The sequence below is a fragment of the Plantactinospora sp. BC1 genome, from assembly GCF_003030345.1.
Taxonomy (GTDB): Bacteria; Actinomycetota; Actinomycetes; order Mycobacteriales; family Micromonosporaceae; genus Plantactinospora.
Map to the genome: position 1 here is coordinate 3,729,905 of NZ_CP028158.1, position 115,343 is coordinate 3,845,247.

General features: G+C 72.3%; 106 protein-coding genes and 2 pseudogenes (2 of these 108 running past the window's edge). 38 read left to right on the forward strand and 70 right to left on the reverse strand.

The features are described from left to right. From C6361_RS16105 to C6361_RS16125, 5 genes are all read right to left on the reverse strand, one after another. A protein-coding gene (locus C6361_RS16105; RefSeq protein WP_107258503.1) for a DUF4081 domain-containing GNAT family N-acetyltransferase crosses the window boundary here: on the reverse strand, positions 1-779 show its 5' portion. Its footprint begins 61 nt before the window's first position; the window shows 779 of its 840 coding nt (coding positions 1-779); it begins with the start codon at positions 777-779; the stop codon falls past the left edge of the window. A gap of 82 nt (positions 780-861) precedes the next feature. Continuing rightward, positions 862-1,896 (reverse strand): LacI family DNA-binding transcriptional regulator, encoded by a 1,035-nt coding sequence (locus tag C6361_RS16110; RefSeq protein WP_199853369.1) that lies wholly within the window; start codon positions 1,894-1,896, stop codon positions 862-864. A gap of 60 nt (positions 1,897-1,956) precedes the next feature. Continuing rightward, positions 1,957-2,868 carry a carbohydrate ABC transporter permease gene (locus C6361_RS16115; RefSeq protein WP_107268222.1) on the reverse strand — a complete coding sequence of 304 codons (912 nt, stop codon included), beginning with the start codon at positions 2,866-2,868 and terminating at the stop codon, positions 1,957-1,959. Position 2,869: 1 nt separating this feature from the next. Further along, positions 2,870-3,802, reverse strand: coding sequence for a carbohydrate ABC transporter permease (locus tag C6361_RS16120; protein WP_107268223.1), 933 nt, complete (start codon positions 3,800-3,802; stop codon positions 2,870-2,872). 77 nt (positions 3,803-3,879) lie between these two features. Next, positions 3,880-5,178: an ABC transporter substrate-binding protein gene (locus C6361_RS16125; RefSeq protein WP_107258499.1), complete on the reverse strand. Its 1,299-nt coding sequence runs from the start codon at positions 5,176-5,178 to the stop codon at positions 3,880-3,882. A gap of 182 nt (positions 5,179-5,360) precedes the next feature. On the opposite strand from C6361_RS16125, the gene C6361_RS16130 reads away from it, so the two are divergent. From C6361_RS16130 to C6361_RS16160, 7 genes are all read left to right on the forward strand, one after another. Further along, a complete protein-coding gene (locus C6361_RS16130; protein WP_107268224.1) occupies positions 5,361-7,436 on the forward strand; it encodes a beta-galactosidase in 2,076 nt (691 codons plus the stop codon). A 365-nt stretch (positions 7,437-7,801) separates the two neighbouring features. Next, entirely contained in the window at positions 7,802-9,391 is a 1,590-nt protein-coding gene (locus C6361_RS16135) for an arabinogalactan endo-1,4-beta-galactosidase (RefSeq protein WP_107270986.1), read from the forward strand. A gap of 108 nt (positions 9,392-9,499) precedes the next feature. Then, on the forward strand, positions 9,500-11,089 hold the full coding sequence (locus tag C6361_RS16140; RefSeq protein WP_107258497.1) for an arabinogalactan endo-1,4-beta-galactosidase: 1,590 nt from the start codon (positions 9,500-9,502) through the stop codon (positions 11,087-11,089). A gap of 254 nt (positions 11,090-11,343) precedes the next feature. Continuing rightward, positions 11,344-11,946: a DUF4956 domain-containing protein gene (locus tag C6361_RS16145; protein ID WP_107258496.1), complete on the forward strand. Its 603-nt coding sequence runs from the start codon at positions 11,344-11,346 to the stop codon at positions 11,944-11,946. Continuing rightward, positions 11,943-12,809, forward strand: coding sequence for a polyphosphate polymerase domain-containing protein (locus tag C6361_RS16150; RefSeq protein ID WP_107258495.1), 867 nt, complete (start codon positions 11,943-11,945; stop codon positions 12,807-12,809). The genes C6361_RS16145 and C6361_RS16150 overlap by 4 nt, the downstream gene beginning before the upstream one ends. 5 nt (positions 12,810-12,814) lie before the next feature. Next, positions 12,815-14,902: a CotH kinase family protein gene (locus C6361_RS16155; RefSeq protein ID WP_107268225.1), complete on the forward strand. Its 2,088-nt coding sequence runs from the start codon at positions 12,815-12,817 to the stop codon at positions 14,900-14,902. Between the two features lie 166 nt (positions 14,903-15,068). Then, positions 15,069-15,656, forward strand: a complete 588-nt coding sequence (locus C6361_RS16160; RefSeq protein ID WP_107258493.1) for a PadR family transcriptional regulator — start codon at positions 15,069-15,071, stop codon at positions 15,654-15,656. Positions 15,657-15,742: 86 nt separating this feature from the next. Here C6361_RS16160 and ispG read toward each other — a convergent pair whose 3' ends face one another. The 6 genes from ispG to C6361_RS16190 form a co-directional block, all read right to left on the reverse strand. Continuing rightward, entirely contained in the window at positions 15,743-16,915 is a 1,173-nt protein-coding gene (gene ispG / locus C6361_RS16165) for a flavodoxin-dependent (E)-4-hydroxy-3-methylbut-2-enyl-diphosphate synthase (protein WP_107258492.1), read from the reverse strand. A 7-nt stretch (positions 16,916-16,922) separates the two neighbouring features. Next, positions 16,923-18,164, reverse strand: coding sequence for an RIP metalloprotease (locus C6361_RS16170; RefSeq protein WP_107258491.1), 1,242 nt, complete (start codon positions 18,162-18,164; stop codon positions 16,923-16,925). After that, positions 18,164-19,375, reverse strand: coding sequence for a 1-deoxy-D-xylulose-5-phosphate reductoisomerase (gene dxr / locus C6361_RS16175; protein ID WP_107268226.1), 1,212 nt, complete (start codon positions 19,373-19,375; stop codon positions 18,164-18,166). Before dxr ends, C6361_RS16170 begins: the two co-directional genes overlap by 1 nt. A gap of 74 nt (positions 19,376-19,449) precedes the next feature. Beyond that, positions 19,450-19,782, reverse strand: coding sequence for a YcxB family protein (locus C6361_RS16180; RefSeq protein ID WP_107268227.1), 333 nt, complete (start codon positions 19,780-19,782; stop codon positions 19,450-19,452). A 63-nt stretch (positions 19,783-19,845) separates the two neighbouring features. Continuing rightward, positions 19,846-20,034: a DUF397 domain-containing protein gene (locus C6361_RS16185; RefSeq protein WP_107268228.1), complete on the reverse strand. Its 189-nt coding sequence runs from the start codon at positions 20,032-20,034 to the stop codon at positions 19,846-19,848. Next, the gene (locus C6361_RS16190; protein WP_234359522.1) at positions 20,025-20,837 is read right to left on the reverse strand and encodes a helix-turn-helix transcriptional regulator; all 813 of its coding nucleotides are present in this window, start codon (positions 20,835-20,837) and stop codon (positions 20,025-20,027) included. Before C6361_RS16190 ends, C6361_RS16185 begins: the two co-directional genes overlap by 10 nt. A 570-nt stretch (positions 20,838-21,407) precedes the next feature. On the opposite strand from C6361_RS16190, the gene C6361_RS16195 reads away from it, so the two are divergent. Continuing rightward, positions 21,408-21,683: a hypothetical protein gene (locus C6361_RS16195; RefSeq protein ID WP_107268230.1), complete on the forward strand. Its 276-nt coding sequence runs from the start codon at positions 21,408-21,410 to the stop codon at positions 21,681-21,683. Positions 21,684-21,766: 83 nt separating this feature from the next. On the opposite strand, the gene C6361_RS16200 is transcribed toward C6361_RS16195, so the two are convergent. Continuing rightward, positions 21,767-22,309: a GNAT family N-acetyltransferase gene (locus C6361_RS16200; protein WP_107268231.1), complete on the reverse strand. Its 543-nt coding sequence runs from the start codon at positions 22,307-22,309 to the stop codon at positions 21,767-21,769. 274 nt (positions 22,310-22,583) lie between these two features. Between C6361_RS16200 and C6361_RS16205 the strand changes: the two genes are divergently transcribed. Beyond that, positions 22,584-23,327 carry a metallophosphoesterase gene (locus C6361_RS16205; protein ID WP_107270987.1) on the forward strand — a complete coding sequence of 248 codons (744 nt, stop codon included), beginning with the start codon at positions 22,584-22,586 and terminating at the stop codon, positions 23,325-23,327. A gap of 109 nt (positions 23,328-23,436) precedes the next feature. Further along, the gene (locus tag C6361_RS16210; RefSeq protein ID WP_234359523.1) at positions 23,437-24,150 is read left to right on the forward strand and encodes an alpha/beta fold hydrolase; all 714 of its coding nucleotides are present in this window, start codon (positions 23,437-23,439) and stop codon (positions 24,148-24,150) included. Positions 24,151-24,385: 235 nt separating this feature from the next. Here the strand turns inward: C6361_RS16210 and C6361_RS16215 are convergent, their stop codons facing one another. Beyond that, entirely contained in the window at positions 24,386-26,602 is a 2,217-nt protein-coding gene (locus tag C6361_RS16215) for an efflux RND transporter permease subunit (RefSeq protein WP_107268232.1), read from the reverse strand. A gap of 163 nt (positions 26,603-26,765) precedes the next feature. Between C6361_RS16215 and C6361_RS16220 the strand changes: the two genes are divergently transcribed. After that, positions 26,766-28,433 carry an NAD(P)/FAD-dependent oxidoreductase gene (locus tag C6361_RS16220; RefSeq protein ID WP_107268233.1) on the forward strand — a complete coding sequence of 556 codons (1,668 nt, stop codon included), beginning with the start codon at positions 26,766-26,768 and terminating at the stop codon, positions 28,431-28,433. A gap of 64 nt (positions 28,434-28,497) precedes the next feature. Here the strand turns inward: C6361_RS16220 and C6361_RS16225 are convergent, their stop codons facing one another. Next, a complete protein-coding gene (locus C6361_RS16225) occupies positions 28,498-30,084 on the reverse strand; it encodes a Rieske 2Fe-2S domain-containing protein (RefSeq protein WP_107268234.1) in 1,587 nt (528 codons plus the stop codon). A gap of 366 nt (positions 30,085-30,450) precedes the next feature. Between C6361_RS16225 and C6361_RS16230 the strand changes: the two genes are divergently transcribed. Further along, positions 30,451-30,675, forward strand: a complete 225-nt coding sequence (locus C6361_RS16230; protein WP_107258480.1) for a hypothetical protein — start codon at positions 30,451-30,453, stop codon at positions 30,673-30,675. Between the two features lie 274 nt (positions 30,676-30,949). On the opposite strand, the gene C6361_RS16235 is transcribed toward C6361_RS16230, so the two are convergent. The 8 genes from C6361_RS16235 to C6361_RS16270 form a co-directional block, all read right to left on the reverse strand. Next, positions 30,950-32,305: a DivIVA domain-containing protein gene (locus C6361_RS16235; protein ID WP_107268235.1), complete on the reverse strand. Its 1,356-nt coding sequence runs from the start codon at positions 32,303-32,305 to the stop codon at positions 30,950-30,952. A 102-nt stretch (positions 32,306-32,407) separates the two neighbouring features. Continuing rightward, a complete protein-coding gene (gene rlmN, locus C6361_RS16240; protein ID WP_107258478.1) occupies positions 32,408-33,541 on the reverse strand; it encodes a 23S rRNA (adenine(2503)-C(2))-methyltransferase RlmN in 1,134 nt (377 codons plus the stop codon). 103 nt (positions 33,542-33,644) lie between these two features. Next, a complete protein-coding gene (locus C6361_RS16245; protein WP_107268236.1) occupies positions 33,645-35,120 on the reverse strand; it encodes a phosphatidate cytidylyltransferase in 1,476 nt (491 codons plus the stop codon). Further along, positions 35,120-35,677: a ribosome recycling factor gene (gene frr, locus C6361_RS16250; protein WP_107258476.1), complete on the reverse strand. Its 558-nt coding sequence runs from the start codon at positions 35,675-35,677 to the stop codon at positions 35,120-35,122. Before frr ends, C6361_RS16245 begins: the two co-directional genes overlap by 1 nt. Positions 35,678-35,760: 83 nt before the next feature. Further along, complete coding sequence (pyrH, locus tag C6361_RS16255; protein WP_107258475.1) at positions 35,761-36,528, reverse strand: UMP kinase; 768 nt, start codon at positions 36,526-36,528, stop codon at positions 35,761-35,763. A 169-nt stretch (positions 36,529-36,697) separates the two neighbouring features. Continuing rightward, positions 36,698-37,528 carry a translation elongation factor Ts gene (gene tsf / locus C6361_RS16260; protein WP_101370320.1) on the reverse strand — a complete coding sequence of 277 codons (831 nt, stop codon included), beginning with the start codon at positions 37,526-37,528 and terminating at the stop codon, positions 36,698-36,700. Positions 37,529-37,659: 131 nt separating this feature from the next. Then, positions 37,660-38,511: a 30S ribosomal protein S2 gene (rpsB, locus tag C6361_RS16265; RefSeq protein ID WP_107258473.1), complete on the reverse strand. Its 852-nt coding sequence runs from the start codon at positions 38,509-38,511 to the stop codon at positions 37,660-37,662. A 605-nt stretch (positions 38,512-39,116) separates the two neighbouring features. Beyond that, the gene (locus tag C6361_RS16270) at positions 39,117-40,673 is read right to left on the reverse strand and encodes a hypothetical protein (protein WP_159079348.1); all 1,557 of its coding nucleotides are present in this window, start codon (positions 40,671-40,673) and stop codon (positions 39,117-39,119) included. A 329-nt stretch (positions 40,674-41,002) separates the two neighbouring features. Between C6361_RS16270 and C6361_RS16275 the strand changes: the two genes are divergently transcribed. Together C6361_RS16275 and C6361_RS16280 are read left to right on the forward strand one after the other, a co-directional pair. Beyond that, positions 41,003-41,362 (forward strand): YraN family protein, encoded by a 360-nt coding sequence (locus C6361_RS16275; RefSeq protein WP_107268238.1) that lies wholly within the window; start codon positions 41,003-41,005, stop codon positions 41,360-41,362. 51 nt (positions 41,363-41,413) lie between these two features. Continuing rightward, a complete protein-coding gene (locus C6361_RS16280; protein ID WP_107268239.1) occupies positions 41,414-42,523 on the forward strand; it encodes a low specificity L-threonine aldolase in 1,110 nt (369 codons plus the stop codon). Here C6361_RS16280 and C6361_RS39215 read toward each other — a convergent pair. Beyond that, positions 42,445-42,633: pseudogene (locus C6361_RS39215) on the reverse strand (hypothetical protein); the annotation flags it as partial. The gene C6361_RS16280 and the pseudogene C6361_RS39215 overlap by 79 nt on opposite strands. Positions 42,634-42,867: 234 nt before the next feature. Between C6361_RS39215 and C6361_RS16285 the strand changes: the two are divergent. The 4 genes from C6361_RS16285 to C6361_RS16300 all read left to right on the forward strand — a co-directional run bounded on the left by C6361_RS16285 (position 42,868) and on the right by C6361_RS16300 (position 48,231). Next, positions 42,868-44,388: a YifB family Mg chelatase-like AAA ATPase gene (locus C6361_RS16285; protein WP_107268240.1), complete on the forward strand. Its 1,521-nt coding sequence runs from the start codon at positions 42,868-42,870 to the stop codon at positions 44,386-44,388. A gap of 170 nt (positions 44,389-44,558) precedes the next feature. Then, positions 44,559-45,758 (forward strand): DNA-processing protein DprA, encoded by a 1,200-nt coding sequence (locus C6361_RS16290; protein ID WP_107270988.1) that lies wholly within the window; start codon positions 44,559-44,561, stop codon positions 45,756-45,758. Positions 45,759-45,970: 212 nt separating this feature from the next. Continuing rightward, complete coding sequence (locus C6361_RS16295) at positions 45,971-46,924, forward strand: tyrosine recombinase XerC (protein ID WP_107268241.1); 954 nt, start codon at positions 45,971-45,973, stop codon at positions 46,922-46,924. A 116-nt stretch (positions 46,925-47,040) separates the two neighbouring features. Next, positions 47,041-48,231 (forward strand): aminotransferase class V-fold PLP-dependent enzyme, encoded by a 1,191-nt coding sequence (locus tag C6361_RS16300; RefSeq protein ID WP_107268242.1) that lies wholly within the window; start codon positions 47,041-47,043, stop codon positions 48,229-48,231. A gap of 18 nt (positions 48,232-48,249) precedes the next feature. Here C6361_RS16300 and C6361_RS16305 read toward each other — a convergent pair whose 3' ends face one another. Further along, positions 48,250-48,852: a murein hydrolase activator EnvC gene (locus C6361_RS16305; protein ID WP_234359618.1), complete on the reverse strand. Its 603-nt coding sequence runs from the start codon at positions 48,850-48,852 to the stop codon at positions 48,250-48,252. Positions 48,853-49,479: 627 nt separating this feature from the next. On the opposite strand from C6361_RS16305, the gene C6361_RS16310 reads away from it, so the two are divergent. Continuing rightward, positions 49,480-50,721, forward strand: coding sequence for a sulfite oxidase (locus C6361_RS16310; RefSeq protein WP_107268244.1), 1,242 nt, complete (start codon positions 49,480-49,482; stop codon positions 50,719-50,721). A gap of 334 nt (positions 50,722-51,055) precedes the next feature. Here C6361_RS16310 and C6361_RS16315 read toward each other — a convergent pair whose 3' ends face one another. The 13 genes from C6361_RS16315 to C6361_RS16375 all read right to left on the reverse strand — a co-directional run bounded on the left by C6361_RS16315 (position 51,056) and on the right by C6361_RS16375 (position 60,605). Further along, positions 51,056-51,379, reverse strand: a complete 324-nt coding sequence (locus C6361_RS16315; RefSeq protein ID WP_007075222.1) for a DUF2469 domain-containing protein — start codon at positions 51,377-51,379, stop codon at positions 51,056-51,058. Then, a complete protein-coding gene (locus C6361_RS16320; protein WP_107258450.1) occupies positions 51,376-52,188 on the reverse strand; it encodes a ribonuclease HII in 813 nt (270 codons plus the stop codon). Before C6361_RS16320 ends, C6361_RS16315 begins: the two co-directional genes overlap by 4 nt. Before the next feature lie 2 nt (positions 52,189-52,190). After that, on the reverse strand, positions 52,191-52,649 hold the full coding sequence (locus C6361_RS16325; protein ID WP_107268245.1) for an NUDIX hydrolase: 459 nt from the start codon (positions 52,647-52,649) through the stop codon (positions 52,191-52,193). Positions 52,650-52,703: 54 nt separating this feature from the next. Continuing rightward, positions 52,704-53,351 (reverse strand): signal peptidase I, encoded by a 648-nt coding sequence (lepB, locus tag C6361_RS16330; protein WP_107258448.1) that lies wholly within the window; start codon positions 53,349-53,351, stop codon positions 52,704-52,706. After that, the gene (lepB, locus tag C6361_RS16335) at positions 53,348-54,253 is read right to left on the reverse strand and encodes a signal peptidase I (RefSeq protein ID WP_107258447.1); all 906 of its coding nucleotides are present in this window, start codon (positions 54,251-54,253) and stop codon (positions 53,348-53,350) included. The genes lepB (C6361_RS16330) and lepB (C6361_RS16335) overlap by 4 nt, the downstream gene beginning before the upstream one ends. 196 nt (positions 54,254-54,449) lie before the next feature. Further along, positions 54,450-54,806: a 50S ribosomal protein L19 gene (rplS, locus tag C6361_RS16340; protein ID WP_107258446.1), complete on the reverse strand. Its 357-nt coding sequence runs from the start codon at positions 54,804-54,806 to the stop codon at positions 54,450-54,452. A gap of 140 nt (positions 54,807-54,946) precedes the next feature. Next, positions 54,947-55,723, reverse strand: coding sequence for a tRNA (guanosine(37)-N1)-methyltransferase TrmD (trmD, locus tag C6361_RS16345; RefSeq protein ID WP_107268246.1), 777 nt, complete (start codon positions 55,721-55,723; stop codon positions 54,947-54,949). 68 nt (positions 55,724-55,791) lie between these two features. Further along, on the reverse strand, positions 55,792-56,364 hold the full coding sequence (rimM, locus tag C6361_RS16350; RefSeq protein ID WP_107258444.1) for a ribosome maturation factor RimM: 573 nt from the start codon (positions 56,362-56,364) through the stop codon (positions 55,792-55,794). Between the two features lie 13 nt (positions 56,365-56,377). Then, positions 56,378-56,638 carry an RNA-binding protein gene (locus C6361_RS16355; protein WP_199853371.1) on the reverse strand — a complete coding sequence of 87 codons (261 nt, stop codon included), beginning with the start codon at positions 56,636-56,638 and terminating at the stop codon, positions 56,378-56,380. Beyond that, positions 56,613-57,122: a 30S ribosomal protein S16 gene (gene rpsP, locus C6361_RS16360; RefSeq protein ID WP_107258443.1), complete on the reverse strand. Its 510-nt coding sequence runs from the start codon at positions 57,120-57,122 to the stop codon at positions 56,613-56,615. Before rpsP ends, C6361_RS16355 begins: the two co-directional genes overlap by 26 nt. 314 nt (positions 57,123-57,436) lie before the next feature. Next, a complete protein-coding gene (locus C6361_RS16365) occupies positions 57,437-58,303 on the reverse strand; it encodes a carbohydrate ABC transporter permease (RefSeq protein ID WP_107258442.1) in 867 nt (288 codons plus the stop codon). After that, positions 58,300-59,301, reverse strand: a complete 1,002-nt coding sequence (locus C6361_RS16370; protein WP_107258441.1) for a carbohydrate ABC transporter permease — start codon at positions 59,299-59,301, stop codon at positions 58,300-58,302. Before C6361_RS16370 ends, C6361_RS16365 begins: the two co-directional genes overlap by 4 nt. After that, a complete protein-coding gene (locus C6361_RS16375) occupies positions 59,298-60,605 on the reverse strand; it encodes an extracellular solute-binding protein (protein ID WP_107258440.1) in 1,308 nt (435 codons plus the stop codon). The genes C6361_RS16370 and C6361_RS16375 overlap by 4 nt, the downstream gene beginning before the upstream one ends. Before the next feature lie 141 nt (positions 60,606-60,746). On the opposite strand from C6361_RS16375, the gene C6361_RS16380 reads away from it, so the two are divergent. Next, on the forward strand, positions 60,747-61,805 hold the full coding sequence (locus C6361_RS16380; RefSeq protein WP_234359524.1) for a LacI family DNA-binding transcriptional regulator: 1,059 nt from the start codon (positions 60,747-60,749) through the stop codon (positions 61,803-61,805). A gap of 105 nt (positions 61,806-61,910) precedes the next feature. Here the strand turns inward: C6361_RS16380 and C6361_RS16385 are convergent, their stop codons facing one another. The 14 genes from C6361_RS16385 to ftsY form a co-directional block, all read right to left on the reverse strand. Then, a complete protein-coding gene (locus C6361_RS16385) occupies positions 61,911-62,555 on the reverse strand; it encodes a DUF402 domain-containing protein (RefSeq protein ID WP_107268248.1) in 645 nt (214 codons plus the stop codon). A gap of 21 nt (positions 62,556-62,576) precedes the next feature. Further along, positions 62,577-63,983 (reverse strand): proline--tRNA ligase, encoded by a 1,407-nt coding sequence (proS, locus tag C6361_RS16390; RefSeq protein WP_107268249.1) that lies wholly within the window; start codon positions 63,981-63,983, stop codon positions 62,577-62,579. A gap of 79 nt (positions 63,984-64,062) precedes the next feature. Next, positions 64,063-65,142 (reverse strand): amidohydrolase family protein, encoded by a 1,080-nt coding sequence (locus C6361_RS16395; RefSeq protein WP_107268250.1) that lies wholly within the window; start codon positions 65,140-65,142, stop codon positions 64,063-64,065. 81 nt (positions 65,143-65,223) lie between these two features. Continuing rightward, complete coding sequence (locus C6361_RS16400; RefSeq protein ID WP_107258435.1) at positions 65,224-65,802, reverse strand: Uma2 family endonuclease; 579 nt, start codon at positions 65,800-65,802, stop codon at positions 65,224-65,226. An 86-nt stretch (positions 65,803-65,888) separates the two neighbouring features. Continuing rightward, positions 65,889-67,430: a signal recognition particle protein gene (gene ffh / locus C6361_RS16405; protein WP_107268251.1), complete on the reverse strand. Its 1,542-nt coding sequence runs from the start codon at positions 67,428-67,430 to the stop codon at positions 65,889-65,891. 216 nt (positions 67,431-67,646) lie between these two features. After that, positions 67,647-68,321: a response regulator transcription factor gene (locus C6361_RS16410; RefSeq protein ID WP_107263931.1), complete on the reverse strand. Its 675-nt coding sequence runs from the start codon at positions 68,319-68,321 to the stop codon at positions 67,647-67,649. A 69-nt stretch (positions 68,322-68,390) separates the two neighbouring features. Beyond that, positions 68,391-69,557 (reverse strand): sensor histidine kinase, encoded by a 1,167-nt coding sequence (locus C6361_RS16415; protein WP_107258433.1) that lies wholly within the window; start codon positions 69,555-69,557, stop codon positions 68,391-68,393. Between the two features lie 70 nt (positions 69,558-69,627). Next, positions 69,628-70,449 (reverse strand): ABC transporter permease, encoded by an 822-nt coding sequence (locus C6361_RS16420; protein ID WP_107268252.1) that lies wholly within the window; start codon positions 70,447-70,449, stop codon positions 69,628-69,630. Further along, on the reverse strand, positions 70,439-71,371 hold the full coding sequence (locus C6361_RS16425) for an ABC transporter ATP-binding protein (protein ID WP_107268253.1): 933 nt from the start codon (positions 71,369-71,371) through the stop codon (positions 70,439-70,441). Before C6361_RS16425 ends, C6361_RS16420 begins: the two co-directional genes overlap by 11 nt. Before the next feature lie 95 nt (positions 71,372-71,466). Continuing rightward, positions 71,467-73,899, reverse strand: coding sequence for a [protein-PII] uridylyltransferase (locus C6361_RS16430; protein WP_107268254.1), 2,433 nt, complete (start codon positions 73,897-73,899; stop codon positions 71,467-71,469). 12 nt (positions 73,900-73,911) lie between these two features. After that, complete coding sequence (locus C6361_RS16435; protein ID WP_196205300.1) at positions 73,912-74,250, reverse strand: P-II family nitrogen regulator; 339 nt, start codon at positions 74,248-74,250, stop codon at positions 73,912-73,914. Between the two features lie 25 nt (positions 74,251-74,275). Then, positions 74,276-75,670: an ammonium transporter gene (locus tag C6361_RS16440; RefSeq protein WP_107268255.1), complete on the reverse strand. Its 1,395-nt coding sequence runs from the start codon at positions 75,668-75,670 to the stop codon at positions 74,276-74,278. A gap of 230 nt (positions 75,671-75,900) precedes the next feature. Next, complete coding sequence (locus C6361_RS16445; RefSeq protein WP_101370291.1) at positions 75,901-76,689, reverse strand: aminoglycoside phosphotransferase family protein; 789 nt, start codon at positions 76,687-76,689, stop codon at positions 75,901-75,903. An 89-nt stretch (positions 76,690-76,778) separates the two neighbouring features. After that, entirely contained in the window at positions 76,779-77,978 is a 1,200-nt protein-coding gene (gene ftsY, locus C6361_RS16450) for a signal recognition particle-docking protein FtsY (protein WP_107268256.1), read from the reverse strand. 151 nt (positions 77,979-78,129) lie between these two features. Between ftsY and C6361_RS16455 the strand changes: the two genes are divergently transcribed. Next, positions 78,130-79,893: an alkaline phosphatase D family protein gene (locus C6361_RS16455; protein WP_107268257.1), complete on the forward strand. Its 1,764-nt coding sequence runs from the start codon at positions 78,130-78,132 to the stop codon at positions 79,891-79,893. 24 nt (positions 79,894-79,917) lie between these two features. Next, entirely contained in the window at positions 79,918-80,436 is a 519-nt protein-coding gene (locus tag C6361_RS16460) for a DinB family protein (RefSeq protein ID WP_107270989.1), read from the forward strand. Positions 80,437-80,443: 7 nt separating this feature from the next. Here the strand turns inward: C6361_RS16460 and C6361_RS16465 are convergent, their stop codons facing one another. The 3 genes from C6361_RS16465 to C6361_RS16475 form a co-directional block, all read right to left on the reverse strand. Then, a complete protein-coding gene (locus C6361_RS16465; protein WP_107268258.1) occupies positions 80,444-81,064 on the reverse strand; it encodes an HAD-IA family hydrolase in 621 nt (206 codons plus the stop codon). Continuing rightward, positions 81,064-84,642, reverse strand: a complete 3,579-nt coding sequence (smc, locus tag C6361_RS16470) for a chromosome segregation protein SMC (RefSeq protein ID WP_107268259.1) — start codon at positions 84,640-84,642, stop codon at positions 81,064-81,066. The genes C6361_RS16465 and smc overlap by 1 nt, the downstream gene beginning before the upstream one ends. 416 nt (positions 84,643-85,058) lie before the next feature. After that, positions 85,059-85,253 carry a hypothetical protein gene (locus C6361_RS16475; protein WP_101370286.1) on the reverse strand — a complete coding sequence of 65 codons (195 nt, stop codon included), beginning with the start codon at positions 85,251-85,253 and terminating at the stop codon, positions 85,059-85,061. A 416-nt stretch (positions 85,254-85,669) separates the two neighbouring features. On the opposite strand from C6361_RS16475, the gene C6361_RS16480 reads away from it, so the two are divergent. Together C6361_RS16480 and C6361_RS16485 are read left to right on the forward strand one after the other, a co-directional pair. Then, positions 85,670-87,043, forward strand: a complete 1,374-nt coding sequence (locus C6361_RS16480) for a CAP domain-containing protein (protein WP_107268260.1) — start codon at positions 85,670-85,672, stop codon at positions 87,041-87,043. A gap of 151 nt (positions 87,044-87,194) precedes the next feature. Next, complete coding sequence (locus C6361_RS16485) at positions 87,195-88,019, forward strand: endo alpha-1,4 polygalactosaminidase (RefSeq protein WP_234359525.1); 825 nt, start codon at positions 87,195-87,197, stop codon at positions 88,017-88,019. Positions 88,020-88,063: 44 nt separating this feature from the next. Here the strand turns inward: C6361_RS16485 and mutM are convergent, their stop codons facing one another. From mutM to rsmD, 8 genes are all read right to left on the reverse strand, one after another. Then, positions 88,064-88,927, reverse strand: coding sequence for a bifunctional DNA-formamidopyrimidine glycosylase/DNA-(apurinic or apyrimidinic site) lyase (mutM, locus tag C6361_RS16490; RefSeq protein ID WP_107268262.1), 864 nt, complete (start codon positions 88,925-88,927; stop codon positions 88,064-88,066). An 11-nt stretch (positions 88,928-88,938) separates the two neighbouring features. Beyond that, positions 88,939-89,859, reverse strand: a complete 921-nt coding sequence (gene rnc / locus C6361_RS16495; protein ID WP_234359526.1) for a ribonuclease III — start codon at positions 89,857-89,859, stop codon at positions 88,939-88,941. Between the two features lie 184 nt (positions 89,860-90,043). Beyond that, positions 90,044-91,021, reverse strand: coding sequence for a phosphate acyltransferase PlsX (locus C6361_RS16500; protein ID WP_107268263.1), 978 nt, complete (start codon positions 91,019-91,021; stop codon positions 90,044-90,046). A 117-nt stretch (positions 91,022-91,138) separates the two neighbouring features. Further along, the gene (rpmF, locus tag C6361_RS16505; RefSeq protein WP_089254967.1) at positions 91,139-91,312 is read right to left on the reverse strand and encodes a 50S ribosomal protein L32; all 174 of its coding nucleotides are present in this window, start codon (positions 91,310-91,312) and stop codon (positions 91,139-91,141) included. An 8-nt stretch (positions 91,313-91,320) separates the two neighbouring features. Then, complete coding sequence (locus C6361_RS16510; protein ID WP_107258420.1) at positions 91,321-91,884, reverse strand: DUF177 domain-containing protein; 564 nt, start codon at positions 91,882-91,884, stop codon at positions 91,321-91,323. Positions 91,885-92,012: 128 nt separating this feature from the next. After that, positions 92,013-92,510, reverse strand: coding sequence for a hypothetical protein (locus C6361_RS16515; protein ID WP_107258419.1), 498 nt, complete (start codon positions 92,508-92,510; stop codon positions 92,013-92,015). Positions 92,511-92,777: 267 nt separating this feature from the next. After that, positions 92,778-93,263: a pantetheine-phosphate adenylyltransferase gene (coaD, locus tag C6361_RS16520; RefSeq protein ID WP_107258418.1), complete on the reverse strand. Its 486-nt coding sequence runs from the start codon at positions 93,261-93,263 to the stop codon at positions 92,778-92,780. Further along, positions 93,260-93,841 (reverse strand): 16S rRNA (guanine(966)-N(2))-methyltransferase RsmD, encoded by a 582-nt coding sequence (gene rsmD / locus C6361_RS16525; RefSeq protein ID WP_107268264.1) that lies wholly within the window; start codon positions 93,839-93,841, stop codon positions 93,260-93,262. The genes coaD and rsmD overlap by 4 nt, the downstream gene beginning before the upstream one ends. Before the next feature lie 420 nt (positions 93,842-94,261). Here rsmD and C6361_RS16530 point away from each other — a divergent pair, with 420 nt between their 5' ends. From C6361_RS16530 to C6361_RS16550, 4 genes and pseudogenes are all read left to right on the forward strand, one after another. Further along, positions 94,262-95,206, forward strand: coding sequence for a cell wall anchor protein (locus C6361_RS16530; RefSeq protein ID WP_107268265.1), 945 nt, complete (start codon positions 94,262-94,264; stop codon positions 95,204-95,206). An 895-nt stretch (positions 95,207-96,101) separates the two neighbouring features. Next, positions 96,102-96,269 (forward strand): annotated as a pseudogene (locus tag C6361_RS39220) (helix-turn-helix domain-containing protein); the annotation flags it as partial. Positions 96,270-96,305: 36 nt separating this feature from the next. Continuing rightward, on the forward strand, positions 96,306-97,148 hold the full coding sequence (locus C6361_RS16545; protein ID WP_234359527.1) for a hypothetical protein: 843 nt from the start codon (positions 96,306-96,308) through the stop codon (positions 97,146-97,148). Continuing rightward, entirely contained in the window at positions 97,145-97,477 is a 333-nt protein-coding gene (locus C6361_RS16550; protein WP_107268269.1) for a PCC domain-containing protein, read from the forward strand. Before C6361_RS16545 ends, C6361_RS16550 begins: the two co-directional genes overlap by 4 nt. A gap of 13 nt (positions 97,478-97,490) precedes the next feature. Here C6361_RS16550 and recG read toward each other — a convergent pair whose 3' ends face one another. Both recG and C6361_RS16560 read right to left on the reverse strand, forming a co-directional pair. Next, on the reverse strand, positions 97,491-99,737 hold the full coding sequence (gene recG, locus C6361_RS16555) for an ATP-dependent DNA helicase RecG (RefSeq protein ID WP_107268270.1): 2,247 nt from the start codon (positions 99,735-99,737) through the stop codon (positions 97,491-97,493). A gap of 155 nt (positions 99,738-99,892) precedes the next feature. Continuing rightward, on the reverse strand, positions 99,893-101,527 hold the full coding sequence (locus C6361_RS16560) for a DAK2 domain-containing protein (protein WP_107268271.1): 1,635 nt from the start codon (positions 101,525-101,527) through the stop codon (positions 99,893-99,895). A gap of 276 nt (positions 101,528-101,803) precedes the next feature. On the opposite strand from C6361_RS16560, the gene rpmB reads away from it, so the two are divergent. After that, a complete protein-coding gene (rpmB, locus tag C6361_RS16565; RefSeq protein WP_101370273.1) occupies positions 101,804-101,995 on the forward strand; it encodes a 50S ribosomal protein L28 in 192 nt (63 codons plus the stop codon). A 114-nt stretch (positions 101,996-102,109) separates the two neighbouring features. Here the strand turns inward: rpmB and C6361_RS16570 are convergent, their stop codons facing one another. Beyond that, on the reverse strand, positions 102,110-102,577 hold the full coding sequence (locus C6361_RS16570; RefSeq protein ID WP_107268272.1) for a GNAT family N-acetyltransferase: 468 nt from the start codon (positions 102,575-102,577) through the stop codon (positions 102,110-102,112). Positions 102,578-102,709: 132 nt separating this feature from the next. Next, positions 102,710-103,648 carry a thiamine-phosphate kinase gene (locus C6361_RS16575; RefSeq protein WP_107258409.1) on the reverse strand — a complete coding sequence of 313 codons (939 nt, stop codon included), beginning with the start codon at positions 103,646-103,648 and terminating at the stop codon, positions 102,710-102,712. Between the two features lie 215 nt (positions 103,649-103,863). On the opposite strand from C6361_RS16575, the gene C6361_RS16580 reads away from it, so the two are divergent. Together C6361_RS16580 and C6361_RS16585 are read left to right on the forward strand one after the other, a co-directional pair. After that, positions 103,864-104,097, forward strand: a complete 234-nt coding sequence (locus tag C6361_RS16580; protein WP_101370271.1) for an Lrp/AsnC ligand binding domain-containing protein — start codon at positions 103,864-103,866, stop codon at positions 104,095-104,097. Then, positions 104,098-104,736, forward strand: a complete 639-nt coding sequence (locus C6361_RS16585; RefSeq protein ID WP_107268273.1) for a DUF3515 family protein — start codon at positions 104,098-104,100, stop codon at positions 104,734-104,736. It begins immediately after the preceding gene. Between the two features lie 73 nt (positions 104,737-104,809). Here C6361_RS16585 and C6361_RS16590 read toward each other — a convergent pair whose 3' ends face one another. Beyond that, positions 104,810-105,904, reverse strand: a complete 1,095-nt coding sequence (locus tag C6361_RS16590) for a D-alanine--D-alanine ligase family protein (RefSeq protein WP_107258407.1) — start codon at positions 105,902-105,904, stop codon at positions 104,810-104,812. Between the two features lie 325 nt (positions 105,905-106,229). Here C6361_RS16590 and C6361_RS16595 point away from each other — a divergent pair, with 325 nt between their 5' ends. Beyond that, complete coding sequence (locus C6361_RS16595) at positions 106,230-107,618, forward strand: ATP-binding protein (protein ID WP_107268274.1); 1,389 nt, start codon at positions 106,230-106,232, stop codon at positions 107,616-107,618. Then, complete coding sequence (locus C6361_RS16600; protein ID WP_107268275.1) at positions 107,618-108,835, forward strand: lipopolysaccharide assembly protein LapB; 1,218 nt, start codon at positions 107,618-107,620, stop codon at positions 108,833-108,835. The genes C6361_RS16595 and C6361_RS16600 overlap by 1 nt, the downstream gene beginning before the upstream one ends. A 114-nt stretch (positions 108,836-108,949) precedes the next feature. Here C6361_RS16600 and C6361_RS16605 read toward each other — a convergent pair whose 3' ends face one another. Further along, entirely contained in the window at positions 108,950-109,171 is a 222-nt protein-coding gene (locus tag C6361_RS16605; protein ID WP_101371954.1) for a hypothetical protein, read from the reverse strand. Between the two features lie 469 nt (positions 109,172-109,640). Here C6361_RS16605 and C6361_RS16610 point away from each other — a divergent pair, with 469 nt between their 5' ends. Beyond that, entirely contained in the window at positions 109,641-110,486 is an 846-nt protein-coding gene (locus C6361_RS16610) for a helix-turn-helix transcriptional regulator (protein WP_107258404.1), read from the forward strand. Between the two features lies 1 nt (position 110,487). After that, complete coding sequence (locus tag C6361_RS16615; RefSeq protein WP_107258403.1) at positions 110,488-110,712, forward strand: DUF397 domain-containing protein; 225 nt, start codon at positions 110,488-110,490, stop codon at positions 110,710-110,712. 370 nt (positions 110,713-111,082) lie between these two features. Here C6361_RS16615 and C6361_RS16620 read toward each other — a convergent pair whose 3' ends face one another. Further along, positions 111,083-111,679, reverse strand: a complete 597-nt coding sequence (locus tag C6361_RS16620; RefSeq protein WP_107268276.1) for a VanZ family protein — start codon at positions 111,677-111,679, stop codon at positions 111,083-111,085. A 233-nt stretch (positions 111,680-111,912) separates the two neighbouring features. Here C6361_RS16620 and fxsA point away from each other — a divergent pair, with 233 nt between their 5' ends. The 3 genes from fxsA to C6361_RS16635 all read left to right on the forward strand — a co-directional run bounded on the left by fxsA (position 111,913) and on the right by C6361_RS16635 (position 115,132). Then, a complete protein-coding gene (gene fxsA / locus C6361_RS16625) occupies positions 111,913-112,074 on the forward strand; it encodes an FxSxx-COOH cyclophane-containing RiPP peptide (RefSeq protein WP_159104861.1) in 162 nt (53 codons plus the stop codon). Positions 112,075-112,170: 96 nt separating this feature from the next. Further along, complete coding sequence (locus C6361_RS16630) at positions 112,171-113,319, forward strand: FxsB family cyclophane-forming radical SAM/SPASM peptide maturase (RefSeq protein ID WP_234359528.1); 1,149 nt, start codon at positions 112,171-112,173, stop codon at positions 113,317-113,319. Further along, a complete protein-coding gene (locus C6361_RS16635) occupies positions 113,297-115,132 on the forward strand; it encodes an HEXXH motif domain-containing protein (RefSeq protein WP_159079350.1) in 1,836 nt (611 codons plus the stop codon). Before C6361_RS16630 ends, C6361_RS16635 begins: the two co-directional genes overlap by 23 nt. Here C6361_RS16635 and fxsT read toward each other — a convergent pair. Next, positions 115,101-115,343, reverse strand: the 3' portion of a protein-coding gene (gene fxsT / locus C6361_RS16640; protein WP_159079351.1) for an FxSxx-COOH system tetratricopeptide repeat protein. 3,807 nt of this gene lie beyond the right edge of the window; 243 of the gene's 4,050 nt are visible here — the last part of the coding sequence; its start codon lies beyond the right edge, outside the window; it ends in the stop codon at positions 115,101-115,103. The two genes, C6361_RS16635 and fxsT, sit on opposite strands and share 32 nt — an antisense overlap.

Consider the following 115,343-nt stretch of genomic DNA (forward strand, 5'->3'; position numbering starts at 1 on the left):
CGGGCCGGGGCGTTGTAGTCGTTGACGTAGAGGCTCACCGTGGGCGCCACCCGGGCCAGCGCGTCCCGGACCACCGCCGCCATGGCGGCGACGCCGATCCCCCGCCCCCGCCAGGCCGGGTCGACCCAGACCCCCTGGATCTGCGCGGTGCGCCGGGTGACGACCGCCAGCTCGGCCTTGAAGATCACCTGGCCGTCGACGATCCGGGCGTACGCCCGGCGGGCCCGGACCAGTTCGGCGACCCGCTGCCGGTACGCCCGGCCGCCATCCTCGGCCAGCGGCGACACCCCCACCTCCTCGGTGTACATGGCCACCGCCGCCGGGAATAGCGCGTCGATCTCGCCCGCGCGTACCGGATGCACGTCCGGGTCCGGCGCCACCGGCGGCGCCGCCCCGGTCGCCAGCAGCGGCTGGTTCGGGCGTACGTCCCGGGCCGGTCCCCACCGGCCGGAGAGCCGCTCCCAGAGCCCGAGCACCCCGTCCGCCCGGCCGACGATCGACGAGCAGGTGCGTTCCTCGGCGCCGAGTGCCTCGGCGAAGGCGGCGATCGCCGGCCGGCCGGCGCAGACCGGGGTGACCTGGCCGCCCAGCCAGCAGAGCGATTCGAGGTTGTCCCGGGTGCCGTAGCCGAGCACCCGCCCGTCCGCCCGCCACCAGGACAGGCCGTTCGCGGCGATCCGCTCGGCCACCTGCGCGGCGGCGTACGGGTCGAGGTCGAGGATCCGCTCCACCGCGCCGCGTTCGGCCTCTCCGAGCTGGCGTACCGGCACCATCAGCACGCCTACCAGCGTGCCAGATCATCGGCCGGGGGACGGGCCGGATCACCGCGCCGGCTCCGGGCGGGTCCGGACATCCCGACCGTTACGCGGACTCCCGGACGACCAGCTCGGTGGGGAGGATGACCGCCGCGTGCGAGTCGCCGGCCAGGTGTCCGAGGAGCAGCCGGACCATCTCGGCGCTGATCCGCTCCCACGGCTGCCGGATGGTGGTCAGTCGCGGTACGGAGGTGCTGGCCACCTTCGAGTCGTCGAAGCCGCCGACCGCGACGTCGTCGGGGATCCGCTTGCCGGCCTTGCGCAGCGCGGCCATCGCGCCGGTGGCCATCAGGTCGGAGCTGACGAAGACGGCGTCCAGCTCCGGCACCTGGCGCAGCAGCCGCTCCATCGCCGCCTCGCCGCTGTCGAAGGTGTAGTCGCCGGTCACCACCAGCCGGGGATCGGCCTCGCCGAGCACGTCGTGGTAGCCGGCGAGCCGGTCCACCCCGCCGGAGGTGTCCAGCGGGCCGGTGATGGTGCCGATCCTGCGGTGCCCCCGGGAGCGCAGGTAACTGACCATCTGCCGGGCGCCGCCCCGGTCGTCGGCGGCGACGTAGCTGACGTCGCGGTCCCGGCCGAGCGGGCGGCCGACGGCGACGAAGGGCAGGCCCCGCTCGTCCAGCTCGTCCAGGAGCGGGCTGCCGGCGTGGGAGGAGATCACCAGTGCGCCGTCCACGTGCCCGGCGGTGACGTACCGGCCGACCCGCTTGCGGTCCTCCTGGGTACCGGCGATGGTCAGCAGCAGCGTGATGTCGTGCTCGGCCAGCTCCTGGGTGCAGCCCCGGAGCAGGATGTTGAAGTTCGGGTCCTCGAAGAGCCGGTCCTGTGGCTCGGAGAGGATGAACGCCACCGAGTCCGAGCGCTGGGTGACCAGGCTCCGGGCGTGCTGGTTGAGCACGTACCCGGTCTTGCGGATCGCCCGCCGGACGGCCTCCAGCGCCGGGCCGCTGACGTTGTGCCCGCCGTTGAGCACCCGGGAGACGGTGCCCCGGGAGACGCCGGCCACCGCCGCCACGTCGTCCATGGTCGGGCGGGGTCTCGTCCGGCGGGTACGGCTACGGCTGCGGTCGGGCGCGGTCACGCTGTCATTGTCCCCGGGTCGGCTGCCAGCGGCGGCATCGGAGCTTGTGACACACCTCGCCTACGCCTTGACCGAGCCGGAGATCAGGTCCACCCGCCAGTACCGCTGGAGGGAGAGGAAGAGGGCCACCAGCGGAATGATCGACAGGAGTGAGCCGATGATCACCAGCCGGTAGAGCGCGGGCTCGGTCGAGCCCCGGTTGAGCAGCGTGTAGAGCCCGAGCGTGACCGGGAACCGGTCGTCGTCGGCGAGCATGATGAACGGCAGCAGGAAGTTGTTCCAGATGGCCACGAACTGGAACAGGAACACGGTGATCAGTCCGGGGACCATCATCGGCATCGCCACCCGGCGGAAGATCCCCAACTCGCTCGCGCCGTCCACCCGGGCCGCCTCGATCACCGAGTCCGGCACCGCCGAGGCGGCGTAGATCCGGGCCAGGTAGATGCCGTACGGGCTGACGATGCTGGGCAGCAGCACCGACCAGTACGTGTCGGTGAGCCCGACCTTCGCCAGCAGCAGGTACTGCGGGACGGCCAGGATGATCCCCGGCACCAGCACCCCGGCGAGCAGGACGTTGAACACCGCCGACCGGCCGGCGAACCGGTATTTGGCCAGGGTGTAGCCGGTCAGCCCGGAGACCAGCGCGGAGAGCACCCCGCCGACCCCGGCGTAGAACGCGGTGTTGAGCATCCACCGCCAGAAGATCCCGTCCGCGTACGTCGACAGGTCGGTCAGGTTCTCCAGCATCGAGGTGCTCGGGGCGAAGGTGAAGCTGGTGAAGAGCGTCGACCCGCTCTTCGTCGACGCCACCAGCACCCAGACCACCGGCAGCAGGCAGTACACCGCCCCGATCAGCAGTACGGCGGTGGGCACCACCTGCGGCCAGCGGGACCGGTCCGGCCCGCCGGCCGCTCCGCTCGCGGTGGCCGGCGCCCGGTCCGGGGTGCGGATCTCGGCGGTTCTGGTCGCCATCTCAGCGCTCCTCCTGTCCGAATGCCCGGTTCTGCACCAGCCGCAGGAAGCCGAAGGAGAGCACCAGGGTGACCGCCGCGATCAGCACCGAGGTGGCCGCGGCGGCGTACGGGTCGTCGGTGGCGAAGGCGTCCCGGTAGACCTTCATCAGCGGCGTCCAGGCCGACGAGATCGAGTTGGTCAGCGGTCGGAGCGCCATCGGTTCGATGAAGACCTGAAGGGTGGCGATCATGCTGAACACCGTGGTCATCACGAGCGCCGGTACCAGCAGCGGGATCTTGATCCGCAGCGCGATCTGCGCCTCGGAGCAGCCGTCGAGCCGGGCCGACTCGTACAGCTCGGCGGGGATCGCCCGGAGCGCGGTGTACAGCACGATCATGTTGAAGCCGACGCCGCCCCAGAGCGCGATGTTGACCACCGCGAAGAAGACGGAGTCCCGGCCGAGAAGGTCCGGTTCGGGCAGCCCGACCCAGGCCAGCAGGTCGTTGACCGGGCTGGTCGCCGGCAGGTAGAGGAACCCCCAGAGCAGGCTGGCGATGATCGCCGGCACCGCGTACGGGAGGAAGATGGCGGTCCGGGCGAACCTGCCGTAGCGGACCCGGGGCCGGTCCAGCAGCAGGGCGAGGAGCAGGGCCAGACCGAGCATGGTCGGCACCAGCAGTGCCCCGTAGCCGAGCACCCGCAACCCGCCGGACCAGAGTTCCGGGTCACCGATCGCGTCGCGGTAGTTCTCCAGGCCGGCGAAGATCTCCCGCCGGGCGGCCCGGCCGAGCCCGAGCCCGCTCACCTGCACCTTGCGCAGGCTCAGGTATCCCGCGTAGCCGATCGGCAGGATGACGAAGAGGAGGAAGAGGATCACCGCCGGGGCGAGGAAGGCGTACGGGGCTGCCGTACGCCTTCCCCGGCGGCCGACCCGGGTGGTGGCCGTGGACATCGACGCTCCGTTCGGTCGGCCGGTTGTCGTCATTGCACCGCACCGGCCGCGACGCGCGGCCCGGTGCGCAGGGCGGCTCAGCCGGCGACGGTGAAGCCGTTCTTGCGCATGTCGGCCACCGTCGCCGCCTGCATCGCCTCGACGGCGGTGCTGAACGGCGCCCGTGCCGTGATCGCCTTGGCGAACTCGTCCTGGTAGGCCTGGTAGGTGACGTTCACGTTCGGTCCCCAGGTGACCCCGGCGGCGGTATCGGCGATCTGCTTGGCCACCGGGTAGAAGTCGGCCTGCCCGGCGAAGAAGTCCGGCGGCTGGGCCAGCGCCGGGCCGGCCTGGGCGTCCCGGGCGGCCGGGTAGACCGCGCACTCCCGGACCAGCATGGTGGTGGCGGCCGGGTCGGTGTTCAGCCAACTCGCGAACTTGACCGCCGCCGCCTTGTGCTTCGACGCGGCGGTCACCCCGGTGGAGGAGCCGCCCCAGTTGCCGGTCCTGTTCTCGCCGGCGCTCCACTGTGGCAGCGGGGCCATCGCCCACTTCCCCTTGGTCTCCGGCGCGTTGCCGCTCAGCACGCCGGGTCCCCAGACGGCTCCCGGCCAGGCCAGCAGGCTGCCGTCGTTGAGCGACTTGTTCCACTCCGGGGTGTACATCGGCTTGCCGTCGACGACGCCCTCGGCGACCAGGCCGCTCCAGTAGTCGGCGACCTTCTTCGTCGCCGCGTCGTTGACGCTCACCCGCCAGGACTCGCCGTCGATTCCCCACCAGGAGGCTCCGGCCTGCTGGGCGAGGCCGGCGAACCATCCGGGGTCGGTGGCGGAGAAGGTGGTCAGGTGGTGCTTGGTGCTCTTGCTCCGCAGCGTACGCGCGGTCTGGGCGAACTCCTCCCAGGTCTTCGGCACGGTCAGGCCGAACTGCCGGAACAGGTCGGTCCGGTAGTAGAGCATCATCGGCGCGGCGTCCTGCGGGATCGCGTAGACGGCGTCGGTGCCGAGGGTGACCTGCTGCCAGGTGCCCTCGGCGAACTTCTCCTTCAGCGGCTTGGCCTGCTCGGCGATGTCGGCGAGGACGTCGTTGCTGACCAGCGTCGGCAGGGCCTGGTATTCCACCTGGGCCAGGTCCGGCGGGTTGCCCGCCTTGGCCGCGGTGAGCAGCTTGGTGATGATGTCCGCGCCCCCGGCCTGCCGGCTCAGCGTCACCTTGATGTCCGGGTTGTCGGCGTTCCACCGGTCGACGAGCGTCTCGATCTTGGGAGCCCAGGACCAGAAGGAGAGCTCGACCGGCCCGGTGGCCTCCGGCTCGTCGTCCGAGTTCGAGGTGCAGGCGGCGAGGAGACTGGCGCCGAGCACCAACGCCAGGACCTTCGCGCCGAGCGAACGGGTCATCTCAACCTCACAGTTTTCGCTGTGTCATCTGCTGTTGATCGGACAGAAACAACTGGGAGCGCTCACAGTCTTGGACCCACGATCGATCATGTCAAGGGACTCTTTAGTGCTTGTTCTCCTTGTAGATCCGTGTGCAATCATGCGCACTACCATTGGGAGCGCGCACAGTTCGGAGATCCCGCATGAGTCAGACCCCGCATCTGGTGGTAACCGCGACGGACGCACCGGGGCAGGCCGGGCCGTTGCCCCGGCTCGACCGGCTGGCGTACGGCGGGGACTACAACCCCGAGCAGTGGCCCGAGCACGTCTGGGCCGAGGACGTCGAGTTGATGCGTACCGCCGGGGTGAACCTGGTCAGCGTCGGGATCTTCTCCTGGGCCCTGCTGGAGCCCGCCGAGGGGAGCTTCGACTTCGGCTGGCTCGACCGGCTCCTCGACCGGCTGCACGACGGCGGGATATCCGTCGACCTGGCCACCCCGACCGCGGTACCCCCGGCCTGGTTCCGCCGGCGCCACCCGGAGGCCCGGTTGGTCGATCGGCACGGCGTAGCGCTGGGCGGCGGAGCGCGGCAGTCCTTCTGCCCCAGCTCACCCGCGTACGCCGAGGCCAGCGCCCGGATCACCGAGGCGCTGGCCCGGCGCTACGCCGAGCACCCGGCGCTGGTGCTGTGGCACTCGCACAACGAGTACGGCGGGGTCAACGCGCTCTGCTACTGCGCCACCTCGGCGGCCGCGTTCCGGGACTGGCTGCGCGACCGGTACGGCGACCTGCCCCGCCTCAACGACGCCTGGGGCACCACCTTCTGGGGCCAGCGGTACGGCGACTGGGCCGAGATCGAGCCGCCGCTCGCCGCGCCGACCGCGGTCAACCCGGCCCAGCAGCTCGACTTCCTGCGCTTCTCCTCCGACGCGCACCTGGACAACTTCCGCCGGGAGCGGGACATCCTGCACCGGCTCTGCCCCGGCGTACCGGTGACCACCAACTTCATGCTGGCCAACTGCAAGACCATCGACTACTGGCGCTGGGCCGACGAGGTGGACGTGGTCTCCAACGACCACTACCTGCGGGCCGAGGAGCCGGACAACCACATCGAGCTGGCGATGTGCGCCGACCTGACCCGGGCGGTCGCCCGGGGCCGGCCCTGGCTGCTGATGGAACACTCCACCTCGGCGGTGAACTGGCAGCCGCGCAACATCGCCAAGCGCCCCGGCGAACTGCGCCGCAACAGCCTGACCCACCTGGCCCGGGGCGCCGAGTCGGTGCTCTTCTTCCAGTGGCGGGCCGCCCGGTTCGGCGCGGAGAAGTTCCACTCCGCGATGCTGCCGCACGGCGGCACCGAGACCCGGATCTGGCGCGAGGTGGTGGCGCTCGGCGCCGAGCTGCCCGCCCTGGAACCGCTGCGCGGGACCCGGGTGGTCGCCGACGTCGCGGTGCTCTGGGACTGGGAGTCCTGGTGGGCCGTCGAGCTGGACTGGCGCCCCTCGGTCGACCTGGACTACCGGGAGCGGATGGCGGCGTACTACGAACGACTCTGGCGGGACCGGCTCACCGTCGACTTCGCCCACCCGGAACGGCCGCTGGACGACTACCGGCTGGTCGTGGTGCCGAGCCTGTACCTGACCACCCCGGCCGCCGCCGAGAACCTCCGCCGGTACGTCGCCGGAGGCGGCACGCTGCTGGTCTCGTACTTCTCCGGGATCGCGGACGCCGACGACGCCGTACATCCGGGGGGTTATCCGGGGGCGCTGCGGGACCTGCTCGGCCTGACCGTCGAGGAGTTCCTGCCGCTGCGCTCCGGCGAGACGCTGCGCCTCGGTCCGGCCACCGGGGACGCCTCGGAGACCGGGGCCGCCCCGCTGACCGGGGACGTCTGGGCCGAGGCGGTGCTGCCGCACGGGGCGGAGCCGGTGCTGCGCTATCTGGACGGTCCGGCCGCCGGTGGTCCCGCCGTCACCCGACACTCCCTCGGCGCCGGCCACGCCTGGTACGTCTCCACCCGGCTGGACGCGGCCGGGCTGGCCCCGGTGCTCCGGGCGGCGTACCGGGACGCCGGCCTGGTCCCGCCGGACGGGGTGCCGGACGGGGTCGAGCTGCTCCGGCGGGCGGGTGCGGACGGGAGCCGGTTCCTGATCGCTATCAACCACGCCGACCGGGACGCGGAGCTGCCGGCCACCGGCACCGACCTGGTGGACGGCAGCGTCCACGATGGAGTGCTCCGGGTGCCGGCCGGCGGCGTACGGGTGCTGCGCACCGGCTGACCCTGACCCGGCCGCGAACGCCAGCCGGCTCCGCCGCCCGCCGGGGTACGGGACGGCGGCGCACCCGCCCGTCGTCCCCGCCGCCCCGGTCGTCCGACCGCCTCGCCGTCGTCCCGCCGCCCGGCCGTGCCCGTGCGGCGGCGGTGTCGGCGGCGGCCGGCCTCTTGACATCGTTCGACGCGGATGGTTCTGTGAGCGCTCACAGCAACAATCGCTCACCAGACGCCTAAGTTGAGCGTTACCGCAGCTAGCACCGGTCCTCTTCGAGTTGTGAGCGCTCCCAACCGTGGCGCCGGTGGGCGAGATTGGTGCCCTGGCGGAGCCGCCTGGGCACCCTGGTCGAGTCCACCGAGGAGCGTTTGTCGATGCAGCAGAGAAGACTCGGGTTCGGGGCCGTCGCGCTGGTCGCCGCCGTCGTCGTGGCCCAGCCGACCCCGGCGGTCGCCGGGACCGGCGGCGGGGTTCCGGCGCCGACCGGCACCGTGCGGAACCCCGGTTTCGAGACCGCCGGTCCGGACGGCTCACCCGCCGGCTGGTCCGAGCGCGGTCAGCGGTCCGCCAGCTACGTCGAGCCGGGCGGCCGGTCCGGCGGGAACCGGCTCACCCACTCGGCCGACCACTCGTACCGGGTGGCGACCGTCCAGCGGCTCACCGGGCTGCGCCCCGGCGACCACACCCTGCGGGTGGCGGTACGCGCCAGCGGCGGCCAGCGCGACGCGTACGTGGCGCTCAGCGGCTGCGGCGGGCCGACCCGCCGGGTCGAACTGCCGCGCACCGGCGCACAGTGGTGGGTCGAGGTGGCGCTGACCACGAGGGTCCGCTCCGGGCACTGCACGGTCGAGCTGGTCTCGGACGGCAACGCCGGGGACTGGGCACACTTCGACGACCTCACGCTCCGCCCGGCCACCCGACCGGCCGGCGCCCCCGCACTGCGGATCGCCGGGGCCGACGTCTCGCACCTGACCAAGAACGAGCACCACGGCGCGGTCTACCGCGACCGCGTCGGACGGCCCGGCGACGCGCTGCGGATCCTCGCCGACAACGGCGTCAACTACGCCCGGGTGAAGGTCTGGGTGAACCCGGCCGACGGCTTCAGCGACAAGGCGGACGTACTGGCCAAGGCGCGCCGGGCGAAGGCGCTCGGCATGGGCCTGCTGATCGACTTCCACTACTCCGACACCTGGGCCGACCCGGGCAAGCAGTTCAAGCCGGCCGCCTGGGCCGACCTCCCCTTCGACCAGCTCCGGCAGGCGCTCTACGACCACACCTACGACGTGGTGTCGAGCCTGCGCCGGCAGGGCACCCCGGCCGACATGGTGCAGATCGGCAACGAGATCAACGGCGGGATGCTCTGGCCGGACGGGCGCTGGGACAACTGGGACGGGCTGGCCGCGCTGCTCACCGCCGCCAGTACCGCGGTCACCGACGCCTCGCCGCGCAGCAGGGTCGCGCTGCACCTGGCCGAGGGCGGCGACAACGACGGCCACCGGTGGTGGTTCGACAACGCGGTCAGCCGGGGCGTGCCGTTCGACCTGATCGCCGTCTCGCACTACACGTACTGGCACGGCCCGCTCGGCTCGCTCCAGGCCAACCTCCTCGACCTGACCGCCCGGTACGGCAAGCCGGTGATGGTGGTGGAGACCGGGTACGGCTTCACGCTGGCCGAACAGGACCACGAGGCCAACATCTTCAACGCCTCGCTGCAACAGGTCGCCGGCTATCCGGCCACCCCGGCGGGTCAGGCCGAGGCGATCCGCGACATGGTCACCACCGTCTCCGCCGTACCCGGTGCGCTCGGGATCTTCTACTGGGAACCGACCTGGACCGCGGTCGACGGAGCCGGTTGGGATCCGGCCGACCCGACCTCCGGGGACGGCTGGGAGAACCAGGCGCTCTTCGACTACTCCGGACGGGCCCTGCCCGGACTGCGGGTACTCGGCGACGCCGCCCGATAGCTCCAGGTAGGCCGGCGTCCCGGAGGAGGTGACGGCGGCCCGCCTGGCTGGCCGGCGTACCAGCGCGGGTACGCCGGCCACCCATCCCCCTCGACGGAAGGAACCCCCATGAGCGGTCCGTCCCATCCGCTCCGTACGGCCGCCGCCGCTCTCGGCGCCGTACTGCTCGCCGCCGGCCTGGTCGCCGGCCCCGCCCCGAGTGCGGTCCGCGCCGCCGCCACCGTCACCAACCCGGGCTTCGAGTCCTCCGGCGCCGGCCAGAGCCCGACGGGCTGGTCCGAGTCGTCCAGCTCCGGACAGCAGAGTGCCAGCTTCACCGAGGCCGGCGGGCGATCCGGCAACTACCGCCTGTCGCACTGGGCCTCCGGCGCCTACCGGGTGGAGACCCACCAGCAGCTCACCGGGTTGGCCGCCGGGGCGTACACGTTGCGGGCCTGGGTCCGCTCCGGCGGCGGCCAGGTCGCCGCGTACCTGGCGCTGCGCGGCTGCGGTGGCGCCGAGCAGCGGGCCGCCATCCCGACCGCGTCGAGCTGGACCCAGGTGTCGGTGACCGCCCAGGTGACCGGCGGGCAGTGCACGGTCGCGGTGGTCTCCGACGCCCAGGCCGGCAACTGGATCAACGTCGACGACGTCGAGTTCACCGGCGGCGGTGGCACCAACCCGGGTGCGGCCGTCCCGATCCGCGGTGTCGACATCTCCACCCTGCTCAAGAGCCAGGACCGGGGCGGCGTCTACCGGGACGCGGCCGGCACCCAGCGGGACCCGTTGCAACTGCTCACCGCGAACGGGGTCAACTACGCCCGGCTGAAGGTCTGGGTCAACCCGGCCGACGGATACAACAACCGGGCCCGGGTGCTGACCATGGCCAGTCGGATCAAGGCACAGGGGATGCGGCTGCTGGTCGACTTCCACTACTCGGACAGCTGGGCCGACCCGGGCAAGCAGAACAAGCCCGCCGCCTGGAGCGGCTACAACTTCAACCAGCTCCGGGACGCGGTCTACAACCACACGTACGACGTGCTCAACGCGCTGAAGGCGCAGGGTACGACGGCCGACATGGTGCAGGTCGGCAACGAGATCAACGACGGCATGCTCTGGCCGGACGGGCGGAGCAACAACTGGGCGAACCTGGCCGCCCTGCTCACCGCCGGCAGCAACGCGGTGAAGGCGGTGAACAGCTCGACCCAGGTGATGCTGCACCTGGCCGAGGGCGGCAACAACTCGCAGCACCGGTGGTGGTTCGACCAGGCCACCTCCCGAGGCGTGCCGTTCGACGTGATCGGGGTGTCGCACTACCTCTACTGGCACGGCTCGCTGGGCAGCCTCCAGGCGAACCTGAACGACCTCGCCGCCCGGTACGGCCGGCCGGTGGTGGTCGCCGAGACCGCGTACGGCTTCACCCTGAACGCCGACGACAGCGAGCCGAACATCTTCAACTCCTCGTTGCAGTCGGCCGGCGGCTACCCGGCCACCCCGCAGGGTCAGGCCGACGCGCTGCGGGCGGTCTTCAACGTCGTCCGGTCGGTGCCGAACGGTCGGGGCCTCGGCGTCTTCTACTGGGAGCCCACCTGGACGGCGGTGCCCGGCAACGGCTGGGACCCGACCAACCCCTCCTCGGGCAACGGCTGGGAGAACCAGGCGCTCTTCGACTACGGCGACCGGGCGCTGCCGGGCCTGGCGGTCTTCGGCTCGGTGTAAACGCGGGGCCCGACCCGTCCGGCGTGGTACGCCGGCCGGTGTGCCACTGCCGCGGCGGCCTCGGCCCGGACCCTGCGGGCCGGGGCCGTCGCCGGCTGGGCGACAGCACGCACATAAGATTGGCAGACGTAAATAAAACCTGTTACAAGCTGTTAGCGACAGCCGCGGCTCAGGATCGATGTCCTTCAATGTAATCTGGTAGACGGCGTCCGTTTACCCACCGGCCACCGGATGTAACCAGGAGGACAGGACCCATGCCCCAACTCGCCCTCTTTGCGGCGGACATCGTCGCAGTGACCCTGCTCGTGTTCGGGCTCTACTTTCCACGCCACCGGCGTCGAGACCTCGTCGCCGCGTACCTCGGCGTCAACATCGGGGTGATGGCGGTGGCGAGTTCGCTCGGCACCAGCAGCGCCGGCACCGGCCTGGGTCTCGGTCTGGCGCTCTTCGGGGTGCTCTCCATCATCCGGCTCCGCTCCACCGAACTCGACCAGCACGAGGTGGCGTACTACTTCTCGGCGCTGGCCCTCGGCATCCTCTCCGCCCTCGGCGGCGGCCCGGCCTGGCAGGTACCGACCATGATGGCCCTGATCCTGGTGGTCATGTTCGTCGGCGACCACCCCCGGCTGTTCCGCAGCTACCAGCGGCAGAGCATGTTCCTCGACTCGGCCATCACCGACCACGTCGCACTCGTCGCCTACCTCGAACAGAAGCTCGGCGCCCGGGTGCACTCGGCCAGCGTCCAGCGCCTCGACCTGGTCAACGACACCACCCTGGTCGACGTGCGCTACTCGCACCCGTCGGTGCAGCGGGCTGTCCGCAACGTCACGGTCTCCACCGGTGGGGTGCCCCGATGACCAGCACCGCCGTTGACTGCGCCCTGCCGGGGCACCTGGACCCGATCGGGCTGGACGAACTCACCGAACGCGCCGCGTTGCAGACCCGGGTGGACCGCAAGTACGTGCTGCCGCTGCACGAGGCGCGGGCGGTCGTCGCACAGGTCGGTCCGGACACCCTGGCCCTGGAGATCGACGGACGCCGCTCCTTCGAGTACCGGTCGGTCTACTTCGACACCCCGGAACTGACCAGCTATCTGCTCACCGCCCAGCGCCGGCGGCGCCGGTTCAAGGTGCGCACCCGGACCTATCTCGACTCGGCGGAATGCTGGCTGGAGGTGAAGACGCAGGGTCCCCGGGGCAACACCGTGAAGGACCGGCTGCCGTACCGGGCGGACGACGAGACCAGCCTCTCCCCCGGACGGCAGTTCGTCGACGGCGTACTCGCGCGGGAGTCGATCGAGATCGGCGACCGGGTCTTCGCCCCCGTCCTCGTCACCAGGTACCGGCGCAGCACCCTCTTCCTGGCCGCGACGGTGAGCCGGGTGACCATCGACACCGAGCTGACCTGGGAGGGGGACGACGGGCCGCTCCAGTTGCCGGGACTGGCCGTGGTCGAGACCAAGACCGGGTCGACCGCGTCCTGGGTGGACCGCCTGCTCTGGGCCCGGGGCCACCGGCCGACACGGATCTCCAAGTACGCCACCGGGCTGGCCGCGCTCCGACCGGACCTGCCGTCCGCACCCTGGCGCCGCACCCTGCGCCGGCACTTCACCTTCATCGGGGCCACCGACGGCCACCGGTCCCACCTCGACGTCGACCGGTCCGGCCTCAGCCTCGTGGCGAGTGCGGTCCGTCCCGCGAACAGCTCTGGAACGGAGTAGGGAAGATGCGCACACTCGGCTACTACCTGGCGGGCGTCCTGGTCGCCGCGGCGATCGGCCCGGCGGCGGGGCCCGCTCCGGGATGGGGCGACGGCTCCGACCGTCCGGCGTCGGTCGCCCAGGAGACGGCGGCCCAGACCGGCGGCGAGGCCGCCGCCGGGGCGGCGGGCGGCAGCACCGACGCGGCGGCGGAGGCCCAGGCGGACCCGACCGGCGACATCACGTTCTCGGTGCCGAGCGGCACCTTCCAGGGCGAGGTCTCGGTCGCGCTGGGCAGCACGGTGAGCGGGGCGGAGGTGCGGTACACCACCGACGGCCAGCCGCCGAGCGCCAGTTCGCCGGTCTACTCCGGCACTCCGCTGCGGTTCACCCGTACCACGCAGGTGCGGGCCCAGGCGTACCTGAGCGGCGCCCCGACCGGCGAGCCCGGCACCGCGATGTACGTCGCCCGCGCGGTGAACACCGCGCACGACCTGCCGGTACTGCTGCTCGACGCGTACGGGCGGGGCGCACCGGGGCGGGACTACATCGACACCGCCGTCATGCAGTTCTCCCCGGTGAACGGGACGACCTCGCTCTCCGCCGCGCCCAGCCTGGTCAGCCGGGGCGGCTTCCACCTGCGCGGGCAGTCCAGCGCGATGTTCCCGAAGACGCCGTACCGGCTGGAGCTGCGGGACAACGCCGACGACGACGTCGACCTGCCGCTGCTGGGCATGCCGGCCGACTCCGACTGGGTACTGCGCGGCCCGTACAGCGACAAGGCGCTGATCCGGGACGCCTTCATGCACGGCCTGGGCCAGGACATGGGCCTGTACGCCCCGCGCTACGCCTTCGCCGAGGTGTACGTGAACACCGACGCGAACCCGGTCGCCGCGAACGACTACCTCGGGGTCTACCTGATCGTCGAGACCATCAAGAACTCGAAGAACCGGCTCGACCTGAAGCAGCTCGACGAGGACGACGTCACGCTGCCGAAGCTGACCGGCGGATACATCTTCAAGTTCGAGTGGATGGCGGCGGAGGAGCCGACCCTGCCCTGCCAGGGCGCGGACGCGACCTGCTGGCACTACCTGGAGGTGGTCGACCCGGACCCGCTGCAACCCGCGCAGGCGGAGTGGCTGCGGCAGCACATCCAACAGTTCCACGACCTGTTGCGCAGTCCCGGATTCGCCGATCCGGTGACGGGATATTCGTCCTTCATCGACGTCGACTCCTTCGTCGACCAGCTCATCATCAACGAGTTCGGTCGGGGCATGGACGCCTACCTGCGCAGCGCGTACTTCCACAAGGACCGGGACAGCAAGATCGTCGCCGGTCCGCTCTGGGACTTCGACCTGACCTTCGGGGTGGGCGGCTTCTTCCAGAACGACCAGATCGCCGGCTGGCAGCACCAGCAGACCCGTACCCCGAGCGCGAACGACTGGTTCCAGCGGCTGCTCCAGGATCCGGCCTTCGTCAACCGGGTCAAGGTCCGCTGGCAGCAGCTCCGCCAGGGGGTACTCTCCAACGCCCAGCTCCAGGCCCGGATCGACCGGTTGACCGCCCCGCTGACCGCCGCCGCGCAGCGGAACTTCCAGCGCTGGCCGAACCTCAGCACCCGGATGGTCGGCCCGTTCATCACGCCGACCTCGCCGACCTGGCAGGGACAGGTGCAGTTCATGCGGGACTGGATGTTCCAGCGGGCGGCGTGGCTGGACACCACCGGCGGCTGGGGCTCCGGCGGGACCAACCCGACCACTCCGCCGACCACCAGGCCGCCGACCCCGCCGGCCAGCACCCCGCCGGCCACCGGCCCGACGTGTACGGCCGCCTACAGCGTCACCGGTCAGTGGACCGGCGGCTTCCAGGCCAGCGTACGGGTCACCGCCGGTTCGGCCGCGATCACCGGCTGGCGGGTCAACTGGACGTACGCCAACGGGCAGACGGTCAGCCAGTCCTGGGAGGCGACCGTGACCAGCAGCGGTGCGACGGTGACCGCGACCAATGCCGCGCACAACGGGGCGCTCGGCGCCGGGGCGAGCACCACCTTCGGGTTCCTCGGCACCTGGAACGGCACGAACAGCCTGCCCACACCCACCTGTACGGCGTCCTGACCACCCGCCGCGGGTAGCGGTACTCCTGCCGGCGTCGGCCTCCTGGCCGGCGCCGGCAGTGTGTTCCGGGTCACCCCGAGGAATCATCCGTGGCTACGGACGTGTTGTCGTCGATAGTTTCCCGATATATCGTTGAGCTATCAACGACAGTCTGAAGGAGGCCCACGTGGGTTTTCACCGAGGGTTCCACGCGATGCACGAGGCCCGGATGCGCGGCTTCGGCTTCCCGCCCGGCGGCTACGGCCACGGAGGCGGCCACGGCCGGGGTGGCGGCCGGGGACGCGGCGGCGGCCGGGGACGGCGACCGAACGTCCGCGCCGCCGTACTCGCCCTGCTGACCGAGCGCCCGATGCACGGCTACGAGATGATCCAGGAGCTGGACTCGCGTACCGGCGGCGCCTGGCGGCCGAGCCCGGGGTCCATCTATCCGACCCTGCAACTCCTGGAGGACGAGGGCCTGATCGCGGCCAGCACCGAGTCGAGCGGCGGCCGACGCCGCTTCGGGCTCACCGAGGCCGGGCAGGCGGAGGCCACTCAGGCGGCCGCGCAGCCGCCGTGGGCCGAGTTCGCCCAGGACACCATCAACAGTTGGCACGACATCCGGGAAGCCGGCTTCCAGGCGATGAACGCGCTGCGTCAGGTGATGATGACCGGCACCGACGACCAGCGGGAACGGGCCGCCCAGGTGCTCGACGAGACCCGGCGCAAGCTCTACGCCATCCTCGCCGAGTCGGATTCCGAGTCGGCGGAGTGAGCCGAAGCTCGGCCGGGCCGGCGGTTCCGCGCCGCGCCCGGCCGAGCGCAACGCTCAGCGCACCGTCACGATCGGCCTGGCGACGGTCAGTGCACCGTCACGATGGGCTTGGCGACCAGGTCGCGCAGCTCCTCGGGCAGTTCGGCACCCATCTCGTCGGCGAGCCGGACGGCCTCCTCGATCAGGGTCTCCACGATCTGCCCCTCGGGCACAGTCTTGATGACCTGGCCCTTGACGAAGATCTGCCCCTTGCCGTTGCCGGAGGCCACCCCGAGATCCGCTTCCCGCGCCTCGCCGGGACCGTTGACCACGCAGCCCATCACCGCCACCCGCAACGGCACCGGCAGCCCCTCCAGGCCGGCGGTGACCTCCTCGGCCAGCTTGTAGACGTCGACCTGGGCCCGGCCGCAGGACGGACAGGAGACGATCTCCAGGCCGCGCTCGCGCAGCCCGAGCGACTCCAGGATGGCGGCGCCGACCTTGATCTCCTCGACCGGTGGCGCGGAGAGCGAGACCCGGATGGTGTCGCCGATCCCCTCCGCGAGCAGCGCCCCGAAGGCGACCGCCGACTTGACGGTGCCCTGGAACGCCGGGCCCGCCTCGGTCACCCCGAGGTGCAGCGGATAGTCGCACTGCTCGGCCAACTGCCGGTACGCCCGGATCATCACCACCGGGTCGTTGTGCTTGACCGAGATCTTGATGTCCCGGAAGCCGTGCTCCTCGAAGAGCGAGCACTCCCAGAGCGCCGACTCGACCAGCGCCTCGGCGGTGGCCTTGCCGTACTTCGCCAGCAGGCGCTTGTCCAGCGAGCCGGCGTTCACCCCGATCCGGATCGGTATCCCGGCCGCCGAGGCCGCCGCAGCGATCTCCTTGACCTTGTCGTCGAACTGCCGGATGTTGCCCGGGTTCACCCGGACCGCCGCGCAGCCGGCGTCGATCGCCGCGAAGACGTACTTCGGCTGGAAGTGGATGTCGGCGATCACCGGGATCTGCGACTTCTTCGCAATCGCCGGCAGCGCCTCCACGTCGTCCTGGGACGGCACCGCCACCCGGACGATCTGGCAGCCGGAGGCGGTCAGCTCGGCGATCTGCTGGAGCGTCGAGTTGACGTCGGCGGTCAGGGTGGTGGTCATCGACTGCACGGAGACCGGGGCGCCGCCGCCGACCAGCACGGAACCGACCTTGATCTGCCGGCTGGCCCGCCGGGTCGCCAGCGGTGGCGGCGGTACGGCGGGCATGCCGAGGCTGACGGCGGTCACTCTGTCTTCACCTCTGGATCAGGGTTATCGGATTGACCACGTCGGCGGTGATGGTGAGCAGCGTGAACGCGCCGCCGATCAGGATCAAAGCGTACGTTACGGGCATCAGCTTGAAGTAGTCGACCCGCCCGGGGTCGGGCTTGCCGAGTCGGGCGAAGAGCCAGGACCGGGCCCGTTCGAACCAGGCGATGGCGATGTGTCCACCGTCCATCGGCAGCAGCGGGAGCAGGTTGAAGACGCCGATGAAGAAGTTCAGCGAGATGAAGAGGAGGACGAAGACCTCCCAGAGGCCGTGCTGGACCGCCTCGCCGCCGAGCCGGCTCGCCCCGACCACGCTGATCGGGGTGTCGATGTCCCGCTCCTCGCCGGTGATCGACGCCCAGAGGGCCGGAACCTTCTGCGGGATCCGTTGCAGCGCCTTGACGGTGTTGACCGCCATCTCGCCGGTGAAGTCGGCGGTGGCGCCGAAGGCACCGATCGGGCTGTAGGTGATCGTCGGCGGGGTACCGAGCCCGACGCCGAGAGCCGAAACCGGACCGGCCGGCCCGTCCGCCTGGTCCTGCGGCGGGCGCTGCACCTCGGCCAGGTTGACCTGGGCCTTCTGGGTCGCGCCGTCCCGCAGGTAGGTCACCTCCACCGGGCCGGGCTTGGTCGCCCGCACCGCGTCCAGCATCTGACCCCAGTTGGCCACCGGGATGGTGCCGATGCCGGTGATCACGTCACCGTCGCGCAGGCTGGCCTGGCCCGCCGGGCTCGCCGGGTCGCCGGCCTGGCAGGCCCGGGCCGCGTTCTCCTTGACCACGCAGGGCGCGATCTCGATCCGGGCCGGCTCGTTGCGGATCTCGGCGGTGGTGGTCGGATAGTCGGGGTTGGGCAGCCCCATGAAGATGGCGGCGAACCAGAGGGTGACGATGGCGAGGGTGAAGTGCGCCACCGAGCCGGCGGCCATCACCGCGGTCCGCTTCCAGAGCGGGTACCGCCACATCACCCGGGGCTCGTCCGCCGGGTCGACGTCGTCGTCCTGCGGCGTCATGCCGACGATCTTGCAGAAGCCACCCAGCGGGATCGCCTTGATGCCGTATTCGGTCTCACCTCGCCGGAACGACCAGACGGTGGGGCCGAAGCCGACGAAGTAGCGGGTGACCTTCATCCCGAACCGCTTGGCCACGAGCATGTGCCCGGCCTCGTGCAGGCTCACCGAGATCAGGATCCCCAGGGCGAACGCCACCACCCCGAGCAGATACAGCATCAGGCTCCTTCCACCGCTTCCGCGATGATCTCCTGGGCGTGCGCCCGCGCCCAGGACTCGGCGGCGAGCACCTCCTCGACGTTACCCGGTTCGGCAAAATCCGGGGCCGCCTCCAACACCCGCTCCAGCGTGTCGACGATGCCGAGGAACGGCAACCGGCCGGCGAGGAAGGCGGCGACGCACTCCTCGTTCGCCGCGTTGTAGATCGCCGGGCGGCAGCGGCCGGCCGCACCGGCCTGCTTCGCCAGGCGTACGGCCGGGAACGCCGACTCGTCCAGCGGCTCGAAGCGCCAGCTCTGGGCCGCCGTCCAGTCGACTGCCGGAGTGGCCCCGCCGACCCGGTCCGGCCAGCCGAGGGCGAGCGCGATCGGCAGCCGCATGTCGGGCGGGCTGGCCTGGGCCAGCGTCGAGCCGTCGACGAACTCGACCATCGAGTGGATCATCGACTGCGGGTGCACCACCACGTCGATCTGGTCGTACGGCACGCCGAACAGCTCGTGGGTCTCGATCACCTCCAGCGCCTTGTTCACCAGGTTGGCGCAGTTGATCGTGACCACCGGCCCCATGTTCCAGGTCGGGTGCGCGAGCGCCTGCTCGGGGGTGACGGCGGTCAGTTCCTCCCGCCGCTGTCCCCGGAACGGCCCGCCGCTGGCGGTGAGGATCAGCCGGCGCACCTCGGCCCGGCTGCCGCCGCGCAGGCACTGGGCCAGCGCCGAGTGCTCGGAGTCGACCGGCACGATCTGGTCCGCTCGCTGGAGGGCGGCCCGGACCACCGGACCTCCGGCCACCAGCGACTCCTTGTTGGCCAGCGCGAGGGTACGCCCGGCGCGCAGCGCGGCCAGCGTCGGCGCCAGCCCGAGGGAACCGACGACACCGTTGAGCACGATGTCGCAGGGCCACTCGGCCAACTCGGTCATCGCGGCCGGACCGGCAACGATCTTGGGAAGCTTGAAGTCGCCGCTGGCCCAGCCGCGCTTGGCGGCCTCGGCGTAGAAGGCGAGTTGCAGGTCCTGCGCGGCGGATGCCTTGGCGACGCCGACCGCCTCCACCCGGAGTTCCAGGGCCTGGGCGGCGAGCTGGGCCACGTTGCCGCCGCCGGCGCCGAGCGCGACCACCCGGAACCGGTCGGGGTTGCGCCGGACGATGTCGATCGCCTGGGTACCGATCGAGCCGGTCGAACCGAGCAGGACGATCTCGCGGGGAGAACTCACCCGGCCATTCTCCCTGACCGGTCCTGGACGTCCGCTGGGAGCCTTGGCTTTCCCGGTGTCAGGTCCTCCCGGTGTCACGCCCCGTCGGCCCGACGACCGTCGACAGCGAGGGCCGGCGTCGGCCCGCCGCCCGTCTCACCCGGGAGCAGCCCCCGGTCGATCAGGAAGCGGGTCAGCTCGTCGGCCTGCCCGTCGGTCAGGCCAGCCCGTGGAATGTCCCAACACGTCAGGCCACCGGCCTGCCAGAGCACGAAGCCGAAGGGACAGCTCCGGGCCCGCGCGACCAGGTCCCAGCTCAGCGCCGTCCGCGCCTGCGCCGAGTGCCAGGCCAACTCGTCGTCGGTCAACCGGAAGGTCCGATCCGCGTACCAGGCCACGGGCAACCGGGCCACCACCTGGCGGGCCATGACGAACGGCTTGATCAGCCAGCAGATTCCCAGCCCCCGGCCGGACAGGGACGCCGAAGGCGGTCAGCGAGCCCTGAGGGTACGCACAAAGGAGCGCCAGGCCGGCGGCGCGAAGGTCAACACCGGGCCGGCCGGGTCCTTGCTGTCCCGCACCCCGACCACGCCCGGCAGGTTTCCCGCCACCTCCACGCACTCGCCGCCGTGGCCGTTGCTGCGGCTGCTCTTGCGCCAGAGAGCACCGTTCAGTTCCATGACTCCGCCACTTCCCGGATCATCTCGATCGACTGCTGATGGGACAGTGCCTCGGCCCGGACCGAGTCCCAGAGCTGCTGGACGGTCTTGACGTCCCCGGCTCGCTCGACGAACCGCCCGTCGAGCTGGTCGTCGAGGTAGGCGACGTCGTCGCCGCCGGGATGGGTCACGATCACGAAGGGGCCGTTCAGGCCAGCGTACGCGCCGACGCTGGTCGGGACGACCTGGATCCGGACCCGGGGCTGCTCGGCGCAGAGCTTGACGATGTGCCGGAGCTGGTCGCGCATCACCTCGGCGCCGCCGACCGGCTGGTGCAGGACCCGTTCGTCCAGCACGGCGGTGAACATCGGCGGGTCGGGCCGGCTCAGGATCTCCTGCCGGGCCAGCCGCGTCGCCACCTGCTCCTCCACCTGCTCGGCGGTGAGCAGACCGCCGCTGGCCAGCAGCGCCCGGGCGTACGCCTCGGTCTGCAACAACCCCGGAATCACCGACAGTTGGAAGCAGCGGATGTCGGTGGCCTCCTGTTCGGCGATTACCCAGTGCCGGAACCACGGCATCACCGGCCCCGGGCCGAGCACGGCCTGGATGCGTTCCAGCAGGCCACCGGTGTCGAGCACGCCGTCGCAGCGCTTGGCGAACTCCCGCGTCGGGCGGCGCTGACACAGCTCGATCTTCGCCACCAGCGCGGAGGAGAAATTGATCCGGTGTGCCAGGCCGTCCTGGGAGAGCCCGGCCACGCCGCGAAATCGGCGTAACTCTCCGGCGAACAGACCGAGTGTCGTGGGTGTGCCAGCTTCGGCCACGGACAGGCTCCTTACCTGCGGATTGTGCATCCCGGACAACGGGCCGGGTGCTCGGCTCGACACTTCCGAGAGTAGTCATCCGATCACCAGACTGGAACCCGGGAAACGCGCCCGACGGCAGACCGGGACCCCCGACCCGGTGGGCGCCCCGCCCCGGGGACCGGCTCGCAACTCGTCCTTGCCCGAGCCGGTCCCCGGGTTCCCAGCCCGAGGAGGTCGCGGTCCGATGTGGTCACCGTTCCGACGCCAACCCCAGCCCATCCGGTACGCCCCGGTGCACCGGCGCAACTGGCGGCGCCTCTGGTGGCGGCACTGCCGTTGTGGTGACCGGTGGCCGTGCCCGGACCGGTTCAACCCGCCGCCGCTGGTCCCGCCGTACCCGTCGGGGCCTCGGACGTACCCGTCGGGGCCTCGGATCGGCGCGAACCTGCCGCCCCCGCGTCCCCCCGAGCGTCCGACGAACCGGGGACCGATCTGGAGGTCCGATCGGCTCCGGAGCGTGGCCAACGGCTCCGAACGCCACCGACCCGGAGTCGGCCCGCCGTCCGCCTGGCCAGAGCAGTTTCAGACGTGAACCCGGCGACGCGTCCGCCGTCCGCCCGGCCGCACCTGCCGTTGCGTCCATTGTGGATATGCCGGACCTGCGGCCAGCCATGGCCGTGCGCGGTGGCACGGCTGACGTTGCTGGCCGACTACCGCGACGACCTGGTCGGACTGCACGTGTACCTCGGTGCGGCGCTCTTTGCCGCCACCGCCGACCTGTACCGGCTCAACCCACACCCCGGCCCCGACCCGGCAGCCCTGTTCGCCCGGTTCCTCGGCTGGGCCCGGCCGCACCGAAGCTGAACTCGGCCGCACCGAGGCTGACCCCGGCCGCACCGCACAGACCGGGGCCCGACCCGGGACCGGTCACGATGGGACCGAACCGGTCATTGGCGGCTGAGCCGAAAGGTCTCCAACTCCTCGCCGCCGTACCAGTCGGTGCGCCGGCCGACCGAGGCCATGCCGATCCGCCGGGCGACCGCCATCGACGCCTCGTTGCCGGGGGCCACCACGGCGTAGATCTCCGGCACCCCGGCGGCGAAGCCCCGCTCGACCGCGCCCCGGGCCGCCTCGGTGGCGTAGCCGTGCCCCCACGAGTCGGGGTGCAGGTGCCAGCCGACCTCGATGTCGTCGGTCAGCTTCGTCTCGTCGCGTCCGGGCAACGGCTTCAACATCACCGTGCCGACCACCAGGCCGTCCTCCCGGCGCTGCGCCGCCCAGATGCCGTACCCCGCGCCGAAGGTGGCGTTGCGGGCGTGCCACCGGCGTACCGTCTCGGCGGCGTCGGCCGGCTCGCGGAGCGGGAAGATGGGCGCGCCGAGGAACCGCACCACCTCCGGCCGGGAGTACGTGTCGAAGACCCGGGCCAGGTCATCGGGCTCCAGCGTCCAGTCGCGGACCACCAGCCGCTCGGTCTCGTAGATCGTCACGCGGCCGGATGCTAGTCACCCGGTACCCGGTCAGCCAGCCATTTGCGACCCAGGGCAGCCGTATCCGGCCCCACCGCAGGCTCAGCGTCAGCCCTCGTTGTTGCCGAATGTAGGTGTCCGGGTGGCCTCCATCGAAGGCGGCAGCGGCGAGGGTGACCTGCTCGTCGTGGTCGTTACGTTCCAGAGGCCATGTAGGCGGCGGGGATGTGGTTGGGGCGTCGGTCGAAAGTCCCCACCTTGCTACCGAGTGCGGGCAGCGACGATGATGTGCTCCATGTCGATCATCGCACATATCAGCGACACCCACTTCGACGGCAGTGAACGCGCATTGGCTCGCTCTCGGCGGATTATGGCTTACCTGCGCGGTTGTGACGTCGACGTGATCCTGGTGACCGGTGATCTCACAGACAATGGTGATGTCAAAGAATATGAGCAGGTCAAGACCGAACTCGTGGCTGACGTCCCGGTCCTGCTGCTACCCGGCAACCATGACGACCGGGCTGCCTATCGCAAGGTTCTGCTCGACGACGACGGTACGGCGCCAATCAACCAGCTGCACCGAGCGGGCGGTATGTCATTCGCGCTATGTGACTCCACCATTCCCGGGCAGCACGAGGGCCTGCTCGCGCCCGAGACCCTCGATTGGCTGCAAGGCGTCCTCGCCGAAGCCGAGGAGCCGGTCTTCATCTGTCTCCACCACCATCCGATCCGGTTGAACCATCCACTCCTCGACAGCATTCGGCTCCGCAACCCCGAGGAACTCGCCGCGGTGGTGAGCGCATCGTCAACAGCGACCGCGGTCCTGTGCGGACACGCGCACGCCGCCGCTACGGGAACGTTCGCCGGCCTGCCATTGATCGCGGCACCCGGCATCTTCTCCACCACCCGCCTGCCGTGGACCACGACCGACGAGCTCACCTGGTCGAACACTTTCGACCGCGATGACGTTCCTGGCCTGGTGTTCCACGTTCTGGAGGACGGCCAACTGACAAGCCACTTCCGCAGCGTCGCCGCGTGACATCGTCGCCGTCAGATTGGCGCCCGAGGGAGGGTGCGCCACGCGGCCGCAGGATCGGTCGCACCGGCTCTCGTACGGTCACGACCAGCAGTGGTCGTAGTGTGGCCGCATGACCGGAATGAACAACGGGTCGCTCCATACGGCCGAAGCCAACGGAATCCTTCTGGCATACCGGGTTGCCGGTGACCCGGCTCGCCCGCCGATGGTGCTGCTGCATGGCCTCGGTGACGACGAGCGAGACTGGCAGGATGTACTGCCCCACCTCGCCGAGGACCACCGGGTGTACGCGCTTGACCTTCGGGGTCACGGCCGCAGTGCGCGCCCTGGCCACTATTCGTTCGAGTTGATGTGCAACGACGTGATCAGCTTCCTCGACGTCATCGGCATTGAACGCTGTGTGCTGATCGGCCACTCCATGGGAGCGGTAGTGGCGACCCTCGTGGCTCAGACCGCCGCGCACCGACTCACCCATCTCGTCCTGGAGGACGCGACGCCACCGCGCCCAGGGGATCTGGCGCGTCCTCCGCTGGCTGCGCCGGACGAGCCAACCCCCTACGACTTCGCCGCGGTCAACGCGGTACGCAAGCAACTCGACGACCCTGACCCGGCCTGGTGGGACGGCACCGCGGTCGTCAATGTCCCCACCCTGATAGTTGGCGGGGCGCACAGCAGCATCCCGCAGAGCCTGCTCGCGGCAACGGCGGATCGGATGCCCGACGCCACCCTGGTCACCATCGCTGCTGGCCATTACGTACATCAGGAGCGTCCGGCAGAGTTCCTTGCCGCCGTCGACGGCTTTCTCGCCGCCCGCCCGGTCAAATGAATCCGCACTCATGCCTGGCGTCGCATCGCCACGTCGTCGACGGTGCGCCTCGGTCGTGAGCTACGGCAGGCAACGACCTTCACCGCGATCGGTGGCAACGGCACACATTCAGCCGTGCCGCCACGGCACAGCTCGTGGCCGTGGGTCGGCCGCTCTCTCACCCGCGCTCTTCGGCATGAGCGCAGCCCCAGCCGGCAGCATCGGCAGCCGCGGCCGTTACGCACCGGCAAGCGAATCAGGCTGTGGTGGGTCGAGTCGGGGCCGTCTCGGTGGCACCCAGTTCATCCGGCACAGCCGCCGGCGAGGTCGGCCGTGACTCGCGGATGCCGTACCGGCGGTAGACCCGGGCCAGCGGAGCCGGCGCCCACCAGTTCCACCGGCCCAGCAGCCGCATCGTGGCCGGTACCAGCAGCGCCCGCACCAGCGTCGCGTCGACCACGATCGCCACGATCATCCCGATCCCGATCAGCTTGACGAAGACCACGCCACCGGTGGCGAAGCCGGCGACCACGACGATCAGCAGCAGCGCGGCGGCGGTGATGATCCGACCGGTGTGCTGGAGTCCGGTGGCCACCGAGGCGGTGTTGTCACCGGTGGCGTCCCACTCCTCGCGTACCCGGGAGAGCAGGAAGACCTCGTAGTCGGTGGCGAGCCCGAAGAGCACCGCCAGCATCAGGATCGGATTGCTCGGTTCGATGAAGCCGGTCGGGGTGAAGTCGAGCCAGTCGGCGAGGTGCCCGTCCTGGAAGATCCAGACCACCACGCCGAACGACGCGCCGATCGAGACCAGGTTCATCAGCACCGCCTTGATCGGCAGCAGCACCGACCCGAAGGCGAGGAAGAGCAGTACCAGGGTTGCCGACGCCATGATCAGGGCCATCAACGGCAGCCGCGAGGTGAGACTCTCCAGCAGGTCCACGTCGAAGGCGGGCCGGCCGCCGACGAGTACCTCCGCGCCGGGCGGTGCCGGCATGTCCCGGACCAGCCGTACCACCCGCTCCGCCACCGGACCGGTCGGTTCGCCGGGATAGGTCAGCGACAGCAGCGTGGAATCGCCCCGGTTCGCGGTTACCTGCACCCCGGTCACCCCGGAGACCCGGGTCAGCTCGTCGGCGAAGCGCTGCGTGTCGGCGGCGGAGGCACCGGAGACGAGTACCTCGATCGGGCCGACGCTGCCGCCCGGGAAGTCCGACTCGATCCGCTCGGCCACCATCCGGGGCACCGCGTCGGCCGGCAGTACCCGCTCGTCGAAGCCGCCGGCCTCCATCCGCACCGAGGGGGCGGCGAGGACCGCGAGGACCGCGAGGACGCCGAGCAGGTAGAGCACCGGTCGACGCATCACGCTGCGGGCCAGCCGGGCCCAGGCGCCGGAGCCGCCGACGCCCGCCGCGCCGACCGGGTCGGCTCCGTCCCGCCGCCGCTGCCACGGCAGGCGTACGGCCAGCGAGTTGATCCGCGGTCCGAGTACCGCGAGCAGCGCGGGCAGTACGGTCAACGCGGCGAGCATGGCGACCAGGACGGCGGCCATCCCACCCAGCCCCATCGAGCGGAGGAACGACTGCGGGAAGATCAGCAGACTGGCCAGGGCGGTGGCGATGGTGAGCCCGGAGACCATCACGGTCCGGCCGGCGGTACTCATGGTGCGCCGGATCGCCTCGGGGCTCGAACGGCCGGCGGCGAGTTCCTCCCGGAACCGGCTGACGACGAAGAGCGCGTAGTCGACGGCCATGCCGAGGCCGATCAGCGTGATGATGTTGATGGCGAAGACGGAGACGTCGGTGACCATGCCGAGCAGCCGGACGGCCACAAAGGCGCCGAGGATGGCGAGACCGCCGACCAGCAGCGGCGTCGCGGCGGCGGCCAGGCCACGGAAGATCAGGATGAGCAGTACCAGCAGCACCGGCAGGGAGAGCGTCTCCGCCCGGGTGATGTCCTTCTTGCTCTGCTCGTTCGCCTCGGCGAGGAAGGCCACGGTGCCGCCGGCCTCGGTGGTCACCCCGGGCGCGTCCAGGGCCGGCCGCAGTTTCTGGTACGCCTCGGCCTGCTCGTCCGGGTCGGTCGCCCGCAGCCGCACCGCCGCGTAGGTGGCGTGCCGGTCCGTGGAGAGCAGGGCCGGGGCCTGCGTCTCGTACCAGCTCGTCACGGCCGCGACCTCGGGATGCTGGCGGAGCCGGTCGAGGGTGCCGGTTACCGGGTCCCGGAACGCCGGCTGGTCGACGGTGCTGGTCGGGCTGGAGTAGAGGACGAGCAGGTCCGCGCCCTGGTTGCCGAGTTCGGCGGTGATCCGCTCCTGGGTACGGACCGACTCGCTGCCCGGATCCTCGAAGCCCCCGCCGGTCAGCGAGCCGAAGACCCCGGTCCCCCAGGTCGCCCCGACCGCGACCAGCACCAGGCCGGCGGCGAGCACGACCCACCGGAGTCGGACCACCGCCCTACCCCACCACGCGAACATCGCCCGCTCTCCTGTCGGCCGCCCGGGTCCCGGCTTTCCGACACCCTGATCAGGTGAACAGCATTCACTATCGCAACGGCGGTACTTCCCCAGCCTGTGGGCCTCACACCGGCACCGGCCAAGCGCGCACCGGGCCGGCCGGATCGAACTAGGCTTCCCGAGCATGACCGCCGAGCTACCCTCCCGCGCCGACGTCGTGATCGTCGGCGCCGGCCACAACGGCCTGGTTTCCGCGATCCTGCTGGCCCGGGCCGGCCTCGACGTGCTGGTGCTGGAGGGCTCCGACACGATCGGCGGAGCCGCCCGCACCGAGAACCCGTTCCCCAGGGTCCCGGAGCTGCGGCACTCCACCGGCTCCTACCTGCTCGGCCTGATGCCACCGGAGCTGATCCGGCTGCTCGACGTGAGGCTGCCGGTGCTGCGCCGGGACCCGCACTACTTCCTGCCCACCCCGGGCGGCCCCGGCTCGCCGTACCTGCTCTTCGGCGCCGACCGGGAGGTGACCCGGCAGCAGATGGAACGGTTCTTCTCCCGGGCCGACGTGGCGGCCGACGACGCGATGCAGGCCGAACTCGCCGCGCTCCGCGACGACCTGGCGCCGGCCTGGCTGGCCGAGCCGCTGCCGGTGCCGGAGACCGCCGACCGCTACATCCGGCCCGCGCTGCGCCAGGTCTTCGTCGACCTGGTACGCGGCTCGGTCGCCGACTACCTCGCCCGGTTCGACTTCCGCTCCGAGCTGCTGGTCTCGATGTACGCGGTCACCGACGGCCTCTCCGGGCTGAACGCCGGGCCGGACGACCCGGGTACCGGCCACAACTTCCTGGCGCACAACATGTGCCGGCTCCCCGGGGCGGGCGGCACCTGGATGATCGTGGCCGGCGGCATGGGCACCGTCAGCCGCACCTTCGCCGACGCCGCCCGGACCGCCGGGGCGAAGCTGTTGTCCGGTACCCCGGTCACCGCGATCACCCTGGACGGCGGCGCGGTCAGCGGCGTCGTACTCGACGACGGGCGGAGCGTCGCCACCGAGGTGGTGCTCGGCGCCGGTGACCCGTACCGGCTGATGGAGCTGGTGCCCGACGGCGCGCTGCCGGCCGCGCTCACCGAGCGGATGGCGGCGGTCCGGCGCACCGGCACCACCCTCAAGGTCAACCTGGCGCTCGCCGGGCTACCGGACTTCTCCTGCCTGCCCGAGGGGGCACCGAGCCCGTTCGGCGCCACCATCCACCTGCTGCCCGGCTCGGCGGCGCTGCTGCCCGGCTCGGTCGGCTCTGGCGGCTCGGTCGGCTCGGTCGGCTCTGCCAGCTCGGCCGGCTCGGTCGGCGACGCGCCGATGGCGGCGTTGCGCGGCATGTGGGCGGACGTCCAGGCCGGCCGGCTGCCGGAGGAGCCGACCATCGAGTGGTACCTGCACACCACCGTCGACCCGTCGCTGCGCGACGCGGCCGGGCACCACTCGTCGGCGCTCTTCGTGCAGTCCGTCCCGTACGCCCCGACCGGCGGCTCCTGGGACGAGCTGCTGCCCGGGTACGTGGCCCGGCTGCTGGAGATCTGCGACCGGTACGCCCCCGGCACCAGCGAGCTGGTCGCCGACGCGGTGCCGCTGACCCCGCCCGGCATCGAGGCACACTTCGGGATCACCGGCGGGCACATCCACCACGTCGACAACACCGTCTCGTTCACCGACCGGATGCCGTACGCGACCGGCGTCGACGGGCTCTACGCCGGCAGTGCGGGCTGCCACCCCGCCGGCAGTGTGATCGGTGCCGCCGGGCACAACGCGGCCCGGCGCATCCTCACCGACCTCGGTCGGGTCGGCCCGGCCGCCTGACGCCACAGCCCGGCCGCGTGACGCCACAGCCCGGCAGCCTGACCGGAGCGCCCTTCCGGGCGCCTCAGCCGGCGGTCTCGGACTCGGCGGCGGGCGCCGGGGCCTCGCCGACCCGGTGCGCCCGGATCGAGTGCCCGACGCTGGTCAGGCAGCGCCCGCTGGCCAGGTCGAAGCGCCAGCCGTGCAACTGGCAGGTGAGCTGGTTCTCCTCGACGATGCCGAACCGGGTCAGATCCGCCTTCAGGTGCGGGCAGCGCCGCTGCACCACCCAGTCGCCGAGGGTGATGTCCTCGGCGTCGGTGGCCCGCTCGTGCTCGTCGTACCAGCCCTCGGCGTACTGGAGGCGCTCCTCGGAGAGGCACTTGAAGAAGGCGTAGACGAACTCGTTGTACTGGCCGATCCGGGCCGCCGAGAAGCGGCAGGAGAGGAAGAGGGAGTTGACCCAGTCCACCTCCTCGATGTGCAGCAGGTGCTCGACCAGCGCCCGCTCGGTACGGAACCGGTAGCGGACCTTCTCGTCCGCGTACGGCCGGACCTCCTTGCCCGGGAAGTCCACCAGGATGGATTCGACGGTCTCCCCGTCGTAGCCGACCAGGTCGAACCGGACCGGCCCGCCGACGCCCTTGGCGAGATAGATCGACTCGTCGAGCAGCGGCTCGATCCGGCGCTTCATCTCGGCCAGTACGTCGATCTCCGGGTGCCGCCAGGACGCCTTCGCCGCCTCGATCACCGGCCGCGCCCGCTTCTGGTACTCCCGCAGGTGCTCTTCCTTCTGCTCGAAGAACTCCCGCACGTCCGGCACCGGGTGGGTGGTGTGCACGCTCTCCGTGCCGATCTCGGAGACGCTGCCGGGGAGCAGGATCACCCCGTTGTCGTAGCCGAGGCTGTTGTAGTGGTCGAGGAAGACCTGCTGGTCGGGGAAGATGTTCCCCTCGTCGCCGTGGATGTCGTTGAACTGCCACAGCTCGTCGTCGAGGAAGCAGGGCGGGCCGGCGATCGGGAAGACCCAGGACGCCTTGAGGTCGTCGATGTAGCGGATCGTCCGGTCCATCTGCCGGTCCCGCTTCTGCTTGCCGAACGCGGTCTTCGCCGCGCTGGGCAGCTCGTAGACCATCGGGTACCAGATCGCGCCGGAGAACTGGAGCAGGTGCGCGTGCACGTGCCCCAGCTCGGCGAAGACGCCGAGATCGGTCGGGCGGGCGTCGTTCTGGTTCAGCAGCCGTACGCCGTCGTACTCCACCCAGAGCGAGGAGTCGCCGATCGGGCCGTCGGTGGGACTGGTCAGCGCCTGGATCATCACCTTGAGGCCGCCGTCCAGCTCGACGACCTCGTCACTCCTGGTCCGCAGGAAGCTGGTGAAGCCGAGTTCCCGCAGCTCGTCCTCCAGCTCCGAGGTCGGGTACTCCGGCAGCAGCACGGTCGCCTTCTTCGAGATGAAGCGCTTGAGGTGCGCCGCGTCGAAGTGGTCCCGGTGCAGGTGGGAGACGTAGAGGTAGTCGACGTCGCCGAGCGTCTCCCAGTCGAGCTGTGAATTGTCCGGGAAAGGGAACCATGAGGCGAAGTAGGCCGGGTTGACCCACGGGTCGCACAGGATGCTGCCCGCACCGGTGTCGATCCGCATGCTCGCGTGCCCCGTACCGGTCAAACGCACCGCACAGTCCCCCTCCACATAGCCAATCCCGTCCCTCGCCACAGGCGATCAAAGGCGTACCCCCAAACGCTACCGGAGGCCCCGTACCGGCCGACCCGCGACGCCGGGTTGCGCGCCCGATCGCACCCGGGTTCGGTCTTCGGCCGCGCCCGGAGAGCGCCCCGTCGGCCAGGTGGTCCGCCCGCGCCGCCGCCACGGCAGCACCGGCCGGAGCGCCGCCCCCGGGCGGACCGACCCGACCGTCGCCTCCGACGGGACGCGACCCGGTCCGGGGCCGGGCCGGGCTACGACCGAAGCCCCGGCCCGTGCGCCGTACCCCGCGCGTGCCAGACTTACCAGCATCCGATCGTGAGGAAGGACCGGAAAGTGGCTGGAAGCGAGCCGGTGACGTCACCCGACCAACGCAAGCCCGGCAACCGCAGGGCGGGCCAGATCGGCGCGATCATCTCCGCCGCGGCGCTGGTGCTGATGATGTTCAACAACAACGAGGTCAGCGGTACGGCGAAGATCTGGCTCGGTGCGATCGCCGCTGCGCTGGTGCTCGCCGTCGTCGGTGACGTGATCCTGCGCCGCAACGGCCTGCGCTCCTGACCCTCACCCACAGCGTTTCCGCCCCTCGACGCGGCGCCGGGCAGCATGCCCGGCGCGCTCGGGCGTCCCGGTGTTCGAGCCCGGCGGCCGGCCGGTAGGGACCAGTCGAGGATTTCGCCGGCAGGGCCGGGCCGAGGATTTGGCCGGGCAGGGCCAAGTTGGGGATCTCGCCGGCAGGGCCGGGGCGAGGACGTCGAGCCGGTCGAGATGGCGGCCGTCCGTCATCCGGCCCCGTGACGGGGCCGGATGAGCGTCGGCGGCGGACCGGTTCGGGTCACTGGCCGAGCAGCAGGTCCTTGACCTCCTTGAGCGCGGCGTCGACCTCGGCCTCGAAGTAGCCGCCGGGGACAAGTCCGAACCGGGTGGTGTCGAGGTCGGACGGATTGACCGGCATCGGGCCCCGCCCCGCCATGCTGCCGAGGATTCCCTCGAACAACCGGTCGACCTGGTCCGGGTCGTAGCCGCTGCCGAACCGGCGGACCTGGAACGAGCGCCGGATGTGGTCGATCCGGGCCATGTCGCTACCGGGCGGCCCCATCAACGGCGGACCGCCGAGCCCCGGGCCGCCGGGCGGTGGGCCCCCCATCGGCGGTCCACCCATCGGCGGTCCGCCGGCCGGGGCGGGCATCGGCGGCAGGGCGTCGCCCATACCGCGTCCGGAGCCGCGAGGGTCGCGGTCCGGCATCCGGATCTCGGCCGTCATGTCCGCCCGGCTGGGCCGGCCCGCGTCGAACCCGTCGAAGCGCTCGTTCGCCCCGAATCCTCCGGGCGGACCGCCCGGACCGCTGGGCGTACGCGGCGGAAGTGGTGCCCCCGGCCCGCGCTGCGGGTCGAACCCGCCCCGCTGCGGATCGAAGCCACCCCGCTGCGGCTCCATCCCACCCCGCTGCGGGTCGAAGCCACCGCGCTGAGGCTCGAAACCGCCCCGCTGCGGGTCGAACCCGCCGCGCTGAGGCTCGAAGCCACCCCGCTGCGGCTCCATCCCACCCCGCTGCGGGTCGAAGCCACCACGCTGGGGCTCGAAACCGCCCCGCTGCGGGTCGAAGCCACCCCGCTGCGGCTCCATCCCACCCCGCTGCGGATCGAAGCCGCCACGCTGGCCGCCGAAGCCGCCGCCGAAGGTGCCGGTGGGCTCGTCGTACTGGCCGTAGGGGTCGTTGGGCGGACCGGCCTGGGCCGGCATCGGCCGCCCGGGAAGCTGGCCGGGCGGAAGGCCCCGGTCGTCCCGCATCGGCGGCCCCATCCGGTCCGGCGGCCCCATCCGGTCGGGGGGTCCCATCCGGTCCGGTGGGCCGAGCCGATCCGGCGGGCCCATCCGGTCGGGCGGGCCCATCCGGTCCGGCGCACCCCGGTCGGACAGCCTCGGGTCCCCGCCCCGACCGCCGCCGCGTTCCTCCAGCTCGGCGATCTGCCGCTCCACCCGGTCGAGGTGCAGGTCCACCTGCCACTCGTCGTACCCGCCGAAGCGCACCCGGAAGACGACGTCGTGCACTTCCTGGGAGGCGACGGGCGCGCCCAGCGGCTCACCGGCGAGCGTGGCCTCGACACGATCCAGGAACGTGTCCACCTCATCGACCTTGTAGCCCCGCCGGAGCGCCTTGCGCCGGAAACGCTGACCCTGACTCGCCACTATGTCTCCTGGTTCGCTCGCTCGCTTCGCTCGCTCACGCCGCCGCCCCGTCACACGCGTCGGCGCCGCAAGCGGCACTACTAAGCCTGTTGACCCGGTCGCTCACCGCGTCACCGCCGCGGCGGCCAGTTGGCCGCACGCACCGTCGATTTCGCGCCCCCGGGTGTCCCGAACGGTCGTCGAGACACCGGCCGCGCGCAGCCGCCGGACGAACTCCCGCTCTACCGGCTTAGGGCTCGCGTCCCAGCGGCTCCCCGGAGTCGGGTTGAGCGGGATCAGGTTCACGTGGGTCAGTCGACCGGCCAGCAGCCGACCGAGGAGGTCGGCACGCCACGGCTGGTCGTTCACATCTCGAATCATCGCGTATTCAATGGACACGCGACGCCCCGTACGCTCCGCGTAGTGCCACGCGGCGTCCAGCACCTCGGCAACCTTCCACCGCTGGTTGACCGGAACCAGTTCGTCGCGCAGCTCATCATCGGGCGCATGCAGCGACAACGCAAGAGTCACCGAGAGTCCCTCGTCGGCCAGCCGGCGCATCGCAGGCACCAGGCCGACAGTGGAGACGGTGACGTGCCGCTGCGAGAGGCCGAGCCCCTCCGGGGCCGGAGCGGTCAGCCGCCGGACGGCGGAGACCACCCGCGCGTAGTTGGCCAGCGGCTCGCCCATGCCCATGAAGACCACGTGGGACAGCCGGGACGGGGAGCCGGCGATCGCGCCGGACGCGGCGACCCCGGCGAGGTACACGGCCTGGTCGACGATCTCGGCGGTGGAGAGGTTGCGGGTCAGCCCGGCCTGACCGGTGGCGCAGAACGGGCAGGCCATGCCGCAGCCGGCCTGGCTGGAGATGCAGACGGTGACCCGGTCCGGGTAACCCATCAGCACGCTCTCCACCAGTGACCCGTCGTGCAGCCGCCACAGCGCCTTGCGGGTCGCGCCGTCGTCGGTGGCGACCTCGCGTACCGGGGTGAGCAGGCTCGGCAGCAGCTCGGTCGCGATCCGGTCCCGGGCGGCGGCCGGCAGGTCGGTCATCCGCGCCGGATCCCTGACGAGCCGCCCGAAGTAGTGCGTGGAGACCTGTCGGGCCCGGAACGCGGGCTCACCCAGCTCGGCCACGGCCGCCTGCCGGGCGGGCAGGTCGAGGTCGGCGAGGTGTCGGGGCGGCATCGCCGCGCGACGCGACGGTGACCCGGTCGAATCGTCCGGCGTGATCTGGATCAAGGGCAGGCTCGTCATGGCCTGTCCAGTCTCCCACGTCGGCGCGACAGCGCACCTGGCCGGCGGCGCCGAGGCCCTGACCAGGCACGCGGCTCGCGGTTGTGTGGGCTCATCTCACCTCTCAGCCGGCCGGGGCGAAGATCGCCAGCAGTAGGTAGGCGGTCGGCACCGCGAAGAGGATCGAGTCGAGCCGGTCCATCAGCCCGCCGTGCCCCGGCAGCAGGTTGCTCATGTCCTTGACCTTGAGATCCCTCTTGATCATGGATTCGGCGAGGTCGCCGAGGACCGCCGCGATCGAGACCGCCACCCCGAAGAGGGCGCCCCACCACAACTCCACGTCGAGCAGGTACGCCAGCAGCAGCGAGCTGCCGACGGCGGCCGCCAGCACCGAGCCGGCAAAGCCCTCCCAGGACTTCTTCGGGCTCACCGAGGGCGCCATCGGGTGCTTGCCGAAGGCCACCCCGGCGGCGTACCCGCCGGTGTCGGAGAGGACCACCGCGGCCAGGGTGGCCAGCACCCGCAGGTCACCGTCGACCGGCTCGGCGGCGAGCAGCGCCGCGAAGCCGCCGAGGAACGGCACGTAGACCGCGATCAGGGTGGCGGCGGTCATGTCCCGCTGGTAGCCGGCCGGCCCGTCCCCGAGCCGCCACACCATCGTGGCCAGCACGGTCACCAACAATCCCAGGCTGAGCGCGTCCGGCCCGGCCCACCAGGCCAGCCCGACCATCAGGAGTCCGCCGGCGACCAGCGGCACGAGCGGCGGGCGCATCCCGGCGGGGCGTACCGCCCGGGTCATCTCCCAGATGCCGACGCTGACCGCGAGCGCCACCACGAGCAGGAATGCCGGGCGGAGGAGGAAGAGCGGCACGACGATCGCCGCGCCGAGCCCGAGCCCGACGCCGATCGCGGCCGGCAGGTTCCGGCCGGCCCGGGACTGCCCGGCAGGCTTGCCGGAGCGGGTCGCCCGGCGCCGGCCCCGGCCGGGCCGGGCCGACGACGCCGGATCGGCAGCCGGTTGCGGATCCGGGTCGACGAGCGGCCAGCCGACCGGGTTGGTCGGGGCGTCCGCCGCCGGCTCGGCGCCGGGGTGGTCGGTCCGATCGCGGTACACCGCCGCGTCCTCCTCGGGACCCGCCGGACCACCGGCCGGCTCGGGAGAACGCCACGGAGAACGCCACTGTGCCGTGGAATCCGGTACGTCCCCGGCGGGCTGGCCGTTGCGTTGCCCGGTCGCCCCGCCCGGCCCCCGGTCGACGCCGGAGAAGCCGTCGGCAGCCGTACCCGGGTAGCCGTTCGGTGCGCCCCGGTACGCGTCCGCCGGGGACGGGTACGCCTCCGGGGACGGGTACGCCTCCGGAGCGGCCGGATAGGAGTCCGAGGCGACCGGGTACGAGTCCGTCGGGGCCGAATAGGCGTCGGGCGCGGCACCGCCGTGCCGCGCCCGAGCCCAGGCGTCGTCGTCGCCGGCCGGCCGCTGTCGGCCCGAGGGCCCGTCCGGGTACCCCGGGCCACGGGACCACTCCGGGCCACGCGCTTGTTCCGGCCGCTGCCGGCCACGCGGCTCCGCGGTACCGCCGTAGGGGTCGACGTGGGACATCAGACCTCGAGCAACTCGGTTTCCTTGTGTTTCACCAACTCGTCGACGTGCGAGACGTACTTGTGGGTGAGGTCGTCGAGTTCCTTCTCGGCCCGCCGGCCGTCGTCCTCGCCCGCCTCGCCGTCCTTGACGATGCGGTCGAGTTCCTCCTTGCCACGGCGACGGATGTTCCGGATCGCCACCTTGGCTTCCTCGCCCTTGTGCCGGGCCACCTTGATCATGTCCCGGCGCCGCTCCTCGGTCATCTGCGGCAGCAGGATGCGTAGCTGGTTGCCCTCGTTGTTGGGGTTCACGCCGAGATCGGAGTCGCGGATCGCCTTCTCCATGGCGTGCAGCTGCGACGCGTCGTACGGCTTGATGATCGCCATCCGCGGCTCGGGCACCCCGACGGAGGCCATCTGGGTCAGCGGGGTCGGACTGCCGTAGTAGTCGATTATGATCTTGGAGAACATCGCCGGAGTGGCCCGCCCGGTACGGATGGCGCCAAACTCCTCCTTGGCGTGCTCGACCGCGCGCTCCATCTTCTCCTCGGCCTCGAGGAGGGTGTCGTCGATCACCTGCTCCTTCGCCTCCCTCTGCTGCTACTGCTCCCGAAATACTCCACCCGGCCCCCACCCGTCGGCCCGGGACCCTGCCCGACTCACGTCGTGATCAATGTGCCGATCGGCTCGCCGGCGACCGCCCGGATGATGGTGTCGTCGCCCTCGGCGCCGAACACCAGCATCGGCAGGCCATTCTCCTCACAGAGGCTGAACGCGGCGGCGTCGGCGACCCGGAGGCCGCGACGCAGCACCTCGGAAAAGGTGATCTTGTCGAGCTTGCTGGCGTCGGGGTCGGTACGCGGATCGGCGGTGTAGACGCCGTCCACCCCGTTCTTGCTCATCAGCACCACGTCGGCGCGGATCTCCAGGGCCCGCTGCGCGGCGACGGTGTCGGTGGAGAAGTACGGCATGCCGGCACCCGCGCCGAAGATCACCACACGGCCCTTCTCCAGGTGCCGGATGGCCCGCAGCGGGATGTAGGGCTCGGCGACCTGGGCCATCGTGATCGCACTCTGCACCCGGGTCTCGATCCCCTCCTTCTCCAGGAAGTCCTGGAGCGCGAGGCAGTTCATCACGGTGCCGAGCATCCCCATGTAGTCGGCCCGGGCCCGGTCCATGCCGCGCTTCTGCAACTCGGCGCCACGGAAGAAGTTCCCGCCGCCCACCACGACCGAGACCTGCACGCCCCGGCGTACCACGGTTGCGATCTGCCGGGCGATGGCCTGGACGACGTCCGGATCGACGCCGATCGCCCCACCGCCGAAGACCTCGCCGGAGAGCTTGAGCACCACCCGGCGGGCCCGCCCGGGCGGCGGTGCTGTCGGATCGTCCGCCGCCAGGGTCCGGTCACTCACAACCTGCGTCATCCGACCCGCCTTTCCCGCGCCGGTGCGCCGGCGCCCAGTTCAGCCAACCTGCCGCTGCTGACCCTACGTGACGAGGAGGCCGCGGTGTCCGTCACGTACACCTGCGGCCTCCCGTCCGTGTCGACTCCGCCGGGGCCCGGTTCGCGGCGATCCGGGCGATGGCGACGGCTCAGGCCTGGCCGACCTCGAACCGGACGAACCGGGTCACCTCGATGCCGGCCTCGGCCAGCACCTGCTTGACCGACTTCTTGTTGTCGGCGACCGAAGCCTGCTCGATCAGGACGTAGTCCTTGAAGAACGCGTTGACCCGACCCTCGATGATCTTCGGCAGGGCGGCCTCCGGCTTGCCCTCCTCGCGGGCGGTCTGCTCGGCGATGCGCCGCTCGGAGGCGACGGTCTCGGCCGGCACCTCGTCCCGGGTCAGGTACTTCGGACGCATCGCGGCGATCTGCATGGCGACAGCGCGCGCGTCGGCGTCGCCCGCCTCGTCGGCCTTGCCGGTGTACTCCACCAGCACGCCGACCTGCGGCGGCAGGTCCTGCGCCTTGCGGTGCAGGTAGACCGCGGCGGTACCGTCCACCGCGGCGAAGCGGTTGAGCACCAGCTTCTCGCCGATCTTGGCGGACTGCTCCTGTACGGCGTCGGCGACGGTCCGGCCGTCCGGCAGCGTGCTGCCGAGCAGCGCCTCCGCGTCGGCGACCCCGGCCTGCGCACCGTGCTCCACCAGGAGCTGTGCGAAGGCGATGAAGTCGCTGTTCTTGGCGACGAAGTCCGTCTCGCAGTTGAGTTCGAGCAGGGCCTTGCCGGAGTGCGCCACCAGACCGTTGGCGGCCGTCCGGCCAGCCCGCTTGCCGACGTCCTTGACGCCCTTGACGCGCAGGACCTCGACAGCCTTGTCGAAGTCGCCCTCGGCCTCGGTGAGGGCCTTCTTGCAGTCCATCATGCCGGCGCCGGTGAGGTCCCGGAGCTTCTTGACGTCCGCGGCGGTGAAGTTGGACATGACTCTCTCTTCGGTGTGTAACGCGGCTGATTCGTGGTCTTCTGCGGACTACCCCGTCGGGGTCCGCCGTGCCTCGTACCGGATCGGGCCCGCCGGCTGCGACGACCAGCCGGCGGTACCCGACACAGCGGTCACTCGGCGGCGACGCCCGCCGGCTCGCCGGCCTTCTGCTCCGCCTCGCCGGCCGCCTTCTTCTCGGTGTCCTCGATCAGCTCGCGCTCCCACTCGGCGAGCGGCTCGTCGGCGCCGACCACACCCGGCTCGGGCTTCTCGTCGGTGCCACGGCGCTTGCCGGAACGGGCGATCAGACCGTCACCGACGGCCGCCGCGATGACCTTGGTCAGCAGCTCGGCGGAGCGGATCGCGTCGTCGTTACCCGGGATCGGGAAGTCGACCTCGTCCGGGTCACAGTTGGTGTCGAGCACGGCGATCACCGGGATGCCCAGCTTGCGGGCCTCGTCGACGGCGATGTGCTCCTTCTTGGTGTCGACCACCCAGATCGCGGCCGGGACCTTCTGCATGTCCCGCAGGCCACCGAGGGTGCGGGTCAGCTTGTCCTTCTCGCGGGAGAGCTGGAGGGTCTCCTTCTTGGTGTAGCCCTGCGCGGTGCCCGACAGGTCGCCGAGGGCCTCCAGCTCCTTCATCCGCTGGAGCCGCTTGTAGACCGTCTGGAAGTTGGTCAGCATGCCACCCAGCCAGCGGTGGTTCACGAACGGCTGGCCGACCCGGGTCGCCTGCTCGGCGATCGCCTCCTGGGCCTGCTTCTTCGTACCCACGAAGAGGATGCTGCCGCCCTCGGCGACGGTCCCGCGCACGAACTCGTACGCCTTCTCGATGTAGTCGAGAGTCTGCCGCAGGTCGATGATGTAGATGCCGTTACGCTCGGTGAAGATGAAGCGCTTCATCTTCGGGTTCCAGCGCCGGGTCTGGTGCCCGAAGTGGACACCGCTCTCCAGCAGCTGACGCATGGTCACTACGGCCATGGTGGGGTGCTCCTCAGTTGTCCCTGGTTGTCACGCCGGGCCGGCGGCCTGGCGTCCTGGCGCCTGATCGCCGGCCATGACGGACCCGATGGGAATCGGGACCAGGGGGCCGTCGCTCCACGGACGGACCGTGGAGAGGGCACGCGAGGTCGACCGCGCGGGGCGGTCGCCAATCGCCAAGTGTACGCCCCGCCGCACCCAGCGGCACACAAACCCCCACCCACCACCGCCCACCGGCAGATCCGGTCAACCGGACCCGCCCGCAGCCGGGCGGTCGTCCGGTAACCGGTTGTTCTCGGCCGGCGTCCCGTCCGGTTCGGCCCGTCCCGTTGCGCACCGCCTGTCCCGCTGGCCGCCGGGTGTCCGGCGGCCGCGAGGTTTCGCACCGCCTGGCCCGCTGCCGCCGGGTGTCCGGCCGCCGCCGGGTGTCCGGCTGCCGCCGGTCGTGAAACGCGACGGCTTGCCGAGCCCGGCGGGTCGCCGAGCCTGACGGGTCGTTGGGCCCGACGGGTCGCCGAGCACGACGTTGCCGAGCACGACGTTGCCGAGCACCTGTCGGCACCCGGCGGAGTGCCGCCGGGGTGCCGTTGAGCAGGCGGTGTGCGTCAGCCGGCGGCGAGTGCCGCCGCGACGAAGAGCACGAGGCCGATGGTGAGGTAGCCGGTCGGCGGGCGCAGCCAGGCCCGGGCCGGGTCGGCCAGGGCGGCGGCGCTGGTCGCGAGGCCGTACAGGCCGGCGGCGAAGATCGGCAACCCCAACACCAGGAAGGTCCCGGAGAGCACCGCCGACGGCAGGACCGGGTCGCCGAGCGCGCCGTCGAGAAGCAGGCGTACCGCCGGCACCTCGAAGACCACCGCGAGCAGCGCCAGGACCACGGCCAGCGCCGGCCGGCGGGTCCGGTACACGCCGTCGCCGGCCGGCAGGCCGAGTCCCCCGGGCAGCCCCGCCGGACCCGAGCCCGGCTGTCCGGGCGGCGCGGCGGTGGTCGGCCGCAGCGCCGCCGTCCGATCGATCGACTCGCCGTGCTGCCCCGACGGATCAACACCCACCGGTACGCCACCCGTGCCGGCGCGCGGATCGACCTGTGGCACCAGGTTGGTCGGCTGGTCCAGCGCGCCACCCCGGTCGGTGCCGTGTCCCGGCTGCCCGACCTCAGCACCACGCCCCGACTGGACGGCCTCAGCGCCACGCCCCGACTGGACGGCCTCACCGGCGCGTCCCGGCTGGGCGGCGCCGCCAGCACGTCCCGGCTCGCCGCCAGGTGCCGGCGGGCCGGCCTCGCCCGGATGCCCGGCCTCCGCGATCCGCGCCGGCTGGACGATCGGGTACCCGGACAGCGGCGACCGCCCCGGGTCGACGGACATGGACGGGTGCCCGGAGTCGGTGACCGTGCCAACCGGCTGTCCAGGTTCGGCCGCCGCGACGCTGTGCCGGCCCGCACCCCAGCCCTCGTCCGACCCGAGCGGGCCGGCATCATGCCGCCCGCCCAGCCGACCCTCCGCCACGGCCGACGCGGCACCGTGCCACCCGCCGACCCGAGCCTCGTCCGGGGCCGCATCGTGCCCGGTCGGCGCGGCACCGTGCCACCCGCCGGCCCGAGCCTCGTCCGAGCCGTTCGGGCCGGCCGCGACGGCATCGTGCCCCGTCCCGACGGGAAGGTGACTCGGGCCCTCGGTGGACTGGACCGGACCGGTGGCGTCGGCGGCGCCGGTCGCTGTGACGCCGCGCTGCGTGGTCGGGTCCGTCGCCCACCCGCTCGACGGATACCCGGCTCCGGCGCCGGTCGGAGCGGCGCCGAAGCTCGGCAACGGGACCTCCAGGGAGGGCGGGGCCGGATCGGCAGGACCCGCCGGTACGAAGCCGGGGAATCCGCCGCCCGGCGGGTTCCCGCCGTGCGGGTCCGGCGCGTACGGGGCCGGTCCGGCGGAACGCTCCGGTACGCCGAACCGGGGCGGATCGGCGTACCGCCCGGTGCCGGCGTCGACAGGCTGGCCGTACGGACGGTCAGGTGCCGGGCCGCCGAGCGGGGCCGGTGCCGCCGGCTGCTCCGTACCGGGGTAGCGGTCTTCGCCGACGCCGTGCCAGCGCTGGTCGGGGTAGCCACGGTCGTCGGGCCGCCAGCCGGACCGCTGCTCTTCCGGGAAGTTGCGTTGCTGCTCCACGGCCACGCACCGTATGTGACCTGCCCGGGTACCCGCCAGTCGAGCGCACCGCCGCCGCTCGGCGGGTTGCCCGGCAGCGGACCATCCGGAGGCGTTGGGCTGGATTTCGACGCGAGCGACCTCGTCGTCGCCGTCGTGGCCCGGACCGCCGCGTTGTGCCCCGACCAGCGCCACCTCCCGCTCGGCGTCCACCTCCGGGCGCGGGCGCCAAAGTGGCTCGCATAGCAGCCGAAGGGCTTGATCGTCCGGCCGTCCACAGCGCCCCCGGATATCCACAACCGCGTCCTTCGCGGGTTGTCCCGGGCGTCGGCCGGGGGCAGGGTCCGGCCATGACAGCGGCGAGACAGGCGGTCGGGGCGTACGGGGAGCGGTGTGCCGTACGGCACCTGGTCGAGGCGGGACTGCGAGTCGTGGTCCGGAACTGGCGATGTGCCCACGGCGAGATCGACATCATCGCGTGGGAGGGGAACGTCCTCGCCTTCTGCGAGGTCAAGACCCGGCGGAGTGACGCGTTCGGCACCCCGGCCGAGGCGGTGGTCGGCCGCAAGGCGGGCCGGTTGCGCCGGTTGGCCGCCGAATGGCTGCGGACCAGCGGGGTGCATCCGGAGCAGATCCGGTTCGACGTCGTCGAGGTGTACCCGGCGCGTAGCGGGCCGGCCCGCGTCGAGCACCTGCGAGCGGCATTCTGAGTACGCCCTGATCTTGTTGCCACAGATTGGCAGGAAGACCAGACTCCTTGCATGCCCTCGTCCGAGTCCCGCGCGCACCCCGCTACCGCCTCGTCGATCCGACGCTCCCTGTTCCTGCACGCACCGATCCACCGGATGCCCCGGGCGGTCCTGCACGAGATGCTCGACCAGCTCGACGACGACACCCCGCCGGGCGGACCCGATGCCCCGGTCGCCCGAATGGAGCGGCGGATCGCCGACCTGTTCGGTACGGAGTCGGCGCTCTTCTTCCCGACCGGCACGATGGCACAGCAGGTGGCGTTGCGGATCCATGCCGAACGTCGCGGCCGGCACGCGTTCGCCGCACATCCGCAGAGCCACCTGGACGTCTGGGAGCAGCGGGGCTACCACGTCGTGCACGGGCTGCGGTTCCACCCCGTCGGGGACCGCCACGCGCTGATGACCGACGCCGCGCTGGCGGCGATCGGGGAACCGCTGGCCGCAGTGGTCTGGGAGCTGCCGCAGCGGGACATCGGCGGGCAGCTTCCCGAGTGGGACGAGCTGCGCGAGCAGGTCGCGGCCGTCCGCGCCCGAGGTGCGGCGGCACACCTGGACGGCGCCCGGATCTGGGAGGCGCAGACCTACTACCGCCGCCCGTTCGCGGAGATCGCCGGGCTGTTCGACACCGTCTACACCTCGCTCTACAAGGCCCTGCTCGGCATCCGGGGTGCCGTCCTCGCCGCCGACGCCGCGACCATCGCCGAGGCGACGGTGTGGCGGAGCCGGCTGGGCGGAGCGATCCACGATGCCTGGCCGTTGGCGCTGGCCGGCCTCGCCGGCCTGGACAGGCTGCTGCCGCAGATGCCGGCGTTCCGGGAGCACGCGATCGCGATCGCCACCGCGATCAACAGCGACGGTGTGGCGCTGGCCTGGCCGGATCCGCCGCAGACGCCGATTTTCCACGTCCACCTGCCGGCGTCGAGACAGGACGTCGAACGGGCCGGCGAGGAGATGATCGCCGAACATGGCGTACAGCTGTTTCCACGGGTGCGCTCCGCTGCGGACCCGACGAGATGCAGCTTCGAGGTCACGGTGGGCGAGCAGGCCATGGCGTTCTCCCCGGACGAGGTGGTCGCGCTCCTGCACGAACTGCTCGACCGGGCGGGCGGGCGCCAGCCGTAACCGGGACGGACCAAGCCGCGCAGCACCTGGATCGCCTCGAGCCGCGGTGTGCTGGCCTCGACCGCCGTCTCGGTGGCGACACGCTGCTTGCCCAGCCGCAGCGGGTCCAGGCTCCGGTAACCGGGGAGCTGAACCCGGGCACAGGTCCCGGTCGGAGCAGTCGACTCCGTCGTCAGCTGGAGCGGGCGGTCGCGGCACATAGCACGGTCATCCCTTGATCGTCCGGCTGTCCACAGGGCCCCCGGTTGTCCACAGCCGAGGGTCTCGGGCCATTCCGTCGAAGGCGTCCGGGGCACGGTCGAGACCATGCCGATGCCGCGAGACAGCTTTGCCGGGCCCCGCCGATGAGTTACGCCAAGGTGCTCTGCGTCGGACTGGTCGGGGTCACCGGGCACGTCGTCGAGGTCGAGGCCGACCTGGCCACCGGGCTGCCCACCGTCGTACTGTCCGGGCTTCCCGACACCGCCCTCAACGAGGCCCGGGATCGGGTACGTGCCGCGATCGTCAACTCCGGTCAGCGCTGGCCGAACCGCCGGATCACCGTCAACCTGTTGCCGGCGACGCTGCCGAAGCACGGCTCCGCGTTCGACCTCGCCATCGCGGCGGCGTTACTCGGCGGCTCGGGCGAGATGCCGCTCGCCCCGCTGGACCGGGTCGCCGTCCTCGGCGAGTTGGGTCTCGACGGTACGGTCCGGCCGGTCCGGGGCGTACTGCCGATGGTCGTGGCGGCGGTCCGGGCCGGCATCACCCGGGTGGTCGTACCACTCGACAACGCCGCCGAGGCGTCGGTCGTACCCGGGGTCCGGGTCCGGGCGGTCGACACCCTGCACCGGCTGGTGGCCTTCATCCGGGACGGTACGCCGCTGCTCGATCCGCCGTCCCCACCGGCGACGTCGCCCCGCCCCGGGCCCGACCTCGCCGATGTCGCCGGGCAGGGGCTCGGACGGCGCGCCCTGGAGGTGGCCGCCGCCGGCGGTCACCACCTGGCTCTGTTCGGGCCCCCGGGGGCCGGCAAGACGATGCTGGCCGAGCGCCTCCCCTCGATCCTGCCCGAACTGGACGACGAGGGCGCTCTGGAAGTGACCGCGTTGCACTCGATAGCCGGTCTGCTGCCTCCGGACGGGCAACTGCTGCGCCGACCGCCGTTCCAGGCCCCGCACCATACGGCGACCATCGCCTCGCTGGTCGGAGGCGGATCGGGGCTGGCCCGGCCCGGCGCGGTCTCGTTGGCGCATCGAGGGGTGCTCTTTCTCGACGAGGCTCCCGAATTCGTCCGGGGTGCGCTGGAGGCACTGCGTCAACCGTTGGAGAGCGGCCGGATCGTGCTGGCCCGGTCCCGTGGCGGCACCGAATATCCCGCCCGGGTGCAACTGGTGGTGGCGGCGAATCCGTGCCCGTGCGCGAAACCCTCCGGGGATATCTCGTGTGAGTGCACGCCGCTGGCACGCCGCCGCTATCTCGGTCGGCTCTCCGGGCCCCTGCTGGACCGGCTGGACGTGCAGGTGCGGGTGAGTCCGCTGCGGGCGGCGGAACTGATGGCCGCCGAGCAGACCGTCGAGTCGTCCGCCGTCGTCGCCGAACGGGTCGGCAAGGCCCGAGCCGCCGCCGCTGCCCGGTGGGCTGCCGGCGGTTGGCGGGTCAACGCCGAGGTGCCGGGTCCGCAGCTGCGCCATCCCCGGTGGCGGTTGCCGGCGAACGACACCCACGCGCTGCGCCGGCTGCTCGACAGCGGCGTCCTGTCCGCCCGTGGCTTCGACCGGGTGATCCGGCTGGCTTGGAGCATCGCCGACCTCGACGGTCGACAGCGCCCCGACGCCGGAGACGTGGACGAAGCGACCCAACTCCGCACCGGGAGCCTCGCATGACCAGACCCGTACGCCCCGCTCCGGCCGTCCCGAGCCGTGACGCCGCACCACCGGCCACCCCGAGACGACCATCACGCCCCAGTTCGACGGCGGAGGATTCCAGCCAGCACGACACCGGCCGCACCACGCCGTCGGCCGATCCGATTCCGGGGCTGGAAGAGCCGGTGACGATGGACGAGGAGAGGTTGGCACGCATCGCGTTGACCTGGCTCTTCGAGCCCGGCACCCGAGCGGTGGTCCGCCTGGTACGGGAGTTCGGGGCGGCCGGGGCGCTGCGCCACCTGCTCGCCGGCAAGGTCTCGGACCACCGGCTACGGGCAACGGTCGAGTCCCGACTGGCCGCCGGGGACCCGTGGCAGGTCGCCCTCGACGCCGCCGAGCAGACCGAACGGCTCGGTGCACGGGTGGTGATTCCCACCGACCCCGAGTGGCCGACCCGGCTACGGAGCCTGGACCAGTTGACCCTGTCCGGTACCGACCGCAGGGTCGACCAGGAGACGGCACCGCCGCTCTGCTTCTGGGTGCGCGGTGCCTGGCCACTCGGCGAGGCGTTGCAACGATCGGTGGCCGTGGTCGGGTCCCGGGCCGCCACCCCGTACGGGCTGCACGTCGCCACCGAGATCGCTTTCGGACTGGCGGAGCGGGACTGGACCGTCGTCTCCGGCGGTGCGTTCGGCATCGACGCGGCGGCGCACCGGGGCGCCCTGAATGCCGGTGGCCTGACCGTGGCGGTACTCGCCTGCGGTGTCGATCGGCCCTATCCGGTGGGAAACACCGCCCTCTTCGACCGAATCGCCGACGTCGGCCTGCTGGTCAGCGAGTGGCCACCCGGGGCGGAGCCGCTGCGGCCCCGCTTCCTGATCCGCAACCGGGTGATCGCCGCCGCTACCGCCGGCACCCTGGTGGTCGAGGCGGCGGCCCGCAGCGGTGCGACGCAGACGCTGCGGCGGGCGATCGCGATGAAGCGGCCCTCGATGGTGGTGCCCGGACCGGTCACCTCCGCCATGTCGGTCGGGGCGCACGAACTGCTCCGCGAATATCCCGAGGCCCGACTCGTCACCGGCGTACCACACGTGCTCGAGGAGGTGGGGCGGATCGGGGCCGACCTCGCACCGCCGGTTCGTGGTCCCGAGAGGCCACAGGACGGGCTCGACGACGACTCCGCGCTGATCCTGGAGTCGGTTCCGCGACGCCGCCCGGCCGGCCCGGACGTCCTCGCCGCGCGGACCGGGCTCGACCTGCGTACCGCCCTGCGCAAGCTCTCCCTGCTGGAACAGCTCGGCCTGGTGCTCCGCCGCGATGACGGGTTCCTCCTCGCTCCGGCGGCGACCCGATCCGGCCGCGCAGCGTCTGCTCGGCCCGCCCGCTGACCATCGCCGCGAGCGTGCCCGAGGTGAGCCGTCGACCTCGACCACAACGCCGGTGCCGGATAGGGCTGCGAGGAGCCGCCAACATCGGCCTGAGCGCCGGTGACGGGTAGGGCTGCGAGGAGCCGCCAACATCGTCCCGAGCGCTGGTGACGGGTAGAGCTGCGGCGAGTTGGCTTGACGTGGTCGAGGTTCGGGGCCCACCGTCGCAGGTGATGAGCGAGCCCAGTCGCAGCACCCGCGCCCGGCACGAGGCCCTGACACCGGCCTTCCGGGAGAGCGTCGACGACTTCGCGCAGCACCTCGCCTCGGTCGAGAACCGGTCGACGCACACCGTCCGGGCGTACGTCGCGGACGTGGTGTCGCTGCTCGACCATGCCGGCCGGATGGGTTGCACCGAGCCGGGAGAGCTGGACATCACCGTGTTGCGGAGCTGGCTGGCGAAACTGCGTACCCTGGGGGCCGCCCGCGCTTCGCTGGCCCGCCGCGCCGCGTCCGCCCGTACCTTCACCGGCTGGGCGCACCGGGCCGGGCTGGTGAACACCGACATCGGTGCGCAACTCGCCAGTCCTCGGGCGCACCGGGAACTGCCGGCCGTGCTCCGGCCCGACCAGGCCAGCGAACTGGTCGACGCCCCCGGCGAGGTCGGATCCCCGGAATCGTCACGGGACCGGGTGGTGCTCGAACTCCTCTACGCCACCGGCATCCGGGTCGGCGAGCTGTGCGGCCTGGACCTCGGTGACGTCGACCAGGCCCGGCGGGTGCTCCGGGTCCTCGGCAAGGGAGCCAAGGAACGCACCGTGCCCTACGGGCTGCCGGCGCAGCGGGCACTCGACGACTGGCTCCGGATCGGCCGGCCACACCTGGCCGGGCCGGAGAGCGGTACGGCGCTGCTGCTCGGGGTACGCGGCGGGCGGCTCCAGCCCACAGTGGTACGCCGGATCGTCGCCGACTACGCCCGGGCCACGGGGCTGCCCCGGATCAGCCCGCACGGGCTGCGGCACTCGGCGGCCACCCATCTGCTGGAGGGCGGCGCCGACCTGCGTACGGTGCAGGAGCTTCTCGGGCATGCCACGCTGTCGAGCACACAGATCTACACCCATGTCTCGGTGGAACGGCTGCGAGCGGCGTACCGCCAGGCACACCCTCGGGCCGACTCGCCGAGCTGACGTCCAGCGGCTGGCGCAGGGACCAGCGGCCAACGGCCAACGGCCAGCGGTCGCGGCCAACGGCCGGATCACACGTTCCCGGCGGTACCCGATCGACGCCGGGCTACGATCACCGAATGAGCACCGCGGGGCCGCAGCCGCCCGTGCCGATCCCCGGCGCCCGACTGCTGTTCTCGCTGGACCCCGGCGTCGCCCACCTCAACCACGGCTCGTACGGGGCGGTGCCGATCGGCGTGCAGCGCGCCCAGCAGCGGCTGCGCGACGAGACCGAGGCCAACCCGATGCGGTTCTTCAACCGGGGACTCGTCGACCGGATCACGCACGCCCGTCGACACCTGGCCGGCTTCCTCGGTGCCGATCCGGACGGGACGGCCCTGGTCGGCAACGTCACTCTCGGCGCCGCCGTCGTGCTCCAGTCGCTGCGGCTCGAACCCGGCGACGAGGTGGTCGACACCGACCACGGGTACGGCTCGTTCGGCCTCTCCATCCAGCGGGAGGCACGCCGGACCGGTGCCGTCCGGCGCACCCTGACCGTTCCGCTGACCGCCACGGACGAGGAGATCGTCGAGATCGTGCGGGCCGGGATCCGACCCGGTCGTACCAAGCTGCTCATCGTCGACCAGCTCACCTCCGCCACCGCCCGGTTGTTCCCAGCGGCGGCGATCGCGGCGGTCGCCCGGGAACGCGATGTCCCGGTACTGGTCGACGGTGCACACGCGCCCGGAATGCTGTCGACTCCGGTGCAGAGCATCGGTGCCGACTTCTGGATCGGCAACCTGCACAAGTGGGGGTACGCCCCTCGGGGTACCGCCGCGCTGGTGGTCGCGCCCCGCTGGCGCAACCGGATCGAGCCGTTGGCCGTCTCCTGGGAGCAGGAGACCGGCTTTCCCACCCGGGTCGAATGGCAGGCGACGCTCGACTACACCCCCTGGCTCGCCGCACCGGTGGGCGTGTTCACGCTTCGTACGCTCGGGCTGGAGCGGGTCCGGGCGCACAACGCGGAACTGGCCGCGTACGGGCAGCGGGTGGTCGGGGCGGCTCTCGGGGTCGCGCCGGCCGATCTGGTCGACCCCGGCGGGCCGACGGTGTCCATGCGGATCCTTCCGCTGCCGCCCGGCGTCGCGACCACCTTTCCCGACGCGGTCGCGCTGCGGCAGCGGATCAGCGACGAGCTGGGCGCCGAGGTGAACGTCAACCCGTGGCGCGACCGGGGCTGGCTGCGGTTGTCCGGTCAGATCTACAACCGGGCGGAGGAGTACGACCGGCTCGCCGAGCGCCTGCCGGGCCTGCTCGGCACGCTCACCTGACCGCCGGTCCGGACGCTGTCATCGACCGGCGGCACCGGCCGGAAAGGGGGCCGCCACCGGTAGCAGGCGGACCCGGCCGAGGCCGAGCAGCAGCAGGGGATCGAGGTATTCGTCGCCGCGGCGCAGGCCCCAGTGCAGGCAGACCGATCCGGCGGACAGGCAGCCCCGGTGGCCCGGCAGGAGCACGCCGAGCGGGTCTCCGGCCCGCACCGCGTCCCCGGCCGCCAGCCCGGACCGCACCGGCTCGTAGGTCGTGCGAAGTCCGTTGGCGTGGGCGACGCTGACCAGCGGGCGGCCGGCCACCATTCCGGCGAAGAACACGACCCCCGGCCCGGCGGCCCGCACGGTGGCGCCGGGCGGGGCGGCCAGATCGACGCCCCGATGTCCGGCCGCCCACGGTCGCGGCGGCGGGTCGAACCGGCGCACGACCGGCGGCACCCCGTCGAGCGGCCACCGGAACCTTCCCGGCACCGGCACCGGTACCGACACAGACGCCGACACCACGGCAGACACCGACACCGACACCGGCGCTGACACTGGCGCTGCCGCCGCAGGCGCTACCGCCGCAGGCGCTACCGCCGCAGACGCAGCCGCCGCCGCAGACGCGGACCAGCGGGACAGACCGGCGGTCCGAACCTGCGACCTCGCCCAAACCAGGCTCGGGCCTGTCGACGGCTGGTCCGCGCCGGTGATCGGGGCCGGGGCGCCGGCGCCCCGGATAGACCCGCCGGTCGGGGCGCCCCCGGCCGGTGGTGGCGGTGCCAGTGTCAGCAGCAACACCGAGAGCAGGATCGCCGGTCCCGCGCCGTGCCATCTCCTCGTCATGGTCGTGCAGCGTCGCGCCCCGCGTGCCCCCTCGCAACACCCCGAGCCATGCGCTGTGCACAACCAGCACCCCTGTGGAAAACGCCCACGACCCTCGATAATCTGCTACGCCCGTCCCGGCGCCCGTCCCGGCGCCCGTCCCGGCGCCCGTCCCGGCGCCCGTCCCGGCGCCCGACCCGACGCCCGACCCGACGCCCGACCCGACGACCTGATGGTCGACGATTTCGGAACCCAGGCGGCTGCGCCGAGCGTCGGAACGAGCGGCAACGTCGTGCCGGGTACGGAATCGGACATCCTGTGGCGCCGTCGAGGCCCGACGTCCACCCCTGAGCTGGGCGGCTCCGGCTCCGTTCAGCCGGCTCGCCTAGGCTGGACGGCCGGAGGCGGGGCCCCACCCACCGCCGGAACGACGAAGGAGCGGCGATGACCACAGTGGACGACGTGAGCCGGCCTTCCCGGTTGGCCGATCCCGACGAGGGCATCAGCATCGAGGAGCTGGGACTCGCCGCGCGTAACCACGCGCTGCCGCTGGAAGCGCTCCGCTACGACGTCACCCCGGTGGGCCTGCACTACCTGCTCATCCACTACGACATCCCGGACCTGGACCCGGGCCGGCACCTGCTGACCGTCGACGGCCAGGTCGACCGCCCGCTGACCCTCGATCTCGCCGCTCTGCGGGAGCGGCCCAGGGTCACCCGGCGGGTCACCCTGGAGTGCGCCGGCAACGGCCGGGCCCTGTTGACACCCCGACCGGTCAGCCAACCGTGGCTCTCCGAGGCGGTCGGCACCGCCGAATGGACCGGCACGCCACTCGCTCCGCTGCTGCGGGAGGCGGGGCTCGGCTCGGACGCCGTCGACGTGGTGTTCACCGGCGCCGACCACGGGGTGGAGCGCGGCATCGAGCAGGACTACCAGCGCGGCCTGCCGGTGGCCGAGGCACTGCGCGAGGAGGTGCTGCTGGCGTACGAGATGAACGGCCTTCCACTGCTCCCCCAGCATGGCGCGCCGCTGCGCCTGGTGGTGCCCGGCTGGTACGGCATGGCACACGTCAAGTGGCTGACCCGGATCACGGTGTTGGACCGGGAGTTCGACGGCTATCAGAACGCGGTGGCCTACCGGCTGCGCACCTCGGCCGACGACCCGGGCGTCCCGGTCACCCGGATCGAGCCCCGGGCGCTGGTCCAGCCGCCCGGCTTTCCGGACTTCATGTCGCGGACCCGGGTGCTACGTCCCGGATTGTGCACGGTGGAGGGCCGGGCCTGGTCCGGGCACGCTCCGGTGACCGCCGTCGAGGTGACCACCGACGGCGGTCTCAGCTGGGCGCCCGCCACCCTCGAACCGGCCACCGGGGCGGCGGAGTTGGTCAACGGAGCGGACCCGGATTCGGCGGGACAGCAGGAGTCGGCGGGACAGCGGGAGTCGGCGGGACAGCGGGAGTCGGCGGGACAGCGGGAGTCGGCGGCGCGGGGACCGGCCGTGGACGAGCGCTGGGCGTGGCGCCGCTGGCGGTACGAGTGGCCGGCGACTCCCGGCCGGTACACGCTCGGTGCCCGGGCGACCGACGCGTCCGGGCGCACCCAGCCGATCGAGCAGCCGTGGAACCGGGGTGGGTTCGCGAACAATCTGGTGCAGCGGGTGGAGGTCGTGGTCACCGAGGACCACTAGGCCATCGGGCTCCGCCGGGTACCCGGGCGTGCGCTGCGGTGCCGCTGGCGCGCTGCGGTAGCCCCGGCCCGGCCTGCGCTGCCGTATCCCCGGCGTGCGCTGCGGTGCCGCTGGCGTGCGCTGCGGCGCGGCTACCGGAGGATCGGCCGCCGGGCGTGCCAGTGTTCGGCGGCCGCCGGCCTGCCCGGCGTCCCCGGCTCAGGCGGAGACCCGGCCGACGACGCGACCAGGAGAGCAGTGGATCTTGCTAGTTGCAGCGGGGCGGCGGTCAGCCTCCGCGACGGGGCCGGTGGTCAGCCGTCGACTCCGGGAGCCGTCGGAATGCTGATGATCATCAACCGCCGAATCCAGAATCAGCGGGAAGGGAGATGTCCGGCTTTTCGAGTTCTTCGACGTTGACATCCTTGAAGGTCATTACTCGGACATTTTTCACGAAGCGCGCCGGCCTGTACATATCCCAGACCCAGGCGTCGTGCATTTCCACCTCGAAGTAGACCTCGCCGTCGGAGTTGCGGACGTGCAGATCAACCTGGTTCGCCAGATAGAACCGCCGCTCGGTCTCCACGACGTAGGAGAACTGGCGAACGATGTCGCGGTACTCCCGATAGAGCTGCAGCTCCATCTCGGTCTCGTACTTCTCGAGATCTTCCGCGCTCATCCCACTCCGCCTTCCATGGCCACATCTTCCCCCACCAACGTTGACGGCCGTAGCCGCTCGCCCAACGCCACGCCGACGGTACCCCCTGCCCGGCCCCCGTGCGCCATCGACTCGATCCCACCCAGCTGCGCCGGACGCCGGGAGCGCGGCGGCCGACCGACCCGGCCGGAGACGGTCGCGACGTTGACGTACGAGAAGCGATGTTCCGGACACGGACCGTGACGCTCCAGTGCGGCGCTGTGCTCGGCGGTGATGTATCCCTTGTGCTCGGCGAAGCCGTACCCGGGGTACTGGTCGTGCAACTCCACCATGATCCGGTCCCGGGTGACCTTGGCCAGCACGCTCGCCGCCGCCACGCAGGCGGCGACCTGGTCGCCCTTCCAGACCGCGAGCCCCGGCACGCCCAGCCCGTCCACCCCGAACCCGTCGGTCAGCACGTAGTCCGGCAGCACGGCGAGGGAGGCCAGCGCCCGGCGCATCGCCGCCAGGTTGCACACGTGCAGCCCCCGGGCGTCCACCTCCGCCGCCGGGATGACCACCACGGCGTACGCCAGCGCCCGCGCCACCACCTCGGCGTAGATCCGCTCCCGGGTGGCCGGGGTGAGCAGCTTCGAGTCGGCCAGCCCCTCGATCTCGCCGCGCCGGCCGTCCGGCAGCACCGCCGCGGCGGCCACCAGCGGGCCGGCGCAGGCCCCCCGGCCGGCCTCGTCGGCCCCGGCGACCTGCGGAAATCCGCGTCGCCGCAGCGCGCGTTCCATGGCGTAGATGCCGCCCTCGCGGCGGATCACGGTACGGGGTGGGGTCAGCACCGCTACTCGCTCTCCAGCGCCCGGCGCAACAGCTCGGGCAGGTCGGTCGGATAGAACCGTTCCGTCGTCCGCTCCAGCTCGTCGATCGACCACCAGCGGTGGGTGTCGATCGTCTCCTGTTCGACCGCGTCGAACCCGGCCGTGTCCACCGCCCAGGCGGCGACCCGGACGAGGAAGAAGTGCTGTTCCTGGCGGAACCACCGGCCACCGAAACTGAACTCGGTGGTCTCCTGCCAGACCGGCTCGCCGAACTCGGCCGGGCCGAGCCGCAGGCCGGTCTCCTCGGCCAGCTCGCGGGCGGCACCGGCCGCCGGGGTCTCGTCGGGATCCAGGCCGCCGCCGGGGGTGAACCAGTAGCGGTGTTCGGGGCGGGCCGGATCCCAACCGTGGAACAGCAGCACCCGACTGTCGGCGTCGACCAGGAGCACCCGGGCGGCCTGGCGGGGGCTGAACACGGTCACCCGGTCAGCCTAGCCGCGTCCGCGCCCGGCCCGCCGCCGGCCGCGCGCCGTCGGTCAGCCCTGCGGCTCCGGGATCGCGCCGTAGGAATCGGGTACGGAGAGCCAGGTGGCCCGGCCGACCGGCCAGAAGACGGTGAAGGCCCGTCCCACCACAGACTTCTCCGGAATCGTCGCCACCTGAATGTCCTTGCGGCTCTGCTGGTAGTGCTCCAGCGAGTCGCCGGAGGCGGAGCGGTGGTCGCCCATCACCCAGAGTCGCCCCTCCGGGACGGTGATGTCGAACTCCTCGTCGGCCGCCGGATCCCGTACCCCGTTCTCGGTGAAGATGTACGGCTCGTCCAGCGACTGACCGTTGATCATCAGTCGGTCCTGCGGGTCGCAGCAGACGATTCGGTCGCCGCCGACGCCGATCACCCGCTTGATGAAGTCCTCACCCTTCGGATTGCCGGTCCACTGGGTGGGCGCCTTGAATACGATGATCTCGCCCCGGTGCGGCGACCGGAAGTCGTAGACCAGCTTGTTGACGAGCACCCGGTCGTAGATGTCGAGGGTGTGCTCCATCGACGGCGACGGGATGTAGAAGGTCTGCAGCACGAACGCCCGGACCAGCACCGCGACCAGGATGGCCACGCCCACCAGGATGGGCAGCTCCCGCCAGAACGAACTGCGGGGCTTGGACTTGTCGGTCTGCTCGTCAATCACGGGTGGAGCCTACGGTGCCGAGTCCCGCGAAAGCGCCGGGAACGCGCGGTAGCGAGCAGAGAGCCCAAGATTGGCATAGCAATTGCTATTTCTCCCGTGTCTGCGCTGTTTTGCGGACTGTCGGCGGGCGCTTCACCGGGAGCGGATGCCGCCGCCGGTTTCGGCAGTTTGTCGAAGCCGTCCGGCACCGGCAGCGAACTCCAGTGTCCGAACGGCCAGACGACCACGAAGGCCCGGCCGATCACGTTCTCGATCGGTACCGGACCCTGGCAGCGCGCGTCCTGCGACACCAGTCGGTGGTCGCCCATCACGAAGATCTGGCCCGCCGGGACCACCACCTCGTCGAACCGCCGCGACCGGCATTCCTGGCGGTTGGGTGGGAGGTCCAGTGGGGAGTTCTCCAGCACGTACGGCTCGTCGATCGGGGCACCGTTGACGGTCACCCGACCCTGGTCGTCGCAGCACTGCACCCGGTCGCCGGGCAGCCCCACCACGCGCTTGATGAAGTCCTTCTCGCCGGGCCGGCTCACTCCGACCAGGTCTCCGATGGTGCGGCCGAGCTTGGCCACGAACCCCGGATCGGCCGCCTCGCGGACCTCGGGCGCCCAGGCCGCCGTACCCCGGAACACCACGATCTCGCCGCGGGCCGGGTCGCGCACGTCGTAGACGATTTTGTTGACCAGGACCCGGTCGCCGATCAGCAGGGTGTCCTCCATGGACCCCGAGGGGATGAAGAACGCCTGGAGCAGGAAGGTCCGGATCAGGACCGCCAGGCAGAACGCCACGATCAGCAGTAGCGGAAGCTCCTGCCACAGTGGCATCTGCTTACGGGTACGGCGGGATCGTCGGGGCCGACGACGCCACGGTTCGACATCGTCCTCGTCGTCCACCCTACGCACCACGCAACTCCCCGGTCCCGAGATACAGCGCCATCACCCACTGGCTGGTGACGGGCACCGCGAGCCGAAGCGCGGGGTGAACGGGCGACCCCGGCAGTCGCCGGGGTCGCCGCGTCTCGCGTCTGCCCGTGCGGCCAGCGTAGTCGGCGTTCGCCGGCTCGGCACCCCGCGATCGGCGTCGCTCGCGGTCAGCGGGAGGTCAGCCGACCCGCTTCTCGCGCTTCTCCTTGATCTTGGCCTTCTTGCCGCGCAGCTCGCGGAGGTAGTAGAGCTTGGCCCGGCGCACGTCACCACGGACCATGACCTCGATCCGGTCGATACCCGGGCTGTTGATCGGGTACGTCCGCTCCACCCCGACCCCGAAGCTGATCTTGCGTACGGTGAAGGTCTCCCGCAGGCCCGCTCCGTGGCGCCGGATGACGACACCCTCGAAGACCTGGACCCGGGACCGGCTGCCCTCGATGACTCGGGCGTGCACCTTGACGGTGTCACCGGCTCGGAAGTCGGGCACGTCGGTCCGCTGCGACTGGGCGTCGAGGGCGTCCAGGGTGTTCATCGCTGCATCCTTGAAGACTCACGGCGCACCGGGCGTCGGCGCGCGGATGGGTGATTCTGATCTCCACGGCGGGGCCCGGCACGCAACCCCGGCGGAGATCCTCGCAGCCGTCCGTGGCACGGGCGACTGCGGCAACCCCCCTACTTTGCCATATCGTCGGCCGGAGGCTGAAATCCGGCCCCGGCCAGGGCGGCCACGTCCCGTTTGTCCAACTGCTCCGCCGGCAGCGCGGCGAGCATGTCCGGCCGGCGCCGGGCCGTCCGGACCAGCGCCTGGTCGCGGCGCCACCGGGCGATCCGGCCGTGGTCACCCGAGCGCAGGATTTCGGGTACGTCGTGTCCGCGCCAGCTCGGCGGCTTGGTGTAGACCGGCGCCTCCAGCAGACCGTGCGCGTGCGACTCCTCGGCGAGCGACTCGGCGTTGCCGAGCACCCCGGGGAGCAGGCGGGTCACCGCCTCCATGATCACTAGGACCGCGACCTCGCCGCCGAAGAGCACGTAGTCGCCGAGCGAGATCTCGGTCACCGGCATCCGGGTGGCGGCGTGTTCGAGTACCCGCTGGTCGATCCCCTCGTACCGGCCGCAGGCGAAGACGAGGTGGGACTCGGCGGCCAGCTCGTGCGCCACCGCCTGGCTGAACCGCGCACCGGCCGGGCTGGGCACCACCAGCCGGGCGCCTGACTCCTCGCCGGCCGGCACCAGGGCGTCCAGCGCCTCGCCCCAGGGCTCGGGCCGCATCACCATGCCGGGCCCGCCGCCGTACGGGGTGTCGTCGACCGTACGGTGCACGTCGTGGGTCCAGGTCCGCAGGTCGTGCACGGCGACGTCGAGTACGCCGGCCGCCCGGGCCCGCCCGATCAGGGAGAGCTCCAGCGGAGCCAGGTACTCGGGAAAGATCGACACCACGTCGACGCGCATCTGCGGAAGGGCCCTCTCGACGGCTCCCGGTCAGCGGAGCCGGGTCGGACGACGGACGTGAACCGGACTCAGAGGTCCAGCAGGCCCGGCGGCGCGTCCACCACCACCCGGCCGGCCGCCAGGTCCACCTCGGGGACGATCGCCTTGACGAACGGGATCAGCGCGGTCCGCCCCTCGGGGCGGCGCAGCACCAGCAGCTCCGAGGCGGGGGCATGGTCGATCCGGGCCACCTCGCCGAGCGGCTCGCCGGCCGGTGTGACCACCGTCAGACCGACCAGCTGATGGTCGTTGAACTCGTCCGGGTCGGCCGGGGCCGGCAGCTCGGCGCTGTCGACCCAGAGCAGGGTGCCGCGCAGCGCCTCGGCGACGTCGCGGTCGTAGACGCCGTCGAAGGTGACCAGCAGCTTGCCCTGGTGCCAGCGGGTGGCCTCGACGGTGAGCTGCTCCGGCACCCGGACCAGCTCGCCGTGCTCGGTGACCGTGGGCGGCGTCGCGGGGCCGGTGCCGGAGGCCGCCGCCGGGTCGGTGCGCAACACCGTCCCGGCGGCGAACCGTGCCTCGGGATCGTCGGTCCGCACCTCCACGGTCACCTCACCGCGGATGCCGTGCGGACGGCCGATCCGGCCGACGATCAGGAGCATCGGGATCCGCGGATCAGTACGAGTCGACGATGTCGACGCGTACTCCACGGCCACCGATCGACCCGATCACCTGGCGCAGCGCCTTCGCGGTACGGCCAGAGCGACCGATCACCGTACCCAGGTCCTCGGGGTGCACCCGCACCTCCAGGCGCTTGCCGCGCCGGGAGTCGACCATCCGGACCCGTACGTCGTCCGGGTGGTCGACGATGCCCTTGACCAGGTGTTCGAGCGCCGGCCGGAGCGCCACGTCAGGCCTGCTCGCCGGAGTCCGCACCGGCCTGCTCCTCGGTCTTGGGGGCCTCGGCGGGTGCCGCCTTCGCCTCGGCGGGTGCCGCCTTGGCCTCGGCCGGTGCCGCCTTCGCCTCGGCCGGTGCCGCCTTGACCGCCTTCTTCGCCGGCTTGGCCGACTCGGTCAGCCCGGCCGCCGCCTTCGCCTCGGCCTCGTAGGCCGCGGTGCGGTCGGCCCGCTCCGGCGCCACCAGCAGCGGCGGCGGGGCCGGCAGGCCCTTGAACTTCTGCCAGTCGCCGGTCTTCTCCAGCAGGCGCTGGACGGCCTCACTCGGCTGCGCGCCGACAGAGAGCCAGTACTGCACCCGGTCCGACTTGACCTCGATCACCGAAGGGTGCTCCTTCGGCTGGTAGATCCCGACGAACTCGATCGCCCGACCGTCACGCTTGGTGCGCGAGTCGGCGACGACGATGCGGTATTGCGGGTTGCGGATCTTACCCATCCGCAGGAGCCGGATCTTTACGGCCACAGTGTGTTCGCTCCTGTTGCGATTCTCACCGTCCCGGACTCGGGCGGTGCGCGGGTGAGAGCCGACCGGCACAGTGGGGTTGAGCCGGGGACTGCTCGATGGACTGGCGACACGCCCGGGTTAGAGGGCGCCGGACGCGCGCCGGATACCAGCGACCCATTCTGCCAGACCCGGCCCGGGAACCTCACACCGGCCGGCGAACTCGCCGGCAAGCTCGCGGCAGGGCCCGCTCCCGGGCGATCATGGCGGCCCACGGCCCTGGTCAGGGGTGGTGGCCCTCCTCGCCCGCCCGGGGCGTGCCCAGCGGACCTCGCTCAGCCCTTGACCGCACCCTGGAGGCCGCCGACGATCTGCTTCTCGGCGAAGGTGAAGAAGAGCAGTGCCGGCAACATCGCCAGCGAGGTGAAGGCGAGAATTCCCGCCGTGTCGGAGGTGTACTGGCTTGAGAAGTTCTGCACACCGAGTGGCAGGGTGTGCAGATTGACGTCGCCGAGTACGAGCAGCGGCAGCAGGAACGCGTTCCAGCTCGCCACGAACGCGAGGATTCCGACCGTGACGAGCGCGGGCCGCGACAGCGGCAGCACGATCAGCCAGAGGAAGCCGAGCCGGCCCGTACCGTCGATCGCGGCGGCGTCCTCCAACTCGCGCGGGATGGCGGCGAGGAAGGGACGCAGGATCACGATCGTGAGCGGCAGCGCGAAGGCGATCTGCGGCAGGATCACCGCGTAGTAGGAATTGATCAGGTTCAGGTCGCGCAGCATCAGGTAGAGCGGCAGGATCGCCGCCCCGGCCGGGAAGAGCAGACCGAGCGTGAAGAAGGTGTAGAGCGCCTCGCGCCCGCGGAAGGTGTAGCGGGCGAGCACGAACGCGGCGCAGACGCCGAGCACCACGACGCCGAGGGTCGTACCCAGGGCGATCACCGCGCTGTTGAAGGCCTGGCCCCAGAAGTCGCTCTGGGTCAGCACCCTGGCGTAGTTGTCGAAGACCCACGGGTCGGGCAGTCCGGCCGGGTTCGCGACGATCTGCGGGGTGGTGCGGAAACCGCCGACGATCACGTAGACGACCGGGGCGATCGACACGGCCGCGACCGCGAGCGCCAGCGCGTAGGTGAGCGGGTTGCCCCAGGACACCGGTCGGCGCTTGGACGGTGGGGGCAGGACAGCGTTCGCGGCCACGGTCAGTTCACCCTTCTGGTGATGGCGCCCTGGATGTCACGGCGCAGGAGGAAACGCTGGAACAGCAGCGCCGCGACGAAGGAGATGACGAAGAGGATCACGGCCACCGCGTTGCCGTAACCCCAGAGCCGGGCGAAGAAGCCGTTGTCGACCATGTAGGTCGCCATCGTCGCCGACGCGCCGAGCGACCGGACCGAGGAGACCGAGGTCACCCAGATCACGTCGAAGACCTGCAACGAGCCGATCATCGACAGGAACATCCAGATCCGGATCGTCGGGCCGAGCAGCGGGAGCGTGATGTGGCGCTGCACCTGCCACCAGCTCGCACCGTCGATCGCGGCGGCCTCGGTCAGCTCGTGCGGCACGTTCGACAGGCCGGCGAGCAGCAGGATGATGGCGAAGCCGACGTACTTCCAGGTGAGGACGAAGAGCAGCGTCCAGATCACGACGTCGAGGTCGGCGAGCCACGCCTGCACCAGGCCGCCCAGTCCCAGCGACCGCATCAGGGCGTCGACCGTCCCGCCGTCGGTGAGGATCAGCTTCCACATGATGCCGACGGTGACCTCGGCGAGCACGTAGGGGACGAAGACCAGCAGGCGGAAGACGGTACGGCCGCGGAAGCGACGGTTGAGCAGCAGCGCCACGCCGAGCGCGATGGGGCCCTGGATCAGCAGCGACCCGACCACGATGATGGCGTTGTTGCGCAGCGCGTCGAGGAAGATCGGGTCCTCGAAGGCGAGGACGTAGTTGTCGAAGCCGACGAAGTCGGTGGGCGGTCCGACGCCGCGCCAGCGGAAGAGGCTGTAGTAGACCGCGAAGCCCATCGGCACCAGCACGAACATCACGTAGACGATGACCGCCGGGGTGGTGAGCCCGATGATCTCGTACCACTTGCGTCGGTTCTCGGCCCCGCGCGAGGACGGCCGCCTCCGGGCGGGCCGGAGACCCGCCGGTGGCGCGGAGGCGCCACCGGCGGGGTTCAGGGTTGAGTTGGTGGAGGTCACTTTCGTGCGGCCGCCTTCATAGCCTCGACGACCTTCTCAGGGGTGCCGCTGCCAGCGAAGATGGCGACGATCGCGTCGTTCATCGCGTTGCCGACGGTGCTGCCGAAGGCCGTGTCCAGCCAGAGCTGTACGTAGGTCGCGCTGGTGGTGGCTTCGAGGATGGACTTCAGGGCGGGGTCCGCGACGCCGCCCTCGGCGCCCTTGGCGACGGGCAGGCCGACGCCGGTCTCGGCGTAGCCCTTCTGCACCTCGGGGCTGACGATGTACTTGAGGAACTCGACGCACTCGGCCGGAGCGTTCTTGGCGCAGGAGAACCCGTCACCACCGCCGAGGGCGGCCTTCGGGTCGCCGGCCGAACCGGTGATCGCCGGTACCGGGAACCAGCCGAGGAACTTGGCCAGCGCCGCCTTGTCCTCCGCGACGGTCTCCAGGGTGCCCTTGTTCCAGTCACCCATGAGTTCCATCGCGGCCTTGCCGTTGGCGAGCAGGCCGTTGGCGCTGGTCGGGTCGTTCTGGCCCGGGGTGGCGATGAAGTTGGGCTGGAACGGGTTGGTACCGATGAAGGTCTTCAGGTCCGCGCCGGCCTTCACGAAGCACGGGTCGTCGAAGACGGCCTCGTTGGAGGCCTTCTTCAGGGTGTCGACCGAGCAGGCGCGCATCGCGAAGTTGTACCACCAGTGCGCGGCGGGCCACTTGTCACCGGCGCCGAGGGCGATCGGGACGACGTTGATCGCCTTGAGCTTGGTGACGGCGTCGTTGAGCTCGTCGAACGTGGTCGGCGGGGCGGAGATGCCCGCCCGCTGGAACATGTCCTTGTTGTACCAGATGCCCTCGATGCCCATCCGGTACGGCAGGCCGTACTGCTTGCCGTCCACGGCCCAGATCTCGGCCGCGCTGCCGATGTTCTCGATCTCCGCCTTGGCCTCGTCGGTGATGTCCTTGAGGTAGTCGGCCTCCACCTGCTCGCGCATCTCGCCGCCGCCCCACGCGTTGAAGATGTCCGGCGGGTCGGCGGTCAGCAGGGCGGCGGGGAGCCGGGTGCGCTGGAGCTGGTTGGTCTCGATCGCCTCGATCTCGATCGTGACGGTCGGGTGCAGCGCGGAGAAGTCCTTGGCGACCTTCTCCCAGTAAGTCTTGCCGGGACCGTCCTGCGAGGCGTTGTGCCACCAGGTCAGGGTCACCGGGTTCTTGTAGAGTTCCTCTTCAGCGGGCTCTTCGCTCTCGCCGCCGCCACATCCGGCAGCAAGGAGTGCGCTGGTCGTAAGCAGCGCCAGGACGGTGCCCGCGCGGCCTTTCATCGCCATCGAATGTCTCCTCGACTAGTCAGTCGCGGTACTCAACCTGAACGGGGAGTTTTACAGCCGCGTAACGCGGTGTCAACCGTTGTCGATAACGTTTTCGACTCCCCTGTCATGGGGCGCTGGCAGCCCTCTATCATCGTCGGCGTGGCGTTTCCGCAGCGCGTCAAGATGTCGGACGTGGCCCGTACGGCCGGCGTCTCCGTCGCGACGGTATCCAAGGTGGTCAATGGCAGGTACGGCGTGGCGCAGGCGACCGTGGAACGCGTCCAGCAGGTCATCCACCAGCTCGGGTACGAAGCCAGCCTCGGTGCGCAGAGCCTGCGCAGTCACCGCACCAACGTGTTGGGCATCCTGGTCGCCGAGTTCGAGCCGTTCTCGACCGAGCTGCTCAAGGGGGCGTCCCGGGAGGTCGCCGGCACCGGATACCAACTGCTGGCCTACTCCGGCGGCGACGGCGACCACACGGCCATCGGCTGGGAGCGGCGGTCACTGGCCCGGCTCTCCGGAACGCTCATCGACGGGGCCGTGATCGTCACCCCGACCGTGGTCGAGACCAACCAGGGCTTCCACGTCGTGGCCGTCGACCCGCACACCGGCCCCTCCGGCCTGCCCACCGTCGACTCCGACAACTTCGCCGGCGCCGTACTCGCGACCAACTACCTGCTCTCGCTCGGTCACCGCCGGATCGGGCACATCAGCGGACGCTACGACCTCGAGTCCGCCCGGCTGCGCGAGGCCGGATTCCGCAAGGCGATGGCCGACGCCGACGTCCCGGTCGACGAGCGGTTGGTGCGGGTCGGCGGGTTCCGGATCGAGAGCGCCGCCGGTACGGCCGCGGAGCTGCTCGCCCTCCCCGACCGGCCGACCGCGGTCTTCGCCGGAAACGACCTCTCCGCGATCTCCACCCTCGACGTCGCCCAGAGCATGGGCCTGCGGGTACCCGAGGACCTATCGGTGATCGGTTTCGACAACGTCCCGGAGTCGGCGCTGGTCAACCCGCCGCTGACGACCATCATGCAACCGCTGCAACGGATGGGCGCCGAGGCGTTGCGCCTGCTCATCGACCTGATCGGCGGCGTCGAACGGGACACGCACATCCGGCTCCCCACCGAGCTGGTCGTCCGGGCGTCCTGTCGCCCCTACGCCGCCGACCGGCTGCCGCAGCTGCCGCTGCCCGCCAGCGTCACCCCCACCGGCGGCTGACCCCGGCGCGGATCGGCGCCACCCGGCACGCCCCGGCTCCCCGGCACGCCCCGACCCCCCGGCGCGGGGCGGCGGCGCCCGGCACGCCCTCGGCTCGTCGCCGGGTCAGCGCACCGGCGGGCGGTCCCAGCCGGGTGGCAGATCCGGCGCGGTCCAGGCCGGGTCGGGGACGAAGTCGCACCAGGTGCCGTCGAACGGGAACTGCGCCGCCTCGGCGATCTTGATCACCCGCTCCCCCTCGGCCCGTACCGCCGCCGCGTCCGGCACCCAGTAGTGCTCGGGGAGGGCGAGCCGCTCGGCGAACTCCTCCTCGTCCTTCCACTCCCAGGTGTGGTCGGGCCAGACCACCACGTCGAGGTCCTGGTCCACCATGTCGACCCCGGCCAGGTCGCCGTCGTCCCAGCGGACGCCGTGCTCCTCCAGGTTGACGTACCAGCTGGCGAACCGCTCCGAGGCGTCCCGGAAGAACCAGACCGAGTGGTCCGCGCCGGCCGGCAGGAACTTCAGCACCGGCGGGCCGTTCCAGGTCCCGACGTGCAGCCGGTGGTCCGAGGTGACCCACTCACGGAACGGCAGCGCCCGCATGCCCCGGCCGTCCGCGGTGACCTCGCTGGCCACCCGGGTGCCCCGGGCGACCCAGAGCAGCAGCCCACGGTCGTCGTCGCTGACCACCCGGGCCGGACGGACCCAACCGATCCGGCCCCGCCGCACGTTGCGGTGCACGATGACGCGGCCCGGTGCGAAGCGCATCCTGATCCCGGTCCGGTCGGCTCAGTAGGAGCGGGCGAGGATGGCGGTCAGCTCCGGCTCGTCCTCCGAGTCCGGCACCGAGCCGTCGGCCCGGCGCAGGCAGCGGACGGTCACGCCCTGGGCGTTCGCCTCCGCCTCACCCTCGGCGCCGACGGCCGACCACGGCACCCGGGCGAAGCCGGTGCCGGCCGCCTCGATCGCCTCGGCCAGCGACTCCACCGAGACGGTGTGCGACTCGCGCCGGGCCAGCGCCTCGTCGTAGAGCGCCTTCTGGTCGGCCTCCAGCGCGGCGAGCACCCCCGCCACCACGTCCGGCACCGGGACCGGAGTCTTGGCGCCGGTGGTCCGGCGGACCAGCACCGCGTTGCCGGCGGCCAGGTCGCGGGGACCGAGCTCGACGCGTACCGGATAGCCCTTCAGCTCGGCGTCGACGGCCCGGCGGCCGAACGGGGTCTCCACCCGGTCGTCGAGCGCGACCCGGACCCCGGCGTCGCGCAGCGCGTCGCAGAGCTTCGCGGCGGCCTCGGCGACGCCGTCGCCGGCCTTCACCACCATCACGTACGCCTGCACCGGCGCCAGCCTCGGCGGCACCCGCAGCCCGTTGTCGTCGCCGTGGCACATGATCAGCCCGCCGAGCATCCGGGTCGAGCTGCCCCACGAGGTCGTCCAGGCGTGCTCGACGCTGCGCTCGGCCGAGGTGTAGGTGATGTCGAAGGCGCGGGCGAAATTCTGCCCCAGCTCGTGCGAGGTGCCCATCTGGAGCGCCTTGCCGTCGCCCATCATGCCTTCGAGCGTGTAGGTGCGGGTGGCACCGGCGAACCGCTCCCGGGCGGTCTTCAGCCCGACCAGCACCGGAATGCCGAGCACCCCGACCATGAAGTCCTCGTAGACCTCGTGCAGGATCTTCCGGGCGTACGCCCGCGCGTCGGCCTCGTCGGCGTGCGCGGTGTGCCCCTCCTGCCAGAGGAACTCGCTGGTCCGCAGGAAGACCCGGGGCCGCAGCTCCCAGCGCACCACGTTGGCCCACTGGTTGAGCAGCAGCGGCAGGTCGCGGTAGGAGTCGACCCACTTCGCCATGAACTCGCCGATCACCGTCTCGCTGGTCGGCCGGACCACGACCGGCTCGGCGAGCTGCTTGCCGCCACCGTGGGTGACCACCGCCAGCTCGGGCGAGAAGCCCTCGACGTGCTGTGCCTCGCGGCGCAGGTAGCTCTCCGGGATGAAGAGCGGGAAGTACGCGTTCTCGGCGCCGGCCAGCTTGATCCGGGCGTCCATCTCGGCCTGCATGCGCTCCCAGATGGCGTAGCCGGCCGGTCGGATGACCATGGTCCCCCGCACCGGGCCGTTGTCGGCGAGCTGCGCCTTGGCGATCAGGTCCTGGTACCAGCGGGGGAAGTCCTCCGCACGGGGAGTGAGCACGCGTGCCATGAGGGCACATCCTATGCGCCGACGCCCGAGCCGACGCGCCCGGCCCGCTGGTGCTCGTACCCGCCCGGCGGGGGGCCGGTCAGCGCACCACCCGGCCGCGCAGCACGATGCGCTCCGGTGCGCGTACCACCCGCAGGTCGGTCCGGGGGTCGGTGGGGTACACCACCAGGTCGGCGAGGCCCCCCTCGACCAGGCCGGGGAAGCCGAGCCAGTCCCGGGCCCGCCAGGAGGCGGCGGCCAGGACGTCGACGCGGGACATGCCGGCCCGCTCGTGCAGCAGCAGCATCTCCTCGGCGGCCAGCCCGTGGTCGATCCCGCCGCCCGCGTCGGTGCCGACGTAGATCGGCACCCCGGCCTCGTACGCCGCGCCGACCACGGTGGGAAAGTTGTCGCGGAGCGCGAGCATGTGCTTGGCGTACCCGGGGAACTTCGCGGCGGCCCGCTCCGCGATCTCGCCGAAGGTGTCGATGTTGATCATCGTGGGCACCAGGGCGGTGCCGCGCCGGGCCATCTCGTCGACCAGGTCGAGACTGACCCCGGTGCCGTGCTCGACCGAGTCGACCCCGGCCCGGACCATCACCTCGACCGCCGACTCCGAGAAGGTGTGCACGGCTGCCCGGGCGCCGGCCGCGTGCGCGGCGGCCACCGCAGCGGCCACGGTCTCCGGATCCCAGGAGGGTGCCAGGTCGCCGACGTTCCGGTCGATCCAGTCGCCGACCAGCTTGACCCAGCCGTTGCCGGCCCGGGCCTGCTCGGTCACCGCCGCCGGCACGTCGGCGGCCTCGACCTCCACCGCGATGCCCCGCAGGTACCGCCTCGGCGGCGCGACGTGCCGCCCGGCGCGGGCCAGTCGGGGCAGGTCCGGCTCGTCCTCCAACTCCGGGTACGGGAACGGCGAGCCGGCGTCCCGGATCGCCAGCACCCCGGCGTCCCGGTCGATCCGGGCCAGCTCGCGGGCCTGGTCGAGCGAGGTGATCGGCACCGCGCCGGGGGCGATGCCCGGGTGACAGTGCGCGTCGACCAGACCCGGCAACACGAAGCCGCGATCGGCCACCGTCACCGCTCCGGGGACCGGGGTGAAGGTGACCCGGTCGCCGACCAGCCACAGGTCGCGGACCTCGTCGTCCGGGAGCACGACCCCTCGTACGTGCAGCGCCATGCGCACATTCCTACCCGATCGGGCTCGGCCCACCCGTCGCACCCCGGCCCGCCCCGCCGAGGAACACCCCTGGACCCGGAACTATGCCTCGGCGCGCCCGCGCAGGCCGGCCCAGCGGGTGGTCAGGGCCGGCAGGTCGATGGTCACCTTCCACGGCCGCTCGGTGCTGAAGACGTCGTCGGTGTGCACGGCCGGCTCGTATTCGCCGGACGGGCCGAGCACGAACTCGGTGAGCGTCATCCGCTCGTGCAGCGGGTCGACAACCCAGTAGGTCGGCACCCCGGCGTGGGCGTAGACCCGGGCCTTGGCGTACATGTCCCGGAAGGTGGAGTCGGGGGAGATCACCTCGACCGCGAGGATCGCGTCCTGCACCGGGACCGGGCTGCGGGTGACGTGCTCGGGGCGCAGCGCCACCACGTCGGGCCGGGGCTCGTTGCGCCGGTCGACCCGCATCGACAGGTCGATGCTGACCACGTACTCCGGCGGGCAGTTCGCTTCGAGTGCGAGCAGGATGCGGACACAGAGGTCCTGGTGCAGGTGGGTGGGGGACGGCACGATCAACCTTCCGTTGACCAGTTCGTACGGAAGGTCCTTCGGCAGCTCGCCGAGGTCGTCGACCGTCCACTCCTGCCGCTCCGGCAGCATCGGCGCCGCGGACATGACCACTCCTTCCCGGTGTCGCCGTCACCCTACGCGGTCAGGTTATCGCCCGCTGTCCCCGACGACGGACATTGTGTCCGTCGTCGTCACTTCTCGTCCGGACGCTTGCCGAGCTTGTTGAAGTCGATCTTCGGCAGCTTGAAGCCGGGCGGCAGGCCCTGGCCGCCCTGCAACGCGTTCGGGTCCAGCCCCGGCGGCAACTGCGGCATGCCGCCCGGGAAGCCACCGGCCGGGCCGCCGATCCGGGGCCGGCCGCCGCCCTTGGTGCCCTTGCGCTTGTTCTTCGGCGACTTGGTCGCCTTGCGCCGGCCGCCGGGCAGGCCCATCATGCCGCCCATCTGCTTCATCATCTTCTGCGCCTCGGCGAAGCGGTTGAGCAGCTGGTTCACGTCCATCACGGTGACGCCGGAGCCGTTCGCGATCCGGGCCCGCCGCGAGCCGTTGATGATCTTCGGGTTGGTCCGCTCGCCGGGGGTCATCGACCGGATGATCGCGGTGACCTTGTCGAAGTGCTTGTCGTCGACCTCGGCCAACTGGTCCTTCATCTGCCCCATCCCGGGCATCATGGCCAGGACGTTGGCGATCGGGCCCATCCGGCGTACCGCGATGAGCTGGTCGAGGAAGTCCTCCAGGGTGAACTGCTCGCCGCCCATCAGCTTGGCGGTCATCTTCTCTTTCTGATCGGCGTCGAAGGCCTGCTCGGCCTGCTCGATCAGTGTGAGCACGTCACCCATGCCGAGGATCCGGCTGGCCATCCGGTCCGGGTGGAAGACGTCGAAGTCGGTCAGCTTCTCGCCGGTGGAGGCGAAGAGGATCGGCTGACCGGTGACCTGCCGTACCGAGAGCGCGGCACCACCGCGCGCGTCACCGTCGAGCTTGGAGAGGACCACGCCGGTGATCCCGACGCCGTCCCGGAACGCCTCGGCGGTGCGTACGGCGTCCTGACCGACCATCGCGTCGATCACGAAGATGATCTCGTCCGGGTCGACCGCGTCCCGGATCGCGGCGGCCTGCGCCATCATCTCGGCGTCGATGCCGAGCCGGCCGGCGGTGTCGACGATGACGATGTCCCGGGCGGCCCGCCGGGCGTGCTCGATCGACGCCTTGGCGACCTGGACCGGGTCGCCGACCCCGTTGCCGGGCTCCGGCGCGAAGACCTCGACCCCGGCCCTGCCGCCGAGCACCTGCAACTGGTTGACCGCGTTGGGCCGCTGGAGGTCGGCGGCGACCAGCAGCGGCTGGTGTCCCTGCCCCTTCAGCCAGCCGGACAGCTTGCCGGCCAGGGTCGTCTTACCGGAGCCCTGGAGGCCGGCGAGCATGATCACCGTCGGGGGCTGCTTGGCGAACTGCAACCGGCGGCCCTCGCCGCCGAGCACCGCGACGAGTTCCTCGTGGACGATCTTGATTACCTGCTGGGCCGGGTTGAGCGCCTGGGAGACCTCGGCACCCCGGGCCCGCTCCTTCACGCTGGCGATGAAGGACTTGACCACGGGCAGCGCGACGTCCGCCTCCAGCAGCGCCAGCCGGATCTCCCGGGCGGTGGCGTCGATGTCGGCGTCGGTGAGGCGACCCTTGCCACGCAGCTTGGTGAAGATCCCGGACAGGCGGTCACTCAAAGTGTCAAACACGGCGCAGCATCCCGTTTGTCGTATTTACCCGAGCATGGCATGGCCGAGGCACGGATGCCCGGCCACCGCAAGGGTAGCCGCCCGCATCTCCCGCCGCCTCGACCCCGCCCCGGCCGGGCCGGGCGGAGCGGGCGGGGTTGTGGGCGGGCGCACAGGCGGGGCAGCTCGACAGTCTCGCGGTCAACCTACCCCCGGCCGGGCGCCGAGGGCCCGGCCTCAGGGCTCGACCAGACCGGACTGGTAGGCGTACACCACCAACTGGGCCCGGTCCCGGGCGCCGAGCTTGACCATGGCCCGGCTGACGTGGGTACGCGCCGTCGCCGGACTGACCAGCAGCCGGCTGCCGATCTCGTCGTTGCTCAATCCCTCGCCGACCAGCCCGACCACCTGCCGCTCCCGCTCGGTCAGCGTCTCCAGCCGGGGATGCGGCCGGAGCACCCGGGACGGCCGGGTGGCGAACTCCCGGACCACCCGCCGGGTCACCGACGGGGAGAGCAGCGCCTCGCCGCCAGCCACCAGCCGGATCGCCCGGAGCAGCTCGACCGGCTTGGTGTCCTTGGTCAGGAAGCCGCTGGCACCGTGCCGCAGCGCCTCGAAGACGTACGAGTCGAGTTCGAAGGTGGTCAGCACGACCACCCGGGTACCGGCCAGCTCCGGGTCGGCGACGATCCGCCGGGTCGCCTCGATGCCGTCGATCCCGGGCATCCGCACGTCCATCAGCACCACGTCGGGGCGCTCCCGCCGGGCCACCGCCAGCGCGGCCAGCCCGTCGGCCGCCTCACCGACCACCCGCAGGTCGGACTCGCTCTCCACCAGGGCGCGCAGCCCCAGCCGGACCAGGTCCTGGTCGTCCGCGATCAGCACCCCGATCGGCCCGCTCCGCCCGGTCATTCCACCGTCCTCCCCGGTCATCGCCGCTCTCCGGTCATCGCCGCTCCCCCGTCATCGCCGCTCCCCCGGTCAGTCCCGTGCCCGCGCGGGCAGCCGGGCGAAGACCCGGAACCCGCCGCCGGGACGCGGCCCGACCTCCAGCGCGCCGCCGAGCGCGTCGATCCGCTCCCGCATCCCGGTCAGCCCGTGCCCCTCGCCCGGACCGGCCGCCCCCGAACCGCCGTGCCCGGTGTCGACCACCTCCACCGTCACCTCGTCCGGCAGGTACCCGATCCGGACCGTCGCGGCGGCGGTGCCGGCGTGCCGCAACACGTTCGTCAGCGACTCCTGCACCACCCGGTACGCGGCCAGGTCGACCGCCACCGGCAGCGGCCGACGGTCGCCCTCGCACTCCAGGGTGACCGTCAGCCCGGTCTGGCGCAGCCGGGCGGTCAGCGCCGCCACCTGGTCCAGTCCGGGCACCGGCGCGCGGTCGACGGCGGCGTCCCGGCGGACCACCGAGAGGGTGACCCGAAGCTCGTCCAGCGCCTCCCGGCTGGTCCGGCTGATCGCCGTCAACGCCGTCTCCGCCTGCTCCGGGCGCTTCGCCAGCAGGTGCAGGGCGATCTCGGCCTGCATGTTGATCGCGGCCAGGCCGTGCCCGACCACGTCGTGCACCTCCTGGGCGATCCGCAGCCGCTCGTCGTCGGCGAGCCGGCGGGCCTGCTCGATCCGGTCCCGGGCGGCGGCCTCCCGGTTGTTGCGCACCGTGACCCCCACCGCGAACGGTACGACGATCCACGCCGCGCCCGGCAGCAGACCGGACAGCCCCACCGGTTCGCGCAGGGAGACGAAGACGTGCACCAGTACCGCCGCCAGGGCCGGGGTGCAGCCGAGCACCGCCCGGCGGATCGGCAAGTGCCGGGCGACGGTGTAGACCGCGACGAAGAACGAGAACAGGATCGGCCCGTACGGATAGCCGGCCACCAGGTACGCCGAGGCGGCCACGGTGCCGAACGCCAACGTGACCAGCGGCCAGCGGCGGCGTACCACCAGCGCCAGCGCCGCCACCGTGACCAAAAGGTCGGCCCAGCCGTCGACCGGGGCGGCGTGCGGGAAGTTCTGCGCCGCGGCGCGGGTGCCGACGTACCCGACGAGCAGCAGCACCAGCGCGAGCGCGGCGTCGGCCAGCAGGCTGCTCCACCGCCCGTCGGCCCGGCGCAGCCCGCCGTCCGCCTCCCGTCCCCGCGTCGCCATCTGTGCCGAGGATGTCATGCCGGCACCCCTGTCTGGCGGCCGTGCAACCGTCGGCACGCCCGTCGAATGCTCAGAGGATGTCCCGGCGGTGCAGGTACGCCCCGGCCAGCAGGACGAAGCCGAGCAGGTACCCGGCGAGGACGACCGCCGCCTGGCCACCGCCGACGACGGCGGCGACACCGGGCGTCTCCGGGCCGGCACCGAGCGCCGCCGCCAACGCCCCCGCGTTCGGGCCGGGCAGCCCCTTCTGGAGTTCCGCCACCCAGGCCAGGATCGGCGCGGCGACGCCGGCCAGCAGGTTCTGCACGGCGAGCAGCCAGACCAGGCCGAGCCCGATCGGCAGCGCCACCCCGCGCAGCAGCACCGCCAGCAGCACCCCGAAGCCGGCCCAGACCATGCTGATCAGCCAGCCGGCGCCGATCCCGACCGCGACGTCACCGACCGCCGGCCAGTGCACCGGCTGCGCCTGCGCCACCGCGATCAGCAGGCTGGTCAGCGCGCCGACCGCGAAGAGGGTCAGCACCAGCACCAGGGTCGCGGCGGCCAGCACCAGCAGCTTGCCCAGATATACCGACAGCCGGGACGGCCCCTGGGTGAGCAGGGTCTTCCAGGTTCCCCAGGCGTACTCGCTGCCGACGGTGAGCACCGCCAGGATCAGGCAGATCGCGCCGAGGAAGACCGGCAGTCCGCCGATCGAGTTGCCGACCAGCCGGGCCGGCAGCAGCGCGTCGAGCGCCCGGTCGCTGCGCACCCCGGCGGAACCGTCGGCGTAGGCGGCGTACGGGACGAGATAGGTGAAGACCAGGCTGAGTACGACCGCCACGGCGAGCAGCAGCCAGGTCCCCGGTCGGCGGAGCAGCTTGACCGCCTCCGCCGCACAGCTAGCCCACATGGTCGGTCCCTCCGGTCAGTTCGAAGAACACCTGCTCCAGGTCACGTTCCAGCGGACGCAGTTCGCGTACCGCCACTCCGGCGCCGACCAGCTCGGTGTTGAGCCAGGCGGCCCGGTCCGGGTCGACCGACAGGTCCAGCCCGCCGTCGACCACCCGCACCCGGTCGGGGCCGAGCAGTGCCCGTACCCGCTCCTCGGCACCGCCCAGCGGCTCGGCCAGGACCCGCAGGCCGGCCGTACCGCGCAGCTGCGCGACCGTGCTCTCGGCGACCAGCCGGCCCCGGGACACCACGCCGACCCGGTCACAGACCTGCTGCACCTCGCCGAGCAGGTGGCTGGAGAGCAGTACGGTGCAGCCGGCCGCCGCGAGCCGGCGGATCAGGGCCCGCATGTCCGCCATCCCGGCCGGGTCGAGCCCGTTCGTCGGCTCGTCCAGGATCAGCAGCCGGGGATCCTTCAGCAGCGCGGCGGCGACCCCGAGCCGCTGCTTCATCCCGAGCGAGTAGCTGGCGTACCGGTCGCCGGCCCGGTCGGCCAGGTCGACGAGTTCCAGCACGGTCCGGATCCGGATCGGCGGGGTACCGGTGAGCCGGGCCAGCACCCGCAGGTTGTCCCGGCCGGAGAGGTGGGGGTAGCAGGCCGGCCCCTCGATCAGCGCGCCGACCCGGGCGAGTTGGCCGGGGGCGCCGGGTGGCCGGCCGAAGAGCCGGACCGTGCCGGCGGTGGGCCGGACGAGGCCGAGCAGCATCCGCAGGGTACTGGTCTTGCCGGCGCCGTTCGGGCCGAGGAACCCGTACACCTCGCCGCGCAACACGGTGAGGTCGAGCGCGTCGACGGCGACGAGGTCGCCGTACCGCTTGGTCAGCCCGCTGGTCCGCACCGGATGCGGCGGTCCGGCCGGGCTGGGTGGCGTTTCCGTCATGCCCCCGACGATCCCGCCCGGCGGGGCCGGCGGCGTCGCCCGCCGGGCGGCCTTCCGGCTACGCCCGCTGACGTAGTCGACCGGCCCGGCGCCGGTCAGCCGGCGGCGGCGAGCACGGCTGCCTCGACCCGGTCCCGCTCGGCCTGGTCGGGCCAGCTCCCGACCAGGTAGAAGGCGTCGACGACGTCACCGCCGAGGGTGGAGATCCGGGCCGCCCGCACCTGGGCGCCGGCCTCGTCGAGCGCGCTGCTGACCCGGTAGAGCAGCCCGCCGGCGTCGGCGGCCCGCAGCTCCAGCACCACGGCGTCGGTGGCGGCGGCCCGGTGCCAGACCACCCGGGGCGGCGACCCGCCGCCCCGGGCCGCCAGCGCGCGCCCGCGCAGCCGCTGGGTCACCGAGACGTCCCCGGTGACCGCCCGCCGCAGGTCGGCGGCGAGCGCGACCGGGTCGGGCGGGGTGCCGTAGCGCGGCTGGACCAGGAACTCGACCAGGGCGGTCTCGCCGACCATGCTGGCGTCGGCGGCGAGCACCTCCAGCCGGTGCAGGGCCAGGCAGCCGGCGACCGCGGTGAGCAGGCCCCGCCGGTCCGCCGCGGCCACCGCCACCCGCTCCCCTTCCAGGTGTACGGCCGGCAGCGGCCCCGCCACCAGCGCCGGGTCCGGGGTCGGCGGCTCGGGAAGCCGGCCGGTGTCGAGCCTGGTGTGCACCCGGCGGACCAGTTCGGCGATCAGCCGGGCCTTCCAGTCCGACCAGGCGGCCGGCCCGGTCGCGCGCGCGTCGGCCCGGGCCAGCGCGTGCAGCAGGCTCAGCGTGCCGGTGTCCCGGACCGCCTCGGCCACCCGGGCGATGGTGACCGGATCGGCGAGGTCCCGCCGGGTCGCCACCTCGGGCAGCAGCAGGTGCAGCCGGACCAGCCGCTCGATCAGGTCGACCTCGGCCGGCGGCAGCCCGATCCGGGCGGCGATCCGGGCCGCGATCGGCGCCCCGACCACGCTGTGGTCCCCGCCGAGCCCCTTGCCGACGTCGTGCAGGAAGGCGGCGAGCAGCAGCAGGTCGGGCCGGTCCACCTCGCGGGCGTACCCGGTCGCCTCGGCGGCGGCCTGCACCAGGTGCCGGTCCAGCGTGTAGCGGTGTACCGGGTTGTGCTGCGGCAGGCTGCGCATCCGGGGCCACTCCGGCAGCCACCCGTCGACCAGGCCGTACCGGTCGCAGGTCTCCCAGGTGCCGACCAGCCCCGGGCCGGCACCGAGCAGGGTGATCAGCGCCGTCCGGGCGGCCGGCGGCCAGGGCGTCGGCAGCGGTGGGCAGTACGCGGCGAGCCATTCGCAGGTGGCCCGGGCGATCGGCAGTCGGGCGCTGGCCGCGGCGGCGGCGACCCGCAGCGACAGGCTCGGGTCGGGACGGGCCCCGATGGCGGTCCGGGCGAGGACCAGTTCGCCGTCCTGCTCCACCACGTCCCGGGCGACCGGGCGGCGCAGCGGCCGGCCGTCGGCGCCCCGGCGCCGCCCGGAGCGGAGCCGGTCGGCGGCCCGCCAGGCGTCGTCCAGGGCGTGGCTGATGGTCCGGGCGTCCCCGGCGACCTGGCGCAGCAGCGCGTCGCCGGGCTCGGCGACGGCCCGCGCCGCCTCTTCGCCGTCTCCGGCAGTGTCCCCGGCGGCGTCCCCGCCGTCGGCCGGACCGTCGCCGTCGGGGGGAAGCTGTCGAGGGGCGGGGCCGACGGTGCCGGGCCGGAGTTGGCGCAGCCCGAGCAGGCCGGCCACGCCGGCCCGCTCCTGGGCGAGCAGCCGGTCGACGCGGCGGCCGACCGAGGTGTGCAGGGCGTCCCGGGTGTCCAGCATCCGCAGGTGCGCGGCCCGGACCGCCGGGCGGAGCGCGTCGCTGATCCCGGCGAAGGCGATGGCCCGGAGCAGCGCCACGTCCCGCAGGCCGCCGGCCGCCTCCTTCAGGTCGCCCTCCAGCAGGAACGCCAGTTCGCCGTGCGCCTGCCAGCGGGTCGCGGTGATCTCGCGCAGCGCCGGCAGCGCGCGTACGGCGGTCCGCCGCCACTGGTCGGCGGCGGCGTCGACCAGCCGGGCGGCGAGTTCCCCGTCCCCGGCGACGTGCCGGGCGTCGAGCAGGCCGAGTGCGACCTTGACGTCGTCGTGTGCGACGGAGAGCGCCTCGGGAATGGTCCGTACCGAGTGGTCGAGGCCGAGCCGGGCGTCCCAGATCGGATACCAGAGCGCGGCGGCCAGCTCGTCCATCCCGGGCACCCCGGAGTGCAGCAGGACCAGGTCGAGGTCGCCGCAGGGTGCGCACTGCCGGCGGCCGAGTCCGCCGACCGCGACCAGGGCGACCCCCTCGACGGTGGTCGGATCCGCGCCGCCCCGACCGCCGGCCGTCTCCCGTAGCCCGGCGGCGAGCAGCCCGGTCAGCCAGGCGTCCAGCGCCGCCGCCCGCTGCTCGCGGGCGGCGGCGCCGATGCCGGGGACGACCAGGGGCCTCGGGTCGAGCTGACCGGTGGTCGTCGGCGCGGGTCCCCTGGTCATCGTGACGGTCGCCTAGAGCGCGTCGAGGCCGCGCTCGCCGGTACGGACCCGGATGACGTCCTCGACGCCGGTCACCCAGACCTTCCCGTCACCGATCTTGCCGGTCCGGGCGGCGGTGACCACCGCGTCAACCACCTTGTCGACGTCGATCTCGTCGGTCAGCACCTCGACCCTGATCTTCGGCAGGAACTCGACGGTGTACTCGGCACCCCGGTACACCTCCGTGTGGCCCTTCTGCCGTCCGTACCCCTGGACCTCGCTGACGGTCAGGCCGGCCACGCCCAGGGCGTGCAGCGCCTCCTTCACCGCGTCCAGCTGGTACGGCTTGATGACCGCGGTCACCAGCTTCATATCCAACCCCTCCATCGCAGAAACGTTAGCCGGCGACCTTCTCGCTGACCGGGGCGGCGGGCTCGGCCGCCGGGGTGCTGCTGTTCGGCGTACCGATTCCGGCCATCGCGAAGGCGCCGCCGCTGCCGGAGGCCGTGGAGAGGTCGTACCCGCTCTCCGCGTGCTCCGCGATGTCGATGCTGTCGACCTCGGCCTCCTGGGAGACCCGGAAGCCGATGGACTTCTCGATCGCGAAGGCCAGCAGCCAGGCGATGCCGAAGGACCAGACGGTGACGATCAGGCCGGCCAGGGCCTGCCGGCCGAGCTGGGTCGCCCCGCCGCCGTAGAAGAGGCCGTCGGAGGCACCCACCACGTCGGTGATCGCGCCGTTGACGCTGTTGGTGGCGAAGAGGCCGAGCCAGAGCGAGCCGATCCAGCCGCCGACGAAGTGCACGCCGACCACGTCGAGGGAGTCGTCGTAGCCGAGCTTGTACTTCAGGCTGACCGCGAGCGCGCAGACCGCACCGGCGACCAGGCCGAGCAGTACCGCCGCCCAGGGGGCGATGAAACCACAGGCCGGCGTGATCGCCACCAGGCCGGCGATGGCGCCGGAGGAGGCACCGACCAGGGTCGGCTTCCCACCCTTGATCCACTCGACCACGATCCAGCCGAGTACGGCGGCGGCGGTGGCGAGCTGGGTGTTGATGAAGGCCAGGCCGGCGACCGAGTCGACGGTCAGCTCCGAACCGGCGTTGAAGCCGAACCAGCCGAACCAGAGCAGGCCGGCGCCGAGGGCCACCAGCGGGATGTTGTGCGGCTTCATGACCTCCCGGGGCCAGCCGAGCCGCCTGCCGAGCACCAGCGCGACACCGAGCGCGGCCGCACCGGCGTTGATGTGCACCGCCGTGCCACCGGCGAAGTCCAGCGCGTGGATGTCACCGCCGATGATGCCGCCGCCCCAGACCCAGTGCGCGACCGGGAAGTACACCAGGGTCGCCCAGCCGAACGCGAAGAGCAGCCAGCCGGCGAACCTGGCCCGGTCGGAGATGGCGCCGCTGATCAGCGCGACGGTGATCACCGCGAAGACCATCTGGAACGCCATGAAGACGTAGAGCGGGACACCGATGCCGCTCGGGTTCTCGGCCGTCGCACCCCACAGGTCCGTCTCGGCGAGGAAGGTCTTGGTGCCGAGATACTGCGCCGGGTCGCCCCAGAAGCCGTTCACGTCGGTGCCGAACGCCACGCTGAAACCGTAGAACCACCACAGAACAGAGATGAGCCCGATCGCGGAGAAGCTCATCATCATCATGTTGAGCACGCCCTTGGACCGGTTCAGGCCGCCGTAGAACAGCGCCAGACCGGGCGTCATGAGCAACACGAGCGCCGTCGACACCAGCAGCCACACGGTGTTGCCGGAGTCGATCGTCGGTGCTTCAGGCACGCTGGCCTCCTAAAGTTGGTTACCCTCCTTCCCGGCCCACGAAAGGCAGCATCGCCCGTACGCCGGTTGCGCGGAAGCTTCCTGGCTGGAGGTTTCACGCGTGGTGCCCGCCCGGTTTCCACGGCGTCACGGGTTGTTTCCAACGTGTGAAGAAGCTCGCACTATCGATGGAACGGACAGGGGCATACCAGCCGAATAGCCCACCGTCGATGTACGGACAGCGACAACCGCTACCGGAGCGCGTACTCCAGGGTGTGCCGTTCGTAGTCGAGCAGCCGCAGATCGCGCATCGGGCGCCGCAGGTGCCCCTTGTGCACGATCCGGACGAACGCCGGGTCACCGGCCGCCGCCATCCGGCGGATCCCCTCCACGTGGTCGACGATCCGCTTCCGGATGGTCCGGACCAGCCGGTGCCGGTCCCGGGGGATCAGCCCGTACGCGTCGGCGAAGAGCCGCAGCCGGCGCGGCCGGTTGGGCCGCTGCCAGCCGAGGGTGTAGGAGTCCCGGTCGGAGAAGAGCGGCACCCAGGTCCAGGCCGCGTACGCCACGTCGTAGATCCGGGCGCCCGGCGAGGCGAGGTCGAAGTCGATCAAGGCCAGGGTGCCGTCCGGCCGCCAGATCACGTTGTGCGGGGCGGCGTCGTGGTGGCAGATCACCTCGGTGTCCGGGGGCGGCGGCCCGAACGACCGCCAGACCGCGTTCGGCGGCGGCTGGAAGCCGTACTGCGCGTCGTGGAACATCCGCAGCATGGTGGCGACGGTGACCAGCGCCTCGTCGGTGACCCAGTGCGGGGCGAGCGGGTACTCCCCGCACTCCCCCTCCAGGTACGACAGCACCTCGCGGTTGCGCGAGTCCATCCCGAGGGCCCGGGGCGAGCCGGTGAAGCCGACGTATTCCAGGTGCCGGAGCAGGGCGTGCACCGACGGGGTCCACGGCCCGGCGTTGCGCCGGACCGTGTCGCCCACCCGCACGACGGTGCTGACGTTCCCGCCGTGCAGCGGGATCTCCTGCGAAGTCACGTACGTCTCTCCTGAAGGAGCGGCGCTGGAACAGCGTCACCAGGCCCGCGCCCGGGAGCGGGGCGGGGTTTGCGATCAGTCCCCCGAGATTACGCGTCCACGCCAAGTGGCTCGGTGCCGAGGAGCGCGTCGACGAACTGCGCCGGATCGAACGGCGCAAGATCGTCGGGGCCCTCGCCGAGCCCCACCAGCTTCACCGGGATGCCGAGCTTGCGCTGTACCGCGATCACGATGCCGCCCTTGGCGGTGCCGTCGAGCTTGGTCAGCACCACGCCGGTGACGTCCACCACCTCGGTGAAGACCCGGGCCTGCTCCAGGCCGTTCTGCCCGGTGGTGGCGTCGAGCACCAGCAGGGTCTCGTCCACCGGGCCGTGCCGGGAGACCACCCGCTTGATCTTGCCCAGCTCGTCCATCAGGCCGACCTTGTTCTGCAACCGGCCGGCGGTGTCGATCAGCACGGTGTCGACGGACGCCTCGATGCCGCGCTGCACCGCGTCGAAGGCGACGCTGGCCGGGTCGGCCCCCTCGGGGCCCCGGACCACCTCGGCGCCGACCCGGCCGGCCCAGGTGGTGAGCTGCTCGGCGGCGGCGGCCCGGAACGTGTCGGCGGCGCCGAGCAGCACCGTACGGCCGTCGGCGATCAGCACCCGGGCCACCTTGCCGCAGGTGGTGGTCTTGCCGGCGCCGTTCACCCCGACCACCAGCAGTACCGCCGGGGTGGCACCGTCCCGGGTCGCCCGCAGCGACCGGTCCAGCGTCGGGTCGAGTACCCCCACCAGCTCGGCGGCGAGCAGCGCCCGCAGCTCGGTCGCGCTGCGGGTGCCCAGCACCGCGGTCCGCTCCCGCAGCCGGTCGACGATCTCCCGGGTCGCCTCGACCCCGACGTCGGCGCCGATCAGGCTGTCCTCGATCTCCTCCCAGACCTCCTCGTCCAGATGGTCCCGGGCGAGGAGGCTCAGCAGGCCCTTGCCGAAGACGTTCTGCGACCGGGAGAGCCGGGCCCGCAACCGGACCATCCGCCCGGCGGTCGGCTCCGGCCGCTCCACCACCACCGGCGCCTCGACCTCGGTCGGTGCCGGCGGCGCCTCGGCGGGTGGGGTCAGCACGTCTGTCGGCGGTGCCGCCGTGGGGCTGGGTGGCACCGGTGGCACCGGCGGGGCGGGCGGGATCGGCGGCAGCGGCGGGGCGGCCCGGCCACCTCGGCGGGTCACCACCAGACCGACCATCAGGCCCACCGCGAGGAGCACCAGCACGCCGGCCACGACCAGCATGACGACGAGGTTGTCCATACCGGCGATCCTGTCAGACGCCGGACGGGTTGGCGCGGGCGCCGCACCTGTGCCCGGGTGTTACACCCGAGTAGGCTCGCCGCGAAGCTCCGGTAAGCACCGCGGGCAACCGGGTGTCCACCACCCCCTACCCTCGCTCGGAGGTCGTCGCATGTCCACCGCCCGGCTCCTGATCGGCCCGGTCCTGCGCCGGGTGGTCGGCTCCAGGGCCACCGTCTGGGTGGAGACCAGCGCTCCGGCCCTGGTCCGGGTCGAGACTGCGGACGGCGCGGCCGGCGAGGCGGTCACCTTCAGCGCCTTCGACCACCACTACGCGCTGGTCGTGGTGGAGGGGCTGGAGCCGGGCCGGGCCGCGCCCTACCAGGTCTCCCTGGACGGCGAGCAGGTCTGGCCGGAGCCCGGGGCGAAGTTCCCGCCGAGTGTGATCCGGACCCGTCCGGCCGACGACCTCGGGGCGCGGCTGGTCTTCGGTTCGTGCCGGGAGACCACCCAGCACTCCACCGCCCGGAAGCTGCCGCCGGACGCGCTCGACGCGTACGCGCGGCGGTTGATGGCGTCGGTCGCGGCCGGGCGGCCGGGCGAGCGGAGCGGGCCCGCGGACGCCGCCGACGACTGGCCGGACCTGCTGGTGCTGCTCGGCGACCAGGTCTACGCCGACCAGACCTCTCCGACGGTACGCAAGCTGCTGCGCCGCCGCCGTGACCGCAGTGCCGGCGCTCCCGCCGACCAGGTGGTCAGCTTCGACGAGTACACCAAGCTCTATCTGGAGTCGTGGCGGGATCCGGAGATTCGCTGGCTCTTCTCCACCGTGCCCAGCGTGATGATCTTCGACGACCACGAGATCATCGACGACTGGAACACCTCGAACCCGTGGCGGACCGAGACGCACCGCGAGCCGTGGTGGTCGGAGCGGATCTCCAGCGGGCTCGCGTCGTACTGGGTCTACCAGCACCTCGGCAACCTCGAACCGGACGAGATCGCGGCCGACCCCGTCTACGCCAAGGTCGTCGCCGCCGAGGACGCGACCTCGGTACTGCGCGAGTTCGGCACCCGGGTCGACGCGGAGGCGACCGGCTACGACGCCGCGCTGGGCCGGGGCGAGACCCCGGCCGAGGCCGCCCCGCCCGGCCGCTACCAGTGGAGCTACTCCCTGGACGTCGGCCGTACCCGGCTGGTGGTGCTGGACAACCGGTGCAGTCGGGTACTCGACCCGACACACCGGGCGATGCTGCCGCCGACCGAGTGGGCCTGGTTCACCGACCAGGTGCACGGCGAGTACGACCACCTGGTGGTCGGTTCGTCGCTGCCCTGGCTGCTGCCGCCCGGCATCCACCACCTGGAGTCCTGGAACGAGCGGCTGGCCGACTCGGACCGGCCCCGGGTGGCGGCCTTCGCCGAAGGGCTGCGCCGGGCGCTCGACCTGGAGCACTGGGCGGCGTTCCGGCGGTCGTTCGACGCGCTCGCCCAGGTCTTCGCCCGGCTCGGCAGCGGGCCCACCGGGCAGCCGGGCGACCGGGTGGGTGCCGGACCGGCGTACCCGCCACCGGCGTCGATCAGCGTCCTCTCCGGCGACGTGCACCACTCCTACGTCGCCCGGGCCCGGTTCCCGGGCGGTCCGACCACCACCCCGATACACCAGCTGACCTGCTCGCCGATCCACAACCAGATCCCCGGGCCGATGCGCCCGCTGCTCCGGCTCGGCTGGTGGCGCGGCCCGTCGGTGGCGGCCCGGGCGCTGGCCCGGACGGCCGGGGTCAGGCGCCCGCCGGTGCGCTGGCGCAAGCTCGACGGCCCGTACTTCGGCAACGCGGTCAGCACGCTGCGGCACGAGGGCCGCTCCGCCGAGGTGACCATCGAGGGCACCGCGCCGGACGGCACCCTGCGCACGGTGGCCCGGCGCCCGCTCACCCGCTGACCACCCCCATGCGATCATGTGCCGATGACCTGGACCGCACCCCACGTCGACCGGCAGCAGGCACCACTGGTCGCGGACGAGCGCACCATGCTCGACGGCTGGCTCGACTTCCACCGGCAGACCCTGCTGACCAAGTGCGCCGGGCTGACCGCCGAGCAGCTCCGCACCGCCAGCGTCGAACCCTCCGGACTGACCCTGCTCGGCCTGGTCCGGCACTGCGCCGACAACGAGCGGTACTGGTTCCGCCAACAGTTCGCCAAGCTCGACGTACCGTGGCTGTACTACACCCCGGAGCAGCCGGACCGTGACCTCCAGGAGGTCGCCGAGGCGGACCCGGCGACCGAACTCGACACCCTGCGGGACGAGATCGAGCTGGCCCGGCAGACCGTCGCCGGCCGCGCCCTGGACGAGACCTTCGTCAGCTCGCGCGGCAACGACATCAACCTGCGCTGGGTCTACCTGCACATGATCGAGGAGTACGCCCGGCACAACGGCCACGCCGACCTGATCCGGGAACGCCTCGACGGCACCACCGGCGAGTGATCCCCGCTCAGTACGCCAGCGCGGCGCGCAGGTAGCGCAGATCCGCCGGCCCGCTCCACCGGTACGCAGACAGCCCGGCCACCCGGGCCCCCCGCACCGACCGGTCCGAGTCGTCGACGAAGAGCACCTGGGCCGGCGGGGCGCCGATGGCCAGACACGCCTGCTGGAAGTACTCCTTGGCCGGCTTGGGCACGCCCAGCTTCGAGGAGTTGACCACCACGTCGACCTCGTCGGTCAGGCCGAGCAGTGCCAGGTCGGCGTCGAGCAGGTCGGTGGCGTTCGTGGCCAGCCCGACCCGGATCCCGGCAGCCCGCACCTGGCGGACGAAGTCGAGGACCTCCTGGTCCACCGTGCCCCGGTCGGCCTGCCACTCGTCCACGGCCGCCCGCGCCCGGTCCGGCCCACCGGCCGGCTCGGCGAGCGCGTCGACGATCCCGGCCAGCCATTCGGCGTGACTGAGCTGCCCGGTCACCGCCGGTTGCAGCAGCGACCACCGCATCGCGGTGTCGTAGAGCGCACCGGCCGGCAGCCCGTACCGGCGCTCGACGGCGGCACTGGTCTCCGGATCCCACCGCCGCAACACCCCGTCGAGGTCCACCAGCAGGGCGGTCGCCCGTTCCCGGGGCATCAGTCCTCCTCGTTGCTGAGCCGCTGGCTGATCACCTGGGTCACGCCGCTGCGCATGGTCACGCCGTACAAGGCGTCGGCCACCTCCATCGTCCGCTTCTGGTGGGTGACGACGATCAACTGGCTCTTCTCCCGCAGCTGCGCCATCAGGGTGATCAGCCGGCCGAGGTTGACGTCGTCCAACGCCGCCTCGACCTCGTCCATGATGTAGAACGGGCTGGGCCGGGCCCGGAAGATCGCCACCAGCATGGCGACGGCGGTCAGCGACCGCTCGCCGCCGGAGAGCAGCGAGAGCCGCTTGATCTTCTTGCCCGGCGGCCGGGCCTCGACCTCGACGCCGGTGGTGAGCAGGTCCTCCGGGTCGGTGAGCACCAACCGCCCCTCGCCGCCGGGGAAGAGCACCGTGAAGACCTGCTCGAACTCCCGGGCGGTGTCGTGGTAGGCGCTGGCGAAGACCTCCAGGATCCGGTCGTCCACGTCCTTGACCACGGTGAGCAGGTCCTTGCGGGTCGCCTTGAGGTCTTCGAGCTGCTCGGAGAGGAACTTGTAGCGCTCCTCCAGGGCGGCGAACTCCTCCAGGGCCAGCGGGTTGACCTTGCCGAGCAGGGCCAGCTCGCGTTCCGCCTTGGCGGCCCGCTTCTCCTGCACCGGCCGCTCGAACGGTACCGGCTCCGGCACCGGCCGGTCGTCGCGTTCGGCGGCGGCGATCTCGGCCTGGCTGGGCGGGACCGGCTGCTGCGGACCGTACTCGGCGACCAGCGTCTCCACGTCCAGCCCGAAGTCCTCGGCCGCCCTCGCCTCCAACTGCTCGATCCGGAGCCGCTGCTCGGCCCGGGCCACCTCGTCCCGGTGTACCGCACTGGTCAGCCGCTCCAGGTCGGCGCCGAGCCGCTTCGCCGCGCCGCGTACCTCCTGAAGCTCGGCCTCCCGGGCGGACCGGGCCGCCGCGACCTCGTCCCGGGTCTGCTCGGCGGTGGCCAGCGAGACGGCGAGCCGGGTCAGCGCCTCCCGGGCGCCGAACTCGACGGCCCGGGCGATGCCGGCACCCCGGGCCCGGGCGGCCCGCCGTGCGGCGGCCCGCTCCCGGGCGGCCCGTTCGGCGGCGGCCTGCCGGGCCAGCGAGTCGGCCCGGCCGGCGATCGAGGCGACCCGCTCCTCGGCGGTACGCACCGCGAGCCGGACCTCCATCTCGTTCTGCCGGGCCTGCGGCAGGTACGCCGCCAGCTCGTCCCGCTCCTCGGTGGACGGGTCGGCGTCGATCGGGGTCGCCTCGGCGAGCCGGAGCCGCTCCTCCAGCTCGGCCAGGCCGGCGAGGTCCCGCTCCCGGGCCTGCTCGGCGCGGCTGCGCGACTCGGCGAGCCGCTCCATCTCGGCCTTGGCGGAGCGGGCGGCGGCGCCCAGCTCGGCGAGCCGGCGGGCGGCGGCGTTGCGCTGCCCCTCCGCGTCCCGCTTCACCGCGGCGGCGGCAGCCACCTCCTGCTTGCGCTCCGCCACCTCCTCGCGGGCCTCGCCGAGCTGTTCGCGCAGCTCGGCGATGGTCTGCTCGGCGGTGAGCCGGTTGGCCCGGGCCTCCTCGACCGCGGCCTGCACCTCCAGGAAGCTCGGCGCCTTGGCCGAGCCGCCGGCCGCCGCGTAGCCGCCGACCACGTCGCCGTCGGCGGTCACCGCCCGCAGTTCGGGGTTGCCGGCCACCAGCTTGGTCGCGTCGTCGAGGGTGTCGACGAGTACGACGTCGCGCAGCGCCCGGTGCACCGCCGGGCGTACCCCGTCAGGGCAGCCGACCAGGTCCGGCGCCCACCGTGCCCCGTCCGGCAGCGCGGGGCGGAGCGCGTCCGGCGAGCCGATCATGCCCGGTCCGGCCTGCCCGCCGACCAGCAGCTCGGCCCGGCCGGCGTCCTGGATCTTCAGCCACCGCATCGCCTCGGCCGCCTCGTCGACCCCGGCCACCGCGACCGCGTCGGCGAGCGAGCCGAGCGCGGCGGCGAGCGCGGCCTCGTGTCCGGGCGCGACGGTCAGCAGCCCGGCCAGGCTGCCCAGCAGCCCCGGCACCTGGTCGGCGCGGGCCAGCAGCGCTCCGGCGCCGTCCTTGCGGCGCAGCCCCATCGCCAGCGCCTCTTCCCGGGCCTTCCAGCTCGCCGCGTCCTTCTCCGCCGCCCGTTCGGCGTCGGAGAGGGTACGCACCCGGGCCGCCGCCTCCTCCTGCGCGGCGACCGCCTCGGCGTGCCGGGTGTCCAGCTCGGCGTTGTCCCGGTCCGCCTCGGAGGACTGTTCGGCGACGGCGTCCAGCTCGGCCTGGGTCGCCTCGGCCCGCAGTTGGGCGTCGGCGTGCGCGGCGGCGAGCCGTTCGATCTCCTCGGCCGCCGATCCGGTACGCGCCCGCGCCGAGTTGACCTGCCCGGTCAGCTTGGCCAGCCCCTCCCGCCGGTCCGCGATCGCCTTCGCCGCCGCGACGAGTGCGCGTTCCGCCTCGGCGAGCTGGCGTTCGAGCTGCTGGCGGCTCTCCACCGCCTCGGCCAGCCGGATCTGGTCCTCGGTGAGGGCGGCGCGCAACTCCTCCTCGTGCGCGCGGACCTCCTCGGCCTCGGCTTCGAGCCGGTCGGGGTCGCGGCCGGGGCGCTCGTCGTCCGGGGTGGTACTCAGGTGCCGCAGCCGCTCCCGGGCCAGCTGCTCGGTGGAGCGGAACCGCTCGGTGAGGGCGGAGAGCTTGTACCAGGTCTCCTGGGCCCTGGCCAGCAGCGGAGCGTCCTCGGCGAGCGCCTCCTCCAGCTCCGCGAGCCGGGACTGCACCTCGGCGTGCTCCGCCTCGACCTGCTCGCGCCGCTGCCGCAGGGCCGCCTCGTCGGCGATCTCCTTGTCCAGGGTCGAGCGGAGCGTGGCCAGGTCGTCGGCGAGCAGCCGCAGTCGGGCGTCCCGCAGGTCGGCCTGGATCCCCTGCGCCCGCCGGGCCACCTCGGCCTGTCGGCCCAGCGGCTTGAGCTGACGGCGCAGTTCGGCGGTGAGGTCGGTCAGCCGGTTCAGGTTGACCTGCATCGCGTCGAGCTTGCGCAGCGCCTTCTCCTTGCGCTTGCGATGCTTGAGTACCCCGGCCGCCTCCTCGATGAAGGCCCGCCGGTCCTCCGGCTTCGCGTGCAGTACGGCGTCGAGCTGGCCCTGCCCGACGATGACGTGCATCTCCCGGCCGATCCCGGAGTCGGAGAGGAGTTCCTGGATGTCGAGGAGCCGGCATGAGTCGCCGTTGATCTCGTATTCGCTCTCGCCGGAGCGGAACATCCGGCGGGTGATCGACACCTCCGTGTAGTCGATCGGCAGCGCGCCGTCGGTGTTGTCGATCGTCAGGGTGACCTCGGCCCGTCCCAGTGGCGCCCGGCCGGCGGTACCGGCGAAGATCACGTCCTCCATCTTGCCGCCACGCAGCGCCTTCGCGCTGTGCTCGCCGAGCACCCAGGCGATCGCGTCGACGACGTTCGACTTGCCCGAGCCGTTCGGGCCCACCACGCAGGTGATCCCCGGCTCCAGCTTGAAGGTCGTGCTGGAGGCGAAGGACTTGAAGCCCTTCACCGTCAGGCTCTTGAGATACACGTTTCCGATCCTCGTCCGGCGCGACCGCCGGGCAGACTCAGCGCTTCCCGGTCCGTCCCGCTCCCGGTCCGGCACCGCCGGTGACCGGGTCGTCGGCCGCTCGGCCGCGCCCCCGGACTCGGGCGGAGACTGCTTGCCCCCGGCGGTGGGAGCCTGGTCAACCCGCAGGGTAACCCGGAGGCGGTCGTCCTGCGCGACGCGGCACGCGCCGACCAGCGTATCGGATCACCGGAGCCCACCGGCCGGACAGCGCACCGACGGCCCCGGAGCCGGGCTCCGCGGCGTGCCCGGGAACAGACGGGCCGGAACAGACGGGCCCGGGAACAGAACTGCGCGCCGCCACAAGATGTGTCGGCGCGCTTTTTCTGGTGCGATTCAGTTGTCAGGCGGGGCGCCGGTTGCCCGACGCCCTGAGCTCAGGTCAGCGCGGGCTCGGCCAGCCGCAGCAGGTCGTCTGCCTCGGCGACCGCCGCAGCGAGCCGATCGTTCTCGGCACGCAACCGCGTCGTCTCGAACTCCAGTGCCTGAACCCTGGCACGCAGTCGGGTGACCTCGTCGAGGAGGCGCCGGTCAGGCGCCGCACCAACGTGGCCGTAGAGGGCCTTCGCCATATCGTCTCCTTGTAATGCGCTGCCGGAAAGGCCGGCCAACGCGCGCCCAACTCGTACGCGACTACCTGCCCGCAGGAAAACGCAGGCATGGTCGGGCGCGACTGGCGACACTTACATAGTGTGCCGATGTCCCGGCTGAGTCAAGTTTCCCCGGGCACACGGCAGCTGTGCTGTCAACCACTCGCTCGGCGAGGGCTTGCCGCGCAGGCGCGAACCAGGTCGCTGTCCGGACGACGAGAGTCTATCTGTCGTCGATGTCCCGGTGGGCGTCGGCCCTGGCCAACCGCACGATCCCACCGGCGGGTCCCCCCTTATATCTTCCTTAGCCACGTTGCCCCCCGCTGGCGGGCCCGCGTAGCGTCCGCACGGTCAGCGACCAGGCGATAACCGGAATCCGGCAGCAATGGAGGCGCAGCGTGCAGGGGTGGAACGAGCAGACCGACTGGGAGGACGGCGGCGACTGGCCCGGCCGGCCCGACAACGGTGCTGCCTACCCGGCCGCCCGCGCCGGTCATCCGGACGACCGGTACCGGTCGTCCCGGCATCCCGCAGAGGCTGGCCGGGTCGACGACCCCGACGATCAGTACGGCGACGCCCGCTGGGCCGACGAGCCGGATGATCCGGCGCCCTCCGCCGGAGCCGACTGGAGCGAGGAGCCGACCCGGGGCAACGGCTGGAGCGGGGAACCGGCCCGCGACAACGCCTGGAGCGAAGAGGCGGCCCGTGACACGGGCTGGCACGAAGCGGCAGCCCACGACACCGGCTGGAGCGACGAGCCGGCCCGGGGCCCGGAGCCCGGCGAAGCGGGCTGGGTGGACGGGGTCACCGAACGCTGGCGACGGGCCGGGCTCGACCGGGTGGACGAACCGACCGGGCGGCGGCAGCAGGCCGCGGCACGCTGGGCGGACGAGCCGGCCGACCTCGGCGCGTTCGAGCTGGGCCGGAACGCCGATGCCGTCCCGGGCCGCCGGGCGCGCTCCGGCGACCGCCAGCTCGACGGCGGACCCTCCGACCGGCGCGACGCCGACCGGGGCAGCTCCGGCCGGCACCGCCGGCCGACCCCGCTGCGTGGCCCGGTCGGCCTGGGCGTCGCGGTGACCGCGCTGCTCGGCGTCTTCGGCGTCGGTGCGGCCCTGCTGCCGCCGAGCCTGGCCGACGCGCCGGCCGGCAACCGGGGCGGCCAGCCGGCGGTCGAGGCCGCCGGCCCCGAGGAGGCCACGGATCCGGCGACACCGGACCCGACCGGAGCCGCCGAGCCGACCGGCGCTCCGGCGCCGACCGCGACCGCCACCCGGCCGGCCCCGAAGCCCAGGGCCACCACGACCAAGCCGAAGCCGCCCAGGACGACCAGCCCGGCCGCGCGGCGTACGCCGGCCCGGTCGGGATCCGGGGCCGGCGCCGCCGGCAGCAGCCAGGAGGCGCAGGTACTCGCGATCGTCAACCAGGAGCGCACGGCCAACGGCTGCGGCACGGTGGTGATCAACAACGACCTGGCCGAGGCGGCTCGGCTGCACAGCCAGGACCAGGGCGAGCACACCAACATGTCGCACACCGGCAGCGACGGCAGCGACTTCGTCGAACGTGCCCGCCGGGCCGGCTACGACCGACCGATCGGTGAGAACGTCGCCATGGGTTACCAGAACGCCGCCGCCGTGATGGACGGCTGGATGAACAGCTCCGGGCACCGGGCGAACATCCTCAACTGCGACGCGAAGGCGATGGGGGTCGGGGTGGCCACCGGGGCCGACGGCCGGCTCTACTGGACCCAGGTGTTCGGCGCGGTCGCCTGAGCCGTTCGCCCCGACGGGAGGGCTGCCGCGCCCGACTGCCTGAGCCGACGGCTCCGCCGACACCTCCCGACCGCTGCCGTGCCCGACCCGCCGGCTGGCTCGTTGGCCGGTACGAGGGGGTGCGCAGCCGTGTTCCGCGCTGCTCGATGAGGTGCCCGGGGTACGCCGGCTCGCCGGCCTGATCCTCGCGGTCGCGCTGCTGACGCCGGTAGCGGGATGTCGGCTCCCACCGGACCGGTCCGCCCCGGTGCCACCGTGGCCGGGTGGGCCCACGCCGAGCTGGCAGTGGCAGGTCAGCGGTCAGCTCGATCCCACCGTCGACGCCCAGGTGTACGTGCTCGACGGCTTCCGGATGTCGTTGGAGGCCACCCGACGGCTGCGGGCGGAGGGGCGGCGCCTGGTCTGCCACGTCGAGGTCGGGATCTACCAGGAGTCCCGGCCCGACGCGGGGAGGTTTCCGGCCACCCTGCTCGGTGCGCCGGCCCGGCTGCCCGGCCAGCCCTCGGGTGCTCCGCGCGGCCGGTGGCTGGACATCCGGCAGTGGTCGGCTCTCGAACCGGTACTCGCCGACCGGTTCCGGCTCTGCCGGGGCAAGGGTTTCGTCGGCGTACTGCCGGTCGGGATGGACGGCTACGCGCACCGGTCCGGCTTTCCGCTGACCTTCGACGACCAGCTCGGCTTCAACCGGCGGGTCGCCGAGCTGGCCCGGCGGGCGCACCTCGCCCCGGGGCTCGCCGGCGACATCGACCAGGTACTCGCGCTGGAGCCGTACTTCGACTTCGCGGTCAACGAGGAGTGCGTCCGGCGTACCGAGTGTGCCCGGCTGGTGCCGTTCACCGAGGCCGGCAAGCCGGTGTTCCACGTCGAGTACCAGGGCTCGACCGCCGAGTTCTGCGCCACCTCGGTCGGCTACGGGCTCACCTCGATCCGCAAGGACCGTGACCTCGGGGTACGCCGGGACGTCTGCCCGCCCTGACCGCCCGGCTCTGGCACCACGCCCGGCGGCGGACCGGCCGAACCTCAGCGGGTCGGCCGCGCCGCCGCCCGGGGCCGGGTCTGGCAGCGGGGGCAACTGAACGACGACCGGTTCATGAACGCCTCGCGGCGGATCGGCGTGCCGCAGCGGCGGCAGGGCAGCCCCTCCCGGCCGTACACGTTCAGTTCGCGGTCGAAGTAGCCACTCTCGCCGTTGACGTTGACGTAGAGCGCGTCGAAGCTGGTGCCGCCCTCTTTGATCGCCTCGCCGAGCACGTCCCGGACGTGGCCGAGCAGCCGGGTGACCGCCGGCCCGGTGAGCGTCTCCGTGGGTCGGGCGCCGTGCAGGCCGGCCCGCCACAGCGCCTCGTCGGCGTAGATGTTGCCGACCCCCGAGATCAGGGTCTGGTCGAGCAGCGCCCGTTTCACCTCGGTCCGCCGTCGCCGCAGCGCGGCCACGAAGGCGGTGTCGGAGAACTCCGGATCCATCGGGTCCCGGGCGATGTGCGCGATCTCGGCCGGCAGGGTGGCCCCGCCCTCCGAGACCGCGAGCCCGCCGAAGGTGCGCTGGTCGACGAAGCGCAGGTCGGTGCCGCCGTCGTCGAAGGTGAACCGGATCCGCAGGTGGATCTCGTCGGCCGCCTCGGTGGGCCGGACCAGGAGCTGGCCGGACATCCCGAGGTGTCCCACGACCGCGTCACCGCTGTCCAGCGGCAGCCACAGGTATTTGCCGCGCCGCCGGGCCGCCAGGATCGTCCGTCCGACGAGTACCGCGGCGAAGTGCGCGGCGCCGGGCAGGTGCCGGCGTACGGCGCGCGGATGGCGTACCTCGACGGCCGCGATCCGTCGACCGGTGACCCAGCGGGACAGTCCCTCCCGGACCGTCTCCACCTCGGGCAGCTCAGGCATGTACCACCCCTTCAGTTCCCGACGGCGTCGGCCCCGACGACCGGCCCGGCCCCGTCGGCCGTCGATCCGGCCCCGTCGGCTGTCCTCCCGGCCCCGTCGGCCGTCGACCCGGCCCCGTCGACCGCCGGTCCGGCCCCGTCGACCCTCGGTCCGGTGCCGTCGACCGCGGGGACGACAGGGGCGGCGGGGGCTTCGGCAGCGGTGGCAGTGGCGGGTTCGTTCTGCTGTTCGGAGAGGGTCCGCCAGGCGGCCTCGGCGGCCCGCTGCTCGGCCTCCTTCTTGCTGCGGCCGTCGGCCCCGCCGTACTTGCGGCCGGCCACCACCACCCAGGCGGTGAAGGTCTTGGCGTGGTCCGGACCGGCCTCGTCGATCCGGTACTCCGGGACGCCCAGCCCGAGCGCGGCGGTCAACTCCTGGAGGCTGGTCTTCCAGTCCAGCGCGGCACCCCGGCCGGCCGACTCCGCCATCAGCGGGTCGAAGAGCCGGTGGATGACGATGGCGACCGTGTCGAGGCCGTACTGGAGGTAGATCGCGCCGAGCAGCGCCTCCAGGGTGTCGGCGAGGATGCTCGCCTTGTCCCGGCCGCCGGTGCTCTCCTCGCCCTTGCCCAGCAGCAGGTACGGCCCCAGACCGCCCGGGCCGAGCCGCCGGGCGACGTCGGCCAGCGCCCGCATGTTGACCACGCTGGCCCGCAGCTTCGCCAACTGCCCCTCGGGCAGGTCCGGATGGTTGTGGAACAGCGCCGTGGTGATCACCACGCCGAGCACCGAGTCGCCGAGGAACTCCAGCCGCTCGTTGGTCGGCAGGCCGCCGTTCTCGTAGGCGAACGACCGGTGGGTGAGGGCCCGCTCCAGCAGTTCCGGGTCGAGGGCGACCCCGAACGCCGCCTCCAGATGCGTGGTCGGTGGCCGCCGCCGCTTGTCCTTCGTCATGCCGTCTCCTCGCTTCGCCCGCCACCGCCACGACCCGGGCGGCTGGGCTGGCTGATTCGCTCGTTGCGCTCGTTGCGCTCGCCCGCGCCGTCTCCCCCGCCCCGCCGGTGGACGTGCCGGGGCCCGGCGGTGCGCTGGCTGGCGGTGCGCTGGCTGATGTGTGCGCGCTGGCTGAGGTCTGCGCTCATGCCGTCACCTCGGCGTCGGTGACCCGACCGGTCGCGGTGGACTCGGCCAGCAGCGCGGAGACCGCCGGGATGGTCCGGCGGCGGTGCAGGTGGGCGGCGAGCGCGATGCCCGAGGCGACGTCGTCGTCCCGGGCGGCACCGTGACAGACCACCACGGCACCGGAGACCCCGAGCAGGGTGGCCGCCCGGGGCGGGCCGCCGTTGGCGGGCGGGCCGCCGGCCATCGCGTACGCGCCCTCGATGCCCTTGAGCAGGATGTTTCCGGTGAACCCGTCGGTGACGACGACGTCGGCGCGGTTGCCGAACGCCACGTCGTACCCCTCGACCAGCCCGACGTAGCGGGCGCCGGCCGGCAGGTCCTGCTCGGCCAGGACGGGGTCGGCCGCCCGGCGGATCCGGTCGCCCTTGCCCGGCTCGGTACCGATCGAGAGCAGTCCCACCCGGGGCCGCGGTACCCCGTGGGTGACCGCCGCATAGGCCGCGCCGAGTACGGCGTGCCGGGCCAGGGTGGCCGCCCGGGCCTCCAGGGAGCCGCCGACGTCGAGCAGCACCACCGGACCGTCCAGGGCGGGCAGGGTGGCGACCAGCGCCGGTCTGCGTACGCCGGGCCAGCGGCCGAAGCCGAGCACGGCGGCGGTGACGGTCGCCCCGGTCGACCCGGCCGAGACGACCGCGTCGGCGGCGCCGGAGACCACGGCCGCCACCGCGGCCTTGATGGTGTTGTCGGAGCGAACGATCGCGGTGACGTCCCCGTTCATCGCGACGGCGTCACGGACGGGCCGGACGGCGACCCGGTCCCGGTCGGCCGGGTCGAGCGCGGCGATCAGCTCGTCGGCCACCTCGACGGGGCCGACGAGCAGGAGACGCAGGTCGGGATCAGCGCGGAACGCCCGCAGAGCGCCGTCAACCACGACGGCGGGAGCTTCGTCCCCGCCGAGGAGGTCGACGGCGATCCGCACGGTGCCCGGCTCCACGGGAACGCCGGCCGTCCATTCTCGGTCGGCGTCGGCGGGAGCCGGTGCACCGGGCTGTCGCCAGGGCGGGTGCGCCGTCCGACCGGAGGTCGGTGGCGTCACTCGGTGTCCAGGAGGTCAGACCTCGATGACCTGGCGGCCGTTGTAGGTGCCGCAGACGCTGCAGGCCGCGTGCGGCAGCTTCGGCGACTTGCACTGCGGGCAGGCCACGGTCGCGACCGCCGTGGTCTTCCACTGCGCCCGGCGGGACCGGGTGTTGCTGCGCGACATCTTGCGCTTGGGGACGGCCACGGTTCTTCCTACTCCTCTTGACGGGTCAGTTGCGACAGGCCCGCCCAGCGCGGGTCGACCTGCTGGTGGCTGTGCTCAGCCGGCAGCTCGTCCCAATGCACCCCACACTCGGGGCACAGTCCTGGGCAGTCCTCCCGGCACACCGGGTTGGTCGGCAGTGCGAGCACCACCGCGTCCCGCAGTGCCGGTTCCAGGTCGATCAGGTCGCCCTGCATCCGGCCGACCTCGTCCTCGTCGGTCGTCTCGTCCGTGGTGCTGTGCTCGTAGGCGTACAGCTCCTGGATCGTGACGACCAGCGAGTCCGTGATCGGGCGCAGGCAACGGCCGCACTCGCCCTTGATCGGACCGGTGACGGTCCCGGAGACGAGCACGCCCTCGGACACCGACTCGAGCCTCAGATCGAGGTTCAGGTCCGCGCCCTCCGGCACGCCGATCAGCTCCACGCCGAGGTCCGCCGGTGCCGCCACCGTCCGACTGACCGCACGCAACACTCCAGGTCGGCGCGGCAGCTCCCTCGTGTCGAGGACCAGCGGCGACCTGGGGTTGAGATGGGTCGGCAGATGTTTGGGCATAATCAGACTCCGGCCTGTGCGGGGCCGACGAAACAGGTTACCTGAGCAGGGGGCTTAGCGTCGAACCGGGGCGAGCCGACCGACCCGCGAGGGTACGACAGCCCGCCCCGACGATCCGGACACTACGCTCAGAACGGCAGGGGCCGCTCGTTTTCCTCCCCCACGAACGTGCCGATCTCGCGCAGCGCGTGCATCTTGTCCCGGCCGCGCTCGATCGAGGCGAGTGCCCGGGTCAGGAACTGCTCGAAGTTGGCCAGCGCGGTGTCGACGTAGTCGTCGACCTCCTCGCGTAGCCGCTGGGCCTCGGCCCTGGCCTCGGCGATGATCCGGGCGCCCTCGTGCTCGGCGGAGACGGTGATCTCGTTGACCGAGACCAGCCGGGCGTGCTCCGCCTCACCCTCGCTGATGATCCGGTCCGCCTCGCGCTTGCCGGCGTCCATGATCTTGTCGCGCTCTTCCAGCAGCGCCGCCGCCCGGCGCAGTTCGACAGGCAGCTCGACACGCAGTTCCTCAAGGGCGCCGATCATCTCGGCGCGGTCGACCATGGCGTTGTTGCGGGACATCGGGACGGATCGCGCCGTCTCCACCATGCCGATGATCTCGTCTATGCGATCGAGCGGGTCCACCGGTACCTCACTCCCGTCGTTACTTCGGTCGACATACATGATGGGGCGTCGGACCGGATTACTGCTCAACCAATGATGCGGTGCGGTCCGTACCCGACCGGCGATCGACCCGGGACCGGCGCGTCGCAGGGCTTGCGGAGCTGGGCCGGAGCGCGGTCGTCGCCGGTTTCCCACCGGCGGCGGCTTCTCCACCGGCGGGCCTTCTCACCGGCGGGGCCGGTGTCGGCCGGCGCCCGGGACGGGCGCGGCCGCGCGGACGCCGGCCGGTCAGGAGCCGGGGCGGACCAGCCGCTCCCGCAGCCGCTCGCGGACCACGTCCGGTACGTGTGGCGAGACGTCGCCGCCCCACTTCGCCACGTCCTTGACCAGACTCGACGAGAGAAACGAGTGCAGCGGGCTGGTGGGCATGAAGAGGGTCTCGACGCCGGCCAGCCCGATGTTCATCTGGGCCATCTGCAACTCGTAGTCGAAGTCGCTGACCGCGCGCAGGCCGCGCACCACCACGCCGGCCTGCTGGGTCCGGCAGAAGTCGACCAGCAGCCCCTGGAACGACTCCACCCGGACGTTGCCGTAGGAGCCGGTCACCTCGCGGAGCATCTCGATCCGCTCTTCGACGGTGAACAGCCCGCGCTTGGACTCGTTGATCAGCACGCCGACGATCACCTCGTCGAAGAGCCGGCTGGCCCGGCCGATGATGTCGAGGTGACCGTTGGTGACCGGATCGAAGGAGCCGGGACAGACCGCACGTCTCACGATCGGCGACCGTACCAAAGAGTGGTCTCGCCGTAACGGCGGCTGCGCTGCGCAGTGATTCCCTGCACCCAGTCGACCTCGCCGGACCGGGTGGACCGCTCGATCACCAGCAGGGCGTCCGGGGCCAGCCAGCCCTGATCGCGCAGCGCGGCCTGCACCACCGCCAGCTCCGCATCGGGTACGGCGTAGGGCGGGTCGGCGAAGACGACGTCGTAGGGGCCACCCTCGGGCGGAGTACCGAGCACCTGGGCGACCTTGCCGGTCACCAGCCGGGCGGTGCCGGCCACCGGGCTGGCCGGGGTCGAGCGCAGCGCGGCCAGGTTCTCCCGGATGGTCCGGGCGGCCCGGGGATCGGACTCGACCAGCAGCACCTGGGCGGCACCCCGGGAGAGCGCCTCCAGGCCGACCGCGCCCGAGCCGGCGTAGAGGTCGGCGAAGCGCGCGCCGGTCAGGTCGACGGTCGCCTCGATGGCGCTGAACAACGCCTCCCGGACCCGGTCGCTGGTCGGCCGGGTCCGATCGCCCGGCGGGGCGGCGATGCGGCGCCCGCCGAGTACGCCCGCCACGATCCGGGTCATCCCGATGTCTCCGGCATGGACGTCTGCTCCATGACAGCGACGCTACGCGACCCGACGGTCGTGCCGGTTCGGGCGGGCGGCAACACCCTTGGGATGAAACGGCAACACCCTTGCGATGAACCGCAACACCCTTGGGATGAACGGAAACAGACAAACAGGCACGGCACACACACCGAGTGAAATAGGTTCACTACCGCCCGTGGATCAATAATCTCGAATTGACAACATCATCGTTAGAGGACCCTGAAGGCTGTTTCTGTACCACGCCAATCGCTAAGGTCGTGCGCTGTGCCGGCTGCGTCTTGCCGGTGCCTACGACGTCGGGGAGGCGGTTCTCGCAGGTCGAGCGCCACCCCATGGCGCCCCCGCTCGCCTCCCACCCGCGTCGTACCATGACGCCCTCATCTCTCAGGAGTACGCGTGATCCGTCCTAAGCTGTCGCTCCGGCGATCGGCTGCCGTCCTCGGGGCCGCCTTCCTCGGCCTCGGCGCGGCAGTCGCGATTGCGGCACCGGCCAGCGCCCACCACCCCGAGATCTACGGCAACTTCTGCGTCGTCAAGGGGAGCAACAACTACGAGTTCCAGTGGACGGTCGGCAACAGCGAGAACATCAAGGCTGAGGTCACCAAGGTCCGTCCCGGTCCGGCCGGCGACATCCGCGAGGGTGCCGAGCTGAACCCGCGGGGCGGCGCGCCGCTCACCGGCACCGAGACCCGCACGGCGGCCTCGAAGCAGCAGCTCAACAAGAACCTGACGGTCGAGGCCAAGTGGCGCCGGGACGGTCGGATCATCAAGGAAGAGCGCACGGTCGCGGCCAAGGACAAGGGCAAGTGCGACACCCCGCCCACCACGCCGCCGACCACCCCGCCGACGACTCCGCCGGCCACCCCGACCCCGGAGCCGACGCCGTCCGCGACGCCGACCCCGGAGCCGACCCCGTCGACCACCCCCACCCCGGAGCCGACCCCGTCGGTCACCCCGGAGCCGGTCGAGCCGGTGGGCACCTACGAGTCCACCTGTGACGAGCTGATCATCACGCTCGAGAACACCACCGACGCGGAGATCAGCGTCGTCCTCACCCCGAACGAGGGCGAGGCCAAGACCCTGACCGTGGCCCCGGGCGAGACCGGCAGCGTCAAGTTCCCGGCCGAGGAGGGCCTGACCGTCACCCCCAGTGGTGAGGGCCTGGAGGGCGAGCCGATCGTCTACGAGAAGCCGGAGGACTGCGGTGGCGGCGGCGGTGGCGAACTGCCGCTGACCGGTGCCGCTGCCGGTGGCATCGCGGGTGGCGCGGTGCTGCTGCTCGCCGCCGGTGTGGTGCTCTACATCGTGGCCCGCCGCCGTCGGGTGACCTTCACCGCCTGATCGGTAGCGACCGCACCAACTGAACCAACCGCCTGAGGGCGCGTCGACCGGAAACGGTCGGCGCGCCCTCAGCGTTTTTCGCAGGTCAGGGGGCGCGGTTGCGGGGTACCCAGTAGACGATGCGACCGGCCAACAGCGCCGGGTGTACGCCGGGTAGGTCTTGAATTGCCCTCGTGAGTTGGGCAGCGAGGTAGATGAGCAAGCCCGTCCGGTCGTTCCGGTAGACGTGCAGAAGCATCCGGCGGGCGATGGAGCACGGCCACTCGGCCCCACAGGCACGGCACCGGAACGACGGCCGCATCGGCGTATGGGGTCGGCGCGGGGCGTGCGGCCGGGTCATACCCGCTCGACGCCTTGGGCCGGCTCGACGTATCCGCTGCGGCGCGCCTGACCGTGCGTCAGCCCGCTCACCCGGCCGATCTCCCGGCAGCCGGTCGGGGAATTCCAGAGCGTGTGGCTGTTTCTCGGGCGGCGGTGGACCGGCGGGGACGGGACGTCCGAGGCCACGGCCGCAGGCACCCGAACTGCCTCGCGGTACGCGGTTCGGGTCAGTGGCGACACCTTCGGCGCGTACGGCATCGGAACCTGCTCGATGGCGTCCGGGCAGGTCCACCGGAATCCGCAGCGGCAGTAACGCCAGAAGCGGCGCCAGTCTCGACGGTGCGGCGGCCTGGGTCGTCGAAGACAATTCATGTCCCCTCCTCTACTGAAAGATGGAGGCGGGACGGCGCCAGACGCAGATGCTTCGAGCGCCACCCCGCCGGCAACCCCCGCCCGTCCGTGCAGATTGCGCGTTGGGTCCGAGCAGGGGTGCTTGCTACCACTCTGTATCTGCACGGTCTACGCTCGGGAGCCGTACCTGTGCCGCAACAAAGGTGCGGCAACCGGAGTGGAGATGAGAACCGGACCGGAACTACGGCAGGCACGGCGCGCAGCCGACCTCACACTCGCCCAGGTCGCGGGTCTCGGTGGCCTGTCCACAAGCCATCTGTCCCGGATCGAGTCCGGCGAGCGGCCCGTCACGCCAGCCACGATCGAGCTGTACCAACGGGCGATACGGCGGACGCTGACGGAGTCACCGTCGCCTACCGTTGACGACGTGAGACGCAAGGACTTTCTCGCGCTGACGGGCGCTACCGTCGCTGGCGCCGTCGCTGGCGCCCCACCGGTCGTTGACCTGGACGAGTGCGCCCAGTGGATCGCGTGGGAGATCTGGCGCGGAGACGGACGCGAGCTACCCGAGAGCTTGATACCGGCTGCCCTGCGACCTGCCACGGCTCAGCTCCTACAGCGTCGCCAACTCGTCCGCACCCCTGCGGGAGTCGTACGCTTCCCTCACCCGGGCCTACTCGATTTTCACCTGGCCTGCCGGGTCTTCGACGGCATCGCCACGGGCACGAGCGGACAGCTTGAGACCGCGCAAACCAGCCATGCGACCGACCTCGTGATCCGCGAGTTCGTCGAGCAGGACCCGGCCAGCGAAGCGACCCTCAGCCGCTGGATGAGCGGTGGCGCGACAGAGATACTGCGAGTGAACGCGGCCGGCATCCTGGCCAAGGTCGACGCGCCCGAGACGGCCGACCGGGTCATAGCGGCTCTGCGGACTGACGAGGCGATGCGCACGCTATACCTGACCGCCGTCGCGAGCCGGGTTCTCGGGCTGTCCTGGGCACTCGCGATCCAACTTGCCCAGGGGTCGACCGTCGTCGGGCCAGAAGCTGCACTGAAGCTCGCGGAAGAGCTACGCAATCCACGGGACGCGGCGGCCCGGTGGTGTAGCGCGGTGCTCCTGTACGGGGCCAACGCGACCAGCCGGGAGGCGGTAAAGGCTGCCGTCACCGATGCCCTGCGGACCGAGAGAGCAGCCGAGAACCTACGCACCATGGCGGCGCTCCTGGCGGGTGCGGACCCGATCACGACGACAGCAGAGAGGTCCCGATGATCCTCGTTTCCGTGCAGCCCGGCCAGGAAGTCATGACGACGCTGAAGGCCGAGCTTCAGGCACGTGGCGTCACGAACGGCGCGATCGTGTCGCTGATCGGGGCCGTCGAGGGCTGTGCGATCTCGACGATGGCGGCCGATGACTACTCCAAGGACATCGTCACGGAGTACGAGGAGCCGATGGAGCTGACCGGGACGGGCGAGGTCAAGGACGGCGAGGTGCACGTACACGTCGTACTCGGCCGGCAGGGCGACGAGGCGAAGGCCGGTCATCTGCACTGGGGCAGGGTCGAACACTTCTTCGTCAACGCCTACGTGTTGGCGCTGTGACGCTGGCTGACCGTCAGCCCTTCTCCAGGTATTCGGCGCGTTCCTCGTCGACCAGGGCGGCGACCGAGGCGGCCAGCGCCGGATGCCGGTCCAGTTCCGGATCCTCCTCGACCAGCGCGATCGCCTCGACCCGAGCGTCCCGGATCAGTTCCGCGTCACGCAGCAGCGAGAGCAGCCGCAGGTGCGAGCGCCGTCCGGACTGGGTCGCCCCGAGTACGTCGCCCTCCCGGCGCTGCTCCAGGTCGAGTTCGGCCAGCCGGAACCCGTCGGTGGTGGAGGCGACCGCGTCCAGCCGCTCCCGGGCCGGCGACTCCTCGACGGCCTCGGTGACCAGCAGGCAGAGCCCGGCCGCCGAACCCCGGCCCACCCGACCCCGCAACTGGTGCAGTTGGGAGACGCCGAACCGGTCCGCGTCGAGCACGATCATCACGGTCGCGTTCGGCACGTCGACCCCGACCTCGATCACCGTTGTCGCCACCAGCACGTCCAGCTCGCCGGCCGCGAAGGTGCGCATCACCGAGTCCTTCTCGTCGGCCGGCAGCCGGCCGTGCAGTACGCCGATCCGCAGCCCGTGCAGTGGGCCCTCGGCGAGCAGTGGAGCCACCTCGGCCACCGCCAGCGGGGGACGTCGGCCGTCCTCGCCGACCGCGCCGACCTCCTCGGCGGTCGCCGCCTGGTCGCCGATGCGCGGGCAGACCACGTACGCCTGGTGTCCGGCGGCGACCTCCTCGCGCAGCCGGCGCCAGGCCCGGTCCAGATAGGCCGGCTTCTCCGCCGCCGGTACGACGTGCGAGGCGATCGGCGACCGGCCGCGCGGCAACTGGGAGAGGGTGGAGATCTCCAGGTCGCCGTAGACGGTCATCGCCACGGTGCGCGGGATCGGTGTCGCCGTCATCACCAGTACGTGCGGCGGCTGCTCGGCCTTGGCGCGCAGCGCGTCCCGCTGTTCGACACCGAACCGGTGCTGCTCGTCGACCACCACCAGTCCGAGGTCGGCGAAGTCGACGCCCTCGTAGAGCAGGGCGTGCGTGCCGACCACGATTCCGGCCTCCCCGGCGGCGACGGTCTCCAGGGCACGCCGCCGGGCCGCCGCGCCGAGCGAGCCGGTGACCAGGGCCAGCCGGGTACCGTCCGGGTCGCCGTCCAGCTCGCCCCGTCGACCGAGCGGGCCGAGCAGGTCGAGCATGCCCCGGTAGTGCTGCGCGGCGAGTACCTCGGTCGGGGCCAGCAGCGCGGCCTGGCCGCCCGCGTCGACCACCTGGAGCATCGCGCGCAGCGCGCAGACCGTCTTGCCGGAGCCCACCTCGCCCTGGAGCAGCCGGTGCATCGGATGGGCGGTACCGAGATCGGCCGCGACCTCCTCGCCGACCGCGCGCTGCCCGGCGGTCAGCTCGTACGGCAACCGGGCGTCGAAGGCGGTCAGCAGCCCGCCCTCGCGGCGCGGCCGGGGCTTCGCCGGCCAGGCCGCCGCCCGGTGCTTGCGCTGCACCAGCGTCAGTTGCAGGGCGAACGCCTCGTCCCACTTCAACCGGTGCCGGGCCCGGTACAGCTCCTCCTTGCTCGCCGGCCGGTGGATCTCGCGCAGCGCGGTGGCGAGCCCGACCAGGTTCCGGGTGGCCCGCAGCGTCGCCGGCAGCGGGTCCTCCGGTGGGGTGACGGTGTCCAGCACCACCCGGACGCAGCGGGCGATCACCCAGGTCGGCACCGCCGCCGCGGCAGGGTAGACCGGGATCAGCGCGCCGGCGAACTCCTCGATCTCCTCGCCCAGCTCGCCACCGGCGCCGGGCTCGCCGCCGCCGGAGCCGTCGCCGAGCAGGACGTACTCCGGGCCGTTGAGCTGGCGCTTGCCCCGGAACTCGGTGACCTTGCCGGCGAACATGCCCCAGCGGCCGGGTTTGAGGTCCCGTTCCCGCCACGCCTGGTTGCCGAAGAAGGTGAGCGTCAGCACGCCGCCGGAGCCGTCCCCGACGGTCACCTCCAGCAGGTTTCCCCGGCGCTGGCGCATCGGCCGGACCGCCGTACGCTGCACCTGGCCGAGCACGGTGACCTGCTCCCCCACCTCCAGGGAGCGGATGTCGGTGTGCTCGCCCCGCTCGTCGTAGCGGCGGGGGAAGTGGTAGAGCAGGTCGCCGGCCGTGTGCAGGTCGAGGTGGCTGGCGAGCGCCTTCGCCGTCTTCTCGCCGACCAGCTTGCGCAGCGGCGTCTCCAGGTCGGCCGAGGTCGCTTCGGTGCCGGCCGAGGTCGGTCGGTTCGCAGTCATCGGCCCCCCACGAGCGCTCTCGTCCGGCTCCCCACCAGCACCGTCATCCAGCTCTCCACCAGCACCGTCATCCGACTCCCCCGGCACCCTCGGGCGACTTCCCCGGCACCCTCGGCCGACTTCCCCGGCATTCTCGGGCGGCTTCCCCGGCAGCGTCATTCGACTCCCACCAGCAGGGGATAGAACGGCTGGCCGCCGGAGTAGTGGTGCACCTCGACGAAGGGCCAGCGCCGGGTCAGGTGGGCCCGGAGGACCTCGGCCAGCTCCTCCGGGGCGTCGGCGCCGAGCAGCAGGGTGACCAGCTCACCGCCGCCGCCGAGCATCCGGTCGAGCAGCGCCGCGCAGGTCTGCACCAGGTCACCGCCGATCAGGTGCACCTCGCCGTCCACCAGCCCGAGCACGTCGCCGGGCTGGCAGCGCCCGGCCACCGTGAGCGCCTCCCGGGAGGCGTGGCAGACCTCGGCGTACCGGCAGGCGCCGGCCGCCTCGGCCATCGCGATCACGTCGTCGGCGAACCGGCGGGCCGGGTCCCGGACCGCGAGGGCGGCCAGCGCCTGCACCGGGGAGCGGGTCGGCACCACGCTCACCGATATCCCGAGCTGCTGCGCCTCCTCCGCCGCCACCCGGGCCACCGCCTGGGCGTTCGGGTCGTTCGGCAGCACCACCACCCGGGACGCGCCGGTCGACCGGACCGCCGCGAGCAGCTCTCCGGCGGACGGGTTGCCGTCCACCACGGTCGCACCCTCGGCGGCGAAGATCGCGGCCAGGCCGGGGCCGGACGCGACCACCACCGCCGCCCGTTCCGGCGCGTCCGGCTCGGGCTGCTCCGCCGGGGCCGCCGCCGGGAGCTGGTCCTCGAAGCGGGTGACCGAGATCTGGTACGGCCGGCCGGCCAGCACGCCGGCCTCGATGGCCGCCCCGACGTCGTTGACGTGTACGTGCACGTTCCAGGTCGACGGGCCGGTGGGCCCCGCCTCGTCCCCGACGACCACCAGCGAGTCGCCCAGCCGGGCGAGTTCGGCCCGGAGCCGGCGTACGGCCGCAAGGTCGGCGTCGAGCAGGAACTGCACCTCGTAGGCGTACTCGGTCGAGCCGGTCTCCCGGGCGGCCGCCAGCGGCCGGCGCGGCGGTGCCGGTGCGGCTTCCGGCCGCTCCGGCGCGGCGCCGGTGACCACCTCGACCAGCGCGTCCAACAGGACGCAGAAGCCGCGTCCGCCCGCGTCCACCACACCGGCCCGGGCCAGCGCCGGCAACTGCTCCGGGGTACGCGCCAGCGCCTCGTCGGCGGCGCTCGCGGCGGCCCGGGTCACCGCCGCGAGATCGTCGGTGCCGGCCCGTTCGGCGGCGGTCGCGGCGGCGGCGGCGACGGTGAGCAGGGTCCCCTCGACCGGCTCGGCGACCGCGCCGTACGCCGCCGTGCTGGCCGCCCGCAGCGCCGCCGCGAGCGCCCGGCCCCGGACCTCCGGGGTGCCGGCGAGGGCGTCGGCCAGGCCGCGCAGGATCTGCGAGACGATCACTCCCGAGTTGCCCCGGGCGCCGAGCAGCGCGCCCCGGGCCAGCAGCCGCAGCACCCTGACGTGCGCCGGCTGTCCCCCAACGTCCGGATCGTCCCGCTCCATCCGCAGCGCCTGCTCGGCCGAGGTCATCGTGAGCACCAGGTTGGTGCCGGTGTCGCCGTCGGGAACCGGATAGACGTTGAGCTGGTTGATCTCGTCCTGGTGCCGCCTGAGCGCGGCCAACCCGCCCGCACACCACCGGCGCAGGGCCATGGCGTCGAGGGTCTCCAGCACGGCCAGAAGCCTACTGGCGTACCCTGACGCCCCGCTGGCACCGCCGCACCACGAGTGGGACCGGGCAGGCGTCTCCGCCGCGCTCCTCCGGCATCTCCGGGCGTCTCCGGGCGTCTCCCGGGCGTCCGTCTCCCGGGCGTCTTCGGGCGGCTTGGCGGCCGGTCCGGACCGGCGGGAGCCGATTCGCACGGCGACCGGCGCATCGGGTACCCTGGCCAGGTTGCCCGGGCAGCACCCTGCCGGCAACCTGACGACGATCAATCCCAGGAGTATCCCGTGGCTAGCGTGTGCGACATCTGTGGCAAGGGGCCTGGCTTCGGCCACAACGTGTCCCACTCGCACCGGCGGACCAACCGTCGCTGGAACCCCAACATCCAGTCGGTGCGTACCCCGGCGGGTGGCGGCACGACCCGCAAGCTCAAGGTCTGCACCTCGTGCATCAAGGCCGGCAAGGTCGCCCGCGCCTGACCCACCCCTGGGCAGACCCTGAAGCACGGACAGCCGCCGGAGCACCGCTCCGGCGGCTGTCGCTGTCTGTACCAGCCCGGCCCCTGCCGGCCCCGGTCGGCGTCAGAGTCGGCGTCAGAGCGCCCGGCCGAACGAGAGGACGCCCGGCTCGTTCCGGTAGTAGCCGAAGTCCGGAATCCGCTGGTAACCGCTGCCCTGGTAGAGGGCGATCGCCTCGGGCTGCCGGTCGCCACACTCCAGGATCAGCCGGCGCCGCCCGTACTCCCGGGCGGAGCCCTCGACCGCCGACAGCACCCGGCGGGCTACGCCGCGACCGCGAGCCACCGGTGAGACGTACATCCGCTTGAGTTCGGCGACGTCGCCGGCCCCGTCGTGGGTACGCCAGCCGGCGCAGCCGACCGGCACGTCGTCCAGGTACGCCACCAGGAACGCCCCGGCGGGCGGCTCGAACTCGGTCGCCGCCACGGGTGTCTCGTCGCCCCCGCCGCCGTAGCGCTGCGCCAGGTCGGCCAGTGCGGCATCGACCAGCTCCCGGGCCACCGGGGAATCGTAGGGAACGACGCGAATGTCCAGCTCACTCACCCGGTGAAGGGTACGACCCGCACCCGGCCCCCACCGATCTGCCCCGGGCGTGATCACCGACACAGAAGCCGGCACACCGGACGCACCGAACGGCGTGAAGGACAGCGCACCGGACGGCGCGACCGGCACCGGTCAGCGGAAGTGGTCCCAGCCACCCGATCCCTTGTAGTCCCGCCCGTCCACGGTGACTCCGGCGCCGTGCACGACGTGCCCGATCAGCCGGAAACCGCCCGGCAGCGGCAGGTCCTCCGGGAACGTCGCCACCAGCGCGTGGTCGTCGCCACCGCCGAGGACCCAGGCCAGCGGGTCCACCCCGAGCGCGTGCGCGGCGTCCCGCATCTGCTCCGGCACCTCGAACGCGCCGCCGAGCAGGTCGATGCCGACCCGGCTGGCCGTCGCCACGTGACCGAGGTCGGCCAGCAGCCCGTCCGAGACGTCGATCATGGCCGTGGCGCCGAACCGGGCCGCCGACGGTCCCGCCGCGTACGGCACCTCCGGCCGCCGGTACGCCTCGACCAGTACCTTCGGGGTGCGGAACCCGCGCGACAGCACGGTGTAGCCGGCGGCGGCGTAGCCGAGCCGACCGGCGAGCGCGACGACGTCGCCGGCCCGCGCCCCGCTGCGTACCACCGGAGCCTGCCCGGCCAGGTCGCCGAGGGCGGTCACCGCGATGGTCAGGGTGGGGCTGGCCGACATGTCCCCGCCGACCACACTCGCCCCGACCTTGGCCGCCTCCGCCGCCAGGCCGTCGGCCAGCTCCTCCGCCCACTGCACCTCCAGGTCGGGCGGCATGCAGAGCGCGACGAGCAGCGCGGTCGGCACCGCGCCCATCGCCGCCACGTCGGCCAGGTTCGCCGCGGCGGCCCGATGCCCGATGTCCACCGCGCTCGCCCAGTCGCGGCGGAAGTGCCGACCCTCGACCAGTACGTCCGTGGAGGCGACCACCCGACCGTCGGGTGCGTGCACCACCGCCGCGTCGTCGCCGGGCCCGAGCAGCGTGGCGTGTCCGCTGCCCAGCCGGGCGGTGACCCGGGCGATCAGACCGAACTCGCCGGCCCGCGCGACGCTCACATCGACCCCCGGGCACGCTCGGCAGCCGGACCTGCCGGGCCGGTCGCCGGTCGCGGCCGCCGGTTTCCGGGTACCTCCGGAGCCGGCACCGCACCCGCACCCGGCCGGCCGATTCGATCGCTCATCGTGTCTCCTCCGACCACCGATCGGGATCCGCCCTGCTCCGTACGGTATTTTCACGGTCTAGCCGCTCGGCGGCGGACGGGAGGCGGGTCGTGGTCCAGGCGTACATCCTCATCCAGACTGAGGTCGGAAGGGCACGTGACGTGGCCGCGCACATCTCGGATATTCCCGGAGTCGTCCGCGTCGACGCCGTCACCGGCCCGTACGACGTGGTCGTGCTCACCGAGGCACACACCGTCGACGAGCTGGGCAAGATGATCGTCAGCAAGGTGCAGTTGGTGCCCGGCATCACCCGCACGCTGACCTGCTCCGTGGTCCGGTTGTAGATGGCGCGGAGCACCAGACCCAGCCAGCCGGAGGCGGCGACCACCGGGCCGGCGGACCGGCCGACCGGGGCCGGACCGGACCGGACCACCCGGCAGGCGGCGCTCTGGGCGACCGTGGTCGCCCTGCCGCTGACCGCCCTCGTCGCGGTGCTGGTCTTCGGCCAGCTCAGCCCGGATCCGGTCGCAAAGCCCGCTCCGACGCCGACCTCGGCCGCGCCGCAGGCGAGCACGCCGGTGCAGATGGCGGCCCCGGCCCTGGCCGAACGGCCGGCCACGGTCTGCCGGGCCCTGCTGTCACGGCTGCCGGCCACCCTCCGCAGCCTCGGCCAGCGACCGGTCACCGCCGGCCCGGAGCAGAACGCCGCGTACGGCGACCCGGCCATCACCCTCGCCTGCGGCGTGGCCCCGCCGGCCGTTCCGGACGTACCCGACCTGTGGATGGTCAACAACGTCTGCTGGCTCACCGAGCATCGCGACGGCGGCCTGGTGCTGACCACTGTGGACCGTGAGGTGCCGGTCCGGCTCAGCGTGCCGGCCGGGCAGGAGCAGACGGTGCAGTGGGCGGCACCGGTGTCGGAGTCCCTGGTCGCCTCCGTGCCGTCGTTGCCGCAGATTCCCAGCGGCTGCACCGGGGGCTGACCACCGCCACGAGCCGGCGGCACCCGGAGGGGCAGCGCCGGCCGCGCCCGGACGGGCAGCGAACGGACGCTGGTCAATGCAGACCGGTGCCTCGACGCAGCGCGGTCCGGATCAGCCGGTTCACCAGCTTCGGGTACTCCAGCCCGGTCGCCGCCCACATCTGCGGGAACATCGAGGTGGGTGTGAAGCCCGGCATGGTGTTGATCTCGTTGAGATAGACGTCCAGTTCCGGTGTGACGAAGAAGTCGACCCGGGCCAGACCGGCACAGTCCAGCGCGCTGAACGTGCGGCAGGCGTACTCCTGCACCTGCCGGGTCACCCGGTCCGGCAGCTCGGCCGGGATGTCGTAGTCGCTGGCGTCGAGGTATTTCGCCTCGAAGTCGTAGAAGTCGTGCTCGACCACCCGGATCTCGGCCAGCAGCGACGCCTCCGGGCCACCGCCGGCCTCGGCCTCCAGCACCCCGCACTCGATCTCCCGGCCGATGATCGCGGCCTCGACCAGCACCTTCGGGTCGACCTGCCGGGCCAGCGCGACGGCCTCGTCGAGGTCCGCCCAGTCGGAGACCTTGCTGATCCCGACCGACGAACCCGCCCGGGACGGCTTGACGAAGACGGGCAGCCCGAGCCGCTCCTTGTCCTCCTCGGTCAGGCTGACCCCGCTGCGCAGCACCGCGTACGGCCCCACCGGGATGCCCTCCGCGATCGCCAGCTTCTTGGTGAACTCCTTGTCCATCGCCGCTGCCGAGGCGAAGACGTTCGCGCCGACGTACGGGATGCCGGCCATCTCCAGCAGTCCCTGGATGGTGCCGTCCTCGCCGTACGCGCCGTGCAGCGCCGGAAAGACCACGTCGACCCCGGCGAGTGCCTGGGGCCCCTGGGCCGGGTCCAGCACCATCAGCCCGTCGCCGGTCGGGTCGGCCGGCAACACCACGGTCGATCCGGCGGCGGCGGTGATCTCCGGTAGTCGCCGGTCGGTGATGGCGAACTGGGCCGGATCACCGTCGGTCAGCACCCACTGACCCGCCCGGGTGATGCCCACCGGGACCACGTCGAATTCGTCCGGGTCGAGGGCGGCCAGAATGCTGCCGGCGCTGACGCAGGAGATGGCGTGTTCCGTGCTGCGGCCGCCGAAGACGAGGGCCACACGGGTCTTGCCTGGGGTGGTCACTCCGGTCACCTTTCGTTCGCGTCACCGCTGTGCGCTCATGTCACCGCTGGTCGCTGTCGTCGCTGGTCGCGGTCACACCGGGCGGGCACCGTCATTGGCAGACCCAACGGTGTTGCCGTCGCTCCTCGTGCGCTCACCGGGTGACCCTACTCTGCGTGGCCAACTCCCGGGTCCACACCCCTTTTCACCGTCGGGAAACCTCCGCCGCCGTGAGCGTGCCGAGCACAACGGGTAACCGGTGGCGTACCGATCCGCGAGGGTTCGCCGGGACCGGAGTTGCGGGTGTGTCGCCCCGGTGACGGGCGCCGTCTAGGCTGCTCGTCTTGTGACTTCCGATTCGGTTATCGACAGCCTGAGCGCGGCGGTCGGCGCGAGCCCGGACGACGTCCCGCTGCGGCTGCATCTCGCCGGGCTGCTCCTCGACGCCGGACGTCCCGCCGAGGCGATCGCGCACGTCGGGCAGGCGCTCGCCCGTAACCCCGCCGATCCCCAGGCACAGGCCCTGATGCAGCGGGCCCTGGGCGGCGGCACACCCGCGCCCGCCGCCGGCCGGCCGGTCTCCGGTACGCCAACCTCCGGTACGCCGGTCTCCGATGCGGCCTCGCCGGGCGCGGCGGCCGGTGCGGACGCCTCCGCCGGAGCGGTCGGCGGCACCGGGCCGGCAGCCGACCCACCACGCCCCGGCCAGCCGGGCGTACCGGGCCAGCCGGGCGCACCGGGCCAGCCGGGTGACGATCCGCTCGCCGCCTACGAGCAGGAACTCGCCGACGTCGTACCGCCGCGCTTCTCACCGGCCGGAGACCAGCCCGAGCCGGTGACCGGGGACGCCGACCGGATGTTCGACGTCGAGGTCTCCACGATCCGGCTCGGTGACGTCGGCGGGATGACCGAGGTCAAGGAGCGGTTGGAGCTGGCCTTCCTCGGCCCGCTGCGCAACCCGGAACTGCGCAAGCTCTACGGCAAGAGCCTGCGCGGCGGCCTGATGCTGTACGGCCCGCCCGGCTGCGGCAAGACGTTCCTGGCCAAGGCGATCGCGGGCGAGATGGGCGCCAAGTTCATCTCGCTCTCCATCGTGGACGTGCTGGACATGTGGATCGGCAACTCCGAGCGCAACCTGCACGAGCTGTTCCAGACGGCCCGGCGCAGCGCGCCGTGCGTACTCTTCCTCGACGAGGTCGACGCGCTCGGACACAAGCGCTCCAAGGTCACCTCCAGCGGGATGCGGACGATCGGCAACCAACTGCTGGCCGAACTCGACGGTGTGGAGGGCAACAACGAGGGCGTCTTCGTGCTGGCCGCCACCAACACGCCCTGGGACGTGGACCCCGCGCTGCGCCGCCCCGGCCGCCTCGACCGGGTGGTGCTGGTACTCCCGCCGGACGCGCCGGCCCGGACCTCGATCCTCGAGTACCACCTGCGGGAGCGGCCGATCGCCAACATCGACGTACGCCGGATCGTCGCCGCCACCGACGACTTCTCCGGCGCCGACCTGGCGCACCTGTGCGAGTCGGCCGCCGAGTACGCGATGGCCGACTCGATCCGGCGCGGCGAGGTACGGATGATCGAGCAGCGCGACTTCGACCGGGCGCTCAAGGACATCCGCCCCTCCACCAAGCCGTGGTTCGCCACCGCCCGCAACGTGGCGATGTTCGCCAACGAGGGCGGCATGTACGACGACCTCGTCGGCTATCTGAAGCGGCGGAAGCTGCTCTGATGACCGCCGGGGTCGACACCGGAGGGGGTGGGCCCAGCGACGGTGCGGCCGGGGACGGGACCGCACCGTCGGCCGGGGGCGGCTCGGGCGCGGACCCCGGGACGGCGCTGCTGGAGCGGGCGTTGCAGCTCGCCCAGGTGGGCCGGGTGAAGGCGGCGTACCCGCTGATCAACGAGGCGCTCCGGGCCGACCCGGGCGACAGCTACGCGCTCCAGGTGCTCGGCTACTGCTACCAGCGGGAGGGCCGCTGGGCGGACATGCTGACCGTGCTCGACATGGCGGCCCGGAGCCTCCCCGCCAGTCCGCAGGTGCAGCGGAACCGCTCCCTGGCGCTCCGCCAGCTGGGCCGGATTCCCGAGGCGCTCGCCGCCGCCGAGCTGGCCCGTACCCTCGATCCGGACGACGCCCGCAGCGAACTCGCCCGGGCCGAGGCGCTGCTCTGCGGTCGGGGTACCCGCACGGTGCTCGCCGCGCTGGCCGCGACCCGGCGGGCCAGGGAACTCGATCCGGAGAGTGTCTGGGCGCACGTCACCGAGGGCAGGGTGCAGCGCCGGATGGCCGAGTTCGGTCGGGCCCGGGCGGCGTACCTGGAGGCGCTGCGGCTTGCCCCCGACGACCCGCAGGCCCTGTATCAGTTGGCCACCTTGGACAGTGATCGGGGCCGGGCGGTGCGCGCCTCGCCGGTGATGGCCGGGATGCTCCAGACGGTACCCACCGATCCGGTCGCGATCCGGGCCGCCACCGGGAACGCCCGCCGGGCGCTCTGGCTGCTGACCGATCTCGGCTGCGTCGTACTCCTGCTCGTGACGCTCCTGGTGGGGACGTTGCAGGATGTGGTCGACTCCCGGCCGCTCGCCACGGCCAGCGGGTTGCTGGTGGTGCTGGCCGGCGCGGCCGGCGTCTTCGCGCTGCTGCGCTGGCGGTTCAACCGGCTCTCCGGGCCGACCCGCACGCTGGTCCTGGTCAACCGTTACCGGTTCTCCTTCGTCACCGCGCCGCTGCGGCTCGTCGCCCTGCTGCTCGGCATGCTGCTGATCACGCTCGACCCGCATCCGCCGACCGCTGTCGAGGTCGTCGGCGGGGCGTCGCTGATCGTGCCGCTGGTGACGCTGATCATCCGGTGGCGCAGCCGGGCCGCCGTCGAGGTGGGTCTGCTGGTCCGCCGCTGCTGGTTCCGGCTCCGCCGCCTCAACTCCGGCACCCGAACGCCGACCTGACCGGGCCCGAACGACGGCCCGAACGACGGCCCGAACGACGGCCCGAACGACGACCCGAACGACGGCCTGAGCGGGGGGCTCGGCGGTGGGACGGGTTCCGGGATCGGCGGCGGCTCAGCCGGCCAGTGATCGACGTCGGCCGACCGCGAGTACCTTGACCCGCTGCCGGCCCGCCCGCACCATGCCGAGGGCGGCGAAGGCGGCGGCGATCCGGTCCGCGGCCTCCCTGCTGGTGGCGCCGACGACCTGGCGGCGCCGCTCCGGCTCGATCCGCTCGTCCCGGCCCTCCTTGGTCAGTGGCCGCACGTCGGTGAGCACCACGAGGAACCGGGTCACCGTGACCGCCCCGGCCACCGTCGCGGATGGCTGCGCCGCCCGCGACCACTCCGAAGTCCGTGCCGGTCAGAGGCCACGGCGAGCCGCCTCCGGCTCGGCGGTCGTGCCGGCCAGCCCACCCCACCGGTCCCGGCACACGTAGGCCAGGTCGGCGTGGATCCACGCGTCCTCGTTGTCCCGCAACACTGGTCGCGCGCACCAGCGGCATCGGGAAACCCGAGGCCAGCACGGGGTCGCGGTCATCTGTCACCTCCAGGTCCGCTTGCTGGCGGGAGGGACACGGCGATCGGGTACGGGAAGGTCCGATCGCCGTGCGCCTCATTCCCCTTCGGTCACCCACAGCCACCGTCGACACGACCACCGGCGGTGAGGACGTGATGACAGATTGCCAGTTGTGAACGCGTGAATGCAACTCTCACGTACCTTCTCTCATGCACACATTCCCGGTTCCATGTGACAGGATCGATGCATGGCTCCGAAGTCGTTCCGCGCCCGCCGCCTCGGCATCGCCCTACGCCATGCCCGCGAGGCGGCCGGGCTCACCCTCGAACAGGCCGCCGACGAGATCAACAGCACCCGCAGCACGCTCTCGCGGTACGAGAACGCGCAGACGATGGTCAGCCCGGCCTCGGTACGCGCCCTGCTCACCCTCTACAGGCGGCCGGAGAGCGAACTGGAGGACATGGTGGCGCTCGCCAAGGAGGCCAGGAAGCAGGGTTGGTGGGTCCCGTACTCGTACATCCTGGACCGCCGCACCATCGACTTCATCGCCGTCGAGGCCGAGGCCACCGCGATCGCGAACTTCGAGCCCTCGGTCGTGCCGGGCCTGCTCCAGACCACGGAGTACATCCGGGCGATCATGCGCGGCGGCCCGCACACCCTCGGCGACGAGGAGGTGGAGCAGCGGGTGCAGATCCGGATCGGCCGGCAGGAGCGGCTGAAGGAGAGCGACCCGCCGATCTTCGACGCCATCGTCGACGAGGGCGCCCTGCTCCGCCCGGTCGGCGGGGAGGCCGTGATGGCAGCACAGCTGAAGAGCCTGCTCAAGATGTCCGAGCTGCCGAACGTCACCGTCCAGGTCATCCCGCTCAAGGCCGGCTACCACCGCGGTACCCGTGGCTCGCTGCACCTGCTCGAGTTCGCCGACCCGGAGGATCCGATCCTCGCCTCGGTGGAGACCGTCGCCGGACAACTGATCCTCGACCGGCCGCACGAGCTGCGCACCTGCACCAAGATCATGGAACACCTGCGGGCCGTCGCACTGAGTCCCGCGGAAAGCCGCGACACCATCAACCGCCTCCTGAAAGGACTGTGACATGTCACCGGAGACCACCGACCTGCTCGGCCGGGCCCCCTGGCGCAAGAGCAGCCACAGCGGAGACCAGGGCGCCTGCGTCGAGTTCGCCCTGCTCGCCGGGGCCGCCGACGACGTCGTGGCCGTCCGCGACTCCAAGGACACCACCGGGCCGGTGCTGATTTTCGCGCCGGCCGCCTGGACCGCATTCACCACCGCGCTGCCCGCCTCCCCCGTTCTCCCCTGACAGTGAGGATGTAGGAGCGGGTCACCCGGCCGGTCTGACTCAGCCTCTGACTGACCTTGGGTGTCTTCTAGGGGATTCGTCGGTCTGCCCGGGTGACCCGTTCCTGCACTCACCGACCGGGCGCTCGATCACCGCCCACTGCCGATCAGTCAGCGACGACTCGTACGCCGGTTTACAAACACAACGACACAGAAGTGATCTTCGTCCAAAGAGTCAGCAAAGGTCACGCCGAGGTATCACAACACTCTCTAAGAGGGGACCAGATGTCCCGCCAGGGAAACCGGCGGTGGTGGCCGAGCGGGGTGGAGAGCGGGCCGGCAGCGCCGGTGCAAGGAGGCAGCCGGGGCCTACTGATCACCGCCCGCACGACTCAGGATTCCGGTGCCGGCGCCGATCGGGGCAGCCCCGACGAGGTTTCGGCGGTGTCGCGCCACCAGCGACGCGACGCCAGCGCGGCCAGGCCGGCGCCGGCGGCGTTGAGCAGTACGTCGTCCACTGAGGACACCCGGTCCAGCCGCAGGAGGTACTGCGCGGCTTCGACCAGTACCGAGCAGCCCGCAGCGAGCGCCAGGATCCGCGGTACCGACGCCAGCGCCGGGAACCGCAGCGGGGCGAGGAAGCCCAGCGCCGCGAAGACCAGCAGGTTGCCGATCACCTGGCCCGCCGCGGTCAGCGGCCCGGCGGCGGCGATCGTGAACAGGTCGACCAGTGGTACCAGGCTCACCCGACCGGAGACGGTGCCGGCCCGGTCACCCGGCAACATGATCATCCATACCCACGGCACCGTGCCGTAGACGATGCCGACCTCGGCCAGCGACATCCGCCAGGCCCACGCCGGCTCGGTGCCGGCGGCCCTGCGACGGCGTGCCAGCGCCCACACCGTCAGCGCCGCCAACGGCAGTACGGCCACCGTGATGAGTACCACGCCGGTGAATGTGCCGACCCAGCCGTGCCAGCCCCTGAGCATGCCGCCTCCGCTTCCGTCCGACCGTGAAACTACCCGGCGCGCCTCCGGCGGCTGACCCGACCAACCGGCCGCCGGTCCGGGTCGCCTCGTCCCACATTGGGCTCTCGGGCCGCCGCCGGGAAACCATGACCGCTAACATTTGCTCTGCGATTGGCGTGTCCTTCGGCGCAATGCGCCGAATTGTCGGATGCTAGGGGCAGTACCGATCACCCAGGGTGGGTCGCATGGAACCTTTGGCCGAGACTGCTCACTTCGACCTTGTCGATCTGACCGGCGTGAGCCTGGCCAAGCTCAACGAGTTGCCGCAGACCGTCTTCGTCGGCTCGTTGCGGAGGATCCTCGAAGACATCGAAGAGCCCCACGACGTGGTGGCCGGGTGGAACTCGGCCATGTAGGTCATGCCGCCAGTGCCTCTTCCACCACCCGCCACGACCCGGCCGCCGGAGCCCGCCCGCTCCGCGCCGCCGGGCGCCGGCGCGGAGGGGCGAGGGGTGCCGTTCCGCGAGTACGTCGTCAAACTGCGGTCGCGCTGCAACCTCGCCTGCGACTACTGCTACATGTACGAACTGGCCGACCAGAGCGCCCGCAGCGCACCGGCGGTCATGAACAGCGCGGTTTTCGACCGCGTGTGCGAGCGGATCGCCGAACATGCCGACACGCACGGGCTGGCCGAGGTGCGGGTGGTGTTCCACGGCGGTGAGCCGATGCTCGCCGGCTCCGCACTGCTGGCCCAGTGGGCCGGCCGGCTGCGCGAGGCGTTGCCGGAGCGGATGGCCGCGCAGATCGCGGTGCAGACCAACGGCGTGCTGCTGACCGGCGCCGACCTGGATCGGCTCGCCGCCGCCGGGGTACGCGTCGGGGTGAGCCTGGACGGCGGTCGGGTCGCCAACGACCGGCACCGGCGCTACCGCAGCGGGCGCAGCAGCTTCCCGGCGGCGGACCGGGCCCTGCGGATGTTGCGCGCCCGGCCGGAGCTCTTCGCCGGCATCCTCTGCGTGGTGGACGTCGAGAACGACCCGGTGCACACCTACGAGGCACTCCTCGAATACGACCCGCCGATGGTGGACTTCCTGCTGCCGCACGCGCACTGGGACCGTCCGCCGCCCGGCTGGCGGCCCGGCACCACCCGCTACGGTGACTGGCTGGTCGCGGTCTTCGACCGGCAGTACGGCGCACCCGTGCAGGAGACCAGGGTGCGGCTCTTCGAGGAGCTGATCCGCCTCTCGTTCGGTGCACCCAGCCGCACGGAGACGGTGGGGCTGAGCCCCGTCGCCACCGTGGTGTTCAATGTGGACGGCGCATACGAGCAGGTCGACACGTTACGGTCGACGTACCCGGGCGCCGTCGGTACCGATCTGACCGTCTTCGCCGATCCGCTGGACGCCGCGATGCACCACCCCCAGGTACGCGCGCGCCAGGCCGGAGCGGCGGGACTTGCCGACGCCTGCCGGCGGTGCGCCGTGCACCTGGTGTGCGGCGGGGGCTACTACCCTCACCGCTACCGTGCGGCGTCCGGCTTCGCCAACCCCTCGGTGTACTGCTCGGACCTGGAGCGACTCATCCGCCACATCGTGGCGCGGCTCCGCAGTGATCTGACCGGCCTGAGGGATGGTACGAATGCACACGCATCACCTGGCTGACGCCGAACTCGACCAACTGGGCCGTGGTCTGGGCGACCCGGCGCTCATCGACCGGCTGCGCGCCGGCCAGCTGAGCAAGCGGATGCTGCACCTGCGGCTGCTGCTGGACGGCCTGCCGGAGCAGAGCCGCGTACACGAGCACTTCGCGCTCCTGGTCGCGGCGACCCGGCGCCGGCCCGAACTCGGATCGGCCACCCTCGCCCACCCGCACCTCGGTACCTGGCTGGCCGAACAGCTGCGGCGGCTGCACGGTGGCCGGGACGGCGCCCCCGCCCCGGCGGACGTCGACTATCTCGGCTGCGTGGCGGCGGACGCGGCGGCCCGGGCCGGCCTCGACTTCGAACTGACCCTCACCCCGCGCGACGGCGCACTCGTGCTGCCGGGCCGGGGCATGGCCCTGGTCGACCCGTCGGCACCGGCCGTCGTCCGCCACCGCGACGGCGTCCTGCGCATCGGTACGGTGACCGTCCCCGCCGAACCGGAGCGGGACACCGAGAACTGGTTGGCGGTGCGGACGCTGCGGGCCGAGAGCGAGGGACTGGGCATAACGCTGCTCCTGGACGACCTGGACCCGTTCCGGGACCGACACCAGCTCGGCGCGGCCACCCGGCTCGACGAGAAGGAGGTACGGCACTGGCAGACCGCGCTCACCTCGGCCTGGTCGATGCTCACCCGGCAGCACCGCCAGTACGCCGAAGGGATCGCCGCCGGCCTGACCACGGTGGTGCCGCTGGACGCGCCGCACAGCACTGCCGGGGTGAACGTGACCAGCCTGGAGGCCTTCGGCGCCACCGCGATGACCCGACCCGCCGACGGGATCGCCCTCGGGCTCGGCCTGGTACACGAGTTCCAGCACGCGAAGCTCGGTGCCGTACTCGACGTCGTCGAGCTGTACCAGCGGGACGAGCGGCCCCGCTACTACGCACCCTGGCGCGACGACCCGCGCCCGCTCGGCGCCGTCCTCCAGGGCGTGTACGCGTTCCTCGCGGTCACCGACTTCTGGCGGGTCCAGCGCACCGTCCTCACCGGCGGCCCGGCCCAGCTCGCGGAGGCCGAGTTCGTCCGCTGGCGGGACCGGGTCTGGCGGACCCACGACACCCTGGTCAGGGCGGACCGGTTCACCGCACCCGGGCGGCGGTTCCTCGCGGCGATGCGAGCGGTGCAGGAGCTGTGGTGGAGCGAGCCGACCTCGCCGCAGGCGCAGCAGTTGGCCCGCGACGCCGCCGCCGATCACTGGGTGGGCTGGCGGCTGCGCAACCGCCGGCCGGATCGGGCCGCCGTGCTCCGCCTCGCCGACCTCTTCGCCGACGGGGAGCCGTGCCCGGCCCGCTGGGTGGAGGTGCGCGTCGAACCCCGGGCGGAGCGGCTGCTCACCTTCAGCGCCCGGCTGGACCTGATCCGGCTCGGGCTGACCGACCCGGCGCGGTTCGCCGAACTCTGTCGGGAGCCGGACCCGGGCTTCTCCGTCGGCGACCTCGCGCTGGTCGGCGGCGACCTGGCGGCGGCCCGGGACGCGTACCGGGCGCAGATCGCGGTCGGCGAGGACCCGCTGGACGCATGGATCGGACTGACCCTGGCGTGCCAGCGCGACGACCGGTACCCGGTGCGGCTCGACTCCCCCGAACTCTGTCTCGCGGTGCACACGGAACTGCGCCGCCGGGGCCGCGAGGCGGACCCGCTGGAGCTGGCCCGCTGGCTGGAGCCGGTGACCTGCGACGAGGACGGCGCGGGCGAGCGGACCTGGGGCCCGCTCGTCCAGCCACGCCGTACGCCGGTCGCCGCTACGTCGGAGGCGGCTCCAGATCGCAGTTGAGCCGGTTCTCCTCGGCCAGCGCGACGGTGTTGGGATGAGTGTCGCCGAGGACCCGACGAAACGCGGGTAGCAGCGAGCGGCGCAGCTCCTGTGCCGCCGACCGGTCGCCGTCGGCGGTGAGGCTGGTCGCCAGGTTGTTGGCGACCGCCAACGTGTCGGGATGGTCCGGGCCGAGAAGTTGCCGGAGCCGTTCGTAGTCCTGCTCGTCGGT

Bases quoted from the DNA above. Each gene is read 5' to 3' on its own strand.
- C6361_RS16150 (WP_107258495.1), top strand. From the start codon at position 11,943: ATGACCAGCACCGCCGTTGACTGCGCCCTGCCGGGGCACCTGGACCCG.
- rlmN (WP_107258478.1), bottom strand. From the start codon at position 33,541: ATGACGAGCCTGCCCTTGATCCAGATCACGCCGGACGATTCGACCGGG.
- C6361_RS16310 (WP_107268244.1), top strand. From the start codon at position 49,480: ATGACCACAGTGGACGACGTGAGCCGGCCTTCCCGGTTGGCCGATCCC.
- C6361_RS16285 (WP_107268240.1), top strand. From the start codon at position 42,868: ATGAGTTACGCCAAGGTGCTCTGCGTCGGACTGGTCGGGGTCACCGGG.
- C6361_RS16290 (WP_107270988.1), top strand. From the start codon at position 44,559: ATGGACGAGGAGAGGTTGGCACGCATCGCGTTGACCTGGCTCTTCGAG.
- C6361_RS16420 (WP_107268252.1), bottom strand. From the start codon at position 70,449: ATGTGGGCTAGCTGTGCGGCGGAGGCGGTCAAGCTGCTCCGCCGACCG.
- C6361_RS16435 (WP_196205300.1), bottom strand. From the start codon at position 74,250: ATGAAGCTGGTGACCGCGGTCATCAAGCCGTACCAGCTGGACGCGGTG.
- rplS (WP_107258446.1), bottom strand. From the start codon at position 54,806: ATGAACACCCTGGACGCCCTCGACGCCCAGTCGCAGCGGACCGACGTG.
- C6361_RS16635 (WP_159079350.1), top strand. From the start codon at position 113,297: ATGCACACGCATCACCTGGCTGACGCCGAACTCGACCAACTGGGCCGT.
- pyrH (WP_107258475.1), bottom strand. From the start codon at position 36,528: ATGACGCAGGTTGTGAGTGACCGGACCCTGGCGGCGGACGATCCGACA.
- C6361_RS16400 (WP_107258435.1), bottom strand. From the start codon at position 65,802: ATGTCCGCGGCGCCGATGCTGCCGGAGCGGCAGGAGTGGACGGTCGAC.
- C6361_RS16460 (WP_107270989.1), top strand. From the start codon at position 79,918: ATGACCTGGACCGCACCCCACGTCGACCGGCAGCAGGCACCACTGGTC.
- C6361_RS16120 (WP_107268223.1), bottom strand. From the start codon at position 3,802: ATGTCCACGGCCACCACCCGGGTCGGCCGCCGGGGAAGGCGTACGGCA.
- recG (WP_107268270.1), bottom strand. From the start codon at position 99,737: ATGACTGCGAACCGACCGACCTCGGCCGGCACCGAAGCGACCTCGGCC.
- rpsB (WP_107258473.1), bottom strand. From the start codon at position 38,511: ATGGCCGTAGTGACCATGCGTCAGCTGCTGGAGAGCGGTGTCCACTTC.
- rnc (WP_234359526.1), bottom strand. From the start codon at position 89,859: ATGACGAAGGACAAGCGGCGGCGGCCACCGACCACGCATCTGGAGGCG.
- C6361_RS16550 (WP_107268269.1), top strand. From the start codon at position 97,145: ATGATCCTCGTTTCCGTGCAGCCCGGCCAGGAAGTCATGACGACGCTG.
- C6361_RS16475 (WP_101370286.1), bottom strand. From the start codon at position 85,253: ATGGCGAAGGCCCTCTACGGCCACGTTGGTGCGGCGCCTGACCGGCGC.
- rimM (WP_107258444.1), bottom strand. From the start codon at position 56,364: ATGCTCCTGATCGTCGGCCGGATCGGCCGTCCGCACGGCATCCGCGGT.
- C6361_RS16135 (WP_107270986.1), top strand. From the start codon at position 7,802: ATGCAGCAGAGAAGACTCGGGTTCGGGGCCGTCGCGCTGGTCGCCGCC.
- C6361_RS16125 (WP_107258499.1), bottom strand. From the start codon at position 5,178: ATGACCCGTTCGCTCGGCGCGAAGGTCCTGGCGTTGGTGCTCGGCGCC.
- tsf (WP_101370320.1), bottom strand. From the start codon at position 37,528: ATGTCCAACTTCACCGCCGCGGACGTCAAGAAGCTCCGGGACCTCACC.
- C6361_RS16210 (WP_234359523.1), top strand. From the start codon at position 23,437: ATGACCGGAATGAACAACGGGTCGCTCCATACGGCCGAAGCCAACGGA.
- C6361_RS16245 (WP_107268236.1), bottom strand. From the start codon at position 35,120: ATGTCCCACGTCGACCCCTACGGCGGTACCGCGGAGCCGCGTGGCCGG.
- C6361_RS16220 (WP_107268233.1), top strand. From the start codon at position 26,766: ATGACCGCCGAGCTACCCTCCCGCGCCGACGTCGTGATCGTCGGCGCC.
- C6361_RS16295 (WP_107268241.1), top strand. From the start codon at position 45,971: ATGAGCGAGCCCAGTCGCAGCACCCGCGCCCGGCACGAGGCCCTGACA.
- C6361_RS16170 (WP_107258491.1), bottom strand. From the start codon at position 18,164: ATGCTGTATCTGCTCGGGGTGGTGGCGTTCGCCCTGGGGATCCTGATC.
- C6361_RS16395 (WP_107268250.1), bottom strand. From the start codon at position 65,142: ATGGCGCTGCACGTACGAGGGGTCGTGCTCCCGGACGACGAGGTCCGC.
- C6361_RS16185 (WP_107268228.1), bottom strand. From the start codon at position 20,034: ATGGAACTGAACGGTGCTCTCTGGCGCAAGAGCAGCCGCAGCAACGGC.
- C6361_RS16130 (WP_107268224.1), top strand. From the start codon at position 5,361: ATGAGTCAGACCCCGCATCTGGTGGTAACCGCGACGGACGCACCGGGG.
- C6361_RS16585 (WP_107268273.1), top strand. From the start codon at position 104,098: ATGGCGCGGAGCACCAGACCCAGCCAGCCGGAGGCGGCGACCACCGGG.
- C6361_RS16615 (WP_107258403.1), top strand. From the start codon at position 110,488: ATGTCACCGGAGACCACCGACCTGCTCGGCCGGGCCCCCTGGCGCAAG.
- C6361_RS16275 (WP_107268238.1), top strand. From the start codon at position 41,003: ATGACAGCGGCGAGACAGGCGGTCGGGGCGTACGGGGAGCGGTGTGCC.
- mutM (WP_107268262.1), bottom strand. From the start codon at position 88,927: ATGCCTGAGCTGCCCGAGGTGGAGACGGTCCGGGAGGGACTGTCCCGC.
- C6361_RS16415 (WP_107258433.1), bottom strand. From the start codon at position 69,557: ATGGCGACGCGGGGACGGGAGGCGGACGGCGGGCTGCGCCGGGCCGAC.
- C6361_RS16140 (WP_107258497.1), top strand. From the start codon at position 9,500: ATGAGCGGTCCGTCCCATCCGCTCCGTACGGCCGCCGCCGCTCTCGGC.
- C6361_RS16465 (WP_107268258.1), bottom strand. From the start codon at position 81,064: ATGCCCCGGGAACGGGCGACCGCCCTGCTGGTGGACCTCGACGGGGTG.
- ftsY (WP_107268256.1), bottom strand. From the start codon at position 77,978: ATGGACAACCTCGTCGTCATGCTGGTCGTGGCCGGCGTGCTGGTGCTC.
- C6361_RS16280 (WP_107268239.1), top strand. From the start codon at position 41,414: ATGCCCTCGTCCGAGTCCCGCGCGCACCCCGCTACCGCCTCGTCGATC.
- C6361_RS16300 (WP_107268242.1), top strand. From the start codon at position 47,041: ATGAGCACCGCGGGGCCGCAGCCGCCCGTGCCGATCCCCGGCGCCCGA.
- C6361_RS16430 (WP_107268254.1), bottom strand. From the start codon at position 73,899: ATGACCAGGGGACCCGCGCCGACGACCACCGGTCAGCTCGACCCGAGG.
- trmD (WP_107268246.1), bottom strand. From the start codon at position 55,723: ATGCGCGTCGACGTGGTGTCGATCTTTCCCGAGTACCTGGCTCCGCTG.
- C6361_RS16620 (WP_107268276.1), bottom strand. From the start codon at position 111,679: ATGCTCAGGGGCTGGCACGGCTGGGTCGGCACATTCACCGGCGTGGTA.
- C6361_RS16610 (WP_107258404.1), top strand. From the start codon at position 109,641: ATGGCTCCGAAGTCGTTCCGCGCCCGCCGCCTCGGCATCGCCCTACGC.
- C6361_RS16205 (WP_107270987.1), top strand. From the start codon at position 22,584: ATGTCGATCATCGCACATATCAGCGACACCCACTTCGACGGCAGTGAA.
- C6361_RS16375 (WP_107258440.1), bottom strand. From the start codon at position 60,605: ATGGCGATGAAAGGCCGCGCGGGCACCGTCCTGGCGCTGCTTACGACC.
- C6361_RS16145 (WP_107258496.1), top strand. From the start codon at position 11,344: ATGCCCCAACTCGCCCTCTTTGCGGCGGACATCGTCGCAGTGACCCTG.
- C6361_RS16410 (WP_107263931.1), bottom strand. From the start codon at position 68,321: ATGACCGGGCGGAGCGGGCCGATCGGGGTGCTGATCGCGGACGACCAG.
- C6361_RS16600 (WP_107268275.1), top strand. From the start codon at position 107,618: ATGACCGCCGGGGTCGACACCGGAGGGGGTGGGCCCAGCGACGGTGCG.
- proS (WP_107268249.1), bottom strand. From the start codon at position 63,983: ATGGCACGCGTGCTCACTCCCCGTGCGGAGGACTTCCCCCGCTGGTAC.
- C6361_RS16155 (WP_107268225.1), top strand. From the start codon at position 12,815: ATGCGCACACTCGGCTACTACCTGGCGGGCGTCCTGGTCGCCGCGGCG.
- C6361_RS16315 (WP_007075222.1), bottom strand. From the start codon at position 51,379: ATGAGCGCGGAAGATCTCGAGAAGTACGAGACCGAGATGGAGCTGCAG.
- C6361_RS16115 (WP_107268222.1), bottom strand. From the start codon at position 2,868: ATGGCGACCAGAACCGCCGAGATCCGCACCCCGGACCGGGCGCCGGCC.
- C6361_RS16425 (WP_107268253.1), bottom strand. From the start codon at position 71,371: ATGACGGAAACGCCACCCAGCCCGGCCGGACCGCCGCATCCGGTGCGG.
- C6361_RS16385 (WP_107268248.1), bottom strand. From the start codon at position 62,555: ATGCGCTTCGCACCGGGCCGCGTCATCGTGCACCGCAACGTGCGGCGG.
- C6361_RS16455 (WP_107268257.1), top strand. From the start codon at position 78,130: ATGTCCACCGCCCGGCTCCTGATCGGCCCGGTCCTGCGCCGGGTGGTC.
- rsmD (WP_107268264.1), bottom strand. From the start codon at position 93,841: ATGACCCGGATCGTGGCGGGCGTACTCGGCGGGCGCCGCATCGCCGCC.
- C6361_RS16215 (WP_107268232.1), bottom strand. From the start codon at position 26,602: ATGTTCGCGTGGTGGGGTAGGGCGGTGGTCCGACTCCGGTGGGTCGTG.
- C6361_RS16180 (WP_107268227.1), bottom strand. From the start codon at position 19,782: ATGGCCCGCCAGGTGGTGGCCCGGTTGCCCGTGGCCTGGTACGCGGAT.
- C6361_RS16510 (WP_107258420.1), bottom strand. From the start codon at position 91,884: ATGCCCAAACATCTGCCGACCCATCTCAACCCCAGGTCGCCGCTGGTC.